The sequence below is a fragment of the Butyrivibrio sp. XPD2006 genome (assembly GCF_000420865.1).
GTDB lineage: Bacteria > Bacillota > Clostridia > Lachnospirales > Lachnospiraceae > Butyrivibrio.
The window spans coordinates 1-115,343 of sequence record NZ_ATVT01000010.1 but is presented as its reverse complement, the minus strand read 5'-3'; the positions used below and the strand labels follow the sequence as shown (position 1 = coordinate 115,343).

The 115,343-nt window shown below is 42.8% G+C and carries 101 protein-coding genes, 1 tRNA gene and 1 other RNA gene (1 of these 103 running past the window's edge); 20 read left to right on the top strand and 83 right to left on the bottom strand.

The genetic code is table 11. The features are described 5' to 3' along the window. The 5 genes in view from G590_RS0112210 to G590_RS0112190 are tightly spaced (at most 32 nt apart) and all read right to left on the bottom strand, a layout consistent with a single transcriptional unit that may run on beyond the window. Positions 1-752, bottom strand: partial view of a suppressor of fused domain protein gene (locus tag G590_RS0112210; RefSeq protein ID WP_026494113.1) — the 5' portion only. The gene continues 307 nt to the left of window position 1, outside the view; 752 of the gene's 1,059 nt are visible here — the first part of the coding sequence; its start codon is at positions 750-752; its stop codon lies beyond the left edge, outside the window. A 32-nt stretch (positions 753-784) separates the two neighbouring features. After that, entirely contained in the window at positions 785-1,756 is a 972-nt protein-coding gene (locus G590_RS21115) for a branched-chain amino acid transporter permease (RefSeq protein WP_022765953.1), read from the bottom strand. Then, the gene (locus G590_RS0112200) at positions 1,749-2,468 is read right to left on the bottom strand and encodes an AzlC family ABC transporter permease (RefSeq protein ID WP_022765952.1); all 720 of its coding nucleotides are present in this window, start codon (positions 2,466-2,468) and stop codon (positions 1,749-1,751) included. The genes G590_RS21115 and G590_RS0112200 overlap by 8 nt, the downstream gene beginning before the upstream one ends. Positions 2,469-2,482: 14 nt before the next feature. Continuing rightward, positions 2,483-2,941, bottom strand: coding sequence for a C-GCAxxG-C-C family protein (locus G590_RS0112195; protein ID WP_022765951.1), 459 nt, complete (start codon positions 2,939-2,941; stop codon positions 2,483-2,485). A 12-nt stretch (positions 2,942-2,953) separates the two neighbouring features. Continuing rightward, positions 2,954-3,559 carry a hypothetical protein gene (locus G590_RS0112190; protein ID WP_022765950.1) on the bottom strand — a complete coding sequence of 202 codons (606 nt, stop codon included), beginning with the start codon at positions 3,557-3,559 and terminating at the stop codon, positions 2,954-2,956. A 133-nt stretch (positions 3,560-3,692) separates the two neighbouring features. Between G590_RS0112190 and G590_RS0112185 the strand changes: the two genes are divergently transcribed. Further along, entirely contained in the window at positions 3,693-5,078 is a 1,386-nt protein-coding gene (locus G590_RS0112185) for a TrkH family potassium uptake protein (protein ID WP_022765949.1), read from the top strand. A gap of 14 nt (positions 5,079-5,092) precedes the next feature. Next, complete coding sequence (locus G590_RS0112180; protein WP_022765948.1) at positions 5,093-5,734, top strand: potassium channel family protein; 642 nt, start codon at positions 5,093-5,095, stop codon at positions 5,732-5,734. Positions 5,735-5,756: 22 nt separating this feature from the next. Here G590_RS0112180 and G590_RS0112175 read toward each other — a convergent pair whose 3' ends face one another. The 7 genes from G590_RS0112175 to G590_RS0112145 form a co-directional block, all read right to left on the bottom strand. Then, positions 5,757-6,194 (bottom strand): hypothetical protein, encoded by a 438-nt coding sequence (locus tag G590_RS0112175; protein WP_022765947.1) that lies wholly within the window; start codon positions 6,192-6,194, stop codon positions 5,757-5,759. A 2-nt stretch (positions 6,195-6,196) separates the two neighbouring features. Continuing rightward, the gene (locus tag G590_RS0112170; RefSeq protein WP_022765946.1) at positions 6,197-6,631 is read right to left on the bottom strand and encodes a LytTR family DNA-binding domain-containing protein; all 435 of its coding nucleotides are present in this window, start codon (positions 6,629-6,631) and stop codon (positions 6,197-6,199) included. A 12-nt stretch (positions 6,632-6,643) separates the two neighbouring features. Next, the gene (locus tag G590_RS0112165) at positions 6,644-7,564 is read right to left on the bottom strand and encodes an ABC transporter permease (RefSeq protein ID WP_022765945.1); all 921 of its coding nucleotides are present in this window, start codon (positions 7,562-7,564) and stop codon (positions 6,644-6,646) included. After that, a complete protein-coding gene (locus G590_RS0112160; protein ID WP_022765944.1) occupies positions 7,557-8,477 on the bottom strand; it encodes an ABC transporter ATP-binding protein in 921 nt (306 codons plus the stop codon). The genes G590_RS0112165 and G590_RS0112160 overlap by 8 nt, the downstream gene beginning before the upstream one ends. 120 nt (positions 8,478-8,597) lie before the next feature. After that, positions 8,598-11,147 carry an alpha-L-rhamnosidase gene (locus G590_RS19395; RefSeq protein ID WP_022765943.1) on the bottom strand — a complete coding sequence of 850 codons (2,550 nt, stop codon included), beginning with the start codon at positions 11,145-11,147 and terminating at the stop codon, positions 8,598-8,600. A 9-nt stretch (positions 11,148-11,156) separates the two neighbouring features. Beyond that, the gene (locus tag G590_RS0112150; protein ID WP_022765942.1) at positions 11,157-13,592 is read right to left on the bottom strand and encodes a glycoside hydrolase family 3 protein; all 2,436 of its coding nucleotides are present in this window, start codon (positions 13,590-13,592) and stop codon (positions 11,157-11,159) included. 47 nt (positions 13,593-13,639) lie between these two features. After that, positions 13,640-15,031, bottom strand: a complete 1,392-nt coding sequence (locus G590_RS0112145; protein WP_022765941.1) for an MFS transporter — start codon at positions 15,029-15,031, stop codon at positions 13,640-13,642. A gap of 129 nt (positions 15,032-15,160) precedes the next feature. Here G590_RS0112145 and G590_RS19390 point away from each other — a divergent pair, with 129 nt between their 5' ends. Further along, a complete protein-coding gene (locus tag G590_RS19390) occupies positions 15,161-16,360 on the top strand; it encodes a helix-turn-helix domain-containing protein (RefSeq protein ID WP_022765940.1) in 1,200 nt (399 codons plus the stop codon). 16 nt (positions 16,361-16,376) lie between these two features. Here G590_RS19390 and G590_RS0112135 read toward each other — a convergent pair whose 3' ends face one another. From G590_RS0112135 to G590_RS0112085, 11 genes are all read right to left on the bottom strand, one after another. After that, positions 16,377-17,294 (bottom strand): DUF7916 family protein, encoded by a 918-nt coding sequence (locus tag G590_RS0112135; protein ID WP_022765939.1) that lies wholly within the window; start codon positions 17,292-17,294, stop codon positions 16,377-16,379. A 25-nt stretch (positions 17,295-17,319) separates the two neighbouring features. Next, the gene (locus G590_RS0112130; RefSeq protein WP_026494110.1) at positions 17,320-18,360 is read right to left on the bottom strand and encodes a M42 family metallopeptidase; all 1,041 of its coding nucleotides are present in this window, start codon (positions 18,358-18,360) and stop codon (positions 17,320-17,322) included. Between the two features lie 20 nt (positions 18,361-18,380). Further along, positions 18,381-19,706 (bottom strand): MATE family efflux transporter, encoded by a 1,326-nt coding sequence (locus G590_RS0112125; RefSeq protein ID WP_242829776.1) that lies wholly within the window; start codon positions 19,704-19,706, stop codon positions 18,381-18,383. Between the two features lie 17 nt (positions 19,707-19,723). Beyond that, positions 19,724-20,770, bottom strand: a complete 1,047-nt coding sequence (gene rsmH, locus G590_RS0112120) for a 16S rRNA (cytosine(1402)-N(4))-methyltransferase RsmH (protein ID WP_022765936.1) — start codon at positions 20,768-20,770, stop codon at positions 19,724-19,726. 56 nt (positions 20,771-20,826) lie between these two features. After that, positions 20,827-22,011 (bottom strand): nucleotide sugar dehydrogenase, encoded by a 1,185-nt coding sequence (locus tag G590_RS0112115; RefSeq protein ID WP_022765935.1) that lies wholly within the window; start codon positions 22,009-22,011, stop codon positions 20,827-20,829. After that, positions 22,008-22,364 (bottom strand): PilZ domain-containing protein, encoded by a 357-nt coding sequence (locus G590_RS19385; RefSeq protein WP_022765934.1) that lies wholly within the window; start codon positions 22,362-22,364, stop codon positions 22,008-22,010. Before G590_RS19385 ends, G590_RS0112115 begins: the two co-directional genes overlap by 4 nt. A gap of 67 nt (positions 22,365-22,431) precedes the next feature. Then, a complete protein-coding gene (queA, locus tag G590_RS0112105) occupies positions 22,432-23,493 on the bottom strand; it encodes a tRNA preQ1(34) S-adenosylmethionine ribosyltransferase-isomerase QueA (RefSeq protein ID WP_022765933.1) in 1,062 nt (353 codons plus the stop codon). 11 nt (positions 23,494-23,504) lie between these two features. Further along, positions 23,505-25,004: an aminopeptidase gene (locus G590_RS0112100; protein WP_022765932.1), complete on the bottom strand. Its 1,500-nt coding sequence runs from the start codon at positions 25,002-25,004 to the stop codon at positions 23,505-23,507. A gap of 80 nt (positions 25,005-25,084) precedes the next feature. Beyond that, positions 25,085-27,505, bottom strand: coding sequence for a phenylalanine--tRNA ligase subunit beta (pheT, locus tag G590_RS0112095; protein ID WP_022765931.1), 2,421 nt, complete (start codon positions 27,503-27,505; stop codon positions 25,085-25,087). 18 nt (positions 27,506-27,523) lie between these two features. Continuing rightward, a complete protein-coding gene (gene pheS, locus G590_RS0112090) occupies positions 27,524-28,570 on the bottom strand; it encodes a phenylalanine--tRNA ligase subunit alpha (RefSeq protein ID WP_022765930.1) in 1,047 nt (348 codons plus the stop codon). 282 nt (positions 28,571-28,852) lie between these two features. Further along, positions 28,853-30,628 (bottom strand): GGDEF domain-containing protein, encoded by a 1,776-nt coding sequence (locus G590_RS0112085; protein ID WP_022765929.1) that lies wholly within the window; start codon positions 30,626-30,628, stop codon positions 28,853-28,855. A gap of 127 nt (positions 30,629-30,755) precedes the next feature. On the opposite strand from G590_RS0112085, the gene G590_RS0112080 reads away from it, so the two are divergent. Continuing rightward, a complete protein-coding gene (locus G590_RS0112080) occupies positions 30,756-31,640 on the top strand; it encodes a DegV family protein (RefSeq protein WP_022765928.1) in 885 nt (294 codons plus the stop codon). A 51-nt stretch (positions 31,641-31,691) separates the two neighbouring features. Here G590_RS0112080 and G590_RS0112075 read toward each other — a convergent pair whose 3' ends face one another. The 9 genes from G590_RS0112075 to G590_RS0112040 form a co-directional block, all read right to left on the bottom strand. Further along, on the bottom strand, positions 31,692-33,353 hold the full coding sequence (locus G590_RS0112075; RefSeq protein WP_022765927.1) for a putative bifunctional diguanylate cyclase/phosphodiesterase: 1,662 nt from the start codon (positions 33,351-33,353) through the stop codon (positions 31,692-31,694). 96 nt (positions 33,354-33,449) lie between these two features. Then, positions 33,450-33,728 carry an HU family DNA-binding protein gene (locus tag G590_RS0112070; protein WP_013280467.1) on the bottom strand — a complete coding sequence of 93 codons (279 nt, stop codon included), beginning with the start codon at positions 33,726-33,728 and terminating at the stop codon, positions 33,450-33,452. A gap of 132 nt (positions 33,729-33,860) precedes the next feature. After that, complete coding sequence (locus G590_RS0112065; RefSeq protein ID WP_022765926.1) at positions 33,861-35,120, bottom strand: 6-phosphofructokinase; 1,260 nt, start codon at positions 35,118-35,120, stop codon at positions 33,861-33,863. 86 nt (positions 35,121-35,206) lie between these two features. Then, complete coding sequence (locus G590_RS0112060; RefSeq protein WP_022765925.1) at positions 35,207-36,304, bottom strand: endonuclease/exonuclease/phosphatase family protein; 1,098 nt, start codon at positions 36,302-36,304, stop codon at positions 35,207-35,209. A 64-nt stretch (positions 36,305-36,368) separates the two neighbouring features. Then, positions 36,369-36,584, bottom strand: a complete 216-nt coding sequence (locus tag G590_RS0112055) for a hypothetical protein (RefSeq protein ID WP_022765924.1) — start codon at positions 36,582-36,584, stop codon at positions 36,369-36,371. Positions 36,585-36,640: 56 nt separating this feature from the next. After that, positions 36,641-37,780 carry an AI-2E family transporter gene (locus tag G590_RS0112050; RefSeq protein ID WP_022765923.1) on the bottom strand — a complete coding sequence of 380 codons (1,140 nt, stop codon included), beginning with the start codon at positions 37,778-37,780 and terminating at the stop codon, positions 36,641-36,643. A gap of 11 nt (positions 37,781-37,791) precedes the next feature. Further along, positions 37,792-38,709 (bottom strand): YihY/virulence factor BrkB family protein, encoded by a 918-nt coding sequence (locus G590_RS0112045; RefSeq protein ID WP_022765922.1) that lies wholly within the window; start codon positions 38,707-38,709, stop codon positions 37,792-37,794. 68 nt (positions 38,710-38,777) lie between these two features. Next, positions 38,778-38,986: non-coding RNA, 6S RNA (ssrS, locus tag G590_RS21110), on the bottom strand. Between the two features lie 82 nt (positions 38,987-39,068). Then, positions 39,069-40,892: an aminopeptidase P family protein gene (locus tag G590_RS0112040; protein WP_022765921.1), complete on the bottom strand. Its 1,824-nt coding sequence runs from the start codon at positions 40,890-40,892 to the stop codon at positions 39,069-39,071. A gap of 102 nt (positions 40,893-40,994) precedes the next feature. Between G590_RS0112040 and deoC the strand changes: the two genes are divergently transcribed. Beyond that, positions 40,995-41,654, top strand: a complete 660-nt coding sequence (deoC, locus tag G590_RS0112035) for a deoxyribose-phosphate aldolase (RefSeq protein WP_022765920.1) — start codon at positions 40,995-40,997, stop codon at positions 41,652-41,654. A gap of 64 nt (positions 41,655-41,718) precedes the next feature. Here the strand turns inward: deoC and G590_RS0112030 are convergent, their stop codons facing one another. Together G590_RS0112030 and thrC are read right to left on the bottom strand one after the other, a co-directional pair. Further along, complete coding sequence (locus G590_RS0112030) at positions 41,719-43,092, bottom strand: citrate/2-methylcitrate synthase (protein ID WP_022765919.1); 1,374 nt, start codon at positions 43,090-43,092, stop codon at positions 41,719-41,721. A 23-nt stretch (positions 43,093-43,115) separates the two neighbouring features. Then, entirely contained in the window at positions 43,116-44,609 is a 1,494-nt protein-coding gene (thrC, locus tag G590_RS0112025) for a threonine synthase (RefSeq protein ID WP_022765918.1), read from the bottom strand. Between the two features lie 105 nt (positions 44,610-44,714). On the opposite strand from thrC, the gene G590_RS0112020 reads away from it, so the two are divergent. Then, complete coding sequence (locus G590_RS0112020) at positions 44,715-45,512, top strand: hypothetical protein (RefSeq protein ID WP_022765917.1); 798 nt, start codon at positions 44,715-44,717, stop codon at positions 45,510-45,512. A gap of 26 nt (positions 45,513-45,538) precedes the next feature. Beyond that, entirely contained in the window at positions 45,539-46,423 is an 885-nt protein-coding gene (locus G590_RS0112015) for a YitT family protein (RefSeq protein WP_022765916.1), read from the top strand. Between the two features lie 4 nt (positions 46,424-46,427). On the opposite strand, the gene G590_RS0112010 is transcribed toward G590_RS0112015, so the two are convergent. From G590_RS0112010 to glyA, 12 genes are all read right to left on the bottom strand, one after another. Next, positions 46,428-47,903 carry an AMP-binding protein gene (locus G590_RS0112010; protein WP_022765915.1) on the bottom strand — a complete coding sequence of 492 codons (1,476 nt, stop codon included), beginning with the start codon at positions 47,901-47,903 and terminating at the stop codon, positions 46,428-46,430. Then, positions 47,900-48,982 (bottom strand): hypothetical protein, encoded by a 1,083-nt coding sequence (locus G590_RS0112005; protein WP_022765914.1) that lies wholly within the window; start codon positions 48,980-48,982, stop codon positions 47,900-47,902. The genes G590_RS0112010 and G590_RS0112005 overlap by 4 nt, the downstream gene beginning before the upstream one ends. Beyond that, positions 48,982-51,333 (bottom strand): PEP/pyruvate-binding domain-containing protein, encoded by a 2,352-nt coding sequence (locus G590_RS0112000; protein WP_022765913.1) that lies wholly within the window; start codon positions 51,331-51,333, stop codon positions 48,982-48,984. The genes G590_RS0112005 and G590_RS0112000 overlap by 1 nt, the downstream gene beginning before the upstream one ends. 1 nt (position 51,334) lies before the next feature. Continuing rightward, positions 51,335-52,234 (bottom strand): UbiA family prenyltransferase, encoded by a 900-nt coding sequence (locus tag G590_RS0111995; RefSeq protein ID WP_022765912.1) that lies wholly within the window; start codon positions 52,232-52,234, stop codon positions 51,335-51,337. Beyond that, complete coding sequence (locus tag G590_RS0111990) at positions 52,219-53,091, bottom strand: phosphatidylserine decarboxylase (protein ID WP_022765911.1); 873 nt, start codon at positions 53,089-53,091, stop codon at positions 52,219-52,221. Before G590_RS0111990 ends, G590_RS0111995 begins: the two co-directional genes overlap by 16 nt. After that, positions 53,088-53,696: a CDP-alcohol phosphatidyltransferase family protein gene (locus G590_RS0111985; protein WP_022765910.1), complete on the bottom strand. Its 609-nt coding sequence runs from the start codon at positions 53,694-53,696 to the stop codon at positions 53,088-53,090. The genes G590_RS0111990 and G590_RS0111985 overlap by 4 nt, the downstream gene beginning before the upstream one ends. Then, entirely contained in the window at positions 53,696-56,224 is a 2,529-nt protein-coding gene (locus G590_RS19380; RefSeq protein ID WP_022765909.1) for a PEP/pyruvate-binding domain-containing protein, read from the bottom strand. The genes G590_RS0111985 and G590_RS19380 overlap by 1 nt, the downstream gene beginning before the upstream one ends. Before the next feature lie 14 nt (positions 56,225-56,238). Beyond that, positions 56,239-56,829 (bottom strand): CDP-archaeol synthase, encoded by a 591-nt coding sequence (locus G590_RS0111975; protein ID WP_022765908.1) that lies wholly within the window; start codon positions 56,827-56,829, stop codon positions 56,239-56,241. 98 nt (positions 56,830-56,927) lie between these two features. After that, a complete protein-coding gene (locus tag G590_RS0111970) occupies positions 56,928-59,867 on the bottom strand; it encodes a hypothetical protein (RefSeq protein ID WP_022765907.1) in 2,940 nt (979 codons plus the stop codon). A 24-nt stretch (positions 59,868-59,891) separates the two neighbouring features. Continuing rightward, entirely contained in the window at positions 59,892-60,218 is a 327-nt protein-coding gene (locus G590_RS0111965) for a hypothetical protein (RefSeq protein ID WP_022765906.1), read from the bottom strand. An 88-nt stretch (positions 60,219-60,306) separates the two neighbouring features. Further along, positions 60,307-61,593 carry a glycoside hydrolase family 3 N-terminal domain-containing protein gene (locus tag G590_RS19375; protein WP_022765905.1) on the bottom strand — a complete coding sequence of 429 codons (1,287 nt, stop codon included), beginning with the start codon at positions 61,591-61,593 and terminating at the stop codon, positions 60,307-60,309. A gap of 716 nt (positions 61,594-62,309) precedes the next feature. Continuing rightward, positions 62,310-63,548, bottom strand: a complete 1,239-nt coding sequence (gene glyA, locus G590_RS0111955; RefSeq protein ID WP_022765904.1) for a serine hydroxymethyltransferase — start codon at positions 63,546-63,548, stop codon at positions 62,310-62,312. 154 nt (positions 63,549-63,702) lie between these two features. Here glyA and G590_RS0111950 point away from each other — a divergent pair, with 154 nt between their 5' ends. Then, the gene (locus G590_RS0111950) at positions 63,703-64,680 is read left to right on the top strand and encodes a diacylglycerol/lipid kinase family protein (RefSeq protein ID WP_022765903.1); all 978 of its coding nucleotides are present in this window, start codon (positions 63,703-63,705) and stop codon (positions 64,678-64,680) included. A gap of 40 nt (positions 64,681-64,720) precedes the next feature. Here G590_RS0111950 and G590_RS0111945 read toward each other — a convergent pair whose 3' ends face one another. The 4 genes from G590_RS0111945 to holA all read right to left on the bottom strand — a co-directional run bounded on the left by G590_RS0111945 (position 64,721) and on the right by holA (position 68,302). Next, on the bottom strand, positions 64,721-65,431 hold the full coding sequence (locus G590_RS0111945) for a serine/threonine protein phosphatase (RefSeq protein WP_022765902.1): 711 nt from the start codon (positions 65,429-65,431) through the stop codon (positions 64,721-64,723). 127 nt (positions 65,432-65,558) lie between these two features. Beyond that, positions 65,559-66,584, bottom strand: coding sequence for a glycosyltransferase family 2 protein (locus tag G590_RS0111940; RefSeq protein WP_022765901.1), 1,026 nt, complete (start codon positions 66,582-66,584; stop codon positions 65,559-65,561). Positions 66,585-66,588: 4 nt separating this feature from the next. After that, positions 66,589-67,203, bottom strand: coding sequence for a DUF1653 domain-containing protein (locus G590_RS0111935; RefSeq protein ID WP_022765900.1), 615 nt, complete (start codon positions 67,201-67,203; stop codon positions 66,589-66,591). 73 nt (positions 67,204-67,276) lie between these two features. Beyond that, positions 67,277-68,302 (bottom strand): DNA polymerase III subunit delta, encoded by a 1,026-nt coding sequence (holA, locus tag G590_RS0111930; RefSeq protein WP_022765899.1) that lies wholly within the window; start codon positions 68,300-68,302, stop codon positions 67,277-67,279. A 97-nt stretch (positions 68,303-68,399) separates the two neighbouring features. Between holA and G590_RS0111925 the strand changes: the two genes are divergently transcribed. Continuing rightward, positions 68,400-69,089: an anaerobic ribonucleoside-triphosphate reductase activating protein gene (locus G590_RS0111925; RefSeq protein ID WP_022765898.1), complete on the top strand. Its 690-nt coding sequence runs from the start codon at positions 68,400-68,402 to the stop codon at positions 69,087-69,089. A gap of 164 nt (positions 69,090-69,253) precedes the next feature. Beyond that, positions 69,254-71,662: a ribonucleoside triphosphate reductase gene (locus tag G590_RS0111920; protein ID WP_022765897.1), complete on the top strand. Its 2,409-nt coding sequence runs from the start codon at positions 69,254-69,256 to the stop codon at positions 71,660-71,662. A 69-nt stretch (positions 71,663-71,731) separates the two neighbouring features. Here the strand turns inward: G590_RS0111920 and surE are convergent, their stop codons facing one another. The 13 genes from surE to argC all read right to left on the bottom strand — a co-directional run bounded on the left by surE (position 71,732) and on the right by argC (position 86,490). After that, positions 71,732-72,454 carry a 5'/3'-nucleotidase SurE gene (surE, locus tag G590_RS0111915; protein WP_022765896.1) on the bottom strand — a complete coding sequence of 241 codons (723 nt, stop codon included), beginning with the start codon at positions 72,452-72,454 and terminating at the stop codon, positions 71,732-71,734. Positions 72,455-72,486: 32 nt separating this feature from the next. Continuing rightward, positions 72,487-73,875: a sodium-dependent transporter gene (locus tag G590_RS0111910; protein WP_051142150.1), complete on the bottom strand. Its 1,389-nt coding sequence runs from the start codon at positions 73,873-73,875 to the stop codon at positions 72,487-72,489. Between the two features lie 62 nt (positions 73,876-73,937). After that, complete coding sequence (locus G590_RS0111905) at positions 73,938-76,199, bottom strand: DNA internalization-related competence protein ComEC/Rec2 (RefSeq protein WP_081641075.1); 2,262 nt, start codon at positions 76,197-76,199, stop codon at positions 73,938-73,940. Between the two features lie 28 nt (positions 76,200-76,227). After that, entirely contained in the window at positions 76,228-77,163 is a 936-nt protein-coding gene (locus G590_RS0111900) for a GerMN domain-containing protein (protein ID WP_196802493.1), read from the bottom strand. Positions 77,164-77,176: 13 nt separating this feature from the next. Then, positions 77,177-78,676: a sensor histidine kinase gene (locus G590_RS0111895; protein WP_022765892.1), complete on the bottom strand. Its 1,500-nt coding sequence runs from the start codon at positions 78,674-78,676 to the stop codon at positions 77,177-77,179. A gap of 2 nt (positions 78,677-78,678) precedes the next feature. Then, positions 78,679-79,359 carry a response regulator transcription factor gene (locus tag G590_RS0111890; RefSeq protein ID WP_022765891.1) on the bottom strand — a complete coding sequence of 227 codons (681 nt, stop codon included), beginning with the start codon at positions 79,357-79,359 and terminating at the stop codon, positions 78,679-78,681. Between the two features lie 18 nt (positions 79,360-79,377). Continuing rightward, positions 79,378-80,013 carry a helix-hairpin-helix domain-containing protein gene (locus G590_RS0111885; RefSeq protein ID WP_022765890.1) on the bottom strand — a complete coding sequence of 212 codons (636 nt, stop codon included), beginning with the start codon at positions 80,011-80,013 and terminating at the stop codon, positions 79,378-79,380. 65 nt (positions 80,014-80,078) lie between these two features. After that, complete coding sequence (locus tag G590_RS0111880; RefSeq protein WP_026494103.1) at positions 80,079-81,590, bottom strand: sugar ABC transporter substrate-binding protein; 1,512 nt, start codon at positions 81,588-81,590, stop codon at positions 80,079-80,081. Beyond that, complete coding sequence (locus G590_RS0111875; RefSeq protein ID WP_022765888.1) at positions 81,587-82,786, bottom strand: acetylornithine/succinylornithine family transaminase; 1,200 nt, start codon at positions 82,784-82,786, stop codon at positions 81,587-81,589. The genes G590_RS0111880 and G590_RS0111875 overlap by 4 nt, the downstream gene beginning before the upstream one ends. Before the next feature lie 17 nt (positions 82,787-82,803). Then, positions 82,804-83,703: an acetylglutamate kinase gene (gene argB, locus G590_RS0111870; protein WP_022765887.1), complete on the bottom strand. Its 900-nt coding sequence runs from the start codon at positions 83,701-83,703 to the stop codon at positions 82,804-82,806. Between the two features lie 11 nt (positions 83,704-83,714). Then, positions 83,715-84,938 (bottom strand): bifunctional glutamate N-acetyltransferase/amino-acid acetyltransferase ArgJ, encoded by a 1,224-nt coding sequence (gene argJ, locus G590_RS0111865; RefSeq protein ID WP_022765886.1) that lies wholly within the window; start codon positions 84,936-84,938, stop codon positions 83,715-83,717. Between the two features lie 26 nt (positions 84,939-84,964). After that, entirely contained in the window at positions 84,965-85,408 is a 444-nt protein-coding gene (locus G590_RS0111860; protein WP_022765885.1) for a GNAT family N-acetyltransferase, read from the bottom strand. Between the two features lie 29 nt (positions 85,409-85,437). Continuing rightward, positions 85,438-86,490 (bottom strand): N-acetyl-gamma-glutamyl-phosphate reductase, encoded by a 1,053-nt coding sequence (gene argC / locus G590_RS0111855; RefSeq protein WP_022765884.1) that lies wholly within the window; start codon positions 86,488-86,490, stop codon positions 85,438-85,440. A 212-nt stretch (positions 86,491-86,702) separates the two neighbouring features. Between argC and G590_RS0111850 the strand changes: the two genes are divergently transcribed. The 5 genes from G590_RS0111850 to G590_RS0111830 all read left to right on the top strand — a co-directional run bounded on the left by G590_RS0111850 (position 86,703) and on the right by G590_RS0111830 (position 90,408). After that, on the top strand, positions 86,703-87,926 hold the full coding sequence (locus tag G590_RS0111850) for an argininosuccinate synthase (RefSeq protein ID WP_022765883.1): 1,224 nt from the start codon (positions 86,703-86,705) through the stop codon (positions 87,924-87,926). Positions 87,927-87,929: 3 nt separating this feature from the next. Next, the gene (locus G590_RS0111845; protein ID WP_022765882.1) at positions 87,930-88,223 is read left to right on the top strand and encodes a DUF1294 domain-containing protein; all 294 of its coding nucleotides are present in this window, start codon (positions 87,930-87,932) and stop codon (positions 88,221-88,223) included. A gap of 12 nt (positions 88,224-88,235) precedes the next feature. Then, positions 88,236-88,970: a LytR/AlgR family response regulator transcription factor gene (locus G590_RS0111840; RefSeq protein ID WP_022765881.1), complete on the top strand. Its 735-nt coding sequence runs from the start codon at positions 88,236-88,238 to the stop codon at positions 88,968-88,970. Between the two features lie 87 nt (positions 88,971-89,057). Continuing rightward, positions 89,058-89,894: a DegV family protein gene (locus G590_RS0111835; protein WP_022765880.1), complete on the top strand. Its 837-nt coding sequence runs from the start codon at positions 89,058-89,060 to the stop codon at positions 89,892-89,894. Between the two features lie 52 nt (positions 89,895-89,946). Then, positions 89,947-90,408: a DUF5721 family protein gene (locus G590_RS0111830; RefSeq protein ID WP_051142148.1), complete on the top strand. Its 462-nt coding sequence runs from the start codon at positions 89,947-89,949 to the stop codon at positions 90,406-90,408. A 10-nt stretch (positions 90,409-90,418) separates the two neighbouring features. On the opposite strand, the gene G590_RS0111825 is transcribed toward G590_RS0111830, so the two are convergent. From G590_RS0111825 to rpmE, 5 genes are all read right to left on the bottom strand, one after another. Then, positions 90,419-90,778, bottom strand: coding sequence for an Hpt domain-containing protein (locus G590_RS0111825; RefSeq protein ID WP_022765878.1), 360 nt, complete (start codon positions 90,776-90,778; stop codon positions 90,419-90,421). 111 nt (positions 90,779-90,889) lie between these two features. Continuing rightward, positions 90,890-91,960 (bottom strand): peptide chain release factor 1, encoded by a 1,071-nt coding sequence (prfA, locus tag G590_RS0111820; RefSeq protein ID WP_022765877.1) that lies wholly within the window; start codon positions 91,958-91,960, stop codon positions 90,890-90,892. A gap of 53 nt (positions 91,961-92,013) precedes the next feature. Beyond that, entirely contained in the window at positions 92,014-92,853 is an 840-nt protein-coding gene (gene prmC / locus G590_RS0111815) for a peptide chain release factor N(5)-glutamine methyltransferase (RefSeq protein WP_022765876.1), read from the bottom strand. A 30-nt stretch (positions 92,854-92,883) separates the two neighbouring features. Next, positions 92,884-93,891: a DUF1385 domain-containing protein gene (locus G590_RS0111810; protein WP_022765875.1), complete on the bottom strand. Its 1,008-nt coding sequence runs from the start codon at positions 93,889-93,891 to the stop codon at positions 92,884-92,886. 81 nt (positions 93,892-93,972) lie between these two features. Continuing rightward, positions 93,973-94,179: a 50S ribosomal protein L31 gene (gene rpmE, locus G590_RS0111805; RefSeq protein ID WP_022765874.1), complete on the bottom strand. Its 207-nt coding sequence runs from the start codon at positions 94,177-94,179 to the stop codon at positions 93,973-93,975. 267 nt (positions 94,180-94,446) lie between these two features. On the opposite strand from rpmE, the gene G590_RS0111800 reads away from it, so the two are divergent. Continuing rightward, positions 94,447-95,598 (top strand): hypothetical protein, encoded by a 1,152-nt coding sequence (locus G590_RS0111800; protein ID WP_022765873.1) that lies wholly within the window; start codon positions 94,447-94,449, stop codon positions 95,596-95,598. Here G590_RS0111800 and sigH read toward each other — a convergent pair. The 14 genes from sigH to G590_RS0111730 all read right to left on the bottom strand — a co-directional run bounded on the left by sigH (position 95,595) and on the right by G590_RS0111730 (position 109,087). Further along, positions 95,595-96,224, bottom strand: coding sequence for an RNA polymerase sporulation sigma factor SigH (sigH, locus tag G590_RS0111795; RefSeq protein ID WP_022765872.1), 630 nt, complete (start codon positions 96,222-96,224; stop codon positions 95,595-95,597). The two genes, G590_RS0111800 and sigH, sit on opposite strands and share 4 nt — an antisense overlap. Positions 96,225-96,233: 9 nt before the next feature. Then, the gene (rlmB, locus tag G590_RS0111790) at positions 96,234-96,989 is read right to left on the bottom strand and encodes a 23S rRNA (guanosine(2251)-2'-O)-methyltransferase RlmB (protein ID WP_022765871.1); all 756 of its coding nucleotides are present in this window, start codon (positions 96,987-96,989) and stop codon (positions 96,234-96,236) included. A gap of 19 nt (positions 96,990-97,008) precedes the next feature. Beyond that, positions 97,009-97,443 (bottom strand): Mini-ribonuclease 3, encoded by a 435-nt coding sequence (locus tag G590_RS0111785; RefSeq protein ID WP_022765870.1) that lies wholly within the window; start codon positions 97,441-97,443, stop codon positions 97,009-97,011. Further along, complete coding sequence (gene cysS / locus G590_RS0111780; RefSeq protein ID WP_022765869.1) at positions 97,428-98,852, bottom strand: cysteine--tRNA ligase; 1,425 nt, start codon at positions 98,850-98,852, stop codon at positions 97,428-97,430. The genes G590_RS0111785 and cysS overlap by 16 nt, the downstream gene beginning before the upstream one ends. Beyond that, the gene (ispF, locus tag G590_RS19370) at positions 98,845-99,348 is read right to left on the bottom strand and encodes a 2-C-methyl-D-erythritol 2,4-cyclodiphosphate synthase (protein ID WP_022765868.1); all 504 of its coding nucleotides are present in this window, start codon (positions 99,346-99,348) and stop codon (positions 98,845-98,847) included. Before ispF ends, cysS begins: the two co-directional genes overlap by 8 nt. 33 nt (positions 99,349-99,381) lie before the next feature. After that, entirely contained in the window at positions 99,382-99,687 is a 306-nt protein-coding gene (locus G590_RS0111770) for an AzlD domain-containing protein (RefSeq protein WP_022765867.1), read from the bottom strand. Further along, positions 99,684-100,412: an AzlC family ABC transporter permease gene (locus G590_RS0111765; protein ID WP_022765866.1), complete on the bottom strand. Its 729-nt coding sequence runs from the start codon at positions 100,410-100,412 to the stop codon at positions 99,684-99,686. The genes G590_RS0111770 and G590_RS0111765 overlap by 4 nt, the downstream gene beginning before the upstream one ends. Before the next feature lie 37 nt (positions 100,413-100,449). After that, on the bottom strand, positions 100,450-101,622 hold the full coding sequence (locus G590_RS19365) for an alanyl-tRNA editing protein (RefSeq protein ID WP_035763189.1): 1,173 nt from the start codon (positions 101,620-101,622) through the stop codon (positions 100,450-100,452). A gap of 62 nt (positions 101,623-101,684) precedes the next feature. Then, positions 101,685-102,203, bottom strand: a complete 519-nt coding sequence (locus tag G590_RS0111755) for a CarD family transcriptional regulator (protein WP_022765864.1) — start codon at positions 102,201-102,203, stop codon at positions 101,685-101,687. A gap of 106 nt (positions 102,204-102,309) precedes the next feature. Then, positions 102,310-102,876, bottom strand: coding sequence for a GNAT family N-acetyltransferase (locus G590_RS0111750; RefSeq protein ID WP_022765863.1), 567 nt, complete (start codon positions 102,874-102,876; stop codon positions 102,310-102,312). A 12-nt stretch (positions 102,877-102,888) separates the two neighbouring features. Next, the gene (locus G590_RS0111745) at positions 102,889-103,326 is read right to left on the bottom strand and encodes a hypothetical protein (RefSeq protein WP_022765862.1); all 438 of its coding nucleotides are present in this window, start codon (positions 103,324-103,326) and stop codon (positions 102,889-102,891) included. Continuing rightward, the gene (locus G590_RS0111740) at positions 103,323-105,152 is read right to left on the bottom strand and encodes an EAL domain-containing protein (protein ID WP_022765861.1); all 1,830 of its coding nucleotides are present in this window, start codon (positions 105,150-105,152) and stop codon (positions 103,323-103,325) included. Before G590_RS0111740 ends, G590_RS0111745 begins: the two co-directional genes overlap by 4 nt. Positions 105,153-105,231: 79 nt before the next feature. After that, positions 105,232-107,670, bottom strand: a complete 2,439-nt coding sequence (locus G590_RS19360; protein WP_022765860.1) for a hypothetical protein — start codon at positions 107,668-107,670, stop codon at positions 105,232-105,234. A 112-nt stretch (positions 107,671-107,782) separates the two neighbouring features. Then, a complete protein-coding gene (locus G590_RS0111730) occupies positions 107,783-109,087 on the bottom strand; it encodes an alpha-amylase family glycosyl hydrolase (RefSeq protein WP_022765859.1) in 1,305 nt (434 codons plus the stop codon). Between the two features lie 184 nt (positions 109,088-109,271). On the opposite strand from G590_RS0111730, the gene G590_RS0111725 reads away from it, so the two are divergent. Then, positions 109,272-109,345 (top strand) — tRNA-Met (locus G590_RS0111725). Between the two features lie 67 nt (positions 109,346-109,412). On the opposite strand, the gene G590_RS0111720 is transcribed toward G590_RS0111725, so the two are convergent. Further along, on the bottom strand, positions 109,413-110,651 hold the full coding sequence (locus G590_RS0111720; RefSeq protein WP_022765858.1) for a site-specific integrase: 1,239 nt from the start codon (positions 110,649-110,651) through the stop codon (positions 109,413-109,415). Between the two features lie 176 nt (positions 110,652-110,827). Here G590_RS0111720 and G590_RS0111715 point away from each other — a divergent pair, with 176 nt between their 5' ends. The 3 genes from G590_RS0111715 to G590_RS0111705 all read left to right on the top strand — a co-directional run bounded on the left by G590_RS0111715 (position 110,828) and on the right by G590_RS0111705 (position 115,128). Continuing rightward, positions 110,828-111,025 carry a hypothetical protein gene (locus G590_RS0111715; protein ID WP_022765857.1) on the top strand — a complete coding sequence of 66 codons (198 nt, stop codon included), beginning with the start codon at positions 110,828-110,830 and terminating at the stop codon, positions 111,023-111,025. A gap of 169 nt (positions 111,026-111,194) precedes the next feature. After that, positions 111,195-113,009, top strand: a complete 1,815-nt coding sequence (locus G590_RS0111710) for a plasmid recombination protein (protein ID WP_196802492.1) — start codon at positions 111,195-111,197, stop codon at positions 113,007-113,009. A 652-nt stretch (positions 113,010-113,661) separates the two neighbouring features. Then, positions 113,662-115,128, top strand: coding sequence for a hypothetical protein (locus G590_RS0111705; protein ID WP_022765855.1), 1,467 nt, complete (start codon positions 113,662-113,664; stop codon positions 115,126-115,128). Positions 115,129-115,343: the final 215 nt, after the last annotated feature.

Sequence of the window (115,343 nt, the reverse complement as noted above, 5' to 3'; positions counted from 1 at the left end):
AGAAGTTCTTCATGTTTTTCATTGCAAGCAAATCCCAGTTCTATTCTGCGGAAACTCTTATAGTCATCCTGATATGCCATTTCAACTTTTGGCATGGGAATCATACTTACGCCAAGCGTGATACCGTAAATGGTATTTCCTTTTCTTCCCTGTACCAGGGCCTTGGGCGGAAACTGGCCTCCGTCTATTGCATAATACTTTTCTTCCTCACCGAAAAAGTTGTACAGCGTATTCATATGAAAGTCTTGTACCCTCGGCCAATAATCCTCCTGATCAAAGAAAGACCGGAAAGCTCTGCCGTTATTAACTTCACTTTCAAATCTGGAATAAGCGTTTTTCAATTCCCAGGCAAAAGGGCCTGTCCCTTTAGCATATTTCGAATATCCGGGGAAGCTTTTATATCCACTAAAAGAAGGGATAACAGCTATGATTTTGCCGTCTGATAAAACAGCTGCCGAATCTCCTTCCTCAAACCACTCGATGGACAGTGACTCTTTATTAAGCTCGACTCCTTCCGGATCGTGGTCCACAAATTCTGCAGGCATGCATGGTGCTTCACCTTCATTGGCAAATGCTTCATTGATATCCACCGGAGCCTTTACCCTGTTACATATCCAGCAGGCTTTAACCTCCGGCTCATCACTGTGAGGATTAACCCAAAGATAAAAATAATAGTTTTTATCGCTCTTTTCCACAAAAGCCTGTATATCTGCCACAGGCGACCATTCTTCAATCAATACTTCCGGTTCCATATCCTCTCCTTTTTTCTCATGTTTTCCATAGATCACTCTCCGAACAGATTATCAAGCGCTTCCTGCGTAAGATATTCATAGCCGTTTTCATTTTCATATGTGTAAAAGAGCTTGTGCTCAGTATCACCGACAAGTTCTTTTACACATTCGTCATACTCTTCCTGCATGACCTCTTTATCCTCACCTTCACCGATAAAAAACTTGATCTCAGAGGGCTCACCCTCATAATCTTCCTCATAGTAGGAATACATGTGGCAAAGGGTTTTATAGCCGTACTCCGAATCGGCTGAAAGCTCACTGTAGTATTCAGTTTCATAGCCCATTCCCATATCTGTACTGAGGATGATTCCGAGCTTCGGATAATAACAGGTTGCGTTATAGGCTCCAATACTTCCGCAGCAAACCACTTCATCGTAGTTACCGTCAAGATATGTAAGAATGAATATATTCGATGCGTGAGCACCGTCAGTTCCGCCAAAGATAAGATCCGGCACATCGTCGTCATTTATGAAATCCAGCTCGTAAACAGTCTCACTCTGCCAAAGATCTTTATGATCCGCAAGGTAATCGGCATAGCCCTTAAGGCACTTTTGTGTCAGATCATCGGAATCTGTATCACTTTCTACCACAGAAATATCTTCCGCAGCAGTATCAATCTCCTCAAAAAAACTTTCTTCAAATACAGCCTGAACCAAAAACATATATATAACCGTTCCGACAACTACACTAAAGATAGAATTTCTTTTCCACAAATACGAACCGATGACAACCGCCATGGCAATGATCTCCGGAATCGCATGCGGCGCAGAGGTAAAAGAAATATCCCTAAGACAATATACAATAAGAAGCCCCATGGCCGTGTACGGAACAGTCCTTCCCAGGTACATGATGTAATCCGGAACCTTCTCTCCTCTTCCGAATATAAGCACCGGAACTATTCTCGTAGCCAGGGTTACAAGTCCCATGATCAGAATAATTATTAGAGCATGTCTGTAATCAACCATTGTGCACCTCTTTCTCCGGCTCAATCTTGCCCCTTGCCAGTGTAAGTGTTCCAATGATTATGATCATCGCCGGGATCAGGAACAAATCGGTTCCGAATATTATCCTGCAGAGAAGTGTGGCTCCAAGTCCCAGTATTGCCGGAGTGTGGTTCTTCGCATCAAGCCACTGCTGAATAAATACTGTTGTAAAAAGAGCTGTCATGGAAAAGTCAATTCCCGTCGAATCAAAGTTAAGATATGTGCCCATCACTCCGCCAAGGAAAGATCCGATAACCCAGGAGGACTGATCAAAAAGTGTCACAAGAAGTCTGTGTCCGCTTTTGTTTACTCCCTCAGGGCAGTTATCCGAACTGAGCATCGCATAGGTTTCATCGCAGAGTGCATAGTAAAGGTACCATTTTCTTTTCCCTTCCTTTCGGTATCTTCCGATCATGGAGATGCTGAAAAAGGCATGTCTTGCAGATACCATGAAAGCTGTTAATGCAGCCATGATAAAAGATCCAGTGCCAAGCATCGATATACTCACAAACTGAACGGTTCCGCTGAATATGACAATTCCGGACAGAACAGACCAAAGCGGTCCGAAGCCGTGTTTTTCCATCAGTATTCCGTATCCGCTTCCCAGCACCAGGAAGGTTACCATAATGGGAAAAGAGGTTTTCAGCGCAGCCTTCACCTCTTTCCCGGTTATCTTAAACTCCTCAGTTTCCATTTCAAGCTCCACTCTTACTCTTTAACAGAATTCTCTTTAATGAACTGCTCAAGAATTTCGGCAGCATCTCCGATTATCTCAGGGCAGGGTCTTTTCTTGTAATACTCAGTCGTTCTGGCTTCCGGAACCGGCACATCATGTCGCACATTAAGGCCCAAAAGCTCACGACACACAATTGATCCGTGCTGCTCTTCAAACCTGTGAGCGAGCTCCTGAATCCTGGCGTAGTGATCCGCCTTGACCTGTCCTGTCTCAGGTCCGTCGTAGCCATATAAAAGACCTGCAACCATAAACATTCCGCTGACAGATCCGCAAACCTCTCTCAGCCTTCCCATGCCTCCGCCAAAAGACGATGCCATTTTAGAAAGAGTCTTCTCATCAATATCAAGCATATCTGAAAACGCCAGCACAATCGACTGCGAACAGTTGTAGCCTTTCATAAAATTAGCCATTGCCATTTCTCTGCGTGTCATATCAAAATCTCCTTATTTTACTAATATCCATGACGTACGATCCAGCCTGTGATCCCCTATCGCTGCCTTAAGCTCTTTTCCAAATTCTTCTTTTGTGACTTCCTTATCATCAATTCTGTAATCCGGATACTTTACAGCCGCGTTGTTCGAAGCAGGCACCTCGCGGATAAACAGCAAGCTGATATGCTTAGCTTCACCAGTAGTATCATAAGCATAAATACTGTAAGAAACAGCTCCGTCATAATCATACTCGCTTACCATCATTCCATTATCCAGCGGATATTCAAAGCAGTTCATTTCAACACTGTCACTTCCCCAGCAGTAAACCTTATCTCTTTCTGCATTAAACACAGCCGAAAAGCCCTGTGGCTCATCCTTCATCTGGACTATCATCTCATTTTCACCATCGCCGTCAAGATCCAGAAGCGTATATTCGTATTCAAAACTGCCATCATTAAAATCCGGAATAAACCACTCCTCTTTCTGATTTTCTTCCAATACCGACACATCGCCTTCAATAAATCTTGTGAGTAATTCATCAGCATTTCCTGAAGTTGCACATGTTGCCGATATTAGTGCTCCTATAAGAATAGCTGTTATTTGCTCAAGTATTTCCATGTATACACTGTTCCTCCATCAGTCGCTTTCTACATTATACACAATCCCTTCCATAATCTTGTTGCGATTTTGTGAAATTAAAAATTAAAACAAAAAGTGTACTTCAGTTGTTTTTCATACTAGAATAGAAACTATGAAAAAAACAAGTGCAAAGATCAGGCGTATCCTGATCACACCGGAAAGGTTCATTCCGGTGAGTTTTCTCTTAACCATAATAATCGGAACGCTCCTTCTCATGCTTCCGATATCCACAGCACCGGGTGAAAAAACCGGTGTTCTTACTGCGCTCTTTACAGCAACAACGTCGGTTTGTGTTACCGGCCTTGTTGTAGTTGATACATACGCTCACTGGAGTCTGTTCGGACAGTTCGTAATTCTTTTGCTTATCCAGATTGGAGGCTTTGGAGTAGTTTCAGTAGGTTCAATGCTGCTTCTGGTCGGTAAAAAGAAATTTTCCCTTGGAGACAGAGTTCTTCTTGGCGATGCACTAAATGTCGATCTGGACCACGGTCTTCTGGGCTTCCTTATTCGAATATTCAAGGGCGTCTTTGCTGTAGAAGGCGTAGCTGCATTTCTTTTTGCAATCAAATTCATACCAAGATTTGGCTTTTGGAAAGGTCTCTGGTCTGCCATCTTCCAGTCAGTTTCAGCCTTCTGTAATGCAGGAATGGATGTGATTGGACCAAACAGCATGATAGACTTCAGGGACTCATACTTTTTAATGAGCCTTACAATGCTGCTAATCATACTTGGCGGACTTGGCTTTGTTGTATGGTTTGATGTTATCGACGGAATCAATAAGGGAATCAAAAATCACCTCGGGCCTATTGTGACCCTAAGGCATCTTCCTGAGCATACCAAACTGGTGCTTTGGGCGACCATAATTCTCATACTGACAGGGACCGGCGTTGTTCTGGCAGCTGAATACAACAATCCCGAAACCATTGGCAACATGCGCCTGTCTTATAAGATTCTAAACAGTATGTTCCAGTCGGTCACTTTCAGAACCGCTGGTTTTGCATCAGTGCCCCAGGAGAGTCTGACAGAAATCTCCTGCTCCATCGGCTACATCCTCATGTTCATAGGCGGCTCACCTGTCGGAACAGCAGGCGGTGTCAAGACTGTTACAGCCTTCCTTGTACTTATGAATGCTTTCTCTTATATAGGCGGCAAAAAAGAAACTGTCGTATTCCACAGAAAAGTTTCAACGGAGCTCATGCGAAAGGCCGCTGCTATCGTGACCGTCAGCTTGTCCTTTGTAATCCTTATGACACTGCTTCTTCTTGCAGGCGAAGACATTACGCTTACTGATGCTCTGTATGAGATCACAAGTGCCCTTGGAACAGTAGGACTTACAAGAGGCTTAACACCGCATCTATGCTCATATTCAAGAATTATCGTTATTATTTCAATGTATCTTGGAAGGATCGGTCCTATCTCAATGGCATTTTTCTTTGCCAGAGAGGCCGGGATCAAAAACAGGATCAGTCATTCAGAAGGAATATTCTACGTTGGTTAGGAGGAAAATAAATCATGGGAAAATCAGTTGCAGTACTTGGACTTGGAAAATACGGCAAGAGCCTTGCGGAGAATCTTTACATGATGGGCGCTGATGTGCTTGCTGTAGACAAAGATAAAGAAGTAATCAATGAATTTGCAGGAAAATGCACTTCTGCAGTATGTGCAAACCTGGAAAACGAGGATGAAGTAGAAGCCCTGGGCCTAAAAAACATGGATATCGTTGTATGTGCCACAGGTAACCTTGCTGCTGCCATAATGTCCGTAGCAGTTGCAAAAGAAAAGAACGTACCCCTTATAGTTGCAAAAACCTCCTCAGACAGGATGTCATCCATTCTACTGAAAATCGGAGTAGATAAGATTCTTGATCCCGAAGGAGAAGGCGGTATGCGTTCAGCTCGTATTCTTCTTTCAAAATCCTTTAAGGATTTCTTTGAAATTGACAGCAACATGTATATCGTTGAGATGTATGTCAAAGATGAATGGATCGGCAAGAACCTGATCGAACTGGAACTTCGCAAAAAGCACAGGATGAACGTCATCGCTGTTCGCGAAAAGGGCCAGAAATGGTGCTTCAGTTCTCCTCAGGAGCCGCTCCAGAAAGATATGGTTCTCCTCATCGCCATGGAGAAAAAGGATGTAAATAAGTGGCACTGATCATATCAGTTGCCACTTTTTCTCACTCTTCGTCTCTTATCTTATCAAGTGCATCGCCTATAATCTTATCGTCATGTAAAAAAACAAGTCTTGTTCCCACCCAGGTACCGGCGTAGATAATGACATAGACCACAGAAGTTAAAATAAATCCGACGGTCCCGCGATACCAGTAAAAGAGATATCCAAATCCCATAATAAGTGCATACAGCAAGATAAAATGCGCTATGAGCTTAATATAATATTTCGTCGGAGACTCATCCTTGTTATCACCGGCATCAGATAAAAGAAACACTGTTACCAGGCTGCAAAAAAAGCTCGCAAGCACGATGGATCCCGGAATATACCATGGAAATCCGGTATCTGTACCTCTGAAGGCCAGAAGTCCGAGAACACTTATATAACACAGGACCATGAAACTTACCATCATTGTCTGTTCAAAAACCAGTTTAAGTTTATTCATACTTATAACCCCAATTTCTTCTTAAGCTCTTTTACATAGCTCCTTGAGATGACCACCACTTCGCCGTTTAATAGCTCTGCACGCATCCTGGCGTTGCTCTCCGTCTTAACACTCTTTATCTTGCGGAGGTTGCAGATCATTGACTTGGAGCACCTAAAGAACCTGAAATCCAGGTTACTCTCAACCTCATAGAGTCTGCACCTCATATCAAGACATGCGTCCTTGGTATAGGCAAAGCACTTATCATCAACGCTTTCAAAATAATAGATCTGGGATAATCTGCAAGGCACTTTCTCGCCGTCCCGGTAGCCTGCTATTATCTGTTCCCCGTTTTCCAAAAGACCTATTGCAGTGTCGATGGAAGATGTGTGCTCGTATGCATTTATAACTGCACTTTCGCTTTCTTCCTGCGAAATCTTGTTGAATGTGACCCTCAAAACTTTTCCCCTTTACTTTCTGCCGAAAACAGCAGGATATACCACTCTCAAAACTCCGATAAATATAACTGTACTAATTATCACGTAAATCCATGTCAGATTCAACGTCCAAATTTCACCACCTACTACAGTGTTATATGAAAAAATATCAACCATTGCTTTCATGAAGGCACCACCGTCAAGGCCGCCTATGCACTCATCCATGTGGCGGAGGATTCCACCTGTAAGGTAATTTCTGATAAGTACTGTGATTCCTGTTGCAGGAACAAGATTGCATACATTCTGAATGCCCTTGTTAAACTCTGAAAGAGGCATGTAAGCTCCGATCACAAAACCTGATACTGCTGATAAGATTCCCATGAAAGCGCCGCAGGTACCCATGCTCTTAAAGAACATCATAACTACCATGAATACGGATGTTGAAGATACTGTTCCGAGGAAAACCGCGCCAACAAGCTTAACAATATCAGCTGCAGAAAGATACATATCTCCGCTCATGCTGAGTATCCCAATTCCAACTGCCAGAACTATCATTGCCTGCATGAAAGCTGAAATAACTGCTGCGCAGAAGTAAGAAAGAATGATCTCGAATCTCTTAACGGGTGTAGAGAGCATATCAAGGTCTACTCTGTCCTCTCTGTCCCTTACGATGATCTCAAGTGCATTGTAAGGAATTGTTATAAGAGCTGAGCTGATGATACCTGTAAGAAGAAGTCCGTTTACAAACTGAGCCATGTCTTTTGCTGCTACCAGGTTCTCAAGCCCTATTGCTGCATTCTGCAGAGCTGACAGAAGGCTGTTCTTCAGGAAAAGAATGTAGAGAAGAAGTATGATCATTGGTGTGAGCATTGAGAAAAACAGTGTTCCTTTATCTGTAAAAAATACAAGCATATTTCTTTTTGTAAGTCCGATAAATCCTCTGAGTTTAGCCATTTACGTTCACCATTTCCTTTCCTGTAAGTGTTAAGAATACGTCGTCCATTGTGCCTTTGATTATTTCAAAATCTTTTACAAGTCCTTTGTTCTTCCAGATAAACTCTGTAATTCCTTCGTTCATTGAGATGTTGTAGTGATCTACTTCATATCTGAACTTTGAGCTTCCTGACGTTTCTATCAGCCTGCTGCTCTCTTCGCTCTCATCGGTGTACCAGATGAGCTTCTTGCTTGTATATCTGCTCTTAAGCTCTGCCGGCGTACCCTCGGCAATTATGTTCCCCTTGTCCATGATCACCACGTTTTCTGCTTCCGCTGTCTCCTCCATGTAATGTGTTGTGAGGAAGATTGTGAGGTTCTCATGTTTTCTCAGGTAATTGATGTAGTCCCAAACCATCTTGCGTGACATCGGATCAAGTCCGGTTGTGGGCTCATCCAGAAACAGAATGCTCGGTTTGTGTAAAAGAGCTCTCGCAATATCTATTCGTCTCTTCTGACCACCTGAGAGCTTCTCGTATTTCCTGTTCCAGATATCTCCAAGATTGAACTCTTCCCAAAGACCTTCAAGCCTTTTCATGATCTCTTTCTTGTCGTATCCGTAATATGCTCCTCTTGTCATGAGATTCTGTTTAACTGTGAGCTTTCCGTCCAGTACTGAGTTCTGAAATACGATTCCGATCTCTTTCCTTATCTTGTCATCATCCTTGCCAAGCTCATGTCCCATCACGTATGCGTTTCCGTTTGTCTTTGGAAGGATGGTACTCAGCATATTTATTGTTGTTGACTTTCCTGCTCCGTTCTCTCCCAGGAAAGCAAAGAGCTCACCCTGACTAACCGAGAAAGAAATACTATTAACTGCGGTGAATTCTCCGTATTTCTTTTGGAGGTTATTTACTTCGATTGCCTTTTTCATTTCGTTCCCCTTTTCTTTAACTTGTTGTTTCCTTGCTTCTGAACTGATAATACATGATTTTTCGCACAAAAAAAGCGCAACTGCGGTGAGTTGCACTTTTCATTCGGTGAAATGCAAAAACTATTCAATTTTAACATCAGCCGTAGTGTTTGGTGGAACGACTATGTCATATTTGTACTTGCCATCTTCCTGAAGACTCCATGAGCATGACACAGTTCCGTATATGCTGTCATAGCTAAAGGATGCTCGTGTGAAATGTCCTCCGGGCCTTGGTGCAATGACAAAATGATTTTCTCCATCCACCTTAACGCCGCACATCTCAGAGAATATCCATTCGCAAACAGCTCCCTTTGAATAGTGATTAAGAGATGCTATTCCGCCGCCCAGTCCGTTGTCTGAAGTAGGCCCGTTCCAGTCTTCCCAGATAGTGGTTGCTCCGATCTTCGGCATATAGAGCCATCCCGGTTTTTCTTCATTTTCCAGAAGCTTATATGCAAGGCTTAAATCAATCTGCTGAAGGACATACAGAATAAGAGGTGTTGATAGAAAGCCTGTTCCGACTCTCCAGCCGTATTCATCAAGGGCCTTTATGAGTCTTCTCTTAGCATACCCTTTCTGGGTCTCATTCAAAAGATCAAAGTACAGCGGGCGAACAAGGCGAGCCTGTCTGTTTGTATCAAGAGAGAACTCACTGTTTTCAATCAGCTCCTGATAGGCTCTCTTGCAGCCTTCAGAATATTCCTGATACTCCTTTGCATCCTGCTCTTTTCCAAGAGCCTTTGCAATCTCGCTCATAAGTCCTAAAACATAGCTTGTATAAGCTGTTGCTTCCTCAGGTTTGGATTTTGAAAAGTCTTTAAAAGACGACTTATGAACATCGGAAGGTTCAGCCCATTCACCGTAGTGTTGTCCGACATTGTACAGATATTTGCTGTTTTCCTTGGATATCTTAACCTTCTCAGACATAAGAGCTGAGCGCTTACCAAGGCGTCCGATTGCAAATGCGGCGTATTTTTTCATGTTGTCATAGTACTTTTCGACAAAAGAAATATCGCCGTATTTCTTCCACAGTCTGTAAGGGATCATGATTCCCGCATCGGCCCAGCCTACAGAACCGTCCATGGATTTCATGTAAAAGTCCGTTCCGCCCTCAGGCGCTATCTGAGTAAAAGCGCCGTTCTTACGCTGAAGATCACAAAGATCTTTTTCATACTTATCAGCAAAAGGTGCATAGTTCACCATATAGCTTGCTGTATTTACAAATATCTGTGCATCTCCTGACCAACCATGGCGTTCTCTTGTAGGGCAGTCTGTAGGAAGATCGGCAGAGTTGTTCTTAAGGGACCAAAGAGTATTCTCAACGAACTTATTAAGAAGTTCATTTGAACTGTCAAAAGAGAATGTGGTCTCAAAATCGGAATAAACTGCAATAGCTGTAATATCCTCCGGACGTATCTCCACATCACTTTCAACAAGGACATACTGGAATCCGAAAATGGCAAATCTGGTCTTGTAATAGTTATCTCCATCTTTACAGAAATACTCTATCTGCTGAAGCGGAGTCACTAAATCTTTTTTTACGCATTGGATATTAGTCTGAGTAAACTCTCCGTTCTCATCTAGCTTTTCTCCAAATCTCATAAAGATTCTCTGGCCAGCTTTTGCGTTCACTTTAAACTCAATATATCCGGCAATATTTTGTCCGAAGTCAAAGACCTTTTTGCCGCCGGGAGTAATGATGAGTTTTGGGTTTGTAAATCTTTCATGCTCAGTAAGAGCAAAGTTGTCTGAAGCGGTTGGAATCACATTATGCTTTGCAGCCTTTGCTTTTTTCCATACAGCCTTCTTAATATCATCCTTTGTTGCATCATAGATTTCGCCATCCTTATTGTCGGCAAATCTTATAGGACCATCATTTGTCCATTCGAAATTTTCACTTGAGCATATTATCTTTTTGCTGCCATCAGAAAAATATATTTCAATCTGTGCAAGGAGCTTAGTCTCATTTCCGTAAAAGTTCTTTAGTCCCCAGGCTCCTACAGATCCTCTGTACCATCCGTCTGCCAGCATGAAGAAGAGGTCATTGTTTCCCTCTTTTATCTGAGCAGTGATATCTACTGTCTGGTACTGAACTCTTTTTCTGTAATCTGTGTGTCCCGGTGCAAGACAGAAGCTTCCAATCTTTTCGCCGTTTAGCTGACCTTCGTATAGACCACAGGCGGACATGTAGGCTCTTGCTCTGGAAATCTTCTTTTCCGGATCCACAATAAAGCTCATTCTGAAACAGTCTACCGGGTATCTCATTTTTCTTTTTACAGAATAGTTACCGGTAATCCATGTAGCCTTCCAGTCGCTCTCATTTAAAAGTCCCAGCTCAAAAGTAGCTTCATCGCTTGCTTCTCCCTTTATGTCTTCCTCATCCCAAAGCACAACACTCCAGGTTATCCTCTGTCTGCTTTTTAAGGCATCTCCACCCCAAGGAATAAGATGCATCTTATGAGAGCCGGTCTTTCCGGAATCCCAGATAATATTTCCGTTATCATCTTTAGCTATAATCTGATAGGCAGTCTGTGTTTTGCCACCTTCACAGACCCAGCTAAGTCTTGGCTTTGTGTAATCTATTCCGATAGGATTTGTTAAGTACTCTGTTTTTAGTCTGATTGCTTTCATATCTTACCTTCACTCTGCGTTATAGAATTCATCAATAGTTCTGATCAGGCGGCTTGCATTGACTTCAAGCTGTTTTCTTGAAAGTGTGTCATCCTTAAGTGCCGTAAGAACTCTCTCATAGTCTTTCTTTGTTCCCGGCATGAACAGTTCTCCACCGGCCTTAGCGACTTCATTGGAAAGAGCATTGCGATAAACAGACTTTTTACTTGTCATAACCTCCATTACCCAGTCTGTCATCACTATTCCCTTAAATCCAAACTCAGATCTTAAAATATCCTCAATAAGGCCTCTGTGCTCGGAAGTATGCGTACCATTGAGCAAGTTGTAGCTGGTCATGACTGCCTTAGGCTGGGATTTCTTCACGCAGATATCAAAGCCTCTAAGGTAAATCTCTCTCATTGCTCTTTCGCTTACCTGAGAGTTATTACAATAGCGGTTGGTTTCTGCATTATTGGCAGCGTAGTGCTTAATCGTAGTTCCGCAGCCCCTATGCTTCTGTACACCTCTGGTGATGGCTGCTGCCACTTCTCCTGACACAAGCGGATCTTCTGAATAGTATTCAAAGTTTCTTCCGCAGAGGATACTTCTATGGATATTAAGAGCAGGAGCAAGCCAGAGATGAACTCCGAACTTCTCCATCTCCGATCCGACTATATCTCCAAGCGCTTCTGCCAGCTCTGTATTAAAGCTCTGTGCAATAGCTGTTCCTATAGGAATCATGGTCGCCGAATGCTCTTTTATCACGGCATTCTTAGGAATCTTCTTTCCACCTACCAGCATTTTTGCAATAAACTTTGCTATTGGCCCCATCATCTCAAGCATACTTTCAGGTATCATACCTTTATTGCCGGCATCATACTGATTTTCACCCTCTTCGTAATACTTAAGTGAGATCCTGATTCCCGCAGGGCCATCAGCCATGATCAGAGGCCTGATTCCTTTTTTTGCAAGCTGTGAAGTTGTTTCACCTGCAGCACCTGCAAGATGTGTCGCAGCATTGCCGATAATGCTGAGTCCTCTTGCGTTGGGATCAAAGTTTCCGATCTGCATGTAAGAAAGCTCTTCATCCGTCAGGTTCTTTATCCTTGGGTCTACAGGTACCTCGCTGTCAAAAGAGACTTCTCTTTTCTCAAAGTCATCGGCAGTAAGTGTGATGGCTGTGATACCTTCAGGAATTGAATCCGGCTCTGAATGCTCAAACTTTATGTCTGTAAAGTCAGGCTTTCCAAGACAGTTCCTGGTCTTTAGTGTTGTAACCATTTCTTCCAAAGTAGCAACTGCAGCAATTTTTGTATCCACTGAGCTGTTGCCTACCCTGATCACATATCTGCCCTTCTCAAGAACATAGCTTTCAGATTCCTCATCATAGGAAGCAAAATCAGAAAGCCTGAATGATATCTCAAGCCTACATTCTGATCCGCTATCAAGAAGCGAAGTCTTAGCATAGCCTACCAGCTGCTGATATGGCTGATCAAGCTTATCCTCAGGGGCTGAGAGATAGACCTGCACAACCTCTTTTCCTGCACAGCTTCCTGTATTCTTAACAAGCACCTCACATGTAAGGGTATCCTTATCTGCCCTTACTTCCTGCGCTTTAATCTCAAATGTCGTATAAGACAATCCAAATCCAAACGGGAAAAGAGATCTCTTTTTAAAGGTGTCAAAGTAGCGATAGCCTACATAGATACCCTCTTTGTAGCGGTTATCATTCCAGTCGCCAAAAGTTCCTTCATTTGAATACTCCTCGAACTTAGCCCATGTGGTTGTGAGCTTACCTGAAGGATTCTGTTTCCCCAGAAGAATATCTGCCAGTATAGCTCCGCAGTCGGTTCCAAGCTGGGATAAAAGGAGAATGTCTTTTACCTCCATCACAGGTGAAAGATCAATGGCGCCTCCGACATTTAAAACCAGCATAAATCTGTCGTACATTTTATTGAGAAGAAGGATGTCACGAATCTCAGACTTTGCAAGCTTTACATCTCCCTCTATGACCTCTCTGTCACTGCCCTCTCCGGAATTTCTGCTGACAACGTAAATAGCTGTATCGCACAATTTAGTGATCTCAAGATTGTGGTCAGGCTCCTTCATGGTCTTTCCCATTGAATACATGATCGCATTCTCATGCTTTGCCTTCGCCTGTGCCTTAAGATCCTTAAAGAACTGCTTTTTAGCCTGCTTTCTTACTTCATCATAGGCATCAAGCCAGCTCTTTGAAGCAATTGAAACCCCTGCTTTTTCAAGCCCCTGCTCTATTGTAAAAGTCTCTTTTGAATTAACTTCGCCGGAACCTGTTCCGCCCTTTATCGTATAGCGAAGTCCACTGCCGTAAGCTGCGATCTTGCCGGCCTTATCCAGAGGAAACTGTCCGCTCTTTTTAAGAAGAACCGTGCACTCAGCTGCATTGCTAAGTACAAATGATAAATTATCCGCGTCTTTTCTTTCCATATTGATCTCCTTAGAAATAAGGGGAACAGAATCTGCTCCCCTCAACTTTACTTTCTTGCAGCAATCTCTTTATGAATTTCAGGAAGTCTCTTTTCAAGATCAAATCGCAAAGCAAAAACAAACAATACGATGAACAGAATAAGAGGAATATAGATGCTGAATGTGTAAATTGCCTGAATAACAGCAGGTGATACAGTTGTTGCCAGTCCGTCATAAGCTGCAAGGCCAAGGCACCATCCAATTATTGAAGCGCCGATACCAGATCCAACCTTATTACCAAAGCTGCATGCGCTCTGAGCTGTAGCAACCATTCTTCTGCCATACTTATATTCATTATAATCAATCGCCATGGCAGACATAACCCCCATGAGACACATCATAGGAATGTTTGCGAAAGTAGCAAAACATGAAAGAGTAGTGTTGTAAACAAAGTGTGTCGGATTAAAGAGTCTTAAAGCTGTGCCGATGGCTCCGATCATGAACGAAACCCTGAGTGTCTTTGTAACGCCAAGCTTTTTAGACATCGGTCCAACAGCTATGAATCCAAGAAGTGTAGGTATCATACCGATCGCGCCTTGAATAGCAACCAAATTGTCATCTCCATATATCCACTTGCAGTAATATGTTCCTGCTGCGCCACTGATTCCATAAGAGATATTAGCGCAGAAATTCATGATCAGGATCATTACCCAGTACTTGTTGCCAAACAAAGATTTAAGCGCTTCTCCAAAGGGAACAGGCTCCTCATCATCAGTTGCGTTATCTGCCTGAACACCTTCTCCTGTTGCAGTCTCCTTTGCCTTTAAATAACAAATAAACAATGCAAGCGCAATAAACAGTCCAAAGATAGCTCCCATCTTGATCCATGCACTCTGATTACCGCCAAGTGCATTGGTGATAGGAATAACAGCTACTGCTATGATCATACCTGATACATATCCGGCTGCTGCTCTCCATATTCCCATGTTTCCTCGCTCTTCCTGGCTGTCAGTTCTTACAACCTGAATAGAAGCATACGGAATACATATTGCTGTATAAATAACTGCAGATAACAAAACATTAGTTATAAGCAGATATCCAAGCTGCATTGTCTCTCCCCAGCCCTTGGGAACTGTAAACAGAGATACAATAACTATAGCTGCCGGTATTGCCATTCTAAACAGCCATGGTCTGTACTTTTCTTTTCCGGGAGCTGTATGATCAACTATATGTCCCATGAATATGTCTGTGAAAGCATCAATTATCTTACAAATAAGAAGCATTGTTGCTATTGCTGCAGCAGCTATTCCTACTTTATCTGTGTAAAAGTAAGTTAACTGTCCAACCAGACCCGAAATTACATTAAGTGAAAACTGACCCAATGAATCTGCGAAATAGTCTCCTGTTCGCATGACTTTTTGAATACCATCTTTGTCTAAACCCAGTGGTTTCTTTGACATAATTCTTTCCTCCGTTTTACATAAATAGCTCTTATGTTGACATTATAAGATTGGAGGTAATAGAATTATTGTAGTTATGTGAATATTATTGTAACTATGTTGCTGATTTAATTCATTGGTGATCAACATATGAAAGACTATACAAAAGAGCTTATAAACACCTTACAGATAATCTATAATTCTACATTCATGCCTATTCACTTATTTGAGAACAATAACTGTATATGCTCAATACCGAATAATGAATTACCTGTAGACTTTATAGTCGCATACAGAAACAATATTGTTTTCAAAGAGGCTTCACTTAACTATTTTTCTACAAAAGAGTTTTTGCACGTGGGTATTATAAAGAGTGATACAAAAGATATGGACATCATAATAGGACCTGTATCCACAACAATTCTCTCAGAAACAGATATAGACTCACTGATTGCCAGCTACTCTCTGCCGATAGACTATAAAGAACAGATATGGGATTTTTACGACAAAACTCCCAGTTTTACCGTCTCTCAGCTTCTAAACATAATGGCTCTCTTAAATAAAGAATTAAACGGGAATATTGTAGATATATTTGAATACTTCGGTTTTACAGATAAGACAAAAGAACAACGCGTGGGAAAACATCATGCAGACGCTCTGGTCGAAAATAAAGAACAGTCGCAGTTCCATGACACTTACTTTTTTGAACAACAATACTATGGCTATATAGAAAGAGGTGACGTAAACGGTCTTCAGCATTTCATTCAGCAAGTGCCCTCTTTTACAGAAGGTCGTACTTCCAATGATTCGCTTCGCCAGGCCAAAAACATTTTCATATCAACCACTGCTATAGCTACACGTCGAGCAATAGCAGGAGGCCTTGATATAGAAACAGCTTATCAGCTCTCTGACTCATATATCCAGGAAGCAGAAAAGATGTCCGATCAGGCTTCCATACTGGCTCTAAATGCCACAGCAGCCATTGATTTTACAAGCCGCGTGGCAGAGGCCAGGATACCAAAAGGCATGCCTGAGGACATCTATCTCGCAATCCAGTTTATTGCAAATCATGTAAACCAGAATATCTCTGTAGAAGAGATTGCAAAGCACCTGAACATGGACAGAACTACTCTGTCCAAAAAGTTTAAGAGAGAGCTTGGTTTTAATATCAGCTCTTATATAATGCGCCGCAAACTGGAAGAAGCTAAGAGCCTTCTAACCTATACCGACAAGACTATCAGTGAGATAAGCGAGTATCTGTGTTTCTCAACCCAGAGCTACTTTCAGAATGTTTTTAAAGCCAAATACAAAATGACTCCAAAGGAATACAGGAAGAGTCAGAAGAAGTGATTTTTCTCTGCTCAGCTTATCTTCTAGCACTTGCTGCCATACGGTGATAGGTATGACGAATGCCTCGAATACTGATGCTGTAGGCCATGATGTTCTTAGGCGCAGCAATACCGGGATGACCACTGTCTCCTATGTGATGTATATCTGTTCCTGTCTGTTTGCACATAATAGCAATCTGCTTGATGGTCTCCTCATCAGTACCCTCCTGGCTGGTTCCGATGGCAGTCATGGAGAGTCTGCCCTTTTTATGGATATAGCTTACTCTCTCCCTTGCCCATTCCACAGTGATTCCGGGAACAGTTCCCGGCGCAGGAAGAAGAATGATATCAGCACCGGCCTCAGCAAAGGCGTCGATATCTTCCATAGTAAGGATAGCATCCGCACCCTCTGTGATAATGCCCGCTGCATGCATCTTGCCGGAGGCAATGATCATATCATCTCCGACAGCTTCTTTTATCTCTCTGATCGCATTAAGAATACCTTCGTTGGTTACACCGATACCCGGATTACCGGTTATCAGGATCATGTTGACTCCCATGTCTCTGGCACGAACAGCATTCTCCGCATTGGCAATGCGCCCCTTTGTAAGAGCCCAGGGGTTGTCAGAGCCTTCAATGATCTTACCCGGTTCGAGATTGATAGCAAGAGGAAGGCCGGTCAGTTCTTTTATCAGGCGCGCCGTATCCTCTGCCTTATGCTCAGGAAGTCCCTTAACATCAGGGTTCCAGACATCAAAGATATTGCAGAGAATAAAGTCTGAACCAAAAGCTGCACAGAGCTCAGCATTGGATACGTCCTCACACTGAGGTGTAAACATACCGATACACTCAGTTATAATAGTTCTTCCCTCGCTCTCAGCTATAGCGCTGAGGAGCTCCTTTTTACCCATTTTCTCAAAATCGCTTGCAAAGCTGTTTAAGATTCTTTTACCCATAAGCTGTACCCCCGTACATTAAATCTTAAAGTGCATATCCGATAAGAAGGCGAAGTACGTTCTCTGCTCCGTCCCTGTGGCTTCTCTCATAGCCGTGGGAAGCATAAACGCCGGCACCGATAAGTCCGTGCTTAAGATCAACACCGGATCTTAATGTAGCCTCAACGTCGCTTCCGTAGTGAGGATAGATATCAACTGCGTAGTCTGCGCCACTCTCTTTGGCCGCTGTAACAAGTCCCTTAACGATGTCATAGGAGTAGGGGCCTCCGCTGTCCTTGGCGCAGATAGAAACCTGCTTCTCGGTGCATGTAAGTCCATCACCGACACATCCCATATCCACCGAAATAGCCTCTGTACATCCTTCCGGTACGCTTCCGCTTCCGCCGTGGCCAACCTCCTCAAACACAGTAATATGCGCATAAAGGGCTCTTTTGGGAGTAACCTTTTTATCCTTGATATACTTGGCAAGACCAAGAAGAATACCTACACTGAGCTTATCATCAAGAAATCTTGACTTGATATATCCCGACTTTGTAACTCTCACATTAGGCTCAAAGCATACGATATCGCCAACTGAGATTCCAAGCTTCTCTGTATCCTCTTTTTTCTTAACATCTTCATCAAGAACAACTTCACAGTTCTCCCAGGTTCTCTTGGTGTCGTCATACTCTCCGTTTACATGGATTGACGCATTGTTGAGCTGGAAGGTACCTTCGTAGATGCCGTCAAACTTGGTCACAACTCTGACATTTTCTGTCTCAGCGTTGTTGGGATTCATTCCGCCAAGGTTAGTCAGCTGAAGTCTTCCGTTATCCTTGATGGTAGCAACCATTCCGCCAAGGGTATCAGTGTGAGCCTCGAGAAGAAGGCCGTTATTCTTATCCTTGCCTGTAAGATCAACAATGATTCCGCCCTTATTGGTTGTTTTAGTTTTAAATCCAAGGCTCTCAAATTCCTTCTTAACCCAGGCTGCTGCTTCCTCAGTATAGCCTGTTGGTGAATCAATGTTTAAGAGCTCCGTTGTCTTCTCTACAATAAAGTCTGTGTATTTATTTAGCTGTATCATTTTCATATCTGTTCTCCTTGTTATCTCGTAAGGTCTTTGACCCATTTATACTTTCTGACTCTTATCATAACCCACGGGATCTTGCCTACTTCATCCAGGCAGGTGCATGCATAGACCGCCAAAGGTGACCAGTGGAATACAAAGGCTCCGCACAGTGCCAGAGGGATCGCTATCATCCACATGCATACAATAAGGCTGTAGAGGTCAAAAAGCGTATCTCCTCCGCCGTCCAGGACACCGTTTATAGTCACTGTGTTTACGCATCTTCCTATCATGTAAAAAGACATGATGACCATCATCCAGATAAGATAGTCACGAGCCTTGTCGGTAAGGATCACTCCATTGACCACAAGTGGCGTAACCGCCAGAACAATTCCCGTTGAAATAAATCCTATCACAAACGATAGTTTAGTCAGTTTGATTCCATATTTTTTGCCAAGCTCAAGCCTTCCGGCGCCAAGCTCATTGCCCACAATGATTCCTGCAGCACTTCCTATACCGTTACACATACAGCACACAAGGTCTCTTACCACCGCAGCTACGGAATTGGCAGCTGCTGCATCGACACCCATGTGTCCCATTATTGCTGTGTATGACGTAAAGCCTACTCCCCAGCAAAGGCCACCTCCCATGAGAGGCAGGCACTGTCTGAAAAAGTCCTTCACAAGGTCTTTTGACAAAGAAAACATACGCCCAAGGGCAGGCCTTATATAGGTGCTCTTTGTCGATATCAAAAGACATATCGAAAGCTCTATGACTCTTGCGATAGTTGTTGCCAGAGCTGCTCCCTTTGCTTCCATGGCAGGAAGTCCGAAAAGCCCGAAGATAAGTACTGCATTAAAAGCAATGTTGATCACTACCGCTGCTGAGCTTATGAGTGCTCCGGCCTTTACATTCTCAGTTACCTTCATGATAGTAAGGTAGCACTGGGATACACCTGTTATAAGGTATGACCAGCCGGCTATTCTAAGGTATGAACTACCAATGGCAATCAGCTCTTTATCCCCTGCAAATATGGACATGAGTGCCCCGGGGCAAAACTCACACGCTGTAAAAAACAGTATTGATACCATTCCGCAGAACATCAGCATCAGGTCAAATATGTCTTCCAGGGTCCTCTTATCGCCCTTTCCCCAATACTGTGCACCAAGAATAGCTCCGGCAGCTGTTGCAGCCGAGAGGAACATATTCTGCACAAACTGGATCTGAGTGGCAAGAGAAACTGCCGTCATCTGAGCCTGAGCAACACGTCCGAGCATCAGGGCATCACAAGCTGCCACCAGCGCCAGCATCAGGCTCTGGAGAGCAATTGGCAGTGATATTCTTATTAGATTTCTATAAAACATTTTATTGTCATTCATTGTTATTGCGTACTACGTATAGCCCACCTTAGCTTGGTAGACTTGCTCCTTGGGTTTATCCTCTGTTCCTCAGCGGAGGGTCTTGTGACATCCTCTGAGATCTCGCTGTATATTCCTTCTTTGTATAATGCCTTAAAAGATTTCTTTACCAGCCTGTCCTCTCCCGAGTGGAAGGTAAGGATGGCTACTCTTGCTCCCGGATTTAAGATACCCGGAAGCTTTTCAAGAAATGAATACAGCACTTCAAATTCACTGTTTACATCTATTCTCAGGGCCTGAAATACTCTGGCACAGCTCTTTTTGACAGCGTCCTTCTTCTCTTCCTTCGGAACCTTCCAAAGAGCAGCTTCAATAGCCTCTCTGAGAGCTGTTGTTGTATCCATGGCATCGCCCTTCTTCATCAGAGAAAAGACCTTGTCTGCAATCTCCTCTGCATAGGGCTCGTCGGAGTTTTCTATAAGCATTCCCACAAACTCATCCCTTGTGATGTTGTGAAGTCTCTCTGCTGCAGACTCTCCGTGCTCTGGATCAAGACGAAGGTCAAGGGGTCCGTCAATCTTGTATGAAAAGCCCCTCTTCGGATCATCTATCTGCATAGAAGAAACACCAAGATCCGCCAGTACAAAATCAAATTTACCTGCTTCTTCGCAGACTTTATCTATATTGGCAAAGTTGATGAGTCTGAACTTAAATCTGTCCTCATCAAAGCCTGCATCCCGCAGCCTTTCTACAGTCTTTTTTGATTCTATCGGGTCTACATCCAGACCGTATACACAGCCGCTTCCATTGAGCTCTTCCAGCATCTTCCTGGTATGTCCGCCATAGCCAAGGGTACAGTCAAGTCCCTGCTCTCCGGGCTGTATCCTAAGGACCTCCAGGATCTCTTTTACCATAATGGAAATGTGCATTCCTGCAGGAGTTGAGCCCTTGGAAATTACATGGGCTATTGTATCCGCATACTTCTCAGGATTCTGTTCCTTATATTTTTCTTCAAATTTCTTCGGGTACTTGCCCGAGTAGTGAACTCTTCTCTTGTGCTTCTCTTCCATAGTCCCTTTTACCAAAAAGCCTCCTTGGTTATCTGCCAAGGAGGCCAATCAATTCTTTATTCATTACCGAACAGATCCCTTGTGTAAACCTTGTCCACCACGTCCTTGAGCTCGTCTGTAAGGCGGTTTGCGATGATGAAATCACATTCTTTCTTGAACTTATCAAGATCTCTCTCAACTCTTGAATTGAAGAAATCATCATCCTTTAAAGTTGGCTCATAAACCACGCATTCGATACCTCTTGACTTGATACGCTTCATGATGCCCTGGATGGCTGACTGTCTGAAGTTATCCGAGCCTGCCTTCATAGTAAGTCTGTATACACCAACCTTATTGGGGTGAAGGGCCCATACTCTGTCAGCAATAAAGTCCTTCCTGGTCCTGTTGGCATCTACAATGGCCGTAATGAGGTTGTTGGGAACATCCTCATAGTTGGCAAGGAGCTGCTTGGTATCCTTGGGCAGGCAGTATCCGCCATATCCAAAGGATGGATTGTTATAGAAATTACCTACTCTCGGATCAAGACAAACACCGTCAATGATATTTCTGGTGTTGAGGCCTCTCACCTCTGCATAGGTATCAAGCTCGTTAAAGAACGATACACGAAGTGCCAGATATGTATTGGCAAAGAGCTTAACAGATTCAGCCTCAGTACTGTTCATAAACAGAACGCTGACATTCTCTTTGAGTGCTCCCTGCCTTAGAAGATCCGCAAACATGTGGGCCTTCTCAGCTGCTTCCTCGCTCTCCATGTTGTATCCGACAATTATTCTGGACGGATAAAGGTTATCATACAGCGCATGTCCCTCTCTCAAGAACTCGGGAGAAAACATAATATGATCCGTATGATATGTCTCTGACAACTCCTCTGTATATCCTACAGGTATTGTTGACTTGATAATGATGTATGCATCGGGATTCTCTTTCCTGACCTGGTCAACAACGCTGAGGACTGAAGATGTGTCAAAGTAATTGAGCTTCTCGTCATAGTTTGTAGGAGTCGATATAATTACAAAATCTGCATCTTCATAGGCTTCCGAAGCATTAAGTGTTGCACGGAGTCTTAACTCCTTAGTCGATAAATACTCCTCGATCTCCTTGTCTACAATTGGAGATTTCCTGTTATTTATCATTTCTACTTTTTCAGGTATAACGTCAACTGCTGTTACATCGTTATACTGAGATAAAAGGACCGAATTGGATAATCCTACATATCCTGTTCCTACTACTGCTATTTTCATGAATTGTTTTCCTGTTCCTTTAGCTGGTCTTCTACAGTCTCATAGACCTGTATTCTCATAATGTCTGCATCAGGCATTCCGATGAATATTCCGCCGTACTGGAATACGTCGCCAACCTTGGCAGCTCTTACTATCTGTATAAATACATGAAGAACTTCCTTGGTCCAAAGAGTCAAGTTAGCCTCGTAATTGTTTCCGATAGTCAGCTGAACATCAGTTGAAAATCCGATACCGTCTCTTGAACAGTCATGGATCTCAATCTGAGCGGGCTGTGCCTCGTCATTTCCACCAAGTTTCTTGAGAATAAGTTCTCCGGTAAGTCCAAGCCTTTTGTGTTTTCTCTTTTCTTCCATTATGCACCCCCATATGTTGAAGAATTGATAGTAACCTAGCTTCTTTTATTCTAACACATTTAATGCTCTAATGCTCTTTGTCATAGAAAAAGCATGCATCGCCGAAAGAAAAGAACCTGTATCTCTCGCGAATAGCCTCATCATAAGCTGCAAGTACATGCTCTCTGCCTGCCAGTGCAGAAACCAGCATGACAAGGGTTGACTCCGGAAGATGGAAATTAGTGATAAGACAGTCTGTTACCTTAAACTTATATCCCGGATAGATAAAGATTGAGGTATCATCGGATTTCTCCGTAAGTCTTCCGTTTTCATCAGCTGCGCTCTCAATGGTCCTGCAGCTGGTGGTGCCGACGCAGATAACTCTGTGACCTGACTCTTTTGCCTTATTAATCTTCTCAGCAGCCTCAGCTGTAACCTGATACCACTCGGAATGCATTATGTGTTCCTTGACATTGGTAACCTTGACCGGTCTGAAGGTACCCAGACCAACATGAAGAGTTACAAACGCAAGATCAACACCCTTATCCTGAATTTTCTGAAGAAGCTCATTGGTAAAATGAAGTCCGGCTGTAGGGGCTGCTGCCGATCCGTCATACTTGGCATATACCGTCTGGTACATGTTCTTGTCCTGAAGCTTGTGGGTGATGTAGGGAGGAAGCGGCATCTCGCCGAGTTTATCCAAAACCTCTTCCCATATTCCATCGTAAAAGAACTTTACCAGTCTGTTACCGTCTTCTACAACCTCAGTTATCTCCGCGGTGAGGATACCATCGCCAAAGCTTACTCTTGCTCCCGGGCGGAGCTTTTTGCCCGGCTTAACAAGGCACTCCCAGAGATCTGCTCCTCTTCTCTTAAGAAGCAGAATCTCTACCGCAGCGCCTGTTTCTTCCTTGACACCAAGAAGCCTTGCAGGGATAACCTTGGTATTATTGAGAACAAGGCAGTCCCCGGGCTCTAAATAGTTAATTATCTCGCTGAATACGTGATGCTCTACTTCTCCGGTCTTTTTATCCACAGTAAGAAGTCTGCACTCATCTCTTCTTAAAAGAGGATCCTGTGCAATAAGTTCCTGTGGAAGATCGAAGTAGTAATCCGCTGTACTCAGTCCAATTTCTTTGTTTTCACTCATTATTTTCTATATTACTCGTTTCTAAAATCAATGTTCTGAAGGAATGATACATATCCTCTGTATGCTTCGTAAAGGTCAGCCTTGCTGATAGCCTCCCATGGTGCGTGCATGTTAAGAACTGCAACACCGGCATCAATAACGTTCATACCATAGAGCGCAAGGATATAAGCGATGGTTCCGCCGCCGCCGACATCAACCTTACCAAGCTCAGCTGTCTGATAAACGATCTTGTCCTTCTCGTAAGCCTTTCTGATCTCTGCGATGAACTCAGCGTTTGCATCGTTTGAACCTGACTTACCACGGGATCCTGTAAACTTGCTGAATACAAGTCCGCCTCCGAGATAGGAAGCATTCTTTTTCTCAAAGCATGAAGCGTAGCTAGGATCAAAGCCTGCGTTAACATCAGATGAGAGCATGCAGGAATTTGCAAGGCATCTTCTGAGGGCAAGGTCATTGTAACCTTCCTTCGTAAGGTTCATAAGCTCAGCAACTGCATTCTCAAAGAAGTGAGATCTCATGCCTGTTGCGCCAACTGATCCGATCTCCTCTTTATCAACAAGGATACAGCAGGATGTTCTCTTTACATTCTTGACATCAAGGATAGCTCTCATTGAAGGATAAGCACATACCCTGTCATCATGTCCATATCCAAGGATCATTGATCTGTCAAAGCCGGCATCTCTTGCCTTACCTGCAGGAACGATCTCAAGCTCAGCTGAAATGAAGTCATCCTCTGTGATTCCGTAGAGGTCATTAAGGATTGCTACGATTCCACGCTTTACAGCTCCTGAAAGCTTACCACTCTCATCCTTTTCTGCCTTCTCTGCATCGATTGCATACTGCTCGCCTGCTGAGAGCTTTGTATTCTTCTTGGCAGCCTTTTCCTTCTCATCCTTCTCGATCACAAAAGGTCTGTTTCCTACAATAAGGTCAAGAGCTTCACCCTCGATAACATTTGAAGCCTTTTTGGCCATCTGATCCTGAGCAAGGTGAATAAGAAGGTCTGATACGAAGAATACAGGATCATCCTCGTCCTCACCGACATTAAGCTGTACTGTTGTGCCGTCTGTCTTAACGATTACGCCGTGGATTGCAAGAGGCATTGCAACATACTGATACTTCTTGATCCCGCCGTAGTAATGTGTATCAAGGTATGCGATCTGGCTGTCCTCGTAAAGAGGGTTCTGCTTAACATCAAGTCTTGGAGAATCAATGTGTGCACCAAGGATGTTCATACCTGCTTCCATTGGATCTGATCCGATCTGGAACATGGCAATTGACTTGTTCATCCATACGGAGTAAACCTTATCGCCCTTTTTAAGCTTGGTCTTGCCTCCGATCAAAGTATTAAGCTCTCTGTAGCCTGCTGCCTCAATCTCATTGACAATGGTATCGATAGCTTCTCTCTCAGTCTTGGAATTATCAAGGAATACCTTGTACTGATCTGCAAACTTATCAACAGCCTTGAGCTGAGTAGCATTATAAGTTGTCCATGCGTTTATTCTATTCATAAAAACTCCTTTCGAATTAAAAATAGTCATTGCTAACTGAAGCAATGACTATTTTAACACCTGTTAAGGTTTCAATCAAATTAACTTCTGATTTCAATTCCCATGGTAAATGAGAGCTTTCTGAGCATCTTGTCTACATATCCGTTTATAGCCTCATCGGTAAGCTCTTCATCCTTAGGAGTGAAGGTGATCGTGAAGGCCATGCTCTTCTTGGTAGGAGGAATAGGAAGTCCCTCGTATACGTCAAAGAGCTTAACATCTGTTACATACTTGCAAGAGCCATAGATAGCATCCTCAACCTCTCCGCAGGTAACTGTCTTGTCCATGATAAGGGCAAGGTCACGCTTAACGATTGCGAACTTTGAAAGCGGCTCAAATACAGGAGTCTTGCCATAGTACTTATCAAGAAGTGAAAGATCGATCTCGCAGATGTAAGCAGGGATTCTCATGTCTGTCTCATCCTGGATCTCATATGTGATCTGTCCGAGGTATCCGACCTCTTCTCCTTCGCAAAGGATCTTGGCAGTTCTGTATGGGTGAAGGAATGTCCTTGCCCCCTGCTCATACTTAAAGCTTATATGAAGAGCATCTGCAACATTCTCAGCAAGTCCCTTTAATGTGAAGATATCCTCTCCCTCACCGAAGATACCGATGCAAAGTGTAGCCTTCTCATCAGGATATTCTGTAAGTGGAAGTGACTTTGGAACAAATCTGTTACCAAGCTCAAAAAGTCTTCCCTCAAGAGTTCCTTTCTTCTGGTTTCTTGCTATAGCGTGGATCATCTGCGCTGCAAGAGTTGTTCTCATGATTGAAAGATCTTCATTTATAGGATTAAGGATCCTTATGGCTTCTCTCTCAGGTGCATCCTCTGCAAATCCCAAAAGATCGAGATCACTGGGTGAGAAGAATGAGTAATGCATGCACTCAAATGCGCCCTGTGCACAAAGAGCTCTCTTGATCCTGAGTTCAGTCTTCTGTTTAAGGTTCCTTCCTCCGACTGTAACATTGCAGTCCTTAAGGAATGTAGCCTCAACGTGATCATATCCGTACATACGGATAAGCTCTTCTGCAATATCAGGATAGTCTTCCATATCCTCACGATATGCAGGAATCTTAATGGTGAGTTCATCACCGTTTATGACAGGCTCAAAGCTTAAGTTTGTAAGAATTCTCTTGATCTCATCTGTAGGAACTTCAATACCGAGAACTCCGTTTACCTTCTTTATGGAAGCCTTCATCTCTTTCTTCTCAAGGCTGTTTCCGGTATTGATATCTACGTGAGTTTTGGATACCTTACCTGCACCAAGCTCCTCGATAAGGTGAAGGGCTCTCTTCATGGCGATAACAGTTGTGTATTCGTAAACACCCTTTGCAAAAGCAGCTGATGAATCGGATGACTGTCCCAGTGCTCTTGAGCTCTTACGGATATTGTCACGCATGAACTTGGCAGCCTCAAAGGTTACTGTAGTTGTTGTATCACGGATCTCTGAGTTAAGACCTCCCATGATACCTGCAAGAGCTACAGGCTTAACGCCGTCACAGATTACAAGATTGTCTGTTGTGAGCTCAAACTCGTTCTCATCAAGAGTTACAATTTTCTCGCCCTGCTTGGCACGTCTTACAACGATCTTATTTCCCTCAAGAAAGTTGCCGTCAAAGGCATGCATAGGCTGTCCGAGCTCTCTCATAATATAGTTTGTGATATCAACGATATTATTGATCGCGTTATTGCCTACCATGGCAAGTCTTCTCTTCATCCAAAGAGGGCTCTCACCGAGTTTTACATCATATACATAGTGTCCGATATATCTTGGGCAAAGATCGGGATCTTCTACGGTTACGCTAAATCCTTCATTTTCAACGTCTGTCTCTGTGTAGGACAGGTCAATCTCTTTTAAAGGTTTATCAAGCGCAGCAGCAACCTCTCTTGCAAGGCCGTAGATACTCTGGCAGTCAGGTCTGTTTGCTGTAATTGAAACATCAAAGATCCAGTCATCAAGACCAAGGATAGGCTTAACATCTGCGCCAACCTCTGTATCCTCAGGGAAAACAAGAAGGCCGTTGTAACCTGCTCCCGGATACATATCCTCGCTTACTCCGAGCTCAACGCCTGAACAGAGCATACCCTCTGAATCATAGCCGCGAAGCTTGCCCTTCTTGATTGTAGCAACACCGATAACTGTCACATGGTCTCTCTCGGTTTCAATAACTGTAGCGCCTACAAGAGCCAGAGGATACTTGCCTCCTGCCTGAACGTTGTCTGCTCCGCAGCATACCTGGAAAGTTCCATGCTCACCTGCATTTACTGTACATACATGAAGATGTGTCTCGGGAATAGGCTCGCAGGTCTCAACCTGACCAACTACAACCTTGGATATGTCTTTTCCCACTTCCCAGCACTCTTCAACTTCAAATCCACAGTCGAAAAGCTTCTTCTCAAGTTCTTTTGGTTCGATATCTATATCAACAAAATCTTTAAGCCAACTTAAAGGTACTAACATGTTTGTTTTCCTCCTGAATTATTCGTAGTGATCAATCTGCTTAAGAACATCAATGTCTGACTCATATAAAAGCTTGATGTTGTTGATGCCGTATTTGAGCATTGTTGCACGCTCGATACCGATACCAAAAGCAAATCCGCTGTACTCTTCTGAATCGATTCCGCAGTTCTCCAAAACCTTCTTGTTAACTACACCTGCTCCGAGAACCTCAATCCAGCCGGTACCCTTACAGAGGTTACATCCCTTTCCACCGCATGCAAAGCAGCTGCAGTCGACCTCTACTGAAGGCTCTGTGAACGGGAAGTATGACGGACGAAGTCTTGTTGTTGTTCCCTCACCGAAGATCTTCTGAGCAAAGGTCTCCAAAGCGCCCTTCAGGTCGCAGAGTGTAACATTCTTGTCAACTACAAGGCCTTCCATCTGTGAGAACATAGGTGAATGAGTTGCATCATCATCTGAACGGAAAACCTTACCCGGAGATAAAATCTTGATCGGAGGCTTCTTGTTCTCCATTACGTGGATCTGACCTGATGAAGTCTGTGTTCTGAGCAGGAACTCAGGGCTTAAGTAGAATGTATCCTGCATATCCCTTGCAGGGTGATCGGCAGGAGTATTGAGGGCTGTGAAATTGTAGTAGTCATTCTCAATCTCTGTGCCTTCATAAATTTCAAATCCCATTCCTGCAAAAATATCGATAAGAGTCTCTCTCATCTGTGTTACAGGATGAAGATTACCCTGATAACGCATCTTGGCAGGCATTGTTACATCCTGCTTCTCTCTCTCGTATCTTGCCCTCAGCTCTTTCTCTTTCATCTTCTTGTCGAGTTCATCAAAGTGCTCGAGAGCCCATGTCTTAAGTTCATTAACATTTTTGCCGTATTCAGCACGATCCTCTGCGGCAATATTCTTCATCTCCTTCATAAGAGCAGAGATCTTGCCGCCCTTGTTGTCCAAAAAGCTCTTTCTCAGCTCATAAACAAGCTTAGAGCTGTCCAGCTTCTCGGAACTGGCTTTGATTTCTTCACGAATCGCTTCAATTTGCTGATGTAATGCGCTGTTTTCCAAATTTCCTTCCTCCTGAAAAATAATGTACACTCTACACAAGACAATAAAAAAGCCCTTGCGTAGCGTAAATCTACACAAGGGACGAATTGATCGCGGTACCACCCTTATTCCTGACCATAGGTCAGACACTCATTTTAAATGTATGCTCCGGTGCGAAATTTCCAATATATCCTGATCTTATGGAGCTTCCAGCCGATGACTCCAATTCTCTGTAAGAAGAATATATCTTCTCGGGCAATCGCCCACACCATCATTGCACTTAAATATTTAACTTAAACTATTTTATTTTGCAAAAGAGCTTTTGTCAATGGCATTGTTTTTACACCGGCAGCATGCCAAAATATCTCCAAAACCTCTGTAATACTTGTAGTGCATTTCATTCCACTGCGTATACTTGCCTATACTTGAGATCAGCATAACACATTCATTGTCATCTGCATCGCTAAAGCATATAAACATGAAAGAATACACACCGATTTCTTTTAAATGTATCTTAAAGGCCTCTGCCTGAGGCGGCATATGATCGATCTTGTTGACCACTATGAATTTCCTTCCGGCCATATATTTGTCTTTTACCGGAGAATTCAGAAAGCCTGTGAGCATATCCCTGGAGGCTGTATCACAGATATTATCCGTTCCGGCAGAATAGCGAAATTCAAATGGTTTTCCTACAAACAGCTGAATATGCTGAATTCCAAAGTTTACAGCAAACTCATCTATAAGATTCTCAACTGAAGCTCCCGGGCCATGGAGAACAGTATCAAACATATTGATAAGCATATCTCCGTAAGAAAGTTCTCCTCTGTCATTGAACTTCCTGGTAGTCATGGTCTTGGCCATGATCTCATCGAAAGAAGCATGCTTCTCGGGAGTATAGATTATATATCTGTTCCTGCCCTTCTCCTTGGCCAGATACAGGCAATAATCGGCAACCATGAATACATCCTCATAACTTGTTGCATCTTTTGGATACGTAGCCGTACCGATAGACAGAGTAAGTGGTGAGTTTCCATCAGCACCTTTGTCCGGGAAGCTCTCTTTTACAACATCAAACATACGCCTGAGGTGATCTCTTAAATCAGTCTCATCCTCTACATTGTAGAAAACAACAAGAAACTCATCTCCTCCGAATCTGCCTGCAATACCGCTATTTCCAACCTCAGCAGCGATGATATCCGCAACTCTTTTTATAACTGTATCGCCAAACTGATGGCCGTAAGTATCATTTATATTCTTGAAGAAATCGATATCAATTATTGCCAGTGTCGTTCCTTCGAGCTTTCTGTCATCAATCCTCTCCTGAGCAATCCTTGTAATATCCGCTTTATCCACAAGCCCTGTCAGGGAATCGCGTTTAATACTGGAAGCCACAATCTTACCATTGCCGTTTCCCACATGAATGTGACCAACCACACTCTCTGTTCCCTTATAGAAAAAGACATATGCTCCTTCCATAAGGGAGACTGTATATCCGCTGTCATCGTTTAAAACATTTGAATCAACCCTTGATGAAAACCTTCCGGTCTTACTCTTCATCTGGCCGATAAAATTCTTAACCGCTTTTTGCGATTTGACAGGAATCCCGTCACACAAAAGCGCTTCAAACTCTTCACTTGAATATAGTCCCGCGTCAAACTTGGCAATATCGGTATTGAAAACTCCCACAACATCAGTCTCGGGATCGTATTCAAAAAACACATCTTCGTACAGGTCAAGCTGGGCCCTGAGTGAAGATGAAAGTCTTATAAGTTCATCATGAGTTTCCAGGAGCTCATCCAGGCTTACCAGGATAAGCTTTATATTACTGCTTCCCTTCTTCCTTAATGCCTTAATATAAAACAGCGGAGTCTCATCACCTATGATTATTCTTGCAGGAAACCACTTGCCATCTGCCAGCTCAAGCTTTTTTACAAAGTTCTCCCTGTACTTATCGGTTACACGCTCTTCCAGTGCACCATCATTAATCCCGGAAAAGATCTTCCTGGCTTTGTCGTCACACTCTAAAAGAACATGACTGTCATCTGTTAGCACCACTTCAATAAAGCTGTAATCTTTCATAGATTTTCTCCGCACGAATCAAGGTTACGCTCTAATTATAATAAAAAAAAAGCCTTGTTGCTAGTTATGCCACAATAATGTTATTATAAGCTAGATGTTTATCATTATTTCGGAGGATTAACTCACTATGGATTACGTATTAAGCTGTTGTTCTACTGCCGATCTTACAGCAGAACATTTTAAAGAAAGAGATATCAGCTACGTCTGCTTCCATTTCAATATTGACGGAAAAGATTATCCTGATGACCTTGGCATCTCCTATCCTTTCAAGGATTTCTATGCTGCCATGGCCAAAGGCGCCATGACCAAGACTTCACAGGTCAGCGTCGGTGAATATGTTGACTACTTTGAGCCTATACTCAAGGAAGGCAAAGATATTCTTCACTTAACCTTAAGTTCCGGAATATCAGGAACACTTAACTCAGCTACAATTGCAAGGGATCAGCTCAGGGACAAATACCCGGACAGAAAGCTATATGTTGTTGATTCACTTGCAGCATCTGCAGGATACGGACTTGTTATGAACAAGCTTGCAGATCTTCGTGACAGCGGAATGAGCATCGATGAGCTCTATGAATGGGTAATCGAGCACAGACTTGAATGCCAGCACTGGTTCTTTGTATCAGATCTTACATATCTCGTAAGGGGCGGACGAGTTTCCAAGGCAGCCGGAATCATCGGCGGAGCCCTTAAGATCTGTCCTCTCCTTAATGTTGATTATCAGGGAAGACTTATTGTTCGTTCCAAACTTCGCGGAATCAACGCAGCCATGAAGGCTCAGGTAGCCAAAATGGAAGAGCTTGCCGAGAATGGTCTTGATTATGACGGCGACTGCTATATTTCAAACTCAGACTGCTATGATGAAGCAAGAGCTGTTGCAGATCTTATTGAATCCAAGTTCCATAACTTAAAGGGCAAGGTTAAGATTGTAAGCATCGGAACCACCATCGGAAGCCACACAGGCCCGGGTACCGTTGCACTGTTCTTCTGGGGCGGCAAGAGAGTCGACTAAAGATACGCAAATTAAAACGCTGACTGATTTGATTTTCAGTCAGCGTTATTTTTATTCATCATATACGCCCTTTTGAAGTCTCTTTTCAAAGTCTTTCTTGGGCATCGGGTTGTCGTACAAAAATCCCTGAACCACATGACAGCCTACATTCTTAAGAAGCTGTGTCTGATCCGGTCTCTCAACTCCCTCTGTAACCACATCTATTCCAAGTTCATTGGCCATGGCCACAATGTTCCTGAGTACTATCTCATCGCTGGTATTGAGTTCGTCGTTATTGATAAAAGACCTGTCGATCTTGATTACAGAAACAGGAAAATCTCTCAGCGTTGACAGCGATGAATAACCTGTTCCAAAATCATCTATAGCTGTGGAGATCTCGGCATCCTTGAGTCTGGATAAAAAGTTTGTCATAAGAACGCGCTCGTCCTCACTGGCAGTCTCTGTAACCTCAATCTCAATATATTTCCTGTCTATACCAAAGCTGTCGATTGTCTCCAATATCTCTTTGGCCAGATCCTTGTATGTAAGATCTCTTCTGGAGAAATTGACTGATACAGGTACAGGTGTGATCCCGTTATCAATCCACTCCTTGATAAACTCACAGGTCTTCTTGAGGACATAAAGATCAAGGGATGCCACCATACCCTCCTGTTCCAGGATGGGCACAAATTCCGTAGGATAAAGAACTATTCCGTTGCAGAACCATCTTGCAAGAGACTCAGCACCTACTATCTTGCCTGTCTCTGTATCAACCTTGGGCTGAAGATAGATTCTGAACTCATCGTTGGCCAGAGCCTCCTCATATCTGTCCTCAATCTGCTTCTGACGATATATTCTGGTGCTCATAGCCTTATTAACAAATACATAGGGCTTATTGGCCACATTCTTGGCATAATTACAAGCCATACCGGCTCTGGAGATCACCTGTCCGGGGCTTGTCATGGACTCATCAATTGCGTAAACACCGGCAACTGCCGAGATTGTAAATACATCTCTCTTGTCATTCTTGTAGCCGAAAACAGGAATGGCAGATATGTATTTAAGAAACGCTTTGGTCCTCTCCTTCTTGATGAGAGCCGTGTAGTTGTCACCTCCGAAATGGGCAACAATCTCATCAGGCTCACAAAACTCATTGAGCTTTTTGGCATAGCGCTTCATTATCTCATCGCCTTCCTGTATGCCGTATCTGCGGCTTATAAGACCAAAGCTCTTGAGATTAAGGAAAAAAGCGTCATATTTCATTATCTGACCGATTGAAAACTTCTCTCTGACAAAAGCCAGAAAGCCACCGGAATTGGGCAGTCCTGTAAGATATTGAGTAAATGCGCTTTTCTTGACAATGTTAATAAGCAGGAACCTCTCCATGTGAAAAGATAAAACATCCATGATCAGAGAAAAATTCCTGTACTCCGCATCATTCCATCTTCTATTGTCATGAGTATAGACAAAATAAGTAACAGTCCTCTCGCCGGACATATTGCTCTTAAATATATAATCGGGCTCTTCATTTTGGACAGCTGGACCAAACAGAGGAATGATAGTATCCGGCTCACCGGCCTTATCCGAATCGGGCTTAAAAGAAACAACGGAAACGATAGAACGAATAGAGTAATCCTTGGAAAGATCAGCCAGTGCGCTGGGAGTGATCTCCGGGGTTACCTCTTCTTCTGACAATATTTGAACAAAATTTTCAAAGCTTTTTTCAAATGACATTAACCTAGTCCCGCCCGATAATGTGAATATATACACATAATAACACAATAAAAAAAGACTGTGCAATAACGCACAGCCTTTTTCCTATAGTAAAAATTATTTCTTGTTAACAAGATCCTTAAGAGCCTTACCAGCCTTGAACTTAGGTGCTACAGAAGCAGGAATCTTGATGGCAGCGCCAGTCTGAGGATTCTTACCTGTTCTAGCTGCTCTCTTTGTTGTCTCGAATGTACCGAAGCCAACAAGCTGAACCTTACCCTTTTTCTTGAGCTCCTTTGTTACAGTGTCTGTGAAAGCGTTCAGTGCTGCAGCCGCATCCTTCTTAGAAAGTCCAGCTTCCTTTGCGATTGCATCGATAAGTTCTGTCTTATTCATTTGGTTTCCCTCCAAAAAAGAAATTATTTACTACATTGCCTATTCTACTATAGTTTTGTACCATAAACAAGGTTTTATCAAGTTTTTAGTACAATTTCTGTCTTTTTGTTCAGAAAATTCAAGTATTTCAGGTTACAGAATGTCCTGGAAGCCAGGTCTGTAAAGGTGTCTCGGGATACCATCTACCATGATAGGTCCTACATCACCCTGAATAAGAGGTCTTACATAAGTAATGAACTCGTTTGTTACATATGTGCCATCCTTGTTGATCCACTCTCTCGGAACCACACGCTCGTCATTGGCAATCTTATGAACATCCTTAACCTCTGTTCCGGCCTGATAAGGATCATCTGAAAGTCTCTGGATAACAACCATCTTGCCGCTGTCGCCTTCGTCAGCAGCCTTCATAGCTGCACCACCAACCTCATAAGCCTCAAGGATATCTACACGTGATGCACAGTGGCTTGCTGCTCTCTGAAGAGTAGAAAGCTCGATAGGACGAGTCTTGCATCCGCACTCCTTGGAAACAACTTCGCAGAGATATCTTGCTGTTCCTGAAAGCTGCTTGTGTCCGAAAGCATCAACATAGTCAATGTTGTTTCCAAGTTCGCTTACATACTTGCCGTCCTTGGTCCTGATACCTTCTGAAACAGCAACAACTACAGAAGCCTTGCTCTTTAAGAGCGCTTTGATCTTCTTGAGGAATGCATCCATATCAAATGGAAGCTCAGGAAGATAGATTGCATCAGGTCCGTCACAGTCCTCACCCTTTGCAAGAGCTGTAGCGCCTGTAAGCCATCCGGCATTTCTTCCCATAACCTCAACGATGATAACCTGTCCGCTTGTAGTCTCCAGTGACCAGCTGTCTCTGATGATCTCTTTTACGGAAGTTCCGATGTACTTGGCTGCTGAGCCGTAACCCGGAGTATGATCTGTAAGCGCCAGATCGTTGTCAATTGTCTTAGGGCAGCCTACAAATCTGATGTTTGAACCTGAAATGATGGCGTAATCCGAAAGCTTCTTGATGGTGTCCATTGAATCGTTACCACCGATGTAGATGAAGCAGTCAATCTGAAGCTTATCGAGAATCTCAAATATCTTCTCGTAAATCTCTTTGCTCTCAAAAATCTCAGGAAGTTTGAATCTGCATGATCCGAGATAAGCTGAAGGTGTTCTCTTCAAAAGCTCGATATCAAGACCTGACTGAATATGATCAGAAAGATCAACATATCTGCCTTCCATAAGCCCCTGAACACCGTGGATCATTCCATAGACCTTCTTGTATCCACGGTCTATAGCAGTCCTGTATACTCCTGCCAGCGATGAATTGATAGCCGCTGTAGGTCCTCCCGACTGTCCAACAATTACGTTTCGTTTTGCCTTGTGTACCATTAACTCCTGTCCCCTTTCAAAATATATAGTTGCTAAAAAACCTTATCTAATATTATATGCGATTAAACGTTTACTGTCACGAAAAATCAGCGAAGTTTGAAGTCCATGACCACAGGATTATGGTCGCTGCAAACAAAGCCAAGATCCTCTGTGTACATCTGCTCAACTTCGATGTTCTTTGAAACAATAAAGCCATCGATCACATAATATTGGAAATCACTGTAATCCCTGCTCGGCGCAGAAACAAGAATTTTGTCCAAAGACCTGCAGGTCGGAACCTCAGGATCGGCCAAAAATCTGAAATCATCCCCAAACTCGGCGACATCGATAACCGGTGCCTGCCAGATCCCATCCAGTGCAGCATATTTCCCAGTATCAACGTTGGAAAACTGCTGATTAAAATCACCTCCTGCAATAACGTAATTACCCTTCTCAAACTCATCAATCAGAATCTGCTTAAGCAGCTTGGTCTGAGCTATCTTACCCTCACCCGAATCATAGGCCTCCAGGTGAAAATTGATAATAACCAGTTCTCTGTCACTTCCCTCTATAGGCATTCTGATCTCCTGCAGTCCTCTCTTGAGGTTAATAGTTCTGAGCGGCCATTTGAAGGGACAAGGAAGTGCTATCCTCTCTGCTGAATCTATAGCGAACTTACTAAATGTCGCCAGCCCACTATGAACTTTGCCTATAGGAGGTATAGGAAGCGGTACAAAACTGACCTTATAGTTGTATGAAAAGAGATTCTGATTTTGAAATACATCAGCTTCAGAATGCTCTGCAAGATACTGAGGTTCATTGATAAAACGCGCTCTTGCTGAGCTTACATCCGTTTCCTGTGTAATTAAAATATCAGGCGCTATTTTATCAACCTCTGCATCAATGTCATCCAGATTCTGACTGACTCTCTCCTCATCGGCGGTGTAAACCATCGTACCTCCGTCCATGAAGAAATCGCTGTTGTCTCCAAGCGCTCCATACCCGATATTCCAGCTCATTATTCGTATACTCTTGCTCTTGGAGACGGCATTTCCCGGTTCTCCTGCTATTTGCAGGTTCTCCACTTCCTCAGGTCTGTATTCATCAACCGTCAGATATGCGAATAATGTAACCCACGCAAAGATGAATAACAAAACAAATATAAGAAATGCAGTTATAACTTTCTTCATCAAAGAATTTTTCATGTTTTCTCCATAATAAGCAAAAAGGAGCTTCTGTTAAGAAGCTCCCAGTTTATCAGGTGTTATATTAAAAATCCTCTTCCTCAATGGCAATTCTCTTGCCCTGGGACTTGCCGATACTGTATGCGATTGAAGCAATTACTATCACTGATACTGATGCAACAACGCAGCCGATGAGAAGCTTTTTCTTGTCTTCCTCAAGTCCGTCCCAGAAATCCAACACACGATCTATCTTGTCCTTGGCAAATTCAATGGCACCATCGATCAAACCCATAAAATCCATATCAAATACCCCCTTTATTAAAATCCAATATGTTGTAATCCCATAGAATTTCTCTACTAATTATTGTACCTCTTTGCGCGTCTCTCCTCAAGTTTTTTTATCACAAAATCTTTCCATGCGAAGTCAATAATAGCAGCAAAAGGAATGGCTAAAAGAATGCCTCCGACTCCAAACAGTCTTCCGCCCAGGACAATGGCTATCAGGATCATAAGAGCAGATACTCCGAGACTACCGCCAAAGAGCTTGGGCTTAATGACATATCCGTCCAATGTCTGAAGGATTATGGTAAAGACAAGGAACCAAAGAGCATACCAGGGCTCTACCAGAACAAGTACAAATGCTCCTATCAGTGCTCCGACGATAGGTCCAAAGGTCGGTGCCAGATTGGTGATGCCGACGATCACTGAAATAAGAGCTGCATAAGGCATTCTCATAATGATCATAAACAGGAAATTCACAATTCCGACAATGAGACCGTCTATAACATCAACGCTGATATATCTTATAAGGATATCATTACATCTCTCCAAAAACTCCGTTGCCTTTGTAAAGGATTCAGGCTTAATGACAAGAGCCATAAACCTTCCGACTCCTCCGGTGATCCTGCGCTTATCCAAAAGGAAATAAACTGCAAGGATAAATGCAATTACCAGATCAAAAACACCTCTTCCAACATTGGCTGTACCACCGGCAATTGAGCCCATGTTCTCTGAGAAGTAAGTACTTATCTTCTCGAGTATGCTGTCGCCGAAATTAGCAAGAGAAGCGATATCAAGACCAAAGAAACCTTTTGACCCTGATTCAAATCCTCTAAGAAGCTTCTGAAGTGTGCTCACATAAGTATCCATATTGGAAACCAGCGTTGCAATACTGTCCACAAGCTGCGGTATAAGAGCAACAAACAAAAGGACCACGCACAGGATAAGTACTATCAAAGCGCATATTGATGACAGTGACCATCTTGTCTTTTCGCCCTTTAATTTATGAAATACCTTTCTGTCAAAGAAATTGGCAAGCGGATTGATAACATATGCTATTATAATTGCCGAAATAACAGGTCTTAAGAACGAAAAGAATGATCCCAGTGCCGCAAACATATCTCCCAAATGAGCAAGCAGCATATAAAGTACTACTGCACTACAGGTAGCAACCGTATAAGCAAACCATTTTTTCTTAACCCACTTTCCAAACCTCATTTTTTCTCCTTTTAGCCAAACTCGTTGTATTTTCTGGGTTTACGGATCTGTCTTGTACTCTTTTTCTTGGCCTTCTCCCTGACCTTCTTCTGGTGGTGATCATCATAGAGCACCTTAACCGCCGGATGGAAGAATCTGTTTATAAAGGCTCCGATAAGAAAGATTGAAATACAGAAGTACAGCCATATCATCATGATCAGCGGAGTTGCAATACTTCCGTAAACCGAGAAGTATCCGGATATATTTACGTAAATAGAGAACAACCAGGAAAAAAGATACCATACCACTGCGGAAAACAGTGCTCCCGGAAGCTGATAAACAAAGGTCATCTTGGCACTGGGCACAAAGGTGTATATCAGTGCAAAAGCAAAAGTCGACACGGCAATCACCACCAGGAACTTAAGGTAGGATGATAACGAAATAATAAACATTATGCTCGGGAAGTGACTTATTGCAATATTTCTGACAACCCTCTCAAATACCATTATAAGCAGCATTACCAGCAAAATTCCAATCATAGCCAGTGTATAAAGTGCTGCGATGAATCTAAGGTGAAAATAGTTCCTGCGCTCTTCTACATCATAGATACAGTTAAGCCCCCTTATGATTGATAACATTCCAAGGGCCCCGGACCATATTGTTGCAAGAGCAGATATACTAAAAACCGCCACGGATTGCTCATAGGCTTCATCAATAAGCTTAAGTGCTATATCATCTGCAAAATCAGGGGTTATATCCGTAAGTGCCTTGGCAAGATCAGCCTCTGTTACAGCTGTATATGGCAATGTTGAAGAAATCAGAATAAGCAGGGGAACGATCGATATAAGAAAGAAATACGCGCAGCTTCCTGCGAAGGCGGCGATATTCTTTTTCTGCATTTTGTACGCAAAATCTCTTCCCAGAGATATCAGCGCAGCCTTTACATCCATACACGTTCCCTCATAATACAATCCACATTGAAAAAGCAGCCACCGAAATGACTGCTTTTATAGTCTAAAGCATTCCCAAAATGCCGTTTCCTGTTATTTGACTCCTAGCTAACGCCAGGTGGGTTACCGCAACCTGAATTCCTGCCTTCCTCTCCCATAGCTGGTCTGCGTATACGCAGGGCCGAAGGCGTGGCAATCAAACAGGTAATGTAGGAGTCCCGTTTAAAGTAACTGTAGGTTCAAATTACACAGGAGTTGTCGGACATCCCAGGAGAGCTTATAGCTTTGCTCTAACTTTATTATACGCTTGAAGCGCTTATTTTCAAGGCTTTTGGCGTTTTTTTACACTCTTTTTACAATTAAATTTCTCTTGTAGCCTGCCTTAACCAGTTAAGGATTTTTGCATCTTTTATGAACGGGCTGACCCTTCTGTAGACCTCTGCATGGTAGTCATTGAGAGCCTTTACATCCCTTGGTTCCATATACTTTTTATCGATGGCTTCAAGATCAATAGGCGCATAGGTAAGGTGTGCAAAATGAAGGAACTGTCCGTACTCATTTTCTTCTCCCTTAACCACCTCAAGGATATTCTCAATTCTGATTCCATACTCGCCTTCAATATATACTCCGGGTTCATCGGACACTATCATTCCCGGAAGGAGAGGTGCTTCATTCTGTCCCGGTGTAAATCTCCATCTGATGTTCTGAGGGCCTTCATGTACGTTGAGAATATATCCGATTCCGTGGCCTGTGCCGTGCTTGTAATCAATTCCCATATCCCAGAGGCACTGGCGCGCAAGGATATCAACGTTCTTGCCGGAGCACCCTTCGAGGAAGTTTGCATTAGCAAGCCTGAGCATTCCCACTACTGTTGCAGTGTAAGTGCGCTTGATCTCATCGCTTATCTCTCCCACAACAATGGTTCTTGTTACATCGGTTGTTCCGCCCATGTAAGTTCCGCCCGAATCAACAAGCAGCATTCCTTCAGGCTTAACTACAGCATAGTTATCCTCAGTTGCCTCATAGTGAGCCATGGCAGCGTTTGCATTATAGGCACTGATAGTCGGGAAAGAGAGTTCAATAAATCCGGGAAGCTCTGCTCTCATGGAGTCAAGCTTCATCGCTGCCGAATACTCTGTAATCTCAGTTTTGCCGACATTTGACTTAACCCAGTAGATAAACTCAGTAAGCTTGGCACTGTCTCGAACATAAACCTCTCTGATGTTCTTTATCTCGGTGTCATTCTTGCAGGCTTTCAAAAGCTCAGTGGGATCCTTCTCATTTCTTAGTGAAACTCCCGCTTCCTTTGCTTTCTTTTCCAGAGTTTTAAAGGTCAGGAAATTGGTATTTCTCTTATCAACCAGTACATTACCGGTCATAGATACCTTATCAACCTCTGCTATAAGGCTGTGATAGTCTCTGACAATAATACCTTCCTTGTCACAGTAAGCCTTTACGCTGTCTGTGATCTCTTTTTCCTGAACAAACAAAGTAAACTCATCCTTGGTTATGATCGCATAGGAAAGAGCCACAGGATTACACTCTACATCGTTGCCTCGAAGATTTGTGAGCCACATAATATCGTCAAGCTTACTAAGAAGATAAAACTCACATCCAATCTCAGCCATCTTCTCCCTGACAACCGAGAGTTTTTCCTTAAAACTCATTCCGCAGAGCTCGTCCGAAAGGACATACATATCATGGCACGGAAGAGCAGGTCTTTCTGTCCAGACTTCCTCAGCAAGATCCTTGTCAAACTTAAGTGTTACTTTCTTCTCAGCCAGTTTCTTCTCAAGATTCTCTCCGATACTGGTTGATACAACACGGCCGTCAAAACCAAGAACCTGTCCCTCTTTCATATTCTTGCACAGGTACTGGGTAATTGTGGGTACACCCGGCTCAAGCATACGGAAAAGAATGACTCCCGTGCCCTTCATCTGGTTCTCAGCCTGAATGAAGTATCTTCCGTCTGTCCACATACCTGCTTCATCAGCGCTTACAACCAGTGTTCCGTTTGATCCGTCAAATCCGCAAAAATATTCTCTCACCTTAAAGAAATCCGCACTGTATTCTGAATTGTGGAAATCAGAAGTTGGCATCATATAGTAATCTATTCCTTCTTCTGCCATCTTCTTGCGAAGTCGCAAAAGTCTGTCTTTTATTACTGAATTCTCAGTTGACATTGTTGTTTCCTCCTAACATGTTTCTTTTTGACACAGTATAGTTTATAATATTTGTGCTACAAAATGCAATTTTCATTTAATTAACAAGGAGATAATTCTAACATGGACGAAAAAGATATTCTCAAACTTATCGATCACACACAGCTTCAGCCCAATGCAACATGGGAAGACATTGTTTCACTTTGCGACGAGGCAGTAAAATACGGAACAGCAACAGTTTGTATTCCTGCCACATATCTCAAGAGAGTACATGACAAGTACGGAGACAACTTAAAGCTCTGCACAGTTATCGGATTCCCTCTTGGATACAACAGCGCAAACTCCAAGGTTACAGAAGCCAAGGACGCTATCGCTGACGGTGCTTCCGAGATCGATACAGTTGTTAACATCAGCGATGTTAAGAATCACAGATATGACGAAGTTAAAAAGGAACTTGAGATGATCAGAAAGGCCTGCGGAGACAAACTTCTTAAGGTTATCATCGAGACCTGCTACCTCACAGAGGATGAGAAGGTAGAGCTCTGCAAGATCGTTACAGACGTTAAGGCTGATTACATCAAGACATCTACAGGATTCGGAACAGCAGGTGCTACTCTTGAGGATATCGAGCTCTTCAAGAAGAACATCGGTCCTGACGTTAAGATCAAGGCAGCCGGTGGAATCCGCACAATCGAGGACGCTCTTGCATATGCCGAGGCAGGTTGCAGCCGTATCGGTTCATCCAAGGTTGCTCCTCTTATCGCAGCCAAATACGGACTTTGATCCCATAAGAAACGCATCAAAAAGCCCCTGATCGCATTGATCCGGGGCTTTTTAATATCTTGTGTTATTTTCTGTCATCCATTTCGACGTATTCTTTTCTGGGTTCGATTGCCATATAAGCCGGACGAATGATCTTGCCGTTATTGGCAAGCTCTTCCATTCTGTGAGCACTCCAGCCAACAATTCTAGCAATGGCAAAGATTGTCGGATAGAGCTCCTCAGGAAGATCAAGCATTCTGTAAACAAAGCCTGAATAGAAATCGACATTGGCAGAGACACCCTTGTACATAGTGCGCTCACCTGCAATGAGTTCAGGGGCAAGCCTCTCTACCATCTCATAAAGAGCAAGTTCGTCTTCCATTCCCTTCTCTGCAGCAAGCTTCTGTACAAAGCTCTTTAAGATAACTGCTCTCGGGTCAGACTTTGAGTAAATAGCATGTCCGATACCGTAAATAAGTCCTGCCTTATCAAAAGCCTGCTTGTTCAGGATCTTATCAAGGTATGCCTTGACCTCTTCCTCATCCTTCCAGTTCTTGACATTGGCCTCAATGTCATCAAACATATGAACAACCTTGATATTGGCTCCGCCGTGCCTCGGTCCCTTTAAGGATCCGATTGCAGCTGCGATAACCGAATATGTATCGGTCATACTCGAGCTCACAACATGAGTTGTGAAGGATGAATTGTTACCACCACCGTGCTCCATGTGAAGCACAAGACAAATATCAAGGAGCTTGGCCTCCAGCTCGGTATACTGGCTGTCGGGACGAAGCAGATAAAGAATAGTCTCTGCCGTTGAAAGTTCCTCCTTGGGCGGATGGATAATGAGGGAATTGCCCTCATGGTAATGATTGTATGCATGATACCCGTAAATAGCCAAAAGCGGGAACATGCTTATCAGCTGCAGTGACTGTCTCAGTACGTTAGGTAGTGAAACGTCATCTGCAAGGTCGTCATAGGAATAAAGAGTAAGTACACTTCTGGCCAGTGTATTCATCATGTCACGGCTGGGAGCCTTCATGATAACGTCCCTTACAAAGCTTGGTGGAAGTGACTTATAGATTCCAAGGAGCTTCTCAAACTCAAAAAGCTCTTTTCCCGTAGGAAGCTTGTCAAACAGAAGAAGGTATGCGCATTCTTCAAAAGCGAACCTGTTCTCTTTGACAGCCGATTCTACCAGCTTGTGTACATCATAACCTCTGAAATATATCTCACCGTCGGCAGGAACCTCTTTGCCGTCTACAACCTTCTTGGCAATGATCTCTGATATTCTGGTGAGTCCGGTAAGTACGCCCTTACCGTTAAGGTCTCTCAAACCTCTTTTTACATCGTATTTAACAAATAGCTCGTTCTCAATGAGATCCGCCTCCCTTGAAAGCTCGGAAAGCTCAACAATCTCGGGTGTGTTTTCTGAGTAATATCCCTTGCCTAAATCCATACGCACCTCCGTTATTTATTAAATCAGATTCCGAGAAAGGCCTTAACTGCTCCCTCCATTTCTGTCTTATCGACAACAGTCTTATGTCTGATCTCGGCATTTCTGATAGATGATACTGCTGCCGGAATCTCGACTCCCGAAATCTCTGAAAGCTTATCAGCAAGTTCAAAGTCGTCCTTGCTCTCATCGTTTTTGCCAAGAGCATTCATAACGCTTCTTGTGAACTTGTATGGGCTTGCTGTTGATGCAATTACCGTAACGGTATTGTCGCCTGTTTCCTTTTTATATTTATTATACACCGAAGCAGCTACAGCTGTGTGTGTATCAATAAGATATCCTGATTTTTCAAAAAGATCTTTAATTGTATTAAAGGTCTCCTCTTCTGTTGCAAATCCGCCGTAGAAGTCTGAGAGTTTCTCTCTCATGGCATCTGTGATCTCATACCTGCCTTCCTTGGTCAGCTTCTCCATGTAAGCTGCATCAGCCTCAGAATCATCACCTGCAATATGGTAGATGAGTCTCTCAAGGTTTGATGAGATGAGAATATCCATTGAAGGTGAGCTTGTAAGTACGAAGTCACGGTTCCTGTCATACTCACCTGTCTGGAAGAAGTCGAACAGAACCTTGTTTGAGTTTGATGCACATATAAGCTTACCGATCGGTACACCCATCTTGCCTGCATAATAAGCAGCAAGGATGTTTCCGAAATTACCTGTGGGAACAACCACATTTATAATGTCGTCATCTGCAATTCTGCCTTCCTTGAGGAGTCTTGAATATGCATACACGTAGTAAACAATCTGAGGAACCAGCCTTCCGATGTTGATGGAATTGGCTGATGAGAACTGGAATCCCTTGGAATCCATAACACTTCTGAGCTCTGCGTCTGTGAATATCTTCTTGACGCCGTTCTGAGCATCGTCGAAGTTGCCTTCGATACCGATTACACAAGTATTGTCACCCTTCTGAGTAACCATCTGCTGTTCCTGGATAGGGCTTACACCGTGCTTAGGGTAAAAGACAATGATCCTGGTGCCGGGAACATCCGCAAAGCCTGCAAGAGCAGCCTTACCTGTATCTCCGCTTGTTGCTGTCAGGATAACGATCTCGTTCTTAACCGCATTCTTCTTGGCTGCTGTTGTCATAAGGTAAGGCAGAATTGAAAGTGCCATATCCTTAAATGCAATGGTTGAGCCGTGATAGAGCTCTAAGAAATATGCACCGCCCGCCTCTGACAAAGGAGCGATCTCCTCGGTATCAAACTTGGAATCATAAGCGTGAGAAATGCAGTATTTGAGCTCTTCTTCAGTATAATCCGTAAGAAGCAGTTTCATAACTTCATATGCTGTTTCCTGATATGAAAGGGATGCGATTTCCCTGAGTGACTTCTCAAGATGTGGGATGAAATTGGGAACATAAAGTCCACCGTCCGGCGCAAGACCGCGCAGGATAGCTTCAGATGCCTTTATACTCCACTTATCACCTCTGGTGCTAGAATACAAAACTTCCTTGGGCATTGGTTCTCCTCCATTTTGACACGTAGATATAACTTCATATAAAATGAATGTATAAAAACAAATTTCACTAAAGTATACCATAATACTGCATCATTTGGGGGAAAAATGAGCAAAAAAAATTATATTGGTGTATATTCAACTTTCTTAAAAGACGGAACCCCTTCCTACAGGGCTTCTATAACTTATTTTGGCAAACATATTTCCCTGGGAAGTTTTTCTAAAATAACAAAAGCTTCCAAAGCATACAAGGAAGCTGCTGCCGTTCTTGAAAACGAAGCCATAGATATCCCCTCCTACAAAAAGGATATGGCTCTTAGTTTCGAAAAATTCGTATCCCTTATAAATTACCGGGATAAGGGAATGTATATATCAAATCCCATTTACCTTGAAAAAAAATATTTCCTATATTACTTATCTCCCACGCAGATCCTTAAGTTCGATATAGATGACCTCTTCTATTACTCATCCCACAAGATAATGCAAAGAGGAACACATCTGTTTGTGGCAGACTACGGAAGCCAGATCTCAATCCGTGAACGCTACGGAATAAAGAGCTATGCGGTTGAAGGCAGAGACTATCGCTTTGCCAATGAAGACCCGTCAGACTTCAGATACGAAAACATCATCATTCTCAACAGATACCGCGGTGTAAGGCAGTTTGCGGAAAAGGGTTTTGTAAAGTACAAGGCCGTAATACATATCAGAAGCAACTATGTTGTCGGTAAGTACAACACAGAGGCAGAGGCAGCCATAGCCTATAACAAAGCAGCCGATATTCTCATCAAAAACGGCATAAAAAAGAACTTCCAGCTAAACTACGTTGAGAACTTATCCGCCTCTCAGTATGCGGATATTTACATGAACACAAAGATATCTCCAAAGATATATGAAATAAGGCGCTAAAGACGTAAAAGTTGTATACTTAAACTATGAAAAAAACAGATACCAATAAACTTAAGATGATGCTCAGAAAAGATGCTGTAAGGCTGGTTGTAGTCCTTTTAGCTGCTTTTCTTATGGCCATGAATATCAATTCCTTTGTAAACGCCGGAGGACTATATCCCGGCGGAGCGACGGGAATTGCTATTATCATCCAGCGTATTGCTCTCAAATACTGGGGAGCATCTATTCCTTATACCCCCGTAACCGTCCTGTTAAATGCCATTCCTGTTTACATTGGTTTTAAGTATATCGGAAAAAGATTCACTCTGTTCTCACTGGTCATGGTAGTTGCAAACGGTTTCTTCGTCGACTTTCTCCCGGATTACGCAGTGACCCAGGATCCACTCCTTGTGGCTGTATTCGGCGGACTTCTGAACGCCGTCGCAATAACCATGTGCCTTGAAGTTGATGCCACCAGTGGCGGAACAGATTTTATTTCCATATTCCTGTCCCAGAAAAAGGGTGTCGACGCCTTTCCCTACATTCTTGCCGGAAACGTAGTCATTCTTAGTATCGCAGGTATTTTGTTCGGTCTTGATAAAGCTCTTTACTCAATGATATTCCAGTATGTTACAACCACAGCTCTGCACACGCTGTACAGAACATATCAGCAAAGGACTCTTTTTATCATCACCGATATGCCCGACAGAGTCTGTTCTATGATTTACTCCGTCTGCGGGCACGGAGCAACACTGATTGACGGCGAAGGCTCTTTTGCCCACAAGAACAAAAAGATTGTGTACTCCATCGTCAGTGCTGCCGACACAAGAAAAATTATCCCCAAGATCCGTGAAATTGATCCGAATGCTTTCATCAATTCCATAAGGACCGAGGAGATTACGGGTAATTTCTATATGAGGCCAAGAGACTGAGTGCTCACTTAAGCAGTCTGTCAGCACTGTAGAGATTAAAGTTTCCTACTCTCTCGTATTTTGAGGCGCTTTGATTGTCTTTATCGATCAGAGCGCTTATTTTGTCAAAAGAGTCAGCTGCCTGATCTCCGGTTATATAAATATCGCAGGTAAGAATGTTGTCTCTGATATATACCTTGACGCTCTTAATCGAATCATCAAGACTCTTAACCCTCTCAGCCACTGCAGTTGCTGAAATCTTCTCACCGTTGGCAAAGGTCAGCCTTGCATCTTTCCTTCCCTTAAGATAGACATGTTTATCCCTGATGCATCCTATATCTCCTGTAAGAAAGAATCCATCGTCCGTAAAAACTGCTGCCGTTGCGGTTTCATCACCGTAGTAGCCTGCAAATACATTATCACCCTTTACTGCAATTTCACCAAAGCCATCAGCATCAGGGGCAACAACTTTGACTGCTATATCCTCAAAAACAGTTCCCGCGCTGTCGCGAACAGGATCCCCCGGATAATCGATTGATAGCGAAGATGAAGTCTCCGACAGAGCGTATGCATTAAGGACTTCAAGCCCGCACCCCTCGTAGGCTCCCCTGAGTTCATCAGAAAGCGCAGCACCTCCGCAGAACAGATATTTCATCCGTCCCCCGAACAATGCAGATACGGGAACACCTGCCTTTTTGGCGCCCTCTTCCATTCTTATGAGAACGATAGGCACTGCACAGAATATTGTAGGCCGTATCTTCATCATCTCTTCTGCCATTTTGTGAATGGCACCTGCGAGGTATACCTGAAATCCAAAGACCAGTGAATACAGGAAGTTGAATATTCCTCCGTAGGTATGATTAAGCGGAAGGAACAGATAGCAGATATCGTCCTTCCCTACAGATACCCGTCTGCCAAGGGATCTCCAGCCCGAAAAGATATTGGTGAAGTTCAGCAATACAGCCTTGGGAAAAGAAGTTGTTCCGCTGGTAAAGACTATCCTTACCGCGCTATTATCATCTGCTGCCTCAAGTGAAAACATGCCATCAAGCTTATCCCTGCCTGCCCTGAGGATATTGTCCCACTCATCCTCAATGCAAATGAAGCGCACATCTGAGAAATCAGGTTTTAAAGCATCCACTGTTTCAGAGAGAACTCTGCTGTAGAAAAGGCAGCGGATATCGCACTTTTTAAGTCCGTATCGCACATCGTTTTCATTCCACTCCTTCGGGAAACCCGCACTGATGCCTACATAGTTCATCACTGCTGCATCGATGGTCATCCACTCTATGGAATTGGGCGAGTAGATTCCTATATTGCTGCCTTTAAAGCCTTCATCCACAAGGTATTCTGCGACATAATTGACATCTTCTATGAACTCGCCGAAGGTCTTATCCGTAACTGCTCCAACCTCATGATGAAGGTAGGGTCTGTCTTTCCATTTCTCGTAATCTCTTTTCAAGAATTCATCGAGCCTGTTAGCTCCTGCGCCGTAACTCATATCTCTTTCTCCAAAAGTACATATTCATAGACATCAGTAACATCATCAAAGGCATATTTCTGCGTTATCTTGCCGTCCCTTGCAAGAGCACCGATACTGGGGAGTCCGCTCTTCATCAGCTCTTTCATAACGGAATAAACTATTGCTTTCCCAAGTCCCTGATGCTCGGGCTCAACTCCCATATACAGCATCACATAGCGCTTTGGATTCTTTTTCAGCTTAAGGATCCTGATGAGATTCAAAGGATTTATGTGGTATACGATATTTGAGTAATCGGGAACGCTCACATAAAAGCCCACTGCCCTGTCCTTGTAGTAGGCAATCTTGGTCATGGACATATTCATTATCTGCTTGTAGGATGAAAAGACCTTTTTGAAGTCATGCTCTGATACATTCTTAAAGATCGGAAAGTCGCTGTAGAGCTCGGTCACCATACGGTATACATCCCCAAGGCACTTATCGAAATTCTCGGGCTCGGGACTCTCAATCCTGTAACCAAGCCCGGTAAAAGAGCTAAACCTCTCTTCATACTTATCATTTACATAGCTCTCGTCTATGGAGCGATACAGATTTGATGTGTAGTGCTGGGATACCTTAAATCCCGCATCCAGAAAAAGGTCATAGTAATAGTCCTTGTTGTATGGTTCTCCGGTATAAGGGGCGACATCAAAGCGATTTATCTTTAATCTGTATCCCACCCAGAATGATGCATTAACAGGTCCCTCAATTCTTGAAAAGCCTTTATCTCTGCAGTACTGCTCTGCCTTTCCAAAAAGGAAACGCGATGCTTCTTTGTTGTTTTCGCATTCAAAAAAGCCAAGATATGCGGTAGTATCTGCTTCATAGGATGTAATGGCAAATCGTCCCACAGGTCTTTTGCCGTCATATACAATAAACGGTTCCAGCTTAAAATACGGGTTTAAGGGATGCATTCCTTCCAACAGGCTCTTCATAGTGGATGGATCTTCCATGTTGTCCCTACTGCTGTAGAGCCTTTTGGGCAGAGAACAAAAATCACGAATAAAGGTTCTTTTGGCTATTTGATTGTCACTCATTCTAAGGAGTCTGAAACTTTTCATCAGCTTTTCCTCTCTATCCTTATGACACCTGTATTTCCGTCCATTGATATGATATCTCCCGACTCAACGTTTTCCAAAAGTCCCTTAACACCCACAACCGAAGGGATTCCCAGCTCTCTTGATATGATCGAGGTATGGGATAATAAGGAACCCTTCTCGGATATCAGACCTTTGGCGGTTGTCAGCATAAACACCCAGCCGGGATCGGTCATTCTTGTGACAAGTATCTTACCTTCCACAGAGGCTTTGTCGCGAGGTCCGTTAATAACAAGAGCTTCGCCTCTTGCTATACCTCCCGAGCACGGAACTCCCGTAAGTTCATTCCTGCTTTCTTTTTTTACATAATGATTTACTGATCTGTGATTCTTATCAAACTCGCTGTTTTCAAATATAAGTCTTGAGTACGCAGGAAGATTATCATACATCCTGTACAGCTCTTTTCTTTTTGCGATTTCATCAGTCATCCGGACAGGATGCTCAGCCATGTCAAACACCTCATCAAGAGTCAGCATAAAAATATCCCGCTGCGCATCAATGAGGCCCTGTCTTTCATAGCTGCTGCCGAGTGAAAGCATGATCTGTCTCACAATTCCGTAAGCTCTGCACCTGTTAAGCCTTGATTTCTCTCTGGCTGCAATTCCCATAGCTGCGCGCTTTGACAAAAACCTTGTGATACCGCCTTCTCTCCCGAGCGGGGCAGGCTTATGCATATAGCCTGATAGTTTATCCTTATTTTCACTATTTCTGATGGTCTCTATCTGCTCGTCAAAAAGCTGAGGATCGGTTCTGAAGGTTCTGCTCTCAAGCTTAAGCTCCTCAAGATTTCTGTCTCCGTACTTTGAGATATAATCTCTTTTCACCTCTTCATATTGAAGATTGGTGTACCTGTCCTTATTAAGAGCTATATCTATAAGAGTGCTGACCGGCTTCATGCTCTCTATGTCGGATATACCTGATATGTACTCATTTACAGTCTTTTCATCTCCACCCTTTTTTCTGATGCGTGCCTTGAGAAGTCCTGTAAATATAAAAGCATACATATCGTTGAGCAGGGTTACATCCCATATATCGAAAAGCTTTTTCCTGATATCATTAAATATCTCAATAAGTTCTTTTGGTGAAAGCTCGTCACTAAACTTCTCATAAAATTCAGCATTCACCTTAGAGAACTCGTCATCAAGTTCCTTCATTCCCTTAGGGACTCTGATCAGTTCATAAAGTGAATTTAAATATGTACCTATCCTGACCGGAAGACTTAAATTCACATCTTCCTTGTCATAGGTCTTGTTACCCACACCGAGCATTTCCTGCCATACCGGGATTATCCTGCTGCTAAAAGGCAGGAACTTGAGCATGGTGTACCAGTTGCTTATCTTGTAGTAGATACGCCCATTGGCGCTCCCTACCATGTTTTCAAATATGTCGCTGTGCTTTAAGAGCTCTTTGTCATTCTTAAGAACACGCCTGCTCACGCCTCTGAAAACTCCGCCATAAACAAGCTTTACAAAAGAAATCGTAAGAGGCAGGGACAGTCCCGGATAACTCTCAACGATATTGCTGTTATCAAGAATTAGCGGTGTCTCTCCCTTAAGGGTTGTGATGTTTCTTACCTGAAGCACAAATATCTCATCGCCTTTTATGGCGAACTCTATATCTATAAATTCGCCTGTGACAGCTTTTATCCTGTCGGTAAGCTCAAGCAGCGCCGAAATTTCTTTTGCCGTAAGAAAATCCGTATCGCCTTCGCAGTAATACTCATCATCCGTTCTGTTGCAGTAATAAGATGATGTGTCCGTAAGATCGCCGACCACGCCATCGCCTGTGCCTTCGCCGACTGTGATAACCGCTTCGTTGAGGATTCCCTGAGGATTCGAGGAAAAGATGACACCGGAAAGCCGCGGCAATATCATCTCCTGAACAATGACGTCCATTCCGATATCGGAAAGGGCTGCTTCACTGTTTCGGGCATAGTCGATAAGTCCGGGATTTGCCAGTGAGCGGATGACTTCAGAAACCTTATTTCCAAGGTCTTTGGTCCCGACATTTAAAAAGGTTTCGAACTGTCCGGCAAAGCTCAGCTCCTCACCGTCTTCCACATTACAGGAGCTTCGCACGGAAAACATCGATATGTCTTTTTCGAAGTCCAGAAACTTTTGTATATCAAAGTCTTCCCGCCATGAAGCATCTATTGTTTTCCTATATTCCTCAGCGTTTATATCTTTGTTTTTACCAAGAAGGCTTTTATATTTCTCTCTGTCGACCACAGCCGAAAAGGGAATCTTCCTAAACTCAGGAACGTTAAAGCCGGCTTCCTTTAAAAGCTGAAGATTGCCTATTTTGTTTCCTGACATATTAAATCCTTCCTACCAGGAGAAAAACAACTATTGTGAGCAGCATAGTGGACTCCTGAAGATAGGTGTATATCTCCACCTTGTCTACCAGCACGAACTTCTCGGGATCTCTCATAAACTGGATAAACTTCCAGGTCATCCAGGAAACAAGACAGAAAAGTACAAGCACTGAAATGCGATTGAGTCTGTAGACCAGAATGAAATTGGTGATGATATCTACGATGGTAAGTATCATTACAAACCTTGTGGATCTCACATATCCAAAGAGCTTGGAGTATGTGGTGTAATCATTCTCATCCTTGGGCGCTCTGATCTTCCTTGATACTTCCCAGATAAGCGCAGGAAAGTACAGGGTCCAAAGTGCCATGATGTTTATCAGTGTTACAGGTCTTATTCCGTATTTGATGACGGTAAAAGAGATGATGTATAGATTTATGATCATCTGCACCGGATTGTGTGTCACCAGAGCAAGCGGGAGTGATGGCTGTATCTTGGCCTTCTGGAAAAACCATTTGCTCATAAGGTAGCCATAAAAATACAAAAACACACAGAACGGAAAGTTATTCATAAACAGGAAGTTGAGAATAAGCGCTATAGCCTGAACTATTATGCATACTATCACAACGTCCTTTTTGTATACGCGGCCGCTTGGCAGAGGCCTGTCAGGGAAAAGAGCTTTATCCGTCTCAAAGTCCTTGAGATCATCTGCGATCCTGAGCCACATTAAAAACGCAAACACCGTAAAAGCACCTATGAATTCCTGTATCGATATATTGAAGCTGGTGATTCCCTCATTTAACAGAATGATGAAGTGAATCTCAAGAAATACGATACAGCCAAGTACGAGCCTTGCCAGGATCGGGTATCTCTCCTTAAAATATATTCTTAATCTTCCAAACATTTTTTCTTACCTATTTTCTCTCCGTATTTAACCTTTGTCTCAATGCCGTTTCTGCTCTGGGCTAGAATATCCTCGTCAATGGCTACAGCATCTCTTTTAGTAAGGATAATGATTGTGGAGCCGCCTGGTTCAAAGAAGCCTTTCTCGTCTCCTCTTCTAAAGTTCTCGGGATAGCTGTTGTTTATTCTTCCAACCAGCATCGCGCCGACTTCAATCTGGATCAGCTTTCCGAAATTGGCTGTGTCCAGAACAGAAACCACACGGGTATTTTCTTTGTATATTTTATGATCCTTTGAAATTGAACTTACGGTATGAAGCCTGCCCTTTATCATGTAATGATCAGCAAGATGCCCATCGTCCACAAAGCAGTATCTGTGGCAGTCATCCATACAAAGTCTGAACACCAGGGCATATCCGCCTTCAAAATCATTTGCATGATCTCTTTTACCCAAAAGATCTGTCAGTGTATACTCACTGCCTTTGATATTCATCCTGAGATTCTCATCTATACCGTAAACAAGGAGCTTGGAATCTGCAGGCGAAACAAAGGCCTCAATATCAGAGTCCACATCTCTTGCACCGGGCGCAAAGCGTCTTGTAAAAAACTCATTGAAGGAAGAGTATGGCCTGTCCTCATACTCTGACATATCAATGCCATATTTTTCTATAAATCCCGGTATCTTTTTGGCACTGGACGGCAATGACATAAAACAGGCGTAGACGTTGGAAATAAGCGGAGAAACTGCAAGCCTTAATAATACACGCCCCACCGGGTTAGTATATAAAAACTTCAGTGCACCGCCTCCATACTGCTCAGCCTCTTCATATTTTTTCCTGGATCTGTCGTAAACTCTCATGGTATCACCAGATAAATAACAAGCATTACAATTGCAAGTATCCCGAAAAAGGCATACGCGATTCCCCTTGGCTTGATAACCTTGACCTTAAGAATGTAAAGCGCAGCTACAGTCAGGATAACAATGGTATAGATGATTTCAAAAGTCGTGGCATCAATAAAGTATTTTAAAAGATATGCCACCGGAAATATCAGAGCTGAATATGTTACAGGAAGTCCCGTATAATACTTGATCGGTCCGTTTTCATCGGCTGTATATACATTGAAATATCCAAGCCTTGCCACAGCACACAGTGCATATATAAGATACAGAATTATCTGATAAACGTGTGTCATCCCCATGGCTGAAAAGATCACTATTGGAAGTGCCACAAAATCTATTGCGTCCGCAAGAGAATCCAGCTGTATTCCAAAAGCCTTCTCCTCTTTAGTCCGCTTAAATAGTCTGGCAACCGAGCCGTCAAAGAGATCGCACACTCCTGCCACCATAAAACACGCAAAGGCGTACCTCACATCTATTCCTGCCACTGCAATTATCATTCCCAAAACAGCAACCCCCATACCGAAATATGTGAGGATCACTGATTTATTCCAAAATCCAATCATTATTCTTCTCCGGTTTCTTTAGTGTTTTTTACATCGAGGACAACTCTTCCGGTCATTCCGTCAATGGTTATTATCTGCCCGTCTTTTATCTGCGTCATGGCATCCTTGCAGCAGACTATCGCCGGTATCCCGTACTCACGAGATACAATTGCAGCATGGCACAGGATACCTCCGTACTCCGTGACAATCCCCGACAGAATTGCAAACTTCGGAGTCCAGCCTGTATCCGTAAATCGAGTAACAAGAATATCACCTTCCTGAAGACGCCCTATCTGAGAGAAATCCTCTATAACTCTGGCAGTTCCTGTAATCTGTCCGTTTCCTGCTCCAAGTCCCTGCAGAAAAGCATTGTTTTCATCGCCCTTCAGAGGCGCAAAATCACATCCCAGTTCGTTATCACTGATGTAATTCCTATAGCAGTTGTAGTACTTTCTGTTTTTCTCGATTATCTTATCGAGGTCTGCAGCGCTTAGTTTGCCTGCAATATAATCCCAGAGATTGCCCACCTTGAGCATCCATACATCATCAACATTTTTAAGCACGCCATCTGCGCATAGCTTCTCGGCATACCTGATAGTATAGATCCTGAGCAGGTAGTAGAACCTTGTGGAAACATCTCTGAATTCTTCCCTCCACCAGAGCATGTTTCTCATGCCTTCTATCTTGGCACTGAGCTTTTTAAACTTTTTCTCGGATACTCTTTCTCTTAACTCCTCAAGCTTCTGCCTGTAAACCCGTGTGCCCCTCTCCTTATCCTCCATCGGTGAGTAACTGTCATCCAGCATCACCATGTCTTTTACCATGACGATGATAGGAAGCGGATCCTCATAGTAGCAGGGATAGGTCACGTCAAGCTCCTTGTCGGAATGATACCCGTAATCAGAAATGAGCTTTCTTACCTGTGGCAGCATATGAGAATCTGCCAAAAGATCTTTTGCAATATCCTCTGTATTGGTATCCTGCCAGTATGTGAAAGCTTCATCGCTATTTCTGATGTTTCTTGTAACCTCCCACATATCATAAAACGGAAGGAGGTGTGAAATGTTATCAATGCTTCCCAAAAGAGCTATGTAGTCGCTCTCGCTGACATACTTAAGCAGGCTGTCCTTGAATATGGACTGGTGTATAGTGTTTATAAATATCTGCCAGAAATAGGTTGTCTCACTGCGCAGATATCTCTCGTGAGTAAGATCGTAAAAATCCGACTGTATGTCTTTTATCTCATCATTGTCATATTTTGTCTTGTAATCTGTGTAAATTTCAAGAAGTTCTCTCTTATAGCGTTCCGAGTTCTTCTTTCTGTCATCAAGGAGCTTTTTCTGCTTGATGGCAATTCTGGCCATTCCCCATAAAGTTCCGGGAGTCACGCCTGTTGTCTGACCATCGCCCTCATAGTTTCCAGAAATACCGTACTCATTGTCAAAGTCTCTTTCCTTGTAGCCTATAACGCGGCTCATGGCTTTCTTGACTGCGGAGAGGTTCCAGTAACAACGTCCGTAGAACATCTCGCCAAGCTTCACAGGCAGTTCTTCGTCCCTGAGAATATCCGTATCAACTATAAAGCGTCTGAGAGCATGCTCCCAGATATACTCATAAAGACTCCACATATAAGGAGTGCACACGCTGGCAGAAACTCCTCCGTCCTTGAAGTCAGCTGTAGTCCAAAGGTCCTTGATCCCCCGGTACTGGATTTTGGTTATCTCCCTGGCCTGTAAAATAAAGAGTTCTCCGTCTTTTACCGCAAACTCTATGTCACAGGGTACGCCAAAAAGCAGCTGGATACCGGTAAAAATTTCTGCAAAATCCGCAAGCTTCTCCGGGCTGATGAGTTTGTTCTCCGGGTTCCTGTTGTTTTCATGAAGATCATACCAGTCGTAAAGATACTGCTCAGGCTTGGTCTTCCCACTGACGATGTTCTCTCCGAGACCCTCGGATACCTCTATCAGCATCTCCTTGTCATTGCCGGTTGCAGGATTTAACGTAAATGCAATACCGCTGTAATCTGCATCGACCATTTCCTGAATGATAACGCACATCCTGTAATCCGAAGCAGGTATCTTGTTATCTGCAAGATAGCTCAGGACAGTCTCCGAAAACATGGACCTGTAACAGTCAATTACTCTCTCTGCAATGTCCTTCTTTTCTACGTTCAGAGTGGTGTCATACTGCCCTGCGAACGAAAAATCCTTAAGATCTTCTGCCATACAGCTGCTTCGCACTGCGTAGAGCTTACCGGTATCTGTATGAGCTGAAATGTCCAGCTTTGTAGCACCATAAAGTTCAGCTCTGTCAAAGAGTTTTATCAGGTTCTCTGATGTACTCTTAACATTATCTTTGTTAAGCTCTGACAGCAGTTCATCTATCTGCTTCTGTATTCCGTTTAGTTTAATGGTTTCGGTGTAAGTATCGCCATCAAGGATCAGTCCGTTCGGAACTCTGAAGCCATGCCTCTTCATAAGCCAAAGATTGCCGGCTTTATTTCCCACTCCCTTTAATTGTGCGTTCTTGTCTCTTATCTCAAATGTCACGTGGTTTTCCCCTTTTAGAACATATTTTTTCTCAGATGAGCAAAGTACAGCAGCATATTGAAAATAATGTGAGTTACTGCGCCCACCACTACAAATCCAATGTATTTAAGAATTCCAAGATCATAGAAAAACCATACCACAAGGGCACAGCCAAATATTGAATCCGCCTGATCGACAAAAACAAAGATTGCTTTTTTTATTCCCGTCGCAGGTTTACCGGGAGTTATGCTAAGTCTTCTTTTTACAAAGCTGTTGGGAAGCTCAAAAAGCGCATAGGCAAGTCCAAGTAAAACTCCGACAATCATATTGAAAGTAAGCGTATTCTCATTGTTTATATAGAAAAAATCAAGCGAATTAAGAGCAGTATTTCTGATGGCGAATCCCCATATCACTGTAAATACGGTGCCAAAGATCAAATATCCCAAAAATCCCTTCCAGGTCTTGTTATCACCAAATATCCTGTTTCCATCACGCAGAACACGGCCGCCATCCATTGGAACCTGCATGGTTTTCAGAATTTTAAGTTTGCAAAAGATCATATTGAATATCCCTGACAGAATAACAGGGCCAAGAGTCACATACATCTGTGCGATCAGGTGTAGCATTTTATATCCCCCAATATAGTTTTCCTCAAAAAACTATTATACACCAACAACAAGAAAACCAGCACCTTAAAGGTGCCGGTTTCCCTTATTATCAGCAATTATTTATCTATCTTGGCTTTCTCTTCCTGTTTCTTTTTATGCTTCACGTACATCTCTCTTCCGGCTTCTCCGAAGAGTGCTATAAGAAGCAGCCACCAGAAGCCCATATTATCTTCTTTTACAGGAGCTTCTTCCAGAAGTCCCTTGGCCGCATCCTCATCCTCAATGGTTATTGTAGCTGCGTTTTTATCTTCTCTGACTTCACCTGTCTCTGTATCTACGGCATCTGCAAGTGCAACACCGCCATCCTCAATTGTAGTTGTTTCTCCCGTTCCGGCACCTTCTGCTATAGCTTCATCTCCGCCGGCTGTCAATGCATTCTCAGATGCCTGACGTGCTGCTCTTCTTTGGTCAACTACTACAGGAGCAGAGTCCTGCAAAGGAGTCTCTTCGGGAGCTATTACAGTTGCTGCAGGTGCAACTGCCTGTGCTGCAGGTGCCACATAGTCTACTGCCGGCACAACCGCCTGTGCTACAGGTGCTGATGCATTATCTGCTGCCCGAACTGCTGCCGTTTCTGCAGGAGCCACCGCTGTCGCTGCAACTGTGGGTGCTTCATCGGGAGTTACCACTGCCGCTGCAGGTGCTTCCTCAGGAGTTACCACTGCTGCCGCAGCTCTTGCTGCAATGATATCTTCAACCACACTTGCTACGTCTCCTGTAGTCTCAACCGTTACAGGTCGAACCGGATTGAGACGAAGGAGTGTATTGTCAAGGTCTGCCTTGGCATTTCCGAATCCCTCCTGAAGCCTTGTAAGATTATTCTGGGCTGTTTCCACTTTCTTGTTAGACTCATCGAGCATCTTGTCCAGCTCAGTAAGAACCTCTCTGACTGTCATCTTGTTCAGTTCATCGGCTCTCTCCTGATCAACCTCCAGCCCAAAGTATGTAGCAACATCTTCAATACCGAGAGCATTTACAGCCAGAACCGATCTCTTTTTCTGATTCTTAAGGTCATCTATGGCTTCACTTAGCTTCTCTGCCTCTTGTTGTGCTACCGCAACCGCCTGCTGAGCCTTTTCTGTTGCAGTCTCAAAACCGACATATTTATCAGCCAGGGCTGCGGCATTATTATCCTTAGTTGACTGTCCATTGATAAACTTATTGAGAGCTGCGCTTTCTTCAAGGATTTTGGCCAGCTTATCACCGCCAAGTCTTTCATTGAGTGATGATGAAACCGGAGACTTGGCATCATATGCGTAATAATTAACGTTGGCATCACTACCTACAACCAGGCAATTTGCATTGTGGAACAGATTGTTCTGGTTCTGTACTACCAGACGAAGCTGCATGCCGGTATCATTGCCATCAGCATCTTTAATATACATGCTTCCGTCTTCATTCTTGCCGATGGTGCCTGCTGCAATCATCTCGTTTATTTCATCAATAGCTTTATATACCTTAGTTCCGTTGTCCTCATAAACATAGACATCCAACTCGCCATTATAAACCATTGTTTTAAGCTTATTGGTGTTCTTGATAATCTTATTGTATTTCTGATTTAGATATCTTGTGGCACCCAGTTCTTCCTCTGTCTTTTCATAAACGACGATAACATTTCCGTTGGTAGACCTTGCACCACTGTGCCAGTCGCTGTTACTGCCCTGTTTTTCTATACTATCCCAGTTAAAGTATTTTGTGCCCGGTTTTATTTTTCCGTCTTTATCTCTATAGTAGAAAGTAACCTTTGCAGCGTTATATTCCTGCTTTTCAATTGATACAAGACCTTCATCGTTATCGGTTCCGTCCTTGATGTACTGCCATTTGATTTCATATTCCGGTCCCTGTACCACATCAATATCAAGCTTTTGTGATAGGAAGTAGTTCTCGACAACTGACTCCATTACAGCGCGGTTCTTTGGAATGTTACCACCTATCTTACCTTTCCAGTTATCTCCGCTGGTCTGTTTGAGATTATCGGCTTCCTGAGCATCTTCAAGCTTGTCACCGACAATATCAAGAGCTTCTGCCAGATTATCAACTTTCTTCTTGGCTTCCTCAATATCCTTCTGAGCTTCCTGAGTCTTCTCATCAGCGCTGTTAATTTTATCGCCGTATTCCTTCTCAGCAAGTTCCATCTTTTCCTCTGCAGCCTTAAGGTTCGCTGTTGCTGCCTCATACTGCTTGGTCAGATTGTCGTAGAATTCCTTCATGGCATCAAGAGTAGACTTGGTATCAACAACCAGCTTCTCAAGATCGTTATATGCTTTGTTTGCTTCTTCCGCAGTGCCTGCTTCTTTTATTGATTCTATCAGAGCATCTGCTTTTTCCTGAGTCTCTATGGAATCCTGAACCATATGTTCAGCTTTCTCTGTTGCATACTTAACATCTTCAAAAGCAGCCTTGGCTTCATTGACCACATCCTCTTCATGCGCAGAAGCCTCTTTATCTGCTTCTCCGGCATCATCCAGATCCTGTTTTACCTCAGCAGCTTTATCAGCAGCAGCATCAAGAGAAGACAGTGCAGACGGATCTCCGGCCTCGCTGTCGTTCACTATCGCGTTTGCTGCTTCTATTACATTTTCTATGGCTTTATTTGCTTCGTTATCTTTTGACGTTCCCGCTTCGCCTGCAACAGCTGCATTTTCTGAAATAAGTATTTCCTGTGCAGCAGCCTCAGCCTCCACAGCAGCGCTCTGAAGCTGCTGTTCTCCTGCCTCAGTCTGCTGTTCGCCTTCCTCTGCCTGCTTTTCTTCTCCTGCTGCAGCTTCCTGAACAACCTCTGCCTGTTCTTCAGCCTGCTCTGTAATTGCCGGCGCATTATCTTCCTGAGAAGCAAGAGCTTCACCTTCAGTAGTTGTATCCGGAGTATCATCAGGTGGAGCTGTCGGCTCACCATTCGCATATGCGGTTATAGGCATCGCAAGCGCCATCATTGCTGAAATTCCAACTGTAAGTGCTGAGACCAGTCTTCTGTTAGTAAGTTCATTTTTTCTCATAATGATACTCCTCTTCCAAACAAATTATTCCTGCGGTTCCTCGTCAATTCCAATCTGTTCAAACAGATACTGGAGTACATCTGATGTAAATTTCCTTGCCTTAAAAGCCACTGATTTCTTGGGCCCGAGTTCCTGATCTTCTCTGACCGCTTCAGAGTACATGATCATTGTTTCTGTTACAACTATCATATCCCTACCAACAAGATTGGGTACTCGCTTATCAACCGTGATCGCGATTCCCAGCGGACTGACATTCTTAACCTGTCCATAAAACTTTTCAAGAGTCTGTCTGTCCACGATAACACTGTTTGCCAAAAACTCAATTCTGTTGATACTTCTGCGTTCTTCCATGTTTACCCCCTGGTTTATAAAATTATTTATTTTTTATTTTAAATAAACAAAAAAGGAATGCATATGCATTCCTTTAGTTTCGAGTATGTCACCCACCTGAAGATATCCGACTGACTCTGTCGGCATACTTGATAGTATAAATTCTTCTGAGGGATTCATTAATTCTTTCTTCGCTGATGTTACCGTCCTGAACCTCTGCCAGTAAGCCAGCGTAAGCCTCTTCAAAATTTTCAGGAATGTATATCATATCTGCTCCAGCCTTAATGGCTGCTATAGCAGCATCTTTCGATGTGTAATACTCAGTAACTGCTTTTTCATTTAAAGGAGCGGTGATAACAACACCTTCGAACCCCAGCGCTCCTCTCAGCTCATCCTCAACTATCTTATCTGAAAGACAAGCCGGTGTATTATCTCCCGTAAGTTCCGGGAGCGAAACATTTGATACCATCATCGCTCCTATGCCGGAGTCAATGGCATTTTTGAAGACCTCATATTCACCGATAACAAGATCTTCTCTGGTCGACTCACTTGCTGCCATACCCGAAGTCGTATCGCCCTTTTGCGGGAAAAGATATCCGCAGGATGTAATTCCCGCATCCTGAAGTCCTGTGGCATAGGCACTCGTAAGTTCCTTAACAGTATCTATATCCGATCCGAATTCTCCATTCTCAACAACTTCCATATCAGGTCCTACCGCAAAATTGAACCCATTCTTAAAGAGTTCGGCTCCTGCTTTATTACCTGCATCCATAGCTGTCTGAGAATCTGTGATCTCACCCTCCGGTCCTGTTCCAAGCGTTGTCCTTACTGAATCAGAAACACCTGACTGCTCCGAAAGGATAGTAAATATCGGATACTTACTCATTGTAGCTGTTGTCTCCAGCATCTCTTTTATCTGATCTGTAGACTTAATATTCTTGGGAGCATATATAACTCCGCCCACTGCGTAATTGGAAAGAGCTTCCTGTGTTCCTGTACCTGCCTTCACCGCAGTATCGACTCCTGTCAGCTGCTCAGGAGTAACAAGGAAAAGCCCCGCCACCTTATCTTCCAGTGTCATCTCGGAAATAATGCTTCCAAGGACTTCATCCATCAGTTCATCTTCTGTATACTCCTGAACCTCCTCGGTTTCTTCAGGAGTTTCTATCACCGCCGGTTCTTCAGAAGCTTCCTGGACAGCCTCCGGTGCCACTTCCTCTGTATTCGGTTTCACTCCCAGGCTCTTCCTCAGCATATGGATACCAAATACAAGTACTCCAACCACTACCAGGAATATCACGCCCAAGGTTATATATGCTGCAAGCTGGCTCTTTTTTCTTCGCGCTCTTCGAGCCAGTCTTTTCTCATCAAAATCCTGTTCGTCCAAACGTGCCATCTGTATCCCCAATCAAACTATTTTCTAATTTATATGATAGCACAAAAAGGTACATAGCACACATTTTCTTGCGCATACTACGTTGTCATTCACAGTTCTGTAAACACACAAATAGGGCAGAAGCTTCATCGATATTACCTGCTTCTGCCCTTATGCCGAGTACTCATCAAATTCAATTGTTATTACGTCCAACGGACTAATCCTCCAATTCTCAGCCCCATCGTTCCATTAACTTTTGCATTTAGATGCTGTGGTTGCAAGGTGGAGATTTTGTCATAACCACTAATCATGTACTTGAAGTGCTGTCGTTCTGATACTTACTTTCTTACAATACTTCTAATTTCTTTTTCTAAAACTCACTTAGTATGCTGGTGGAGTGTACCATCCTTTCCCTGAATATTTTAATTACCTATCCCTTTGGAGTGTACCTGCCTTTCTTTCTCCCCGGCTCTGTTTGTTCTATATACCTGGGGCGAAGTATTTTCGATATCTTATAAGTATCTCTTGATGGTTTTATTATATTCAGAGCCCCGAGATTTGTCAATACATTTTTTGATAATCCGCCAATTATTTAGAAACTATCGTTTAAATTGTAGTATTTTCTGTTAATTATTCTAATTGTATATTCATTTTATACAATTCTGCAAATAAAAGAACTGCTACATCAATGCCTTGATATAGCAGTTCAAATAATATGTCAATTCAGATTTGATAAATTAATCCAGTGGATATTTGTCAGTCAATTTCTTAATGATTGCTCTTGCTTCGTCATTCTTCTCACCCTTGTTCTTGATAACAATTGAGATAGCTTCCGCAATCTGATCCATATCCTCAGTGTTCATTCCTCTTGTTGTTACAGCAGGTGTTCCAAGTCTTATTCCGCTTGTTACAAATGGTGACTGCTGCTCATTTGGAATGGTGTTCTTGTTGGCTGTGATGTGAGCGTCGTCAAGCCATGCTTCTACTTCTTTACCTGTAAGTCCGAAGTTTGTAAGATCGATGAGCATAAGGTGGTTATCTGTTCCACCGGATACGATCTTGATCCCACGGCTCATAAGACCGTTGCAAAGAGCCTTTGCATTGTCAACGATGTTCTGTGCATACTGCTTGAACTCAGGTGAGAGAGCCTCTTTGAAGCAGATGGCTTTTGCTGCAACAACATGCTCGAGTGGTCCGCCCTGGATTCCGGGGAATACAGCCTTGTTAAACTTGTATTTATCCTGTGCTGCCTGATTCCAAAGGATAAGACCTCCTCTTGGTCCACGAAGAGTCTTGTGAGTTGTGGTTGTTACAACATCTGCATATGGGAACGGACTTGGATGAAGACCTGCAGCAACAAGTCCTGCGATGTGTGCCATATCTACCATGAGAACAGCTCCGCAAGCATCAGCTGCCTCTCTGAATTTCTTAAAGTCGATGGTTCTGCAGTAAGCTGAAGCTCCGGCGATAATAAGCTTAGGCTTGTGCTCTACTGCAAGCTTGTACATGTTGTCGTAATCAAGAATTCCGTTTTCGTCTACACCATAAGGAACGATATTGTAGTATGTTCCCGAAATATTGGCACTGCTGCCGTGTGTAAGATGTCCGCCCTGCTCAAGGTCCATACCCATGATAGTATCGCCCGGCTTAAGGAGTGCAAACTGAACAGCCAGATTTGCCTGAGCTCCTGAGTGAGGCTGAACATTAACATAATCGCAATGGAACAGCTCTTTTGCCCTGTCTCTTGCTATGTTCTCAACCTTATCTACAACATAACATCCGCCGTAGTATCTTTTCCCCGGGAGACCCTCAGCGTATTTGTTTGTAAGCGGACTTCCCATTGCTGCCATGACAGCCTTGCTGGTCCAGTTCTCTGATGCGATCAGCTCGATGTGGTCATTCTGGCGAGCTACCTCTTCCTCGATCAGGGAAGCAATTTCCGGGTCAACCTTCCTAACTTCTTCCAATGAATACATTTACCAAATCCTCCTGAATCTTTACATAAGACTTGACGCATTTACAGTTTAATGCGTTAAAGCAACATCTTGGTTATAGTATCATACTCTCTCTAAAAATTCTATAGTTTTTATGGTACAATTTATGACGAAAATAATTAATTGGGGGATTTACATGTATTACTGCATAGTTAACCCTTCCGCCAGATCAGGCAAGGGAAAAGATATTTGGGAACTGCTTGAAAAGAAATTCACAGAAAAAGGTTTGGAATACAGAGCTGTTTTTACCAAGGGCCCCGGACACGCCACCAAACTGGCACAGAGCCTTACAGCACCCAAGTCTTCCGATAATGACAAAAACGGCCCGATCAAGCTGATCGTACTTGGCGGAGACGGAACCTTAAATGAAGCAATAAACGGAATTCAGGATTTTGAAAACACTCTTGTCGGATACATCCCAATCGGTTCAAGTAATGATTTTGCAAGAGATCTGTCTTTTCCCAAGAAAGCCGACGACCTCATTGAGCGCATCCTTGAAGCGAAAATCGTTAGGACTCTTGATCTCGGAAAGCTCACTTACAACTCCATGTCCAGGGTAACATCACGACTTCATGAGGACCGCATTGCCGTAACAAGACTCTTTGACGTAAGTGCCGGAATCGGATTTGATGCAGCCGTCTGCGAACAGGCTCTCTCATCCAACACCAAGAATTTTCTCAATAAAATAGGCCTCGGCAAGCTCACCTACGGATCAATTGCCCTAAGGCAGCTCTTCAACGCAGAGAAGGTACCGTGCGAGATAACCTTGGACGGCAGCAAGACCATTCACTTAAAGCGATTTATCTTCATAGCAGCTATGGTACATCACTATGAAGGCGGAGGTTTTAAATTTGCTCCAAACGCTGACCTCACGGACGGAAAATTCGATCTTGTCTATGCCGGCGATATGCCCTCAGCTAAAATGCTCCTGGCGCTTCCGCTTTCCTTTATCGGCCACTACTTCTGGATAAAGGGAATCGGACATCACCTTGTTCAGAAAGTATCCATTAAAACCGACAAGCCGATGTGGGTACATACAGACGGTGAGGTATCAGTCAAATCCGACCACATAACCTTTGAATGTCTTAAACAAAAACTCAAAATGATGAATTAAAAAATCCTCTCTGTTCAAAAACGAACAGAGAGGATTTATTTTAGTTATATCTGACTGCCACTTTCTCTTCCTGCCTTGAGCAGAAGTTCTCAAGAAATGGTGAATGATAGAACACGATGTAAAAGATTATGGCCATAATAAATGCAGTGATCACATCGTATACCGAATGCTGCTTGATGAACATTGTGGAAAGGATAATTGAAATACCGATGAAGTCGCTTATAACTTTGCCGGTTTTCTTTATCCTCTTGCTGTGATGAACAGCAATCATTGTTCCCAGCGAATTGTACACGTGAATGCTGGGCCAGAGGTTTGCAGAAGAATCTGTTCTGTAGATCATCTGCACAAGATGTGTAAAGACATTATCTCTTGGCATTACAACAGGTCTCAAATGATGCATATTGGGGAACAGTGTCGATACAACAAGGAACACTGTCATACCTGTAGCCAGGAAGATGAAGTTCTTATAATAGTCCTCTACATCAAACGAAAGCATAAAGAACAGAAGTGTTACTGATACATACAAAAACCATGTATAGTATGGAATAACAAAAATCTCATTGAATGGGATAATGTCATCGACAGCTGTATGTATGATCGAGTAATGTGAGAATGTGTGCTTCTCAATGGCAATAAACCAAATCATATAAATGGGCGCATAAATCAGGATGGGCATGGCAAGATGCAAAAGATCTCCAAGCAGCCCCTTGTCAACCGTCCTTCCGGTCCACTTTTCGTATTTCTTTTTCATAATATTCCTCATAAATTCAAGCAAAACTCAATGATGTCAATTATTCTAGCACTTTAAGTGTGATTGTAAATCATCAGAATCACCATAAAATATTCTAAATAACGTTAAGTTTTAGGAAAAATATCCATTAATTGAAATGGAATATCTTCTGAAGGAGCTTATATCCGGCGAGAGTGATCTTTCTTCCTCCCTTACCCGGAAGATAAATATATGTTCCCTCGATACTGTATCTGATCTTGGTGTACAGAAGGAAGTTCTTCTCTTTAATGTAATCGAGAAGCTCCTGTCTCTTGGCCAGATTCTCTTTTGTGTCCTCTGTTATCAAAAGAACTGAAGAAATGGCTGTAATGATCTCAAGATAATTGAACATATATTTATGACGCTCATGCTGTGAACGAATCATACCGTAATTCTCAACATAGTAATCTACCATCAGCTTGTTGACTCTGAGCTGCTGATCTATACGAGAGAGCATGATCTGCTGATTGACTGACTGATCCTCTCTTCCGATGTAATAGTAGTAAAAGTTTACATCGAGATAGTACATGTTCTTAACAAACGGAAGCGGATTGAACACGTAAATATTATCTACATAGAAAGTATGCTCAGGGAGCTTAAGTCCGCACTGTCTAAGAAGCTTGGTTCTGTAGATTACAGAGTGCATGAGAAGATAATGTCCCTTGGGAGTTCTCTTTACATCCTTCCATGTGAAGAGCTGCTCAATCGGGAACATTGTGTTGTAGCGCATTACCTTGTGGCGCTTCTCTCCCACTTTGTTGTATACGAAGTTACTTATAAGAAGATCCAGCTGTTTGTCTCCACCTGCAAGTTCTGCAAGGGTGCTGAGGATCTTTCTGTATGCTATCTCTTTTACCCAGTCATCGGAATCAACAACCTTGAAGAAAAGGCCTGTTGCATGCTCGATACCGGCGTTAACCGCTGAGCCGTGTCCACCGTTGGGCTTGTGGATTGCTCTGCATATTGTAGGATATTTGGCCTCATACTGATCGGCAATCTCTGCTGTCCTGTCCTTGGATCCGTCATCTACTATGAGAATCTCAACCTCTTCACCGCCCACAAGCAGTGAATCGATACATTTCTCCATATAGTCCTGTGAATTGTAGCAAGGTACTGCAATTGATAATAACTTCATTAACTCAACTCCTTAATCTGGTACTTTCAAATTTCTCCATCGTGGTGAGGCAGGTACGAAGATCGTTGTATCTGTCATAAACATCACCTTCATTAACAACAACGCCCACAGACATGGCCATGATATCAATCATATCATTTGTTATTATTGGACGCAGCTTGGATAAAATATCGTTTTTCTCAGATGCAAGATCCGCATCCATAAACTGTATCACAAGAGGATCAAGATTGAGTTCCTGGGCCTCTTCATCCACGCTCTTTTCCATTATCACAGACTTCTCGGTGGGCTTAAAGTTAAACAAAGGCTTTTTCTCAGGTTCCGGTGAAACCTGTGCCTCCTTGGCAGGCTCCTCAGCAGGCTGTGCCTCCTTGACAGGCTCTGACGAAGGAGGTGTCACCTTCTCGAACCTCATCTTCTGCTTAACATCCGGATACTTGGCTCTGTCGACTTCTGACATGAACATATCAAGAGGTCTGACATAAACCTTATAATCTCCGTACAATGCCTGATACACTACCATCTCTTCTCTGGTCTCAGAATGGATTGCAACGGTAAGTACCTGATACATATTGCCCTTAAAATGTCTGTAGATTTCCTGTGGTCTTGGTCTGTCTGCCATAAACACCCCTTTTGTGGCCATAGCCACACGTTTATATAGTATAATTCAACCTTTTAATATTTTCAAATCTCTTTTAACCGGCACTTCTCTTGGATGTGGAGCCTATAATGACCATCTCTACACTGATGATATAGTCAAGCTTGCCGGTCTTGACCGCCTCGTCATTGGATGCGCAAAGTTCAAGTGCGTTTCTCAGCTGTTCATATGTGTAGTTTCTCGCCCAGCTCTGATATTTGCCAACGAGGAACGGTGCAAGCTTCAATGCTGATGCGATCTGGCTCTTGTCCCTGCGGTTGTCCGTCATCTCTTTTACCTGGAGCATAAGATTGAACTGCCTTGTAATAAGAGAAAGTATCTTGGCCGGCGGCTCCTTGAGCGCAAGCAGGTCGTAGTAGAGCTCCATGGCCCTCTTCTGATCCTGAGCCGATATGGCATCCGTCATGGCAAAAATCCTGCTGGTCAGGTAGTTGGCGCATACGCTCTCAATATCAGCTTCTGTTATCTCATTTCTGTCTATGCAATAGCAAACCAGCTTTTCAATTTCAGTTGCTATGTTTGACATGTCAGTTCCCACGCGGTCTATAAGAACCGCCTGAGCTCTGGGTGAAATGTTTTTCCCCTCTGATGCCACTCTTGATCTAATCCATTTCATAAGAGTGTCATCACTCTGAATATCGCACTCTATCTCAAATCCAAGCTTAGATACTGCCTTATAAAGATCTTTTCTCTTGTCGACTTCCTTCTCCACAAAGATAAACAGCGTAGTGTCGGAAGGATCCTTGAGATAATCGGCAAGCTCCGGGCATCCGCTCTTGAAAAACCCGCTGTCCTGGACCAGAATGATCCTCTTGTCAGCCAAAAACGGCATGGTCTGAGCCATATCTATGATCTGCCCCGGAATATTGCCCTCTCCCTCATATCTGTTAAAGTTCATGGAAGATTCATTGCATCCGAGAGCTTTCAAAAGCTTGTCCCTGTTCTGAAGCCTCAGATATGACTCTTCACCATAGATAAGATAGCAGGGCTTAAAATTTCCGCTTGCGATGTCTTCATTAAGTTGTTTTTGCTTAGCCGGAAAATCCGTGGTCTTAACTGCCATTTAAAAACACCTCGTTTTCTATGTTATCATAGATAGCCTTTTTTTGATATACTAGATGAGCGCATTACTTTCTTTTAAGAATATGAGGAGACACAATATGTTGATACATGGCCTTCAGAAAATGACATTACTTGATTATCCGCAGCACATTGCCTGCACCGTGTTTTTTGGCGGCTGTGACTTCAGATGTCCCTACTGTCACAACTTTGAACTCGTCGATGGCACCATGGCACCGATTATGGATGATGAAGAGTTCTTTGCCTTTCTTAATAAAAGACAGGGTCTTCTGGATGGTGTCGCCATCACAGGTGGCGAACCTCTTCTGAATAAAAACCTTCCTGACTTCATCAGAAGAATTCGTGACCTTGGTTTTGCTGTTAAGCTTGATACCAATGGCAATCACCCCAAGGCTCTTAAGGCTCTTTTGGACGAGAATCTTATTGATTATGTCGCTATGGATGTCAAAAACTCTCTTCCGAGATATGGTGAGACCATAGGAATTAAGGATTTTGACACCTCAGGTATCGAGGAAAGTATCCGGATCATCATGGGCAGTGATATAAGCTATGAGTTCAGAACAACCGTGGTAAAAGAGCTGCATGACGAATCTTCGTTCGAAGTTATCGGAAAAATGATCAGTGGTGCTAAGAGATATTATCTACAAGCATTTGTGGAAAGAGATACTGTTCCGGATAAAAATCTTTCATCTCCGGATCCAAAAGATATGGAGAAATATCTCGAAACAGTTAAGAAATACGTTCCTGATGCGGAGTTGCGTGGAATGTGATTTTTCAGTACAACCACAATATATTGTGTTTATGATATTTCGTTTATCAATATATTGACATTTGCATTATGCTGTGATATCCTTGTTTTATCGAAAGTGCCAAGGCAATTGGCACTTTTAATTTCAGAAAATCTTATGGTTAGTTATGTGTAAGGGGGATTCTTATGTATCAGGTTGTTAAAAGAGACGGAACAGTTGCGGATTTTAATATATCCAAGATTTCTGCTGCGATAACCAAGGCCTTCGTAGCTCTTGAAAAAGATTATCACTCAAGTGTGATCGACCTTATTTCATTAAGAGTTGCTTCAGACTTTGAGAGCAAGGTCAAGGACGGCAAGATCACTGTGGAGGAGATCCAGGACAGCGTTGAGAAAGTCCTTTCAGAGGCAGGCTATGCCGATGTTTCCAAGGCATATATCCTCTATCGTAAGCAGCGTGAAAAGGTTCGTAACGTCAACTCTGCCCTCCTTAACTATAAAGACCTCGTTGATGATTACCTCAAGATCAACGACTGGCGTGTTAAAGAGAATTCAACAGTTACATATTCGGTAGGAGGACTTATCCTCTCTAATTCAGGTGCCATCACAGCCAACTACTGGCTTTCAGAAGTTTATGATGAAGAGATTGCCAATGCTCACAGAAGTGCTGCAATCCACATTCATGACCTCTCTATGCTTACAGGTTACTGCGCTGGCTGGAGCCTTAAACAGCTCATACAGGAAGGTCTCGGCGGAGTTCCCGGCAAGATAACATCTTCACCTGCAAGTCACCTCTCTACCCTCTGCAACCAGATGGTTAACTTCCTTGGAATCATGCAGAATGAATGGGCAGGCGCTCAGGCATTCTCATCATTTGATACATATCTTGCGCCATTCGTAAGAGTAGACAACCTCTCTCAGAAAGAGGTAAAACAGTGCATCCAGTCTTTCGTATACGGTGTTAATACACCTTCACGTTGGGGAACACAGGCTCCATTCTCAAACATCACACTTGACTGGACTGTTCCGGGCGATCTTAAGAACCTCAACTGTATCGTAGGCGGCAAAGAGCTCGACTTCACATACGGCGATTGTCAGAAGGAAATGGATATGGTCAACAAGGCCTTCATCGAGATCATGATCGAGGGCGATGCCAACGGACGTGGATTCCAGTATCCTATACCTACATATTCAATAACACGTGATTTTGATTGGAGCGAGACAGAGAACAACAAGCTCCTGTTCGAAATGACAGCCAAGTATGGCACACCATACTTCTCAAACTACATCAACTCAGACATGGAGCCTTCAGATGTTCGTTCCATGTGCTGCAGACTTCGTCTCGATCTCAGAGAGCTCCGCAAGAAATCCGGCGGATTCTTCGGTTCAGGTGAATCAACAGGTTCTATCGGTGTTGTTACCATCGATATGCCTCGTATTGCTTATCTTTCAAAAGACGCTGATGAGTTCTACAAGAGACTTGATCACCTTATGGATATTGCAGCGCGAAGCCTCCACACCAAGAGACAGGTTATTACCAAGCTCCTTGATCAGGGTCTTTACCCTTATACCAAGAGATATCTGGGATCCTTCTCAAACCACTTCTCAACCATCGGCCTTATCGGTATGAATGAAGCCGGTCTTAATGCAAAGTGGATCCAGGCAGATATGACAGACAAGAGAACTCAGGAATTCTCCAAGGATGTCCTCAACCACATGAGAAATCGCCTTGGTGAGTATCAGGTAATGTATGACGGAGAGCTCTTTAATTTAGAGGCTACTCCGGCAGAGTCAACAACTTACCGCTTTGCTAAGCATGACAAAGAGCTTTATCCTGACATCATCACAGCTAACATGAACGGAACTCCTTACTACACCAACTCATCTCACCTTCCTGTTGGTTACACTGAGGATATCTTCTCCGCTCTTGATATTCAGGATGAACTTCAGACACTTTATACATCAGGAACAGTATTCCATGCATTCCTCGGCGAGAAGCTTCCCGACTGGAAGGCAGCCGCAAGCCTCGTCAGAAAGATTGCCGAGAACTACAAGCTTCCATACTACACAATGTCACCTACATATTCAGTATGTAAGGAGCATGGCTACCTTGCCGGTGAGCAGGCAGTATGTCCTCACTGCGGAGCCAAGACAGAAGTTTACAGCCGTATCACAGGCTACTACCGTCCTGTTGCCAACTGGAACGACGGTAAAGCTCAGGAATACAAGGATCGTAAAGTTTACAACATCGGCAATTCCAAGCTTACACATGTTGGTCCCAAGCAGGCCAGCTTCGTAGAAGCAGCTGTCAAAAAGTCCAACACAGAGTCAGGAAACAGCGTTATAAATGTTGATGAGCAGACAATCATGCTATTCAAGACACAGACCTGCCCTAACTGCAAAATAGCAGGCTCTCTTCTTGATAAAGCAGGAATCAAGTACAGCACACTTGACGCCAGTGAGCATCCCGATCTGGTAAAACAGTTCGGTATCATGCAAGCTCCTACTCTTGTAGTTAAGTCAGGAGACGATTTCCAGAAGGTTCTCGGTGTTTCAGATATTAAGAGCTGGATTACTGACAGCCAGGTATCATAAAAAATTAAGCATAAATAATGGGACAGGCTAACAGCCTGTCCCGTTTTTATTGGTATATTCAAGTTTTTATCAGCACAGATTCTTGACTACGCCTACAGATACGTAGTTATCGAGTACAGCTCCGTAGTCTGTATCATCTTCATGTACAGGGCTGTAGATGCCGTCCACCATAAGGCTCACGCCACCGTTTTCAAGGTCAGCCGTCTTTTTGTATCTGTCTGTGTAGAACGGAGTTCTTGAAACAGTTCTGTCTCTTAGAACTCCCTTGCACTCTGAAAGCTTGCATCCGGGGAAGTTTATACTGTCAACATATCCCGGCACATATTCTCTCTTTAGCATTTCTTCCATCAGCTCTTTTAAATAATAATCTGTCACCTCATGGATTCCGTTGTTGGACTCAGAGAAAGCTATAGAATGATATCCCTGGAACTCACCCTCAAAGGCAGCTCCAAGTGTGGCTGAGTACTGTATGTCTGAAGAAACATTGTATCCATAGTTAATTCCGGACATTACTACATCAGGTTTCTCAGGCATCAGATAAAGGCTTCCTACTCTCACGCAGTCACTGGGTGTTCCCGAACAGGTATAGGCTTTGACGCCCTCTATTCCAAAGTCATATGGATAGCAATCCACGCTGTGCCTCAGTGTCAGCGAATGTGAAGCAGCACTTCTCTCACTCTCAGGAGCAACCACTGTAACCTCTCCAAACGAAAGAGCACACTCTACCAGTCTCCTAAGGCCGTCGGATTTTATTCCGTCATCGTTGGTTATCAGAATTTGTCTTTTCCCCAAAACATTCTCCTCGCATTCATAATTATCTGTTGTTACATGGATATGATACCAAGTACGTTAAGGATCGCGCTGACAAGAATTATCAGTACAAACAGAGGGCACAAAAACTTTATCATAAATGAAAAGATGTGCTTTCTCTGGAATGGATGTCCATCCTGTTCTACCTCCATGGTAAGCTTCTCCATGCCCATATATCTTGTGATAAGAAGACACGTTGCAAGCGCTGCTATTGGCATCATTACTGAGTTGGTAATAAAATCAAAGAAATCCAGAAACTGCATTCCGATAATGGTCACACCTGAAAGAGGACCGTTACCAAGAGATGAAAGGCTTCCGAGAAGTATCATCACAAAGGCCATTATAAGAGTTCCGTTTCTCCTGCTCCATCCAAATTCATCAGAGAAGGTGGAAACAGCACTCTCTGTCAGAGCTATCGCACTTGTAAGCGCTGCAAATAATACCAGTGCAAAGAACAAGAAGCCGATGATCCTTCCAAATCCCATGCTGGCAAAAATCTTGGGCATGGTGATAAACATCAGAGAAGGTCCCGCCTTAAGCATGCTCTGATCCCCGTTATAGAATGAGAAAACCGCAGGAATTATCATAAGGCTCGCAAGAATAGCAATGGCTGTATCAAAGAACTCCACCTGTCTAGTGGACTCGTCGATGCTGACTTCCTTCTTAACATAGGATCCAAAAGTAATCAGGATTCCCATGGCAATAGAGAGTGAGTAAAACATCTGTCCCATGGCTGTTACCAGCGTCATTATTGAAAAGTTCTGAACATTGGGAATAAAGAGGAACTTAACTCCCTCTATAGCGCCCGGCCTTGTTACCGAATACACGCAGATGATCAGCGCCAGTACCACAAGTACAGGCATCATGAGCTTTGACACACGCTCTATTCCGTTCTCAACCCCCATGAAAATAACGCCCAGAACAAGAACCGCAAATACTATGAACCAAAACTCAGACTTTGAACCGTCCGAAATAAAATCCACAAAGAAGCTATCCGATGCAACGGTAACAGCATCACTTCTTATGTATTCAAACAGGTATTTGCATACCCAGCCACCTATTACTGAATAGTAAGGCACGATCAGGATTGGAATGATTGCATTAATCCATCCGCCCACAGACATAAACTTACTGTTACTAAGAGTGTTAAATGCACCAACAGGGCTCTTTTTGGTGTTTCTACCTATAGCTGTCTCAGCCACGATCATAGTGTAGCCAAAAGTCAGAGCCAGTATAATATATACAAATAAAAAGATTCCTCCGCCATACTTGGCACACAAATACGGGAATCTCCATATATTTCCAAGTCCTACCGATGCTCCGGCAGCCGAAAGTACAAAGCCGATCTTTCCGGAAAAAGACCCGCGATTATCATTCTTCAAAACATTTTCCTCCGATATCATTTTTCGCACAGTGTTTAGTATATCACAAAATGCAAATCTGTTCCTATCCAAGGGTCACTGTGTTACTTGATGACTACTTTTCCATTATTTACAGTGATAGAAATCGCACCGATTTCGTCTGTTCGAAAGACTTGTACATTTGCATCTCTTAACCTCTGTAATAGTTCCTGATGCGGATGGCCGTATGAATTATCCCTTCCGCAGCTGATAACTGCAATCTTAGGACTAACCAGCGAAAGGAATTCCTCATCGGTGGTGTAACGGGATCCATGGTGAGCCACCTTCAGCAGTGACAGATCAGCGTATTTTGCGGGCGAACTTCTTATCACACTCTTAAGATAATCCTGTCCCTCGCCCTCAACATCTCCGGTGAAAAGAGCTGTGAACGGTCTGTTAGCACCACGCTTTCCCGCTGCCTTGTATTCCATAAAAAGAACCGTAGAATATGCATTAGCTCCTTCCGAAGTCATACCCAGTGCAGGATTAAGACAGGTAAAAGAAATCTTCCCAAGGTTAAATACCTCTCCCGAATTAATGTATGATACCGGGATTCCAAGATCACCGGCTCTTTGTTCAAGCTTATGATAATTATCACCTCTGGAAGCAGCCGACACTTCGGGAAGCATCAGCTGTTTTATTCTTATCCCGCCTTTTTCCATGTCATCCATAATTTCCAGAATTCCGCTGATATGGTCCTCATCTTCATGTGTTACGACCACAGCGTCAAGCTTACCGATGCCCTTGTATTTAAGGAACGGAATGATACTGTACTTTCCTACACTTTTATTGGATGTGCTTCCACCATCGATCAGGATATGGTGTCCTGTTGAGGAAATAACTATTCCATCACCCTGACCGACATCTATCATGTTGATCTCCATCTCGGGATTTATATGAAAAGTAAGGATCAGTATCGCCAGAGGGATCAGTATAAATCTCTTGTATCCGGCTCTGCCTTTAAGCCACACGAAGGCTGAAATAATTATCATATACACCAGTATCTGCCATTTCTCTGAGTGGCCCATGTACCAGGTACTGCCTCTTATAAGGCTTTCCGATGAGCAGAGAAGCCTGTAGAGAGACAATATTATGCGAACCGCCACTCCCGGTATGATCGCAATGATACTGCCAAAGCTCCCCAGTAGCATGGTTATGATCCCCAGCATCATAAGAATTCCCATGACCGGTATTACCAAAAGATTAAGAAAAAGAGAATGTAGCGGATAAGTATAGTAAAAGCCTGCGTATACAGGAAGTGTTGCCAGCAGAATACTTCCTCCACTCTTTAACCCGTCCGCTGCCTTTAGCAGTATTTCTTTTGCAAAAGACATCTCATCATCGGCAAACTTCATTTTCCTGATGGTAAGATTTTCAAAAACGCTCTCCAAATCAAGCGCCGGAAGAATTAAAGTCATTCCGGCCACCGCTCCAAAAGAAAACAAAAAGCCGCTGTTATACATATAGAGCGGCTGATCTAAAAGAAGCAGTATCTCTGCCAGGGCCAGCGCCGTAAGAACATCATAGGTTCTGCCCACAACAGGAGCCAGCAGTCTTAAGCTAAACATGCATATAGCCCTGAAGGAAGAGGTTCCCATTCCGCACATGATCCCATAAGAATACATAAATACTATAGGTATCATGGTTGTGGCTGCTTTTCCAAGGTGAAGCTTTCTGAGAAGCTCATATAATCCCATTCCGATAAGTGAGATGTGAAGACCACTGACTGCCAATATGTGCATTATCCCATTGTTCCTGTACATATCTCTTGTTTCCTCGTCCATAAAAGCTTTATCACCGAGGATCATAGCCTTCATGATGGCCGAGTCCTGCTCTGAAAGGCTTCTGTCGAGAGCACGCTCAAAAAAGCACCTGATCTCATACAGTTTCTCTCTGTACAGATTTGGCGCACCAACGGTCTTAATGACACTTGCATTTGTCAGTCTGTATGAAATTTTAAGGGTTGAATAATAAAGCCGACTGTCAAATTCTCCGGGATTGGTTGGTGCCTGAAAGGCTCTGACTTTACCTGATATTTCCACATACTGGCCAATAGCAGGTAAACCATAATCTCCCGACTCCAGATAACACTGGATCAGCTTTGAATTTTTGTTTTCCTGTTTTGTTGGAACAACATAGATTACCGGAAGAATCCGCCCCTGAAAGTCCCTTCGGAACTCTTTTGACGAAACCCTTCCGACAACGGTCACAAAACTACCGTCATCCAGAGAAGGCCCGCTTCCGATAATGTCAGATAAAAACAATTCAAGATAGATACAGACAGCCGCGCTCAGCAGAATTGCCAAAAGACATAACGGCCGCTTCAAAGAAAATACTCCTAACTATATATGTAAATTACTCCATGATATCAAGATTTCTCTCATATGGTCCTGAAATCGTAAAATCCATGAAGGTAAAGGATGCATTACCGTTTACGGAAAGCACCACTTTGTTTACTTCAGTAATCTCTACAATACTGTTTACAAGAGAATATAATGCAACCTCTGCTTTCACATCATAGGGTTCGTTTAAAAATGATGTATCAAAATCAACAAAGCAGACGCCATCTTTGACATTGACGCTGTTGATCTTGGTGTCCTTGGAAATGGTAGGAAAGCAGATATCAGTCTTAGGACCTGCTATTATCTGCTCCACAGCCAGTCTCTCCATGGAAACATTACTGTTATATACAACAGAACGGTATACCGGAATAAGCTTATCACCGGTTTCGTTCGCAAAATACAGCTTAAGCTCCACCTTCTCATAGGTGTTTATCTCATTGCCCACGTTAAAAATGAAAGTATCGGCAGACATGTTACCTATTACATTGCCATAGTGGTCAGCCAGAGGAGTTCCCTCTACCTGGAATGAAACATATTCAACCTCATTAAGCTGTGTAAAGGTCCTTACAATTGCAGCTCTGTCCAGAATCTCAACAGTTCTTCCAATATCTGCGTACTTGATATCAAAATTCAGAGTCAATATCTTGTCATTAAGGGAATATCCCAAAAGATTGACACCACCTGTCAGAGGCGCCTCATATTGAAGCCTTTCAGGCATGGTACTAAGCTGGCCGATAAGCTCACCTATAACAGCATCTGTATTTGACAAAGGGCTCACGATTTCATAATCAACTGCTACTATACCTGTCTCACTGTTATTGACATAAAAGAGTTTGAACCCATTTGGATCTGGAGCATCCTTTTGGCCGCAACCAAAGGCACAAACCATAAAGCAGAAAGCCAATACAACACATGTTATTCTGTTTTTTAAATGTAATAGTTTTCCCATATGATAATCCGATTTATTTAGCTGTAGCTGTGGCAACTCCTGCAGTAAGCGGTATTGAAACAGTGAATGTTGTTCCCTCATCCACCTTACTCTGTACATCTATGCTGCCTCTGTGCATAAGGACTGCGTTTCTGGCAATAGAAAGACCAAGTCCGGTTCCGCCGATTTCTCTCGATCTCGATTTATCTACTCTGTAGAATCTTTCATAGATATGATCAAGAGACTCCTCCGGGATTCCATATCCGGAATCCATAACCTTCACGTAGAAGTTCTGGTGGTCAGCATCAAGCTCAACTCTTACCCAGCCTTCATCCTTGTTATACTTGATCGCGTTCTCAACAAGATTCATGATAACAAGCGATATCTTAACCTCATCTATCTCAGCAACAATGGCTCTTTTGCTCTCAAGAGTAAGTTCAATGTTGTGTCTTCTTGCAATAGGTCTGAGTCTTTTTAAGATAACCTCTGTCAAACTGACGACATCTACTGAAGTGATTGTAAGCCCTGATGCTTTTTTGTCCATCTTAACAAGAGACAACAGATCGTTGATGATCTTGTCCTCTCTGTCTATCTCAGCTCCGATATCAGTCATGAATTCCCTGTACACCTCATTCGGAACATCTTCCTGTGCAAGCAGTGAATCAGCAAGAACTTTCATTGAAGTGATCGGTGTCTTGAGCTCATGGGAGACGTTAGATACAAACTCCTGTCTCGAGTCATCCAGAACCTTCATTCGCTTAAGAAGCGCATTGAATGCCTTGATGATCTGCTCAGTCTCAAGATAGTTAGGTCCTGTGATAGGCTCATCCGTATACCCGGCCTTAACATCATTGATAGCAGCTGTAATTCTGTCGAAAGGCTTAAGCAGAGTGTGAGAAACCCATGCAGCAAATGCAAGGATGACCAGAATAATAACTACCTCCAGGCTCTGGGCCCTCCTGCTAAGGATAGTCAGAGTAGTAGCTATGGTATCTGTTGAAACGCTGGTGAGCAGAACACCTCGTACCACCTCGCTGGTCTTGCCTGTTACAGATACGTCTTCCTCCTGAATGACTTCACTTTCAATGATCGGAGTTACGATTTCAATATAACCGTTGGCCTGGTCATATTTAGAAACTGTACCCTTGGATCCGGTCTTTAAGCAGTTTACAACCTCTTCCGAAATGATTGTTTTGCCCTGACTTATATTGTAAGTGTCTTTTACCACCTTGAGATCGTCATTGATAACGATAACGCGGCCATCGTAAAGATTGGCAAGCATATCCAGCTCGGCATTGATCACTTCCGAAGATGTATCAAGCAGGTAATTGGAAACAATGAGGTGATTGGCAAGAATACGCAGCTGCGTCTGCACCTCGGTTGATCTAACATTGACAGCACGATCCTCATAGCTCGTCAAAATGACAGAATGCATAACGAGGCATGAAACAAGCCCCGTTATAAATACAATTATGAAGAAACGCACTCTTAGACTCTTTAGAATATCTCTGATCTTAAACTTACTTTTATCCATAGTTATGCCTGGAAGTAGTATCCGGCGCCCCATTTAGTTCTTACATATCTGGGCTCGCTTGGGTTAGACTCAAGCTTCTCACGAAGTCTTCTGATATGAACATCAACAGTTCTCTCATCTCCGGGATAATCTGTTCCCCAGATGGTCTCAAGAAGTTCCTCTCTTGTGTAGGTCTTGCCGGGAGTAGATGCCAAAAGTTCCAGAAGCTCATACTCTCTGCTGGTTACATTGATCTCTCTGTCCCCTACAAATACTCTTCTGTATTCTTCATTGAGCTTAAGGTCGCCAAAAGTCATCATCTTGTCAACCTCAGCAGTTCTGCCGGTTCTTCTGATAATAGCCTTGATTCTGGCCTTAACTTCAAGAATGTTAAAAGGTTTTGTGATGTAGTCGTCAGCGCCATACTCAAGTCCAAGGATCTTGTCCATATCATCACCCTTAGCTGTAAGCATGATAATAGGTACATCAGAAAACTCCCTGATCTGCTGACATACTTCAAACCCTGTGAGCTTGGGAAGCATGACGTCGAGAAGGATTATATCGTAATTGCCGCTTCTTGCCTTATCAAGAGCTTCCTGTCCGTCGTATGCACAGTCTACTACTATGTCATCCTGTTCCAGACTGAACTTTATTCCCTTTACGATTGCCTTTTCGTCATCAACTACAAGTGCTTTCTTGCCCATTTCCTCACCATTCCTAAATCAAACAGTAATATGATCTTTTATCTTGGAGAACAGCTTATCCTTGATTCCGGATACCTTCATGATATCTTCTATACTCTTAAAAGAGCCGTTCTCATCTCTGTATTTTATTATTTTACCCGCAATACCGTCTCCAATTCCCGGGAGTGTCACCAACTGGTCCTTGGATGCGGTATTGATATTGACAAGTCCGTTGCCGTCACTTCCGGCGACATTTGGAGTATTCCTATCTCCGTCAAAAGAATCTATATTCCTCGCCAACGCTTCATCAGCTGTTTCCTGAAGGGTTGGAATCTGAAGTTTGAAACCGTCATTGACTTTGGCAGCGAGATTGACGTAGGTCCTGTCTGCCTCTTCAGAAAAACCTCCGGCAGCACGAACAGCATCATCTATTCTGCTTCCGCCGGGCAGTTCATATACCCCCGGTGTCTGTACTGCTCCGCAAACATATACGACTACAACTTCTATAGATTCAGTCTCTTTTGCCTCTTCGGCAGGATCATCTGTCTCTGCAGGCTCTATGTCTTCACAGGCCTCCATAGCAGCGTTATCTGAAAGGATAATTTCACTGTTTGCAGATGTGCAACCGGTAAGAAGCATCAGCAATAATGCTGATAATGGTATAACTTTTCGCATGTTTCCTCCTTAAATAAAGAGGACCCCACCATGCTTTTCTATTCTATGCGATTGAAAGAAATAATTCAATCATTATCTTCAACATCTTCTGTGAGTCCGGCAGTAATTGCATCATCATCCGGATCAGGAAGCACCTCTGCGGTATAAGGAGTACCCGTTACCTGGGTCATAATGCTCTCGCAGACATTCTTGAGGGTTGAGTTACAATCCTCCCCGTTCCAGATCTTGGTGAATGCTATCTCCAGCTCCATCCACAGGTTACTGGTCTCAATAGTCTTAGGCATAGGTACCGAATCCGCATAAACACCAACAAATGTAGCAAGATTGGGGTTATCGTACTTAACTCCATAGTGTGCTGCCACCTTGCTGCTGAGTTTATAAATATCTCCTGAATTGTCAGAGCACAGATATCTGGCTACTTCATTGGCCTCGCTTGCATTTTCGGAAAGTCCGTTAACCACAAGACACTCTGTCACTGACATAGTCCTTGATCCAAAATCACCGGTAAGTCCCGGCATATCTGCAACCGCAAATTCAAAATCACATTCTCCGGCTGCCTTGGCATCGTCAATTTTCTTGATAATATCTGTTGTAGCAATGGTAAATACAACCTTACCGTCAATAAAGTCCTGAACAACCTTATCATAATCAATTGAATCGGCATCTATAGCAAAGAACTGATTAAGCTGCTGATAAATCTTCATACAGCTGATGGTATCAGTATTGTAGATATCTATCTGGCTTACATCATCTCCAGCTTCTCCGCCTACATTCATATAGTTGCCTACAAAGAAGTAATTATAGAAGATATCGGTCACATCCCACTGGAACACCGCTTCTACCTGCTCAGGAGCATTGTAGCTCTGTGCAAACTTAAGAATATCGGAAATATTAAGAGGAAGGCTCTCGGCAACCGCTTCATCGATCATGCCCTGAGTAATCTCAGCACTTACGTCCTCCGAAGTCACACTGTCATCTTCAGGTATCTCCCCTTCTTCTACTGCCTCTTCAGTCTGTTGCTGTGCAGCCTCTCCCTCAGCAGTATCTATCTCTGTCTGCATGGTTTCAACGGCCATGTTCTCAAGATAGGTCTTGTTATAGATAAGAGAACTGGTTTCAAAATAGAAGGGATATGCTATCTTTTTCCCCTTATAAGTTACAGAATTAATAGCAGCATCGGGGAATATTCCTTTTGAAAGGAATTCATCCCCGCCTTCAATCTCCATTGCAAGCCCAGCCAGGTAGGCTTTCTCCAGAGAATCATTTGTTATTATATATAGATCCGGGTAATTGTCCTCGTCCACGGAGGCCTTATTGATGGCCTCCAGGTACTCAAGACCTGAAACAAGAACAGGCTCTATTCGAACCTTACTGTTAGACTCAGAATAAGCAACTGCCTTACTCTGAAGATATGGAGTCAGGGTATCGTCTGTATACCACAGCCTCACGGTAGTTTTATTTCTTGCAAAAAGAGAATAATCCTCAAATATGCTCCTGTCCGAGCGTGCGTAAACATATGTGCCCAACAGCGCACAGGCAACAAGTATTATAGATATTATCCTGATTTTAATTCTCATAAAGACTCCAGACATGAATCAAGAATAACGATCATGTCATCTACATTCTCCTTAGTTATAACCAACGGAGGAACAAATCTTATTATCTCTGTTCCCGCATTTATAAGGATAAGCCCCTTCTCAAGAGCTTTGTTTATCACTTCTGCTACAGGTCTGTTAAATACAAGTCCCTGCATAAGACCGGCGCCACGCCTGTCAATTATGAAGTCATACTTATCCTTAAGTTCGTCAAGGCGCTTCTCCAAGTATGGAGCCACCTCATTCACATTCTCTATTATATTGTCCTGTTTAAATAAATCAAGGACTTTGTTTATAGCCGCGCAGGCAAAAGGATTGCCTCCATAAGTTGTTCCGTGGTCACCAGCAACCAGTGAATTCTGGCCTACTTTTTCAGTCATAAGGAATGCTCCAACCGGCACTCCACAGCCAAGAGCCTTGGCAGTTGTCATGATGTCAGGCTTAATTCCATACTTCTGCCATGCGTACATGTAACCTGTTCTTCCCATACCGCACTGGATCTCATCCAGGATGAGCAGAATGTCTTTTTCATCGCAAAGAGCTCTTACCTTGGTAAGGAATTCTTCTGTTGCCGGGAAAATTCCTCCCTCTCCCTGAACAGTTTCAAGGATAATAGCACATGTCTTATCGTTTACACACTTTAAGACGCTGTCAAAATTATTGAGATCGGCAAACTTAATATTACCAATCATAGGCTCAAACGCCTCTCTGTAATGGGGATTACCAGTTACCGAAAGAGCGCCGAAGGTTCTTCCGTGGAAGGAATGATTCATGGCAATGATCTCATGATCGTTCTTTCCATCCTTAAGAAAAGCGTATTTCCTTGCTGCCTTAAGAGCACCCTCTACAGCCTCAGCACCGCTGTTGGTAAAGAACACTCTGTCCATTCCGGACACTTCCTTTATCTTCTTGGCAGCCTCAATAGCAGGAACATTGTAATAGTAGTTTGATGTGTGCAGAAGCTTGTCAATCTGAGCCTTCAGCGCATCATTGTACTCCTTGTTATTGTATCCGAGAGCAAACACGGCTATTCCCGATACGAAATCCAGATATTTCTTGCCGTCAATGTCATAGAGATAAACTCCGTCACCTCTGTCCAGAACTATCTGATATCTGTTGTATGTATGTAAAAGAGCTTTCTCCGCCTCGTCTATATATTTCTGCATCATCTCACTCATTTTAATATCTCCTGTTATCAAACATTTGCAGCTGCCGATGCATCTGCATCCGGCATAAACATGGTTCCGATACCTTTATTTGTAAAGATCTCCAAAAGAAGGCAATGAGGAATTCTTCCGTCAAGAATATGCACTCTGTTAACGCCGCCTCTTACAGCATCTGTACAATTGCCAAGCTTAGGAAGCATTCCGCCGCCGATATTGCCACTTGCAATAAGGGCATCTGCCTCGGAGCAGGTAAGCCTTGAGATAAAAGACTCAGGATCCTTAATATCTTTATAAACTCCTTCAATGTCTGTAAGAAAAGCGAGCTTGTCGGCGCCGACTGCCTTAGCCACCGCACAGGCAGCATCATCTGCATTAATATTGTAAGTATCAAAATTATCATCCAGACCGATAGGTGCAATGATAGGCAGATAGTCATTATCAAGAAGATCGTATAAAACCTTGGGATCTACCTTGTCGATCTCACCAACATATCCTATATCCTTACCATCCGAATACTTCTTTTTAACATGAAGAAGTCCTGAATCCTTGCCACTGATTCCGATAGCCTTGACTCCGAGCTCCTGTACCATAGTCACAAGCTGCTTGTTAACTCTTCCAAGTACCATCTCAGCAATTTCCATCGTCTCAGAATCAGTAACCCTGAGGCCATTAACGAATTCAGCTTCCTTGCCAACCTTGGACACCCAGTTGCTGATTGCCTTTCCGCCACCGTGTACGATAATAGGCTTAAATCCGACAAGCTTCAAAAGAGTAACGTCTGTTATTACATTCTTCTGAAGTTCTTCGTTGCTCATAGCACTTCCGCCATACTTAACTACTATAATCTTTCTGTTAAACTTCTGAATATACGGAAGAGCCTCTACAAGTACTTCCGCCTTCTTAAGTACATCCTGCATCCCCTGATCCATAATAATCTCCTTTAACTCCTGTAATCTGCGTTTATCTTGACATAGTCATATGTAAGGTCACATCCCCAGGCTGTTGCCTCTTCTTTTCCTTCATGCATATCCACAAATACTGTCACAGCATCTGCTTTCATGATCTTAAGTGCTTCGTCTTCATCGAACACAATTGGTGTTCCCTTGTCAAAGACCTTGAGTCTTCCGTTTGTACTCTCAAAGAAAAGCTCCACATCATTCTGATCAAAATCAGCTCCCGAATATCCCATGGCGCAAAGGAATCTTCCAAAGTTTGCATCACATCCGAATATTGCTGCCTTTGAAAGGTTTGAACCAACAATAGCCCTGGATAATGTTCTTGCGTCATCTTTTGATTTTGCATTTACAACCTTGGCTTCAAAGAGCTTACTTGCACCTTCTCCGTCGGCTGCCATCTTCTTGGCAAGGAATGTACAAACATAGCTCAGAGCTTCCTTAAATGTGCTGTATTCATCGGTCTTATCCTTAATGATTTCATTACCCGACTCGCCGTTGGCCATGATAAGAAGCGTATCGTTTGTGGAAGTATCTCCGTCAACTGTGATCATGTTAAAAGAGTCCTTGACCACCTCTGACACTGCTTCCTGCAAAAGAGCTTTATCAATACTTATATCTGTTGTAAGAAAAGCAAGCATTGTGCACATGTTTGGATGTATCATGCCCGATCCCTTACTCATTCCGCCAAGGGTTATCTCTTTTCCACCGATTTCAAAAGTAACGGCTATCTCTTTATTAACTGTATCTGTTGTCATAATAGCCTTAGAAGCTGCAGTTCCAGCATCTATGCTGTCATCCAGGGTTTTGCTCATATTCTCAACCCCTGCCACCAGCTTATCTACCGGAAGCTGCATTCCGATAACACCTGTTGATGCTACGGCTACCGTATTAAATGGAACACCGAGAGTCTTCTCTACCGCTTTTGCAGTAGCTTCACAGGCATCAAAGCCCTCTTTGCCGGTGCAGGCATTGGCTATTCCTGAGTTTATAACAACGCCGTGCATCGGATCTCCTGAATAAACTATCTTCTGATCCCACTGAACACAGGCTGCCTTGACTACATTTGATGTAAATGTTCCGGCACAGGTACATGGCTTTTTGGAAAAAACAAAGGCCATATCTGTTCTGTCTTTATATTTGATGCCGGCCGCACAGCTTGCTGCCGTAAAACCTTTTGCTGCTGTTACTCCGCCTTCTATTACCTTCATAATGCCTCCTAATTGAATAATGCACGTTATTTATTAAAGACTGTAAGATTCTTATCATTAAGTGTGAAATCGTAATAATTCATGTCATCTCTGAGAGTCCATCCCATCTTCTGCCAGAACTTGTTTCCAACCTCGTTGGTGACAAAAGCATTGAGACAAACCTTGTTGATGCCCTCTTTCTTTAGCTGCTCACAGCAAAACTCAACCATTTTTCTTCCGATGCCGTGTTTTCTGTATTCTTCACTTACGCACACGTGGTAAAAGCAGGCTCTTCGTCCGTCATTACCACATAAAATAGCACCTACAATCTTACCGTCCTGCTCATACACTGCGCTGGTGTCGGGATTTCTTTTTATAAATCTCTCTATCCCATCCCTGGAATCATCCATGGTCCTGATTCCAAATCCATGTATTGACATCCACAGGGCATATACCTTGTCATAGTCTTCAATTGTCATCTTGCGAACCATAATAATCTCACTCCTCGGCCATCACTTAATTACGGAAAACTTGGAACAAGTTCAAGTCCCTTAGCTTCATCAAGGCCAAACATGATGTTCATATTCTGCACTGCCTGTCCGGCTGCTCCCTTGACCAGATTGTCTATAGCGCCCATCATGATCACTCTTCCGGTCCTCTCATCGATCTTAAAACCGATATCGACGTAGTTACTACCCTCTACCCATCTTGTCTCAGGGCAGACGCCGTCATCTAAAAGCCTTATGAACTTTTCATCTTTGTAGTACTTCTCGTAAACCGCTCTTATATCTGCTGAAGTAGGAAGTTTGCCATCATTCTTAATAAGAGTAGCGTATTCAGTAGCGAGGATTCCTCTGTTCATAGGGACAAGATGAGGTGTAAAGTTTATCACCATCTCTTTTCCCGCTGCATATCCAAGTTGCTCCTCAATCTCAGGAGTATGCCTGTGCGAGGCCACTCCGTATGGTTTAGCAGACTCGTTGACTTCGCAATAGAGATTGGCAACCTTAGCTCCTCTTCCTGCTCCGGATACGCCTGAAAGCGCATCAACGATCAGAGTATCTACATCTATAAGTCCTTCCTTTACAAGAGGATATGCTGTAAGAATTGAACAAGTTGTATAGCATCCGGGATTAGCAACAAGTCTTGCTCCCTTTACCTTGTCCCTGTTAATCTCGCAAAGGCCGTATACAGCTTCTTCTATATATTGAGGTGCCTTGTGCTCGATCTTGTACCACTTCTCATATACAGATACATCTTTTAATCTGAAGTCTGCAGAGAGATCGATTATCTTTACTTTATTAAGAATGTCTTCATTAACAAGTGATGCACACAGTCCCTGAGGAGTTGCTGTAAAGATGACATCTGCCTGGGATGCAAGTTCTTCCATATTGTCATCCATGCATTTTGCATCAACCAGTTTAAAGAGATTTCCATATATACTACTGTACTTCTCATCAATAAAGCTTCTGGATCCGTACCACACCACCTCTGCATCGGGATGTCCCTGAATGAGCCTTACTATTTCAGCTCCTGCGTAGCCTGTAGCACCTATAATTCCTACCTTAATCATATTGGCTTTCACCTCTCATAATATGTATAAACTTGTTTAAGTATACGACCGGTGCATGAATAATGCAATAGAAATTTAAATATTTATGCAGAAAACAAAAGATTTTTAAATATTTATGCAATTTGGTGTTGCATTTTATGCATCGAGGGTTTATATTTATATCCAACAAGCAACAAAATTATACCATACGAAGAAAGTTGAGGAGTGTTTCAATGGCAAAAGAAAAGGTTATTCTCGCATATTCAGGCGGTCTTGATACTACTGCTATCATCCCGTGGCTTAAGGAAAACTTTGATTACGAAGTTGTATGTGTCTGCATAGACTGCGGACAGGAAGAAGAACTTGACGGACTTGACGAAAGAGCAAAGAGTTGCGGAGCAAGCAAACTCTATGTCCTTGATGTTGTAGATGAGTTCTGTGATGACTACATTGTTCCATGTGTAATGGCTCACGCTGTTTACGAGAACAAGTATCTGCTTGGTACATCAATGGCACGTCCTCTGATCGCCAAGAAGCTGGTTGAGATTGCCAGAAAAGAAGGCGCTGTTGCAATCTGCCACGGTGCTACAGGTAAGGGTAACGACCAGATCCGTTTCGAGCTTGGAATCAAGGCTCTTGCTCCTGATATCAAGATAATCGCAGCCTGGAGAAATGATAAGTGGACAATGGATTCCCGTGAATCAGAAATTGCATACTGCAAAGCTCACGGCATAAACCTTCCATTCTCTGCAGACTCCAGCTACAGCCGTGACAGAAACCTCTGGCATATCTCCCACGAGGGTCTTGAGCTTGAAGATCCTTCACTGGAGCCCAATTACAAGCATCTCTTAGTACTCGGCAAGACACCGGAGGATGCTCCTGATACACCTACAACCGTTACCATGACTTTCGAGGGCGGCGTTCCCAAGTCAGTTAACGGCAAAGAGATGAAGGTTTCAGACATCATCCGCACACTTAATAAGCTTGGTGGCGAGAATGGAATCGGTATCGTTGATATTGTAGAGAACCGTGTAGTAGGAATGAAGTCCCGCGGCGTTTATGAGACACCCGGCGGAACAATTCTTTATGAGGCTCATCAGCAGCTTGAAGAGTTGATTTTGGATCGTGATACCTATACAATGAAGAAAGATATGGGCAACAAGTTTGCCGATCTAGTATATGAAGGGAAATGGTTCACTCCTCTTCGCGAAGCTGAGCAGGCATTCATTGAGTCAACTCAGAAGTATGTAACCGGAGAAGTTACCTTCAAGCTCTATAAAGGTAACATCATCAAGGCTGGTACTAAGTCACCTTACTCTCTCTACAACGAGAGCATTGCTTCATTCAAGACAGGTGATCTCTATGACCACCATGATGCAGAGGGCTTCATCAATCTCTTTGGTCTTTCATGCAAGGTTCGCGCTATGAAGATGCAGGAAGTGGAAAAGAACAAGTAATAGATGAAATCCATCTTTATTCTGGGAATATATTTATTAATAACAAACATTTTAGGGTTTGCTTTCATGGGTATCGACAAGAGGCGCTCTGTTCGTGGCGCCTTCCGTATCCCGGAAGCAACCCTTTTTGCTGTTGCAATAATCGGAGGAAGTCTCGGAAGCATATTGGGTATGCACATTTTCAGACACAAGACCAAACACTGGTATTTTCTCATCGGAATGCCCGTAATACTGATATTGCAGATAGCGCTTGTAGTCTTTCTTTATTTTAGTCCCATCGAATTCAGCTTTATGTAAAAGAGGTGTCCTATGCACATAGCAGTTTGTGATGACAATATAGCAGACAGAAAGCAGACAGAACGTCTTCTGGGTCGTCAGTCTGACAGATATTTCAAAGAAACCGGAGATCGAATCTGGATAGATTCCTTTGGCAATGTTGAAGCCTTCATGCAAAATCCCAAGATGTATCAGGGACTGTTTATCGATATGGTATCCGATGACGAGTGCAATGGTTTTCACATATTGAAGATGCTCTTGTATGCGGGAATTGAGAGTCCCATCGTGATGTGCTCCTCTTCCATTGACTACAGATCTCTTGTTGAAAAAGAAGGTATCAAGGCTGATAATATCTTTTTCCTGGACAAACCAATCAAAGTTGCTGAGATTACAGCTATGGTTGACAAGATCAGTGAGCTCAGTGTCACATCAGATCCTTCTATAGAGCTTCGAGGCAAGGATGAAACCGTCTATGCCCACGGTGATGATATCATCTGTGTAAAAAGAGCGCGTTTCGATCTGGAGGTGTACTTAACAGGAGGACGAATGATCGCCATTTTGGACGATATCGTCAATTTCTACGATCAGTGCAATATCTTTCCGCAGATATGTCCTGTAAATGACAATGCCATTATAAATATCAACCACATAAAAAAGACATCTTTTGGAAAAGTCACCTTAGATAATGATATGACACTCCCTATATCTTTTACTTACAGAAATGCCATCAACAAAACCAGGAAATATGTGAGCGAGCATGATTCCTGAAGTTTTGTTTACGTACCGGAGCAAACATGATATCATCAAACATGGTATTTGAAACTACATGTAAGTAACGTTCTATCAGGAGGTTTTATGAGCTATAAGATAGTAGTAGACAGCTGTTGCGATCTTCCGGCTGATCTGCGAAAGGACCCTAGAATTGAAGTTGTCCCCCTGGTTCTTCAGGTGGATGATTTTGTAATAATCGATGATGATACATTTAATCAGGCGGATTACCTGGCCAAGGTAGCCGCATCAAACGACTGTGCCAAGACTGCATGTCCTTCTCCCGAACTCTATATGAAGGCATACACCACAGATGCTGACGATGTATATGTTGTAACACTCTCTTCCAAGCTGAGCGGAAGTTATAACAGTGCTCTTCTTGGCAAGAATCTCTATCACGAGGAAATCGGAGACAAGAATATCCACATATGTGACTCCCTCTCTGCATGCTGCGGCGAGACTCAGATAGCCATGAAGGCAATGGATCTTGCAGAATCGGGACTTGCCTTTGAAGAAGTTGTAACTCAGCTTGAGGCCTTCAGAGACGAGATGAATACATATTTTGTTTTAGACTCACTCGAGACACTCAGAAAGAACGGACGCCTCACAGGTATGAAGGCTCTTGTAGCCACAACTCTTAATATCAAGCCGGTATGTATCGGTGTAAGAGGTGAAATCCAGCAAAAGACTCAGGGCATCGGTATCCGCAAGGCACTGGTCAAGATGGTTGATGTCGTAGCATCAGAGATCAAGGAAGCCGAGAAAAAGAGACTTCTAATCACACATGTTAACTGCTTTGAAAGAGCATGTGTTGTAAAGGATATGATACTAAAGAGGGTTCCCTTCAAAGAAGCCCTTATCGTTGACGCTGCAGGAGTTGCAACTACTTATGCCGGCGATGGCGGCATCGTTGTGACCTGTTAAGTCCATTGGTAAAAAGATGATAGCACTTAAAATACTTAAGCAAAAAAACTTCATGGCAAAGCTTCTGACTACAGAGCTGTTTGATAACTTCACTGTAGAAGAAGCCACCATAGACACTTTCAACACCTTCACAATAGATGGTCGTATACACAAAGAGTTCTACAAAAGCTCTGATGGAACCGAAGAGATTCCGGATTCCGAGTTTTCCGAATGGTCAAGTATTCGTCCCATCGCATTAAGTCTAATAAAAGGCAAACATACTCCTTTGGGGTTTAAGTTTATATTACATCTGGGAGAAGCCATGAAACTGTCTCTCCTTGAAAAATCCGATATGGATATTTCTCCGGATCAGATATCCCTTGGCATAAACATCAAATACTCACAGGGCGAAGTTGTTATCACCACAGGAGTAAGCTATTCAATATTTACTCTGGATAAAAGCGCAGAAAAAGCCTGGGATGAATACATCCCAAGCTTTTTGGAATCAAATGGTATTGAAGCAGATCTACTTTGATCTGCTTTTTTTATGCCTGATATTTCTGCAAAATAGCAATCAGCTCTTCATACTTCGGCTTTATCTGGTTATACTTCTCTTCATAACCATCCATGGATCCGGCCCTTAAAATCTCGGTCAGCTCGCATACAGGAGTAAGGAAGCCCTTAAGTCCCAAATTGGCACCAACACCCTTTAATGTATGAACAGCTTTAAAAGCCTCTGAAACATTTCCCTCGCCAAGATATTTGGTAAGATCATTCATGCTCTGGTCGTTCAAAAACTTGAACATAAACTTGGCAATGAGGTCCTCATTACCCATGAATCTGTCCAATATCTCGTTCCAGTCAACGCCCCATTCAATTAGTTCAGATTTAAATCCTGCGTCCATATGCCTCCATCCGTGTGAGCCGAAATGCAAAACATACGATGTAACATATAATAATTTTACAACATTTGGTTTTTCACATCAACGTTAAGGCCATTTTTTATGTAATTTTAATTATTCTTCTACAGAAGCAAGTTTCTCTGCCTGATCTGCTGCTATCAGACTGTCGATGATCTCGTCCAGGTCTCCGTCCATAATCTGGTCAATCTTGTAGAGAGTAAGACCGATTCTGTGATCTGTAACTCTTCCCTGATGGAAATTGTAGGTTCTGATCTTCTCGGATCTGTCTCCGCTGCCGACCTGGCTCTTGCGAAGCTGCGCTTCGTCGTTGTGCTTTCTCTCCCGTTCCATCTCATAGAGCTTGGCTCTTAAAACCTTAAGAGCTTTGGCCTTATTCTGCTGCTGGCTCTTCTCATCCTGGCAGGAGATAACTATTCCTGTAGGGAGATGTGTAAGCCTGACAGCTGAATCGGTAGTGTTTACGCACTGTCCGCCATTTCCGGAAGCTCGGAAAACATCAAACTTGCAGTCGTTCATATCTATCTCAACTTCTACATCCTCAACTTCCGGCATTATAGCAACGGTTATGGCTGAAGTATGTATTCTTCCACCTGACTCAGTGGTAGGAATCCTCTGAACCCTGTGAACTCCGCTCTCAAACTTGAGTCTTGAGTAGGCGCCGTCTCCCTTTATCATAAAGCTGACGGTCTTAATACCGCCGATACCGATATCCTCTACGCTCATGGTCTCTATTCTCCATGCGCGTCTCTCTGCATATCTCGTATAAAGCCTGAACATATCGGCAGCAAACAGCGCAGCTTCATCACCGCCGACACCCGCTCTTATCTCAACAATAACATTCTTCTCGTCGTTAGGGTCCTTGGGAAGAAGCAGAATCTTAAGTTTCTCCTCAAGCTCCGGGATTCTGTCCTTAGCTTCTGACAATTCCTCCCTGAGCATCTCCTTCATATCGGGATCACTCTCTTCATCAAGCATTGAAAGACTGTCTTCTATTGTCTTTTTTGTATCCTTGTACTGCTTGTAGCACTCAACAAGTGGCTCAAGGCTCTTCTGTTCCTTCATCAGGCTTCTGAATTTGTCCTGATCAGAAACCACAGAAGGGTCACCCAGCATCATGGTTATATCTTCATATCTTCTGATAATATCTTCTAATTTATCAAACATATCCTTATCTCCCGCAAACGTTTATATTGTCCCAGTCATCAAAGTTTGCGCAGCTAATAGAAGCATGCCTTAACAACTCTGTCGTTTCCGGAGAAATCCTTGACCACCTCAATCTCATGGTACTTGCCATTTTCCTTCAAAAGACCTGTCACTGCCTCTGCCTGATCGTAACCGATCTCCAAGATAAGATAACCGCTAGAAAAGAGATAATCTCCCGCTCCGCCAATTATCCTTCTGTAGAATGTAAGACCATCCTCATCTCCATCCAGAGCAAGTCTTGGTTCATGATCCCTTACCTCAGGTGCCAGAGTTTCAATGACATTTGTTGCTATATAAGGTGGATTGGATACCACAATATCATATTTCTCATTGTTCTTTGGGAAAAGATCTGTCAGCTCAAATTCACATCTGTCAGTAACCCCAAGGTCTTCCGCATTCTCTTTTGCCACAAGGAGAGCCTCATTCGAGATATCAGTACAGTGGGCCTTAGTCTCATTGGTATAGTGAAGGATACTGAGTGCAATACAACCTGAACCGGTACACAGATCAAGAACCTTCATGCCATCCTCACAATGCCTTAAAGCTTCTTCTACCAAAAACTCGCTGTCCTGCTCAGGAATAAGCACGTTCCTGTTCACCTTAAACTCAAGGCCCATAAAATCCCATTTCCCAAGAATATAAGCTACAGGCTCCCTATCTGCTCTCCTGTCTGTATAAGAGCTGTACAAAGCCTCCTCTTCCTGCGACAGTTCTCTGTCAGGATGTGCCAGAAGTGTACTGTGATCGGTGCCACACACACATTCTAAAAGGAGCCGGGCATCAAGTGCATACTCGTCTACTCCGGCTCTCATAAGTTTTTCTTTTCCGTTTTCGAAGGCTTCCAAATAATTCATAACAATTGCTATCCCGCGAAAATACTATATTTACTCAGCTGAAGGCTCTGCCTGATCGTCATCTGCCAGCCAGCTCTCATCAATTTCATAACCAAAGGAATCAGCAAGAAATTCCTTCCAGTCGAATACAGCCTCAACAGACTTGATGGCAACCTCAATCATATCATCATCAGGTTCCTTGGTTGTAAGTCTCTGAAGCCAAAGTCCCGGAGCTGAGATCATCCTGATCAGGAAGAAATTAGTCCTTCCTGCAAGTCTTATGATCTCATAAGATATTCCAGAAATAACAGGAATAAGTAAAAGTCTGATGACCACGCGCCATACATAGGAATCAATCCTGATAAAGAAGAACAGGATAATACTTACAAGCATAACAAAGAGCATAAAACTGCTTCCGCATCTCTTGTGAAGTCTTGAGCTCTTTCTGACATTACTTACAGTAAGAGGTCTTCCCTTTTCAATACAATTGATGCACTTATGCTCTGCTCCATGATACATAAACAGTCTCTTTATATCCTTGATCCTTGATATAAGAAGAATATAGAGAACAAAGATAAATATCCTCAGTACGCCCTCAATGATTGCTACCAAAGACTCATTTCTGGCATATTGAGAAATAACCTCTGAAAGCGCATAAGGCAATATCATAAACAGTGCAATAGCAAAAGCAAAGGACAAAAGTGTTGTAAACACCATAAGGAAAGTATCTTCATGTCCGCTGGATACCTTATCGATCTCCTCATCGAGCTTGGTAGGCTTTTCATTGGTCTCCTCGTAGAAGGATGATGAGTAATTAAGGGACTTAAGTCCAAGGATAAGTGAATCAACAAAAACAAAGATGCCCCTTACAAATGGAATATTAAGGAGTTTGCTTCCGTATGCAACACCGTGATACTCGTCATGCTCAACCTCTATTTCACCATTGGGCTTTCTGACAGCCACAGCATACATATCCTTATTCTTCATCATTACACCTTCAAGAACAGCCTGTCCGCCTATTCCGGAATAATGTCTAATCTTTCTCTTACGTCTCTTCATCTTACTTTACCGCCTGTTAAAGAAAAAGAGGCCAAGGCGAAATGCCTGGGCCTCACTTGTTTCTTGATCTCAAATTGTATATTACTTGTTGTCCATGCCGTATTTCTTGTTGAACTTATCAATACGTCCACGAGCAGCAGTAGCCTTCTGAGTTCCTGTGTAGAAAGGATGGCACTTTGAGCAAATTTCTACGTGGATTTCGCTCTTTGTTGATCCTACTGTAAATGTGTTACCGCAGTTGCAAGTAACAGTTGCCTGATGGAATTCTGGCTGAATGTCCTGTCTCATTTCTTCTCACCTCACTATATCTGAATACTTCATCTGTTTCCGACAGACGTTGTCAGCGCTTAAAGCACCTGACATCAATGTGTTCACGTTTACTGTTTTACAACAGCTATATAAATATAGCACACTAATGAGTATATGGCAAGGATTTTTTATTTACCCTCTTTTTTTAAAAAACTAAAGATTCTAATAATATGTGACGATAAATAATACGGAAGGTTATGCAACTCTGAAAAGGATTTTCAGCCGAAGGCATCAAGGAGGATGCGTATGAGTATTAGCATAAACGCCAATCAAATATACGCTTCCATCAGAGACAGGGGCCAGACACAGGCAGATACCTGGGCCGGTCAGGCTCGTGGTTTTGGTGCGCCCAATAATAAGTCTGCAACCAAAAGTACTCCAACCTCTCACAATACCACCAGAGCTCTTGAATATCAGCAGCGTACCCAGCAAAAGAAAGACAATTCAATCATAGCCCAGAGCCAGAGCTACGCTGATTCCCTGAGAGCTTCAAGAACAAAAGCACAGGAAACAAATCTGGAAAAGAAAAAACTCCAGTACAGTTATAAAAAGATCTCCTCTCAGATCGTAAGAAGCAAGACTTCTGTAAGTGCAAGAAAAGCTGCTTCTGCAGCAAGACGTGAAGTTCAGCGTCTTAAGAGGCTTCGAAACAGCGGCGAATATGATGAAGAAGAGCTTCAGATCTCCATTGAGCACGCAAAATCCATGGAAAGAATAGCCAAGAAGAAAGTAGCTCACCTTCAACAGGAAGAGATGATTGAGCGCGGACAGAACGGCGCCATGGCTGCTCTTGAGGAGAAGGAAGAAGAAAGAAATGAAGAGGAAAAACTTGAAGAGGATCCTTTAGAGGAAGAAATCCCGGAGGAGCAGGAATACTCCGAGCAGGATTATGCAGATGAAATGCAGGTCATGATGGCAGATATGCAGGATGAAATGGCCTACAGGATGGAAGAACTCTCTGAGGAGATGGAGCTTGCAATTCAGGAATTAATGGAGAACAATCAGGATTCCATGGAAGAGATGACATCGGATATGATGAATATGATCCGGGATGCCATGGAAGAAATGGATGAAGTTCTTGAGCTGGATGATCTGGCAAATACAATGGTCGCTCCTGATCCCAATATGTCAGAAGACGACCTCAAGATGCTTAAGATGAAGCATCGTACCAAAGAAATGAAAGACATTGCCAAGGCCGATGGTGAATACCTCAAAGCTATTATGGATAAATATGAAAAAAAGGGTGTTGCCGGCACCGGATTATCCGGAGCTGCAGCAAGCACTCCGACCTTTGGCGGAGGTGCCGCAATATCAAGCTCTCCAACACCGATAACAGTATCTGTTCCCTCAGCTTATGGCTCAGGCAGTGCATCTATGAGCTTTGACGCCTTTGCTTAACCCTTTTTCTTAAGATATTTCTTTAGTTTATTTCGAATTCTCTGCATTGCATTGTCAGTGGACTTCTCATCCCTGCCGAGCACTGCAGAGATTTCTTTTACGCTCATACCTGTTATATACAGATCCAGCACCTGGCGCTCCAAGTCACTTAACTCTCTGTCAATTTCTTCTTCCAGATCCTTGAGATTCTCCTGATCAATCACATACTGTTCGGGAATAAGATTTGCATCGGATTCCAAAACTTCTTCCAGAGCTGCTTCGGTTCCCGAATCCACATCCTCTCTGCTGGCGTAGATTGATATATAGCTGTTGAGAGGAGCATGCTTTTTCCGGGCAAGTGCTTTGATCGCCGAATACATCTGCCTTGATATACAAAGCTCGGCAAAGGTAGCAAAGCTCGCATCTCTTCCACAGTCATAGTCTCTTACCGCTTTAAAAAGACCTATCATGCCCTCCTGTATCAGGTCATCCCGGTCAGCTCCAAGGATATACATTGATGCAGCCTTTTTTCGGACCAGATCCTTGTACTTGTTCATGATATGATCGGTTATATCATCTTCGCCGCCGTCATGAATACGAACAATAAGCTGTTCATCATCCATGTCGCTGTATTTTCCCTTGCTCATTTATCGACCTCACGAAAGTCTCTGTCTGACAACCTCAAAAGCAAGCACACCTGCCGCAACAGATGCATTAAGTGAATCTATATCACCCTTCATGGGAATTGATGCGATCATGTCGCACTTCTCTTTTACCAGTCTGGAAACTCCGCTGCCTTCATTGCCTATTACCAGTCCGATAGCTCCTTTAAGATTAAGCTTGTACATGGTTGTTCCGTCCATATCAGCACAGGCAAACCAAAGTCCTCTTTTCTTGAGTTCCTCAATAGTCTGAGCAATATTTGTCACCTTGACCACAGGTGTATAGTTAAGAGCTCCTGCTGATGCCTTGGCAACGGTAGCAGTAAGTCCTACTGCCCTGTTCTTGGGAATGATAACTCCGTGAGCTCCCGACAGATTGGCAGTTCTTATGATTGCACCGAGATTGTGAGGATCCTCGATACCATCCAGAACAAAGACAAAGGGATCTTCATTTCTGGCTTGTGCCAGTTCAAAGATATCTTCCATTTCAGAGTACTTGTAGGCTGCAGCGATGGCTATAACGCCCTGGTGCTTGCCCGTCTCGGAAATCTGATCAAGTCTCTCTCTGCTCACAAACTTAATAAGAGTTCCCTGCTTCTTGGCTTCTCTTCTGATAGTGGAAACAGGTCCGTCCTGACATCCATCGAGAATATAGACTTTATCTATGGTCTTTCCGGATCTGTATGCTTCTATAACGGCGTTTCTGCCTTCAATTTTCTCCTCATTGGGAGTAAGTATCTCTTTTTCCATTTAAATTCCTCAGATATTCTTACAGATTAAGGCCATTTCGCTCAAGACCGAGTTTAATAAGATCCAGGGCTCTGTCCGTATCGCCCTTAAGATAAAGGAAACCAACTACCGCTTCAAGACCAGTAGCCTCCAGATATTCCATTGTTGATGCATTCTTGGCTTTGGTATGAGGTTTGGAATTTCTGCCTCGTCTGTAAATATCTTTTTCTTCTTCGGTAAGTTCCTCCATAATAGAGGCAGCAACTGCAGCCTGAGACGGTGCTTTTACAATAGCGCTCGCTTTTTTATGGAGATTGTTGACCGCTGTATTACCTCTGTTAACAAGGATTGAACGTATCACCAGATCATATACAGCATCGCCTATATAGGCAAGCGTAAGAGGCGAATAGGTTCTTATGTCCTTGGAGGTAATATCAAATCTCTCATTTATATAGTCATTTAAACTAACTGCCATTTAACTCCCTCACGGGTGTCTTTTATCTCGACGCCTCTACTTAAAAGCTCATTTCTTATGGCATCTGCTGTTGCAAAATCCTTGGCCTTCTTGGCTTCTGCTCTCTTCTCAATCTGCTGATTGATATATTCAAGGAGCTCGGGATCAACCTCTGTTTCCTCGGAAAGAGAGGTTGCATGTCCGATAAGATCCAGAGAAAGCACCTTGTCAAAACTCTCTACAAGTGCAAGCTTGGTTGCATCGTTAGTATCTGCCTTGAGAGCATCATACAGAACTGTAATAGCCATTGAAGTATTGAGGTCATCAGAGATCGCCGCTCTGAACTTATCCTCGAATTCCTTTTTGACTTTCTCATCGACAGCTCCGTCAGCCTTAAGCTCCGCTACTCTCTTCACCAGCTTGTTGAAAGTTCCCACATTACTGTCAAGAACATCAAACGAGAACTCAAGAGGTTTGCGATAGTGTGACTGAAGGCAGAAGAATCTGTAAACAAGCGGATCGTAACCCTTCTCCTGAAGAACGGATACTGTAAGTACCGCTCCCTTGGACTTACTCATCTTGCCGGCTCTGTCATTTAAGTGATTGCTGTGGAACCAGTAATTGCACCACTTGTGGCCGAGATAACTCTCTGACTGAGCAATTTCATTGGTATGGTGAGGGAACATGTTGTCAACACCACCGCAGTGAATATCAAGCCTTTCTCCCAGATGCTTCATTGAAATGCATGAGCACTCAATGTGCCATCCGGGATATCCAACTCCCCATGGGCTGTCCCACTTAAGAGCCTGATCCTCAAACTTGGATTTGGTAAACCAGAGAACAAAATCAGTCTTATTTCTCTTGTTTGAATCCTCTTCTACATCATCTCTTACACCGATCTGAAGCTCTTCCTTCTCGATGGCAGATGAGAATACGTAGTAGTCATCAAGCTTACTGGTATCAAAATATACGTTGCCGCCTGCCTGATATGCATAGCCCTTCTCAAGCAGCACCTGAACCATATGGATAAATTCAGGAATGCAGTTTGTGGCAGGTTCAATAACATCAGGTTTCTTATTGCCAACCGCTGCAAAATCCTTGAAGAAAGCATCTGTATAGAACCTGGCTATCTCCATTACGCTCTTATGCTCTCTCTTGGCTCCGGCAAGCATCTTGTCCTCACCGGTATCCGCATCGGATGAAAGATGTCCTACATCAGTGATGTTCATGACACGTTTAACATCATATCCGGCATACTCCAGTGCCTTGACCAGAACATCCTGCATGATATATGTTCTTATATTTCCGATATGTGCATAGTGGTATACGGTTGGTCCGCAGGTGTACATTGACACCTTTCCTTCTTCATTTGGAACAAACTCGTCCACTTTTCTTGTGAGTGAATTGTAAAATCTGAAACTGTTACTCATTACTGTGCTCCTTGCAGGTATAAATTTTATTATTCAAAAGACAAATCGCCTGAGATGAAATTCCTTCTCCGGTTCCGGTAAAGCCAAGTCCTTCTTCTGTAGTCGCCTTGACGTTAACCTGTGACATTTCAATTCGAAGAGCATGTGCTATATTTATTCTCATCTCATCGATGTGAGGTCTCATCTTGGGTGCCTGTGCGATTATTGTAGCATCAATGTTCTCAACGACATAACCGTTTGCATCAAGCAGCTTACAGACTTCCTTTAGAAGTTCCAGAGAATCTGCTCCCTTGTATTTAGGATCAGTATCCGGGAAGTGTTTGCCTATATCTCCCAAAGCCGCTGCTCCAAGAAGTGCATCCATTATAGCATGAAGAAGAACATCGGCATCGGAATGTCCAAGCAGTCCCTTCTCATAAGGTATCTTGACACCTCCGATAATCAAATTCCTGCCTTCTACAAGCTTATGAACATCGTATCCCATTCCTACTCGCATAGCAATATCCCTTTCAATATAATTATCTGACTGTTAGTGTAAAAACAATTCTACTATAAAAGCCGCCGCACATGAAAATCCCGCAACTGTGAGAAGGCTCCTCTTGTTAAAAGCCAGTACAAGCGCCACAACAAATCCGATAACAGATGAAATCACATAATCTGTGGCGTTAATAATAGCCGGAAATGTCATAGCAGCCAGAGTTGCATACGGAACATAATACAAAAACGACTTTATGAATCTGCTCTTTATCTCTTTTCTGATAAGTGTCAACGGTAGCGCTCTGATAAGATAAGTTACCACTGCCATCAGAATAATATACATGTAGAGTCTGCTCATTCCCCGTCACCTCCTTCAGTATCTGAAACAGGTGCAAAAAATGCAGCAAGTGCAGCAACAACAACTGTTATTATTATAATCCTGAAGCCCCCGGAAATAGCAGTTCCAAGCACCGGTGCGTATGTGAATACAGTACTGAGAACCATCGCCGAAAGCACCACTGCCATTACAGCTTTGCTGGTTCTTGTATCAGGAATTATGATTGCGATAAACATACCATATATGGCAAGTCCAAGACAACTGATAAGTCTGTGTGGCATGATCTGTCCCGAAAAAGCGCCAAGCGTAGTTCCAAAAACCCATCCAAAAACCGATGTTGCTATAAGTCCATAGGAGTAAAGAGGATACAGTCTTCCTTTTCTTAGTACGCTCACTCCAAAAATCTCATCTGTCACGCCATATGATATTCCCAGTCTGTGGCCGGTTCCAAGCTCCGGATCCAGTTTCTGGGACAGTGCACAGCTCATCAGCATATATCTCAGGTTGATGATGAACTGCAGTATTGCAAGTTCGATAAAACTTCCGTTCCTTGCTATTACCTCCAATGCAGAGAACTGACCTGCACTGGTCACATTCAAAAGTGATGTCATGGCTGCCTGAAAAACAGTCATTCCGATTTTTGACGCTTCAATTCCGAAAGCAAAAGAAACTGCCATATATCCCAGACAAATGGGTATGGCATCTCTGCATCCCTCCTTGAAGTCCTTAAAACTCCCAACATTCATACAACTATCCTCTGATCAATTCCAAAAGCCCGTGCTTTTAGAAGGATTCACATTTTATAATAACACTTGCTACATCAACAGGCCCCATACTGCCCTGTGCCATAGCAGAACTTCCACCGCCCTTGGCACCATACTCATCATGGAGCATGTTCTGAAGGGCTCTTAAATCCCTGTTGCCATCTCTTGTAGCAATTATGTACTTATATCCGATACTGTCGTCTCCCGAGAACACTCCGCAAAAGCCTTTGTGAACTTCAGTAAGTGCATTCACTGTCTTTCTCATCAGATTACTATCGAGCCCGGATTCTTTCTTCAAAAAGACATTTTCTTTATTTTCATCTATGCTGTCAAGCTCATAGCCGATAAGCTTTTCTCTGCAGTCGGAGAGTTCCCCTTTTAAGGCATAGTTTTCCTCGGAAAGCTTTTTGACAGATGAAACTATCTTGTCAGATCCCGTCGTCAAAAGACCTGTAAGCTCTGCCACTACTCCTGTCTGAGCGCTTATGTATTCAAGAGCTCTTTTGCCGCAAAGTATACTTACACGGACTCCTCCCTTGTAGTTCTGGCAGCTAACAACCTTCAAAAAACCGATTTCTCCGGTCCTGGCCACGTGCGGTGCACAACATGCACAGCTATCATAACCGGGAATCGTAACAATTCTCACATCACCGGTCAGTTCCTTCTTGCTTCTGTACTGAAGGGTGTCCAGAATCTCTTTTGCCGGGAATTCACATTTTACTTCTATATTCTCCCAGATAGCCTTATTAACAGCCATCTCCACATCACGGATATCGTCATCTGTAAGAACGCCGTTGTAATCCATTGTGACTTCGGAGTCACTAAGATGAAATCCGACATTATCATATCCGTATCTTGAATTAACTATTCCCGAGAAGATATGTTCTCCTGTATGCTGCTGCATATTGCTGAATCTGTGATTCCAATCTATAGCGCCGGTGACCTTATCACCCACAGTCAGCTCTTTGTCAGTAACATGCGAGATCACTCCGTCCTTGATACTGACATGACTTACACATGCACCAGATATCGTTCCGATATCTGAGCTCTGCCCTCCCTGTTCCGGGAAAAAGGCTGTCCTGTCAAGAACCACCAAAAATGATCCGTCCCTGCCTTCCGAGCATGAGAGAACCTCGGCCTCAAACTCCTTTAAATATGCATCTTGATAATAAAGTTCCTCTGTTTTAACCATAGAACTCATTGTATCACATTTGCCCTGTCTTTGCCCACAATCCCATAAAAAAAGAGACTGCATTATGCAGTCTCAAGTGGTAATTGTGATAGCTCGTCGAAAACTCTTTTCTTTATGTCATCCTTCTCAACTTTAAGTGAGAACGCTAATTCCGTATACAAAAGTTTTTCAGCAATGTTCAGATATTTTTCGTTAAGTGAAGCAAATTTCTTGCCTTCTGCCTGGCGTATAGCCTTGATCTTGTGAAGTGTCTTAACCAGACTCATCATTTCATCTGTCAGATTTCGTTTAATCACATTGGTAATAACCGGCTCAGCCTTCTTACCTTCAGGAAGCTCAAGCTCAGGAGCATACTCAATCTCGTCAATAAGCTCTTCTGCATCATCAGCAGTAATTACATCTCTTACCTTGCTCTCAGCGCCTTCAACAGGAACATACAAAACACTTCCTGCATCCACAGCCGAAACCATCTGATAATACTCCTTCTCCTTCCCTCTCTCAAGGAAAGACGGAACAAGAATATCACGTACGCTGCATAAACCATGACTGCCATAAATAACGCACTGCCCAATATTTAACATCGTGTTCCTCCTTGTTTTATTTTGACCACTGACTGTAAGCGTTTTCACGCCGCCAGTACGTAAATTATATCACAATATTACGTTTTCTGTAATATTTAAATCTGAATTAATTATGATTTTTTTGTGTCCTGATACCTGCATTCCAGCCAGCCCTTGTCAGGCAATTGATACACTCGACTCTGGTCTCTCCAAGCATGATAACGCGCGACATTGTATTGGTATGGTGGTATGAAAATCCACATTTTTCCTGCACTCTTTTCGACCTGTTATTACCAATGAAATATCCTGCGTAGATCTTCTCGAGTCCGAGGTCAGCAAAGCCTCTGTTTATAAGTACTTCAGCTGCTTCGGTCGCAATCCCCATCCCCCAGAATGGCACACCTACCCAGTATCCCAGCTCCGCCGCACCTTCCTCAAGAGGCCTCTCCGGGCTTCCTTGAAGAGTAAGGCCTATACTTCCTATAGGCTCATTATTACGCTCTTTCAGACAAATGGCATAGGTTTCCTGTCCCGAAAGTATTGTCCTTATAACCGCCCTTGAATAGGCTTCATCCCTGTGGGGAAGCCAGCCGGCTACAGGTCCGACTCTGCTGTCTTTTGCATAATTAAAGAGGCTGGGAGCATCTTCATCTCTCCAGCCTCTAAGTATCAAACGATCAGTTTCCAGTATCATATCTGCCTCATATTACAGGGTAGTGTAGTTAAATCCTGTTTTGCTTATAAACTGGTCAAAATTCTTCTTAAAGAACGTGAAGTACTCTCCTTCTTTATGCTTGGCCTCAGGCTTAAGGTAAAAGATAACCTGACCGCTCTTTATATCCCATTCTATATCATTGGTGGGATCAAGAGCGTCAATATCCTTGAAAGAAAGCCCATACTTATCCCTGCAATATGCATCTCTGTTATCAAGATCCATAGCTTCCTCTATAACCTTGCCCTTGGTCCTGATAAGTTCATCGAGCTGCTCAAGCATGATCTGATGGACAATATTGAAAGAGCTCAGCTCATATCCAACCAGCTTCATATCCGAGATAATCCTGTCAAAATCCACATCACATTTGGCAAATGGGTCAATCTTGCTTTCACCGTAGCAAAAAACTGCATTGTATAGAGCTTCGTTCATCTCCTGTCTCCTTTCTGCGCCTTGAGGAACTCAATATACTCGTTTTCGGGTAATGGTCTTGAATAATAGAATCCCTGTAAATATTCTACACCTTTTTCCGTTAAAGTTTTAGCCTGTTCAATCGTTTCTACACCTTCCGCTAAAACATGAAGTCCAAAGTCTTTCAAAAATCCTATGGAGTACTCAAGCATCCTCCTGTTTTCGGGCTTGTCAGGGTCAAGGCAGTTCCAGATAAACTCCTTATCCATCTTGACCATAACGTAATCCGTTTTCAAAAGTTCCAAAAGATTGGAATAACCCGATCCAAAATCATCCATAGAGAATGTACTTCCAATCTCTTTCAGCTTCTGTACATTATCTTTGAAAGCTTCATCATTATTTATAAATGCCGTCTCAGTAATTTCAAAATTTATAAACTTGGGAGGAATGTGGTACTTTTCCATCTTTCCTATCAGTCTTGAGTAGGTTTTTCTGTCTACCACCTCATTTCCCGACAGATTAACCTCTACTTTTCTTATTCCGTAGCTTGAGAGATTTTCCTTTGCAATAAAGGAACAAACCTTTTCAAATACCAGATCATCTATTTCGTGAATAAGACCACATCTTTCAGCCACAGGAATGAAATCTTCAGGCGAGATGAAATTTTCATTATCAGCTCTTCGTAGTCGAACCAAAGCTTCTGCAGAAACAAATTCCCCCTCAGCCACATTGAGAATCGGCTGATAATATACATCGAACGCCTTATCTTTTACAGCTGCTCTTACAACATCTTCAATGCTGTTTCTATAGAACATCTTATCAATAATCTTTTCATCGATGACAAGATTAGGTGAATACCTTGCATATACATACTCTCCGGATACATAGCTCAAAATCTGGAGTGCTTCATCAGCCTTTTTTGTCTGCTTTGGAACTTCAAGTACGGAATATGTCAGTTTGTAATTCCCGCTGTCATCCTTGTAGTTGTTGACATGAGACATCAATGTCTCTACGTCTTCAGGATTTTCTATGATAAACGAAAGTGCATTCCAGCTTGAAAGATACGATCCCTCTCCAATGCTCTCCTCAGCCATCTTTGCAATATTACCCTGAAGTCTGTTGAGTAGATGCCTGTCTTCTCCGGTCAGTATGGCTGTTGTTCCGGTGAATATAACCGATGTTATAAAAAACGGCTTACTGTTTGCGAATCTTTCTGTTATGACCAGGTCAAACGCATCCTTGTTCTTGACTCCGGGAATATCTTTCTCGTAATACTCTCTGGGGTTCTCACTGGACAGAAACAGCATAAGAGCCATCAGCATAATGGCAATGGAGGACACCTGATATCCATGGAAGCTGAACTGAAAGAACGCCAGAACCGCCCAAATCAGCAAGCCCGCAATAATCGTAAGGGCATCATCCTTTCTCATTCTGTGTCTGAACATTATTGCAATGACCATGGTGACAAAGATATAGAGAAAGCCGATGTAATAGCTTAACAGAACCACAAAACCGTTGTTATAGTACTGTCCTGCATCGTTTACGTTATAATTGATCCTTCCAAATAAAAGAGCGACTATCCCAATAATACCCGGAATTGCAGCAAGCCCAACAATAGCTTTTGATACCGGCTTTCCGCAGGAAATCTTGGCATAAACATAAAGTGCCATGATAAAAGCACACATTATAAGCGTTCCGACATATATACTCTGAGAAGTACTTCTCAAAACATAAAATGAGCTGTCCAGATACTGAAATACCGCACTCTCAATAATATCGCCGACAATATGTATATACGCTACGACCAAAAACGCAAAAAAGACGCGCGTAGAAAATACCCGAGGCATATTCCGCCTCAGGTATACAATGATCAATATGGATAATACCAATATTGCAACAATAGGTGTACGTATTTCCATAAATTTATTATAATACTGTTTTGTTTGCCAGTGCAAGTTGCACGTAATAGCAGGTTATAGGCAAAAAGCTCTGGGCAAAATTCTTGGTAGCTCCGTTCCCGACCAGGACCGCATCCTCCACTATCCTCTTTCCGCCAACTGAAGCAGGAGAAACTGCTAAGGATCTCTTAAATGTCTTTTTACCATAGTCCAGATACTTAATATCACCGGTCAGTTCATAGCCTATAGCCATAGCCTCCAGAAGCAGTGTATTGGTGCCGTTTCTTGAAAGGCTGGGAAGTTCCTTATAGTAAAACAGCCCCTGGCGAGTCATAAAGTTTTCAGTAAGATCATCAATTGCCTCAAGCATCATCTGCCGCAAATTATCTGACGGAAAAACTCTGTAGTAGCGCATAAGCGATCCCAGCGCAACCGATATCATAAAGCCGACTCTTATTGTGGTATTGTCGGTATATGGAGCAAGCCACTTGCCGTATCTGTCATTCCAGGCAGCAAATTGTGATACTATCCACTCACACTTTTTAGTCCACTTCTCATCACCGGTCTCAATATAAAGAGCTGTAAGTGTTCTGAGCGCCCATCCGGTCTCCCTTGCACTTGCTTCTCCCGGGACCTGATACATAGGCGTATCCAAAAGCCCAAGGACATTCTCTCCTATACCAATTGCAGTACTCAGAGCTCTTTCATCCGCCGTAAAGTGATAGAGATCAAGCAGTCCCTCAACCCATTCGTGGCTGCAAACCATTTCTCCCTTGCAGCCTTGCCCCTCTTCGGAGCCTCCTGTATGCTTTTTCGTATGCTCCCATTGACCACCCATTCTAAGCGGATCAGAGCTATAATGGCAAACATCGACATCCATCCAATGCCAGGCTGCCACATTCGCATAGTCAAGGAACCTTCGTATCCCGGTTCTTGCATACATCATGTACATAGCATGCGGATAATCATATTCGTTATTGGTCCATACCAGGTTTCCGCCGCCTCTCCCCTGGGCAGTATATCCCGGATCCGGAGCATCACCGAAATTAAGCATGCCATAGCATCTTGCATGGGAATCAGCTTTTTCTATAAGAGCTATCTCAACATCATCATCCTGTTTTTCTTCAGGTAAAAAGACATTTGGGAAGACTCCGGCTTTTGCGAACTCCTCAGGAGCTATATATGGCCTGTCCGGCATCTGATATATAAGGCTTCTGTTATCAAGCTCATAAATCGGTTCTGCAGCATCATGAAAATGCAAAAGAAATCTCGTCTCCCTTGCCATTCCCGAAGTAAATACCACAGGCTCCGCCCCGGATACTTTCGAATTCTCGTTCTGATCGGGCAAAATATACACGACAACTCCGTCTTTATCAGCTTTAACAGCCTTGGGGAAATTCTGAAATGCCTGAAAGACAGTGGCACAGATTCCGACATTCTTTGCTTTGTCTGTACAATCGGCAAAAAATGTTCCGTAGAGGACTTCTGCAAAATGTTCATTAGCCTCTTTTTCCAACATCTCAGCAATAATAGTGTTATCCACCTGTTCTCCGCCGGTAGCAATCTTAAACTCTGTTCTGTAATTGGATTTTCCTGCTATTGTCCTGACTAGTCCTGTTTGGAGAGAGTCTTCCGTTCCAAAATCATATCTTGGAAGCTCTTTGATCCCGGTAGTGGTAACAATATCTCCTGAAATCGAAGTCTTCCTTGTATCTCCACAGCCCGTTGAATCCACCTTCACATTGGAGGCAGCAGGGCTCATAAGATTTATTTCAGAATCCGCCTCAGATTTAACAGCAAAAACAATATCATCCGGTTTTATATTGCCATCAGTGCAGTTGATAAACCTGAATCCCATATCAATCCAGGGCTTTCCGACAGTTATGGAAAGTCGCATCTCAAAACAGATCCCATTTCCCGAAAAGGTCTTTTTATCTGCAGACAGACATCTTCCCTCTCCTTCTATAACCGAAAAGAGTTTTCCCTTCCTGACCACCTTCCATTTATCAAACACAGTTCTTAGTCTCTCACCCGATACGGTAACAAGCGGGCCCACAAACTGTGCTCTGTCAAAAGACCTACCATCGTAATCAAATTTATCGAAGAGATTCTCCGAATTGTCTTTTACAGAAAAACTGATCACGTCATTGTTTACGGCGATACTCCCGGGTTCTTCTATAATATCAATTGTTTTCGAATAATCAACTTTATTATCGCTGTCTGTCACCAGTTCAAATTCTTTTTTACTGTTGCCGGGAAGATCCGCAAGAAAATGCAGATATACATAACGAACAGACCCATCATCCCATCTGGAAGTCACTTCAGGCTGAACGGGAAGGGGTCTGTCTCCATCTAAGATTTTGATAGCATCAGATGCTTTCAAAAAGCCTTTCGCAAAAGGCACGCAAAGACCGCATAGTTCCTTTTTTCTGTCATCCTTGTAAAGCTTGTCAAAATATATTTTCATTATTTATTCCCCGCAGTTTTATGGTCATCTGTCACAGGAATATTGTACATTAATGCGCTTTTGTGAAACTATGGATTCTTATCATGTGTAATTTAAAAATTATGATTTCATGTTAAATTTGAAGCAGATATGATGTATAGCCCGGAATCTCAAGACCTCCGCCAAAGTCCACCATATTTCCGGTTATAAGATCCGTTGCTCTTCCAGCTCTTGCATCAAAATGAGCAGTATATGGCTGGTCATCGGCATTTATTGCTACGATCACTCTGTCGTTTTCTGTTTCCCTCTCAAATACACACTGCCTGTTAGTAAGAACAAGAGACTTGAATCCACCGTAATTAAGAGCATTTGACCCTTTCTGTCCCTTGCAGAGTGCAGCTATATGGTCAGTAAGTTCATTCCACTGCGGCTTATCAAAGCATGGACGAAGCGCCGGATCTCCCTGTGACTTATCCGCTTTCTCTCCCCACTCGCTTCCGTAGTAAATAGTTGGAATTCCGGGCATTCCGAACATAAGGGTGTAGATGAGCTTAAGATGCGCAGGGTTATTTAAAGTGCTGGCAATCCTAGAGACATCGTGGTTGTCCACAAATGATAACATGTGTTTTCCTTTGTACAAAGTCCAGTTTTCAGGTCCAAACTGCCTCAAAAGGGAATGAATTATCTCAAACATATTCATGCTGTTAAATGATGAAAACATGCCCTTGTAACACTCATAATTTGTAGAACTGTGGCATAGATCATCTCCCATGATACGGTTGTAATCTCCACCTATCATCTCTCCCATGAGGAAGAAATCCTCTTTCCAGTTCCCGGTCTCGTACCTGAGTCTTCTGAGAAAATCACTCTCAACGCAGTAAGCAACATCAAGTCTCAGGCCGTCAATATCAAACTCATCTATCCAGTATTTAACGCTCTCCAAAAGATAGTCTGCAACCTGAGGATTTCTAAGATTAAACTTTACCAGGTCGTAATTTCCTTCCCAGCCTTCATACCAGAGTCCGTCATTGTAGTTACTGTTGCCGTCAAAACTGATATTGAACCAGTCTTTATATGGTGAGTCCCATCTCTTTTCCAAAACATCCTTAAAACCAAAGAATCCGCGACCTGCATGGTTGAACACACCATCCAGCACTATCTTTATGCCTTTCTTATGAAGAGCTTTGCAGACCTTCTTAAAATCCTCATTGGTCCCCAGTCTTGTATCTATCTTTCTGTAATCCCTTGTATTATAGCCATGAGTGTCCGACTCAAAAACAGGATTAAATAAAACTGCGCCAACTCCGAGCTTTTCCAGATGTGGAATCCAGTCAATGACCTTTAGTATTCTGTGTTCCAATTTTCCGTCATTCTCAAAGGGTGCTCCACAAAAACCCAAAGTATAGATCTGATAAAAACTCATCTCATAAGCCCACATATTCTGACCTCCGCTTATTCATTCCGTCTGTATTTATCTAAATGATATATATTCATTTTACAATAAAATGAACACTTTAATATCATGAGAAAAATACTTTGATTTTTTTAATATTTTTTGTTGACAACTCCCCCATGTAAGAGGTATATTATTCTAGTCGCTTGTGATTGACGAGCGAAGATATGGCGAGGTAGCTCAGCTGGCTAGAGCACGCGGTTCATACCCGCGGTGTCGAGGGTTCAAGTCCCCCTCTCGCTACTACTCAAACCCCTTGAAAATAGTATGTTTCAAGGGGTTTTCTTTTTGTTTGAGTTTGTTTGAGTATTTATAAAGCTTGTCGTATAGCATCCATGGTCGCTTCAGACATCTGAGCCGCTATTCTCTTATAGCCTTGTATAGTCTGTTGTGAGTGACCGCCTACAGTAGCTGCTGTAGCGTCATCTAAGAGGAAAGCAAGCTTTGTAGCCGCCCTAAAACGGAACTTATGGCTTCCACGATATGTGATGCCTGCACGTTCACAAACGGCGGCTATATGCTCCAAGTAGGGTGTTAAAAAGAGATGACCGCCCTTTCTGCCGGTAAAGACATATCCTTCTGTCCTATCTCCTATAGCAAGCTTTAATATCTCAATAGCTTCATCTGATAAAGGAAAGTGTCTTCCAAGGTCTTTTCGTGACTTATTGTGTTGTACTTCAACATAGTGACCTTTTCCGTTTTCATCATATCTTTCTACTATCTCTCTATGTATCCATACTGACTTCTTATCCCATGATATATCACTTATATTGATAGCAAAAACTTCTCCACATCTTGCATCTATATAAGAGTGAAACATGGCTGCAAGGTCATATATATTAGACTTGTCTACGTGTTTCCTGAAAAGATATGCATCAATGTCCGTATAGCAGTCATGAGGGTCTTTGTCGGCTGCTTTTGCTGTAATACTTCCGCTGTTATACTCACGGGCGATATTGTTCTGAACAATGTCATGTGCTACTGCATAATCAAAGACTGTATTAAAGATGGACTTCACATTCGTTATCTTTTTTCTTTTTTCCTTTTCAGAATATCTCTGGAAGAAATTATCAAGGTCACTTCCTTTAATCTTTACAATAAGCATTTTATCAATGTCAGTACCTTGAATATTACCTTTATAATCCGTTCTGACTTTCTTACCGCCATCTTTCCACTTAGGCTTCATGCTCTGGAAGTATTCTTCAAAGACAACAGCAAAAGTCTTCTTACTGTTCCCAAAGTAAAATTCATACAGCTTTTCATAAAACGCAAATTTACTTTTATCAGTACCATCATTTATTACTGTTTTCTGTTTTCTTTTACCATTTATATCAGTAACAACAGTAAAATGATATATCTTTCCATCTCTTGGAAAATCATGTCTTATTTTTTCTTTGTGTACTTCACTTATTAACTTTTCAAGGTTCTCCTTTTTCATCTTTTGATACTTTTCAAGCTCTGCTTCTGATAATTCTACTGCAGAGTTTATCATTCCATCAAGACTCTTAATAAAATTGATTTTTTGCTTCTGTTCATTTGTTATGTGCATATACTTATACCTCCCTTAGTATATGCAGGTGGATTCACGCAAAAGGTGAAAAATAACGACCGTTATACATTCCTATAAGTAAAAGTTCACTTTATCGACCATTTTTCCAAAAACAAAATACATATAGAAGAAAGAGATATTTATAACCAAAAAGACATGAAAGGAGATTTTTAGTTATGAAGGCAATGACAAATGAGGAATTGGAAGTATTGATTGCTAAAAAGGAGAAAGCACTTGCAGAAACAAAAGCAAGACTTGAGAAGCAGAAGAAAACACAAAAAGACAAAGAAGACAAAGAGATAGTATCTCTTGTCAGAAGTCGCTTTAAGACTCTGGACGCTTTCAAAGAGTATCTCGGAGAAGACCTAGCGTGAGCGTATACAGAAGCCTAACGGTAGTGTATATGTCTTTAGCCCTCGGCAGAGCGAACGGAAAGTGTGGGGAGAATATATGAGCGGAGCGAAATATATACCCCCACACTTGTAGTGAGTTACATATGGGGATATTAACGGGTTGATTTTACCTGAATGGATGGTGATATATATGGATGGAATTGATGGATATGTAAGCTTCAGACAGGAGCCTAAGTTTAATATACTTCATACTATCAGAGACCCTGAGTATATGAAGAAAGAAGAAGCAAACTACTATGCATATTATGAAAAAAGAAAAGCAGACGGTGTACTTCCGCCTGACTTTATCCCTGAGCCTTTTCATGTACATATGGAAGACGCTGATAAAAATGTGCTTTTACACTATGAGCCTTTAAAAGAGTTTTATGAAAAGACTTTTCAGCCAGCAGTAGACGAGTATGACCAGATACTACTACATGACGGTAAAGGACATAAAGACCGTGTAAAAGGAAACTACTACAGCTATATTTACCAACATGATACAAAAAAGAATAGTACGAAATTAGCTTATGAAGTTGTTGCCCAGTTTGGTGGTAGGGATGATGATGAAAAGAACGGCGTCAAGGGGATATCTGATGACCCTGAAAAAAGGGAACAGTGTCTTGAGGGATTGAAGCGATATTATGAACAATGGAAAAGAGAAAATCCTAATCTTCATATAGTCGCTGCTGCTATCCACATGGATGAGACTTCTCCGCATCTGCATATCATATATGTCCCAGTGGTAGAAAGTGAAAGAGGTCAGAAAGTAAGAAATGATAGGTCAACTGCTTTAAAAGCGCAGCTAAAAATGCACGGGATAGATATAAGTAAAAACGGCAGACAGGAAAACGCAACTACCGCATGGCAGGAGCGTCAAAGAGTCGTACTTCGTGAGATAGCTAAAGAGGTCGGACTTGATATGAAGCAGACTAAAAAGCCGACCCAAAGAGACCATGAAGATGCACGGGAGTATAGAGCAAGAAGAAGTGCTGATGCTCTCGAGAGTGCAAATGACACTACAAAGTACCTTATACAAGAAAACGACAAAAAACTTGATACACAGGAAGCACAGATAGAAGAAAACTCTAAAATACTTTTTGAACAGGAAAATAAGAAAAAAGAAAACTCTAAAACACTTACTGAGCAGGAACGGAAGAAAGTTGAGTATGAAGCATTTACCAAGACTTTTCATCAACCGACAGACTACAAAAAAGTAAAAATCTTCGGTAAAAAAGAGACCCATTATGCAGTACCTGAACAGGAGCTTTGGAGCTACTGTGCTGCTGCTGATGATGTAAAGCAGAAAGATGAACAGATACAAGGACTTGAAGAAGAAAGGGATGATTTTAAAAAGAAATATGCAAAAGCAAATAACGCCCGTGATTCTGCTGAAAAACAGAGGGACAAATACAAAGGTTATAAGACTGAAAAAGATAAACAGATAGCTGACTTTGAAAAGAGATTCTCGAGAGCAAAGAAGAATCCTTATACTTCCGCTTCTACACTTTCAGGGCTTATACATGAGTATGCGCTACTCAAAGTGGACTCTGAAAAAGAAAGAGCCGCTATCATCAAAGCATGTGAGGCACTTGATACACTTGACGAATATCATCACAAGATAGATAAGAACATCCCTTTCTTTACTCTTGATGATGATGCAGACCGCCTTTCAACTAGCATACAAGCCCTAAACGGAATGGTTAAGAATGAATACCTGAAAATCCTTGACTATGGTGGCAGAAAAGAAATGTACAGTGAAATAAGCGATATATGGACAGCTAGTAAGAGCGTATCTTCTGAGATATATAAGAAGTACGGCTCAAAGCATAAGCACGCATCATCTATAAACACTCTACAAACTCAGTATACACCTATTATCACAGGTATACTTTCAGACTTATTTTCACTTGTCAGGATGGCTTTTGAGATGATACAGGAAGCACAGTATGGATATGGAAGGTGATTGTTCTTTCCCTCTCGAGACCCCGTCGGCGGATATGATATGCGGTCTTTATATCATCATCGCCGACAGAATAAGTTTATAGAAATAAGAGGTATCAACTGCCTCTTATTTTTTTGCATTAAAAAACATGTAGCCATGTAGCCAAAGTCTGAAAAGTCGCATAAATACTGGCTTAGAAGTGGCTACATAGTATGTAGCCATCATGTAGCCACTGTAGCCATGTAGCCACTTTGTAGCCACTATAAAAAGCAGTAAAAACACAGTAAAAATGCGGTTTTGCGCGTGCGGGGGCGGTGCTACGGCCAAGAGCCCCCGCCGTGTAGCCATGTAGCCACTTTTATTCTTTGGGCTACACGAGCGCACATATCAACAGTAATAAAAAAGAAGAAGCCTCCCTCCTACAGGAAACTTCTTCAAGGTACAAAACCATATGAAAAATATCAAAAATCTCAATTTTAGAGATTTTTTTTCTCATATATATATGTAATCAGAAAAAACAAAAATCGTTGAATTACGTCTTTTTCTTCTTTTTTCTGATTATATCACATGTATCTCAAAAAGTGAGGGTATTTTTTCACAGAAGAGATACATGTACTTATATAAGCAAACGGGACTCCTACATTCTCCCCCCGTTGGAAAGGTACAAAAGACTATGAAAAAAAAGAAAACTTCCTATACTATGCGTAGTTCTTTACGCACTATTTCAGTTAAGTGCTATGCTGAACAGCTTGGACTTCCTGAAACGGCTACATATCTTGATATAATCCACAAAATACAAAAAATCATACCTTTTATTTCAAGAGATTTTATAGTGTTCGCCATTGTTCACTATAAAGATACTCTTGGTGATAATATATGGCTTCCTGCTAATGAAAAGCCACATGTACATATATGGGCTAAAAAACGTGATAATCAACCTATTCACATAAGTCAGTGGTTATCACTCTTTGACGTTACATATAGAAAAGATATTGATGATGACCTTTTTAAAAACCACGGTGTAGAACCATGTAAAACAATGATTGGCTGTGCCATGTATGCTACACATGACACAGAAGAAGCTATTAAAGACGGTAAAGAACAGTATGATATTTCTGAAGTAATTATGAATATATCTTTGGACGAGTTCTTATCTCTTCGTAAGGGATATGAACAAGGGCTTTCTACAGGAAAACTATCTCTTGAGCAGCTTGTAGTTCTTGATGATGCAGCTTTTCAGCTTGGATATGAGCTTAAAGACTGGGAAGAGTGGTATGGTAACCTATCTTTTGCACAAAGAAAGCTTACTTCCATGAAGACTATCAAAGAGAGCTACTATAGAGGATTACACAAAAGATATAATGAGAATAGGTATATCAACCGTTTATCTATCTTTATACAAGGTGCTCCAGGTATCGGAAAGAGTTTCTACTCCGATAACTTGCCTCATTCTCTTGCAGTAACAAGCGGAAAAACAGGCAAGTATGACGACTTACAGCCTTCTACTGAAGTTATATCTATATCAGACTATACTTCTGAAGCCCTTTTAAGTATGGCTGATAACTATATCTGTAGAGCTTATGTTCGTAATAAAAATAATGCGTATTGGTGCGGAAAACTCTTTGTCGTTACTTCTAATGTATCTTTTGAAGAGTGGGTAAGAGACTGTGGCGGAAATCCCGAAAACAGTGCTTTTATTGACCGTTTTTATGTCTGTCATGTAGATGCAGAAGGTCATCTTATCTGTACTCATGCATCAAAGAGAGGTACTTCAGAAGAACAAAAAGAGAGACTTGAAAGATTCCTTGAGTTTAAGAAGGGCTTTGAAGCGAGTCTTAAACAGTTTGCTGATAAAAAAGCTAATGATAAGCCTGTTGATTATTCTGCTATTCTTAATGAAGTAGAAGTTAAGGAAAAGACTGATGTTGAAAAAGAATATCTCGAGAGGGAAAATACGGAGCTTAAAGATAAGGTAAAAGAAGCTGAAAAGCGCATTATTGAGGCTTATGATGATGCAGCAAAAGAGCTTTTATCATTGCCTTTGATAGATATAAAGTTCTTACAAGATAATAAGCTTTCTTATCCTGTGCCATTTATGCCATCTGATGACGGTAAAAGCTTAAAATGGGAAATTGTTTGAGTTGTTTGAGTAGGTGTTTGAGTAGTAGAAGCAGAGCTTGAAAACCTCCTTTCTATGTGGGTTTGAGTATGATGTAGGGGCTGCGGGTCCCCCTCTCGCTACTAAAAAAGGAAGCGTTTATCGCCAATGTCATTAAGTTAAGGGTGACGGAAATAAGACTCTTATACCAGAAATGGTATAGGGGTCTTTTTTTCTGCGAAAATAGTTGACAGAAT

Excerpts from the sequence above, each read along its gene's own strand:
- G590_RS21115 (WP_022765953.1), bottom strand. The coding sequence starts at position 1,756 with ATGGTTGATTACAGACATGCTCTAATAATTATTCTGATCATGGGACTT.
- G590_RS0112200 (WP_022765952.1), bottom strand. The coding sequence starts at position 2,468 with ATGGAAACTGAGGAGTTTAAGATAACCGGGAAAGAGGTGAAGGCTGCG.
- G590_RS0112195 (WP_022765951.1), bottom strand. The coding sequence starts at position 2,941 with ATGACACGCAGAGAAATGGCAATGGCTAATTTTATGAAAGGCTACAAC.
- G590_RS0112190 (WP_022765950.1), bottom strand. The coding sequence starts at position 3,559 with ATGGAAATACTTGAGCAAATAACAGCTATTCTTATAGGAGCACTAATA.
- G590_RS0112185 (WP_022765949.1), top strand. The coding sequence starts at position 3,693 with ATGAAAAAAACAAGTGCAAAGATCAGGCGTATCCTGATCACACCGGAA.
- G590_RS0112180 (WP_022765948.1), top strand. The coding sequence starts at position 5,093 with ATGGGAAAATCAGTTGCAGTACTTGGACTTGGAAAATACGGCAAGAGC.
- G590_RS0112175 (WP_022765947.1), bottom strand. The coding sequence starts at position 6,194 with ATGAATAAACTTAAACTGGTTTTTGAACAGACAATGATGGTAAGTTTC.
- G590_RS0112165 (WP_022765945.1), bottom strand. The coding sequence starts at position 7,564 with ATGGCTAAACTCAGAGGATTTATCGGACTTACAAAAAGAAATATGCTT.
- G590_RS0112160 (WP_022765944.1), bottom strand. The coding sequence starts at position 8,477 with ATGAAAAAGGCAATCGAAGTAAATAACCTCCAAAAGAAATACGGAGAA.
- G590_RS19395 (WP_022765943.1), bottom strand. The coding sequence starts at position 11,147 with ATGAAAGCAATCAGACTAAAAACAGAGTACTTAACAAATCCTATCGGA.
- G590_RS0112150 (WP_022765942.1), bottom strand. The coding sequence starts at position 13,592 with ATGGAAAGAAAAGACGCGGATAATTTATCATTTGTACTTAGCAATGCA.
- G590_RS0112145 (WP_022765941.1), bottom strand. The coding sequence starts at position 15,031 with ATGTCAAAGAAACCACTGGGTTTAGACAAAGATGGTATTCAAAAAGTC.
- G590_RS19390 (WP_022765940.1), top strand. The coding sequence starts at position 15,161 with ATGAAAGACTATACAAAAGAGCTTATAAACACCTTACAGATAATCTAT.
- G590_RS0112135 (WP_022765939.1), bottom strand. The coding sequence starts at position 17,294 with ATGGGTAAAAGAATCTTAAACAGCTTTGCAAGCGATTTTGAGAAAATG.
- G590_RS0112130 (WP_026494110.1), bottom strand. The coding sequence starts at position 18,360 with ATGATACAGCTAAATAAATACACAGACTTTATTGTAGAGAAGACAACG.
- G590_RS0112125 (WP_242829776.1), bottom strand. The coding sequence starts at position 19,706 with ATGTTTTATAGAAATCTAATAAGAATATCACTGCCAATTGCTCTCCAG.
- rsmH (WP_022765936.1), bottom strand. The coding sequence starts at position 20,770 with ATGGAAGAGAAGCACAAGAGAAGAGTTCACTACTCGGGCAAGTACCCG.
- G590_RS0112115 (WP_022765935.1), bottom strand. The coding sequence starts at position 22,011 with ATGAAAATAGCAGTAGTAGGAACAGGATATGTAGGATTATCCAATTCG.
- G590_RS19385 (WP_022765934.1), bottom strand. The coding sequence starts at position 22,364 with ATGGAAGAAAAGAGAAAACACAAAAGGCTTGGACTTACCGGAGAACTT.
- queA (WP_022765933.1), bottom strand. The coding sequence starts at position 23,493 with ATGAGTGAAAACAAAGAAATTGGACTGAGTACAGCGGATTACTACTTC.
- G590_RS0112100 (WP_022765932.1), bottom strand. The coding sequence starts at position 25,004 with ATGAATAGAATAAACGCATGGACAACTTATAATGCTACTCAGCTCAAG.
- pheT (WP_022765931.1), bottom strand. The coding sequence starts at position 27,505 with ATGTTAGTACCTTTAAGTTGGCTTAAAGATTTTGTTGATATAGATATC.
- G590_RS0112085 (WP_022765929.1), bottom strand. The coding sequence starts at position 30,628 with ATGAAAGATTACAGCTTTATTGAAGTGGTGCTAACAGATGACAGTCAT.
- G590_RS0112080 (WP_022765928.1), top strand. The coding sequence starts at position 30,756 with ATGGATTACGTATTAAGCTGTTGTTCTACTGCCGATCTTACAGCAGAA.
- G590_RS0112075 (WP_022765927.1), bottom strand. The coding sequence starts at position 33,353 with ATGTCATTTGAAAAAAGCTTTGAAAATTTTGTTCAAATATTGTCAGAA.
- G590_RS0112070 (WP_013280467.1), bottom strand. The coding sequence starts at position 33,728 with ATGAATAAGACAGAACTTATCGATGCAATCGCAAAGGAAGCTGGACTT.
- G590_RS0112065 (WP_022765926.1), bottom strand. The coding sequence starts at position 35,120 with ATGGTACACAAGGCAAAACGAAACGTAATTGTTGGACAGTCGGGAGGA.
- G590_RS0112060 (WP_022765925.1), bottom strand. The coding sequence starts at position 36,304 with ATGAAAAATTCTTTGATGAAGAAAGTTATAACTGCATTTCTTATATTT.
- G590_RS0112055 (WP_022765924.1), bottom strand. The coding sequence starts at position 36,584 with ATGGATTTTATGGGTTTGATCGATGGTGCCATTGAATTTGCCAAGGAC.
- G590_RS0112050 (WP_022765923.1), bottom strand. The coding sequence starts at position 37,780 with ATGAGGTTTGGAAAGTGGGTTAAGAAAAAATGGTTTGCTTATACGGTT.
- G590_RS0112045 (WP_022765922.1), bottom strand. The coding sequence starts at position 38,709 with ATGGATGTAAAGGCTGCGCTGATATCTCTGGGAAGAGATTTTGCGTAC.
- G590_RS0112040 (WP_022765921.1), bottom strand. The coding sequence starts at position 40,892 with ATGTCAACTGAGAATTCAGTAATAAAAGACAGACTTTTGCGACTTCGC.
- deoC (WP_022765920.1), top strand. The coding sequence starts at position 40,995 with ATGGACGAAAAAGATATTCTCAAACTTATCGATCACACACAGCTTCAG.
- G590_RS0112030 (WP_022765919.1), bottom strand. The coding sequence starts at position 43,092 with ATGGATTTAGGCAAGGGATATTACTCAGAAAACACACCCGAGATTGTT.
- thrC (WP_022765918.1), bottom strand. The coding sequence starts at position 44,609 with ATGCCCAAGGAAGTTTTGTATTCTAGCACCAGAGGTGATAAGTGGAGT.
- G590_RS0112020 (WP_022765917.1), top strand. The coding sequence starts at position 44,715 with ATGAGCAAAAAAAATTATATTGGTGTATATTCAACTTTCTTAAAAGAC.
- G590_RS0112015 (WP_022765916.1), top strand. The coding sequence starts at position 45,539 with ATGAAAAAAACAGATACCAATAAACTTAAGATGATGCTCAGAAAAGAT.
- G590_RS0112010 (WP_022765915.1), bottom strand. The coding sequence starts at position 47,903 with ATGAGTTACGGCGCAGGAGCTAACAGGCTCGATGAATTCTTGAAAAGA.
- G590_RS0112005 (WP_022765914.1), bottom strand. The coding sequence starts at position 48,982 with ATGAAAAGTTTCAGACTCCTTAGAATGAGTGACAATCAAATAGCCAAA.
- G590_RS0112000 (WP_022765913.1), bottom strand. The coding sequence starts at position 51,333 with ATGTCAGGAAACAAAATAGGCAATCTTCAGCTTTTAAAGGAAGCCGGC.
- G590_RS0111995 (WP_022765912.1), bottom strand. The coding sequence starts at position 52,234 with ATGTTTGGAAGATTAAGAATATATTTTAAGGAGAGATACCCGATCCTG.
- G590_RS0111990 (WP_022765911.1), bottom strand. The coding sequence starts at position 53,091 with ATGAGAGTTTACGACAGATCCAGGAAAAAATATGAAGAGGCTGAGCAG.
- G590_RS0111985 (WP_022765910.1), bottom strand. The coding sequence starts at position 53,696 with ATGATTGGATTTTGGAATAAATCAGTGATCCTCACATATTTCGGTATG.
- G590_RS0111975 (WP_022765908.1), bottom strand. The coding sequence starts at position 56,829 with ATGCTACACCTGATCGCACAGATGTATGTGACTCTTGGCCCTGTTATT.
- G590_RS0111970 (WP_022765907.1), bottom strand. The coding sequence starts at position 59,867 with ATGAGAAAAAATGAACTTACTAACAGAAGACTGGTCTCAGCACTTACA.
- G590_RS0111965 (WP_022765906.1), bottom strand. The coding sequence starts at position 60,218 with ATGGAAGAACGCAGAAGTATCAACAGAATTGAGTTTTTGGCAAACAGT.
- G590_RS19375 (WP_022765905.1), bottom strand. The coding sequence starts at position 61,593 with ATGGCACGTTTGGACGAACAGGATTTTGATGAGAAAAGACTGGCTCGA.
- glyA (WP_022765904.1), bottom strand. The coding sequence starts at position 63,548 with ATGTATTCATTGGAAGAAGTTAGGAAGGTTGACCCGGAAATTGCTTCC.
- G590_RS0111950 (WP_022765903.1), top strand. The coding sequence starts at position 63,703 with ATGTATTACTGCATAGTTAACCCTTCCGCCAGATCAGGCAAGGGAAAA.
- G590_RS0111945 (WP_022765902.1), bottom strand. The coding sequence starts at position 65,431 with ATGAAAAAGAAATACGAAAAGTGGACCGGAAGGACGGTTGACAAGGGG.
- G590_RS0111940 (WP_022765901.1), bottom strand. The coding sequence starts at position 66,584 with ATGAAGTTATTATCAATTGCAGTACCTTGCTACAATTCACAGGACTAT.
- G590_RS0111935 (WP_022765900.1), bottom strand. The coding sequence starts at position 67,203 with ATGGCAGACAGACCAAGACCACAGGAAATCTACAGACATTTTAAGGGC.
- holA (WP_022765899.1), bottom strand. The coding sequence starts at position 68,302 with ATGGCAGTTAAGACCACGGATTTTCCGGCTAAGCAAAAACAACTTAAT.
- G590_RS0111925 (WP_022765898.1), top strand. The coding sequence starts at position 68,400 with ATGTTGATACATGGCCTTCAGAAAATGACATTACTTGATTATCCGCAG.
- G590_RS0111920 (WP_022765897.1), top strand. The coding sequence starts at position 69,254 with ATGTATCAGGTTGTTAAAAGAGACGGAACAGTTGCGGATTTTAATATA.
- G590_RS0111910 (WP_051142150.1), bottom strand. The coding sequence starts at position 73,875 with ATGATATCGGAGGAAAATGTTTTGAAGAATGATAATCGCGGGTCTTTT.
- G590_RS0111900 (WP_196802493.1), bottom strand. The coding sequence starts at position 77,163 with ATGGGAAAACTATTACATTTAAAAAACAGAATAACATGTGTTGTATTG.
- G590_RS0111895 (WP_022765892.1), bottom strand. The coding sequence starts at position 78,676 with ATGGATAAAAGTAAGTTTAAGATCAGAGATATTCTAAAGAGTCTAAGA.
- G590_RS0111890 (WP_022765891.1), bottom strand. The coding sequence starts at position 79,359 with ATGGGCAAGAAAGCACTTGTAGTTGATGACGAAAAGGCAATCGTAAAG.
- G590_RS0111885 (WP_022765890.1), bottom strand. The coding sequence starts at position 80,013 with ATGCGAAAAGTTATACCATTATCAGCATTATTGCTGATGCTTCTTACC.
- G590_RS0111880 (WP_026494103.1), bottom strand. The coding sequence starts at position 81,590 with ATGAGAATTAAAATCAGGATAATATCTATAATACTTGTTGCCTGTGCG.
- G590_RS0111875 (WP_022765888.1), bottom strand. The coding sequence starts at position 82,786 with ATGAGTGAGATGATGCAGAAATATATAGACGAGGCGGAGAAAGCTCTT.
- argB (WP_022765887.1), bottom strand. The coding sequence starts at position 83,703 with ATGGATCAGGGGATGCAGGATGTACTTAAGAAGGCGGAAGTACTTGTA.
- argJ (WP_022765886.1), bottom strand. The coding sequence starts at position 84,938 with ATGAAGGTAATAGAAGGCGGAGTAACAGCAGCAAAAGGTTTTACGGCA.
- G590_RS0111860 (WP_022765885.1), bottom strand. The coding sequence starts at position 85,408 with ATGGTTCGCAAGATGACAATTGAAGACTATGACAAGGTATATGCCCTG.
- argC (WP_022765884.1), bottom strand. The coding sequence starts at position 86,490 with ATGATTAAGGTAGGAATTATAGGTGCTACAGGCTACGCAGGAGCTGAA.
- G590_RS0111850 (WP_022765883.1), top strand. The coding sequence starts at position 86,703 with ATGGCAAAAGAAAAGGTTATTCTCGCATATTCAGGCGGTCTTGATACT.
- G590_RS0111845 (WP_022765882.1), top strand. The coding sequence starts at position 87,930 with ATGAAATCCATCTTTATTCTGGGAATATATTTATTAATAACAAACATT.
- G590_RS0111840 (WP_022765881.1), top strand. The coding sequence starts at position 88,236 with ATGCACATAGCAGTTTGTGATGACAATATAGCAGACAGAAAGCAGACA.
- G590_RS0111835 (WP_022765880.1), top strand. The coding sequence starts at position 89,058 with ATGAGCTATAAGATAGTAGTAGACAGCTGTTGCGATCTTCCGGCTGAT.
- G590_RS0111830 (WP_051142148.1), top strand. The coding sequence starts at position 89,947 with ATGGCAAAGCTTCTGACTACAGAGCTGTTTGATAACTTCACTGTAGAA.
- G590_RS0111825 (WP_022765878.1), bottom strand. The coding sequence starts at position 90,778 with ATGGACGCAGGATTTAAATCTGAACTAATTGAATGGGGCGTTGACTGG.
- prfA (WP_022765877.1), bottom strand. The coding sequence starts at position 91,960 with ATGTTTGATAAATTAGAAGATATTATCAGAAGATATGAAGATATAACC.
- prmC (WP_022765876.1), bottom strand. The coding sequence starts at position 92,853 with ATGAATTATTTGGAAGCCTTCGAAAACGGAAAAGAAAAACTTATGAGA.
- G590_RS0111810 (WP_022765875.1), bottom strand. The coding sequence starts at position 93,891 with ATGAAGAGACGTAAGAGAAAGATTAGACATTATTCCGGAATAGGCGGA.
- rpmE (WP_022765874.1), bottom strand. The coding sequence starts at position 94,179 with ATGAGACAGGACATTCAGCCAGAATTCCATCAGGCAACTGTTACTTGC.
- G590_RS0111800 (WP_022765873.1), top strand. The coding sequence starts at position 94,447 with ATGAGTATTAGCATAAACGCCAATCAAATATACGCTTCCATCAGAGAC.
- sigH (WP_022765872.1), bottom strand. The coding sequence starts at position 96,224 with ATGAGCAAGGGAAAATACAGCGACATGGATGATGAACAGCTTATTGTT.
- rlmB (WP_022765871.1), bottom strand. The coding sequence starts at position 96,989 with ATGGAAAAAGAGATACTTACTCCCAATGAGGAGAAAATTGAAGGCAGA.
- G590_RS0111785 (WP_022765870.1), bottom strand. The coding sequence starts at position 97,443 with ATGGCAGTTAGTTTAAATGACTATATAAATGAGAGATTTGATATTACC.
- cysS (WP_022765869.1), bottom strand. The coding sequence starts at position 98,852 with ATGAGTAACAGTTTCAGATTTTACAATTCACTCACAAGAAAAGTGGAC.
- ispF (WP_022765868.1), bottom strand. The coding sequence starts at position 99,348 with ATGCGAGTAGGAATGGGATACGATGTTCATAAGCTTGTAGAAGGCAGG.
- G590_RS0111770 (WP_022765867.1), bottom strand. The coding sequence starts at position 99,687 with ATGAGCAGACTCTACATGTATATTATTCTGATGGCAGTGGTAACTTAT.
- G590_RS0111765 (WP_022765866.1), bottom strand. The coding sequence starts at position 100,412 with ATGAATGTTGGGAGTTTTAAGGACTTCAAGGAGGGATGCAGAGATGCC.
- G590_RS19365 (WP_035763189.1), bottom strand. The coding sequence starts at position 101,622 with ATGGTTAAAACAGAGGAACTTTATTATCAAGATGCATATTTAAAGGAG.
- G590_RS0111755 (WP_022765864.1), bottom strand. The coding sequence starts at position 102,203 with ATGTTAAATATTGGGCAGTGCGTTATTTATGGCAGTCATGGTTTATGC.
- G590_RS0111750 (WP_022765863.1), bottom strand. The coding sequence starts at position 102,876 with ATGATACTGGAAACTGATCGTTTGATACTTAGAGGCTGGAGAGATGAA.
- G590_RS0111745 (WP_022765862.1), bottom strand. The coding sequence starts at position 103,326 with ATGAACGAAGCTCTATACAATGCAGTTTTTTGCTACGGTGAAAGCAAG.
- G590_RS0111740 (WP_022765861.1), bottom strand. The coding sequence starts at position 105,152 with ATGCCTCGGGTATTTTCTACGCGCGTCTTTTTTGCGTTTTTGGTCGTA.
- G590_RS19360 (WP_022765860.1), bottom strand. The coding sequence starts at position 107,670 with ATGAAAATATATTTTGACAAGCTTTACAAGGATGACAGAAAAAAGGAA.
- G590_RS0111730 (WP_022765859.1), bottom strand. The coding sequence starts at position 109,087 with ATGTGGGCTTATGAGATGAGTTTTTATCAGATCTATACTTTGGGTTTT.
- G590_RS0111720 (WP_022765858.1), bottom strand. The coding sequence starts at position 110,651 with ATGCACATAACAAATGAACAGAAGCAAAAAATCAATTTTATTAAGAGT.
- G590_RS0111715 (WP_022765857.1), top strand. The coding sequence starts at position 110,828 with ATGAAGGCAATGACAAATGAGGAATTGGAAGTATTGATTGCTAAAAAG.
- G590_RS0111710 (WP_196802492.1), top strand. The coding sequence starts at position 111,195 with ATGGATGGAATTGATGGATATGTAAGCTTCAGACAGGAGCCTAAGTTT.
- G590_RS0111705 (WP_022765855.1), top strand. The coding sequence starts at position 113,662 with ATGAAAAAAAAGAAAACTTCCTATACTATGCGTAGTTCTTTACGCACT.